General features: G+C 67.1%; 110 protein-coding genes, 2 other RNA genes and 2 pseudogenes (2 of these 114 running past the window's edge). 79 read left to right on the top strand and 35 right to left on the bottom strand.

The window, feature by feature from the left end; genetic code table 11:
- The 4 genes from ACTDI4_RS16770 to ACTDI4_RS16755 form a co-directional block, all read left to right on the top strand.
- Positions 1-1,082 carry the 3' portion of an ABC transporter permease gene (locus ACTDI4_RS16770; protein WP_442842223.1) on the top strand. Its footprint begins 73 nt before the window's first position, so the window shows 1,082 of its 1,155 coding nt (coding positions 74-1,155); its start codon lies off the left edge, out of view; it ends in the stop codon at positions 1,080-1,082.
- Between the two features lie 22 nt (positions 1,083-1,104).
- Positions 1,105-3,243 (top strand): dipeptide ABC transporter ATP-binding protein, encoded by a 2,139-nt coding sequence (locus ACTDI4_RS16765; protein ID WP_442842222.1) that lies wholly within the window; start codon positions 1,105-1,107, stop codon positions 3,241-3,243.
- A gap of 178 nt (positions 3,244-3,421) precedes the next feature.
- Complete coding sequence (locus tag ACTDI4_RS16760) at positions 3,422-3,664, top strand: type II toxin-antitoxin system VapB family antitoxin (protein ID WP_442842221.1); 243 nt, start codon at positions 3,422-3,424, stop codon at positions 3,662-3,664.
- Positions 3,665-3,667: 3 nt separating this feature from the next.
- On the top strand, positions 3,668-4,066 hold the full coding sequence (locus tag ACTDI4_RS16755; RefSeq protein ID WP_442842220.1) for a type II toxin-antitoxin system VapC family toxin: 399 nt from the start codon (positions 3,668-3,670) through the stop codon (positions 4,064-4,066).
- Positions 4,067-4,087: 21 nt separating this feature from the next.
- On the opposite strand, the gene ACTDI4_RS16750 is transcribed toward ACTDI4_RS16755, so the two are convergent.
- Positions 4,088-4,672 (bottom strand): transglycosylase SLT domain-containing protein, encoded by a 585-nt coding sequence (locus ACTDI4_RS16750; protein WP_442842219.1) that lies wholly within the window; start codon positions 4,670-4,672, stop codon positions 4,088-4,090.
- Between the two features lie 228 nt (positions 4,673-4,900).
- Positions 4,901-5,674, bottom strand: coding sequence for a VOC family protein (locus ACTDI4_RS16745; RefSeq protein ID WP_442842218.1), 774 nt, complete (start codon positions 5,672-5,674; stop codon positions 4,901-4,903).
- A 234-nt stretch (positions 5,675-5,908) separates the two neighbouring features.
- On the opposite strand from ACTDI4_RS16745, the gene ACTDI4_RS16740 reads away from it, so the two are divergent.
- From ACTDI4_RS16740 to ACTDI4_RS16715, 6 genes are all read left to right on the top strand, one after another.
- Complete coding sequence (locus tag ACTDI4_RS16740) at positions 5,909-7,288, top strand: NAD(P)-dependent oxidoreductase (RefSeq protein WP_442842217.1); 1,380 nt, start codon at positions 5,909-5,911, stop codon at positions 7,286-7,288.
- Between the two features lie 2 nt (positions 7,289-7,290).
- Positions 7,291-8,604: an NAD-dependent dihydropyrimidine dehydrogenase subunit PreA gene (preA, locus tag ACTDI4_RS16735; RefSeq protein WP_442842216.1), complete on the top strand. Its 1,314-nt coding sequence runs from the start codon at positions 7,291-7,293 to the stop codon at positions 8,602-8,604.
- Between the two features lie 161 nt (positions 8,605-8,765).
- Entirely contained in the window at positions 8,766-9,278 is a 513-nt protein-coding gene (locus ACTDI4_RS16730; protein ID WP_442842215.1) for an RrF2 family transcriptional regulator, read from the top strand.
- A gap of 18 nt (positions 9,279-9,296) precedes the next feature.
- Positions 9,297-9,755 carry a carboxymuconolactone decarboxylase family protein gene (locus tag ACTDI4_RS16725; RefSeq protein ID WP_442842214.1) on the top strand — a complete coding sequence of 153 codons (459 nt, stop codon included), beginning with the start codon at positions 9,297-9,299 and terminating at the stop codon, positions 9,753-9,755.
- Positions 9,756-9,897: 142 nt separating this feature from the next.
- Entirely contained in the window at positions 9,898-10,320 is a 423-nt protein-coding gene (locus ACTDI4_RS16720; protein ID WP_442842213.1) for an AprI/Inh family metalloprotease inhibitor, read from the top strand.
- A gap of 56 nt (positions 10,321-10,376) precedes the next feature.
- Positions 10,377-10,748, top strand: coding sequence for a DoxX family protein (locus ACTDI4_RS16715; protein ID WP_442842212.1), 372 nt, complete (start codon positions 10,377-10,379; stop codon positions 10,746-10,748).
- A 13-nt stretch (positions 10,749-10,761) separates the two neighbouring features.
- Here the strand turns inward: ACTDI4_RS16715 and ACTDI4_RS16710 are convergent, their stop codons facing one another.
- Positions 10,762-11,391, bottom strand: coding sequence for a TetR family transcriptional regulator C-terminal domain-containing protein (locus ACTDI4_RS16710; RefSeq protein ID WP_442843382.1), 630 nt, complete (start codon positions 11,389-11,391; stop codon positions 10,762-10,764).
- A 240-nt stretch (positions 11,392-11,631) separates the two neighbouring features.
- Here ACTDI4_RS16710 and ACTDI4_RS16705 point away from each other — a divergent pair, with 240 nt between their 5' ends.
- From ACTDI4_RS16705 to ACTDI4_RS16670, 8 genes are all read left to right on the top strand, one after another.
- Complete coding sequence (locus ACTDI4_RS16705; protein WP_442842211.1) at positions 11,632-12,960, top strand: aspartate aminotransferase family protein; 1,329 nt, start codon at positions 11,632-11,634, stop codon at positions 12,958-12,960.
- A 77-nt stretch (positions 12,961-13,037) separates the two neighbouring features.
- Positions 13,038-14,288 carry a Zn-dependent hydrolase gene (locus tag ACTDI4_RS16700; protein WP_442842210.1) on the top strand — a complete coding sequence of 417 codons (1,251 nt, stop codon included), beginning with the start codon at positions 13,038-13,040 and terminating at the stop codon, positions 14,286-14,288.
- A gap of 138 nt (positions 14,289-14,426) precedes the next feature.
- On the top strand, positions 14,427-15,878 hold the full coding sequence (hydA, locus tag ACTDI4_RS16695; protein ID WP_442842209.1) for a dihydropyrimidinase: 1,452 nt from the start codon (positions 14,427-14,429) through the stop codon (positions 15,876-15,878).
- A gap of 49 nt (positions 15,879-15,927) precedes the next feature.
- A complete protein-coding gene (locus ACTDI4_RS16690) occupies positions 15,928-16,779 on the top strand; it encodes an ABC transporter ATP-binding protein (protein ID WP_442842208.1) in 852 nt (283 codons plus the stop codon).
- A 201-nt stretch (positions 16,780-16,980) separates the two neighbouring features.
- Entirely contained in the window at positions 16,981-17,394 is a 414-nt protein-coding gene (locus ACTDI4_RS16685; protein WP_442842207.1) for an endonuclease domain-containing protein, read from the top strand.
- A gap of 1 nt (position 17,395) precedes the next feature.
- A complete protein-coding gene (locus tag ACTDI4_RS16680) occupies positions 17,396-18,274 on the top strand; it encodes an ABC transporter permease (RefSeq protein ID WP_442842206.1) in 879 nt (292 codons plus the stop codon).
- The gene (locus tag ACTDI4_RS16675) at positions 18,271-19,407 is read left to right on the top strand and encodes an ABC transporter permease (RefSeq protein WP_442842205.1); all 1,137 of its coding nucleotides are present in this window, start codon (positions 18,271-18,273) and stop codon (positions 19,405-19,407) included. The genes ACTDI4_RS16680 and ACTDI4_RS16675 overlap by 4 nt, the downstream gene beginning before the upstream one ends.
- Positions 19,408-19,493: 86 nt before the next feature.
- Positions 19,494-20,465, top strand: a complete 972-nt coding sequence (locus tag ACTDI4_RS16670) for an ABC transporter substrate-binding protein (protein ID WP_442842204.1) — start codon at positions 19,494-19,496, stop codon at positions 20,463-20,465.
- A gap of 164 nt (positions 20,466-20,629) precedes the next feature.
- Here the strand turns inward: ACTDI4_RS16670 and ACTDI4_RS16665 are convergent, their stop codons facing one another.
- The 3 genes from ACTDI4_RS16665 to ACTDI4_RS16655 form a co-directional block, all read right to left on the bottom strand.
- Positions 20,630-22,282, bottom strand: coding sequence for a thiamine pyrophosphate-binding protein (locus ACTDI4_RS16665; protein WP_442842203.1), 1,653 nt, complete (start codon positions 22,280-22,282; stop codon positions 20,630-20,632).
- A gap of 142 nt (positions 22,283-22,424) precedes the next feature.
- The gene (locus tag ACTDI4_RS16660) at positions 22,425-23,597 is read right to left on the bottom strand and encodes a CaiB/BaiF CoA transferase family protein (RefSeq protein ID WP_442842202.1); all 1,173 of its coding nucleotides are present in this window, start codon (positions 23,595-23,597) and stop codon (positions 22,425-22,427) included.
- 114 nt (positions 23,598-23,711) lie between these two features.
- Positions 23,712-24,641 carry an alpha/beta fold hydrolase gene (locus ACTDI4_RS16655; RefSeq protein WP_442842201.1) on the bottom strand — a complete coding sequence of 310 codons (930 nt, stop codon included), beginning with the start codon at positions 24,639-24,641 and terminating at the stop codon, positions 23,712-23,714.
- A gap of 175 nt (positions 24,642-24,816) precedes the next feature.
- On the opposite strand from ACTDI4_RS16655, the gene ettA reads away from it, so the two are divergent.
- From ettA to ACTDI4_RS16640, 3 genes are all read left to right on the top strand, one after another.
- The gene (ettA, locus tag ACTDI4_RS16650) at positions 24,817-26,466 is read left to right on the top strand and encodes an energy-dependent translational throttle protein EttA (protein ID WP_442842200.1); all 1,650 of its coding nucleotides are present in this window, start codon (positions 24,817-24,819) and stop codon (positions 26,464-26,466) included.
- A 72-nt stretch (positions 26,467-26,538) separates the two neighbouring features.
- Positions 26,539-27,306, top strand: coding sequence for a trans-aconitate 2-methyltransferase (gene tam, locus ACTDI4_RS16645; RefSeq protein WP_442842199.1), 768 nt, complete (start codon positions 26,539-26,541; stop codon positions 27,304-27,306).
- Positions 27,307-27,440: 134 nt separating this feature from the next.
- Complete coding sequence (locus ACTDI4_RS16640) at positions 27,441-28,562, top strand: beta-ketoacyl-ACP synthase III (RefSeq protein ID WP_442842198.1); 1,122 nt, start codon at positions 27,441-27,443, stop codon at positions 28,560-28,562.
- Between the two features lie 7 nt (positions 28,563-28,569).
- Here ACTDI4_RS16640 and ACTDI4_RS16635 read toward each other — a convergent pair whose 3' ends face one another.
- Positions 28,570-28,884, bottom strand: coding sequence for a DUF2293 domain-containing protein (locus ACTDI4_RS16635; protein ID WP_442842197.1), 315 nt, complete (start codon positions 28,882-28,884; stop codon positions 28,570-28,572).
- Positions 28,881-29,378: a tRNA (N6-threonylcarbamoyladenosine(37)-N6)-methyltransferase TrmO gene (gene tsaA, locus ACTDI4_RS16630; RefSeq protein ID WP_442842196.1), complete on the bottom strand. Its 498-nt coding sequence runs from the start codon at positions 29,376-29,378 to the stop codon at positions 28,881-28,883. The genes ACTDI4_RS16635 and tsaA (ACTDI4_RS16630) overlap by 4 nt, the downstream gene beginning before the upstream one ends.
- A 135-nt stretch (positions 29,379-29,513) precedes the next feature.
- On the opposite strand from tsaA (ACTDI4_RS16630), the gene ACTDI4_RS16625 reads away from it, so the two are divergent.
- Positions 29,514-30,536 carry an ArsR/SmtB family transcription factor gene (locus ACTDI4_RS16625; RefSeq protein ID WP_442842195.1) on the top strand — a complete coding sequence of 341 codons (1,023 nt, stop codon included), beginning with the start codon at positions 29,514-29,516 and terminating at the stop codon, positions 30,534-30,536.
- Positions 30,536-31,450, top strand: a complete 915-nt coding sequence (metF, locus tag ACTDI4_RS16620; RefSeq protein WP_442842194.1) for a methylenetetrahydrofolate reductase [NAD(P)H] — start codon at positions 30,536-30,538, stop codon at positions 31,448-31,450. The genes ACTDI4_RS16625 and metF overlap by 1 nt, the downstream gene beginning before the upstream one ends.
- 402 nt (positions 31,451-31,852) lie before the next feature.
- Here metF and ACTDI4_RS16615 read toward each other — a convergent pair whose 3' ends face one another.
- The 3 genes from ACTDI4_RS16615 to ACTDI4_RS16605 form a co-directional block, all read right to left on the bottom strand.
- Positions 31,853-32,773 carry a DMT family transporter gene (locus ACTDI4_RS16615; RefSeq protein ID WP_442842193.1) on the bottom strand — a complete coding sequence of 307 codons (921 nt, stop codon included), beginning with the start codon at positions 32,771-32,773 and terminating at the stop codon, positions 31,853-31,855.
- Between the two features lie 107 nt (positions 32,774-32,880).
- Positions 32,881-34,059 carry a lytic murein transglycosylase gene (locus ACTDI4_RS16610; protein WP_442842192.1) on the bottom strand — a complete coding sequence of 393 codons (1,179 nt, stop codon included), beginning with the start codon at positions 34,057-34,059 and terminating at the stop codon, positions 32,881-32,883.
- 80 nt (positions 34,060-34,139) lie between these two features.
- Positions 34,140-34,934, bottom strand: a complete 795-nt coding sequence (locus ACTDI4_RS16605; RefSeq protein WP_442842191.1) for a glycoside hydrolase family 25 protein — start codon at positions 34,932-34,934, stop codon at positions 34,140-34,142.
- Positions 34,935-35,129: 195 nt separating this feature from the next.
- Between ACTDI4_RS16605 and ACTDI4_RS16600 the strand changes: the two genes are divergently transcribed.
- On the top strand, positions 35,130-36,518 hold the full coding sequence (locus tag ACTDI4_RS16600) for a serine hydrolase domain-containing protein (protein ID WP_442842190.1): 1,389 nt from the start codon (positions 35,130-35,132) through the stop codon (positions 36,516-36,518).
- Between the two features lie 23 nt (positions 36,519-36,541).
- On the opposite strand, the gene ACTDI4_RS16595 is transcribed toward ACTDI4_RS16600, so the two are convergent.
- The gene (locus ACTDI4_RS16595) at positions 36,542-37,174 is read right to left on the bottom strand and encodes a Vgb family protein (RefSeq protein WP_442842189.1); all 633 of its coding nucleotides are present in this window, start codon (positions 37,172-37,174) and stop codon (positions 36,542-36,544) included.
- Positions 37,175-37,183: 9 nt separating this feature from the next.
- A complete protein-coding gene (locus ACTDI4_RS16590) occupies positions 37,184-38,404 on the bottom strand; it encodes a helix-turn-helix domain-containing protein (protein ID WP_442842188.1) in 1,221 nt (406 codons plus the stop codon).
- A 120-nt stretch (positions 38,405-38,524) separates the two neighbouring features.
- On the opposite strand from ACTDI4_RS16590, the gene ACTDI4_RS16585 reads away from it, so the two are divergent.
- The 9 genes and pseudogenes from ACTDI4_RS16585 to ACTDI4_RS16545 all read left to right on the top strand — a co-directional run bounded on the left by ACTDI4_RS16585 (position 38,525) and on the right by ACTDI4_RS16545 (position 43,726).
- Positions 38,525-39,322 carry a DUF899 domain-containing protein gene (locus tag ACTDI4_RS16585; RefSeq protein WP_442842187.1) on the top strand — a complete coding sequence of 266 codons (798 nt, stop codon included), beginning with the start codon at positions 38,525-38,527 and terminating at the stop codon, positions 39,320-39,322.
- Positions 39,300-39,668, top strand: coding sequence for a hypothetical protein (locus ACTDI4_RS16580; protein WP_442842186.1), 369 nt, complete (start codon positions 39,300-39,302; stop codon positions 39,666-39,668). The genes ACTDI4_RS16585 and ACTDI4_RS16580 overlap by 23 nt, the downstream gene beginning before the upstream one ends.
- 86 nt (positions 39,669-39,754) lie before the next feature.
- Positions 39,755-39,979 carry a hypothetical protein gene (locus tag ACTDI4_RS16575; RefSeq protein WP_442842185.1) on the top strand — a complete coding sequence of 75 codons (225 nt, stop codon included), beginning with the start codon at positions 39,755-39,757 and terminating at the stop codon, positions 39,977-39,979.
- 170 nt (positions 39,980-40,149) lie between these two features.
- Complete coding sequence (locus tag ACTDI4_RS16570; protein WP_442842184.1) at positions 40,150-40,869, top strand: TerB family tellurite resistance protein; 720 nt, start codon at positions 40,150-40,152, stop codon at positions 40,867-40,869.
- A pseudogene (locus ACTDI4_RS16565) lies at positions 40,866-41,634 on the top strand (N-acetylmuramoyl-L-alanine amidase). The gene ACTDI4_RS16570 and the pseudogene ACTDI4_RS16565 overlap by 4 nt, the downstream one beginning before the upstream one ends.
- A 183-nt stretch (positions 41,635-41,817) precedes the next feature.
- The gene (locus tag ACTDI4_RS16560; protein WP_442842183.1) at positions 41,818-42,504 is read left to right on the top strand and encodes a lytic transglycosylase domain-containing protein; all 687 of its coding nucleotides are present in this window, start codon (positions 41,818-41,820) and stop codon (positions 42,502-42,504) included.
- A gap of 78 nt (positions 42,505-42,582) precedes the next feature.
- Positions 42,583-42,978, top strand: an RNA gene (gene rnpB / locus ACTDI4_RS16555) — RNase P RNA component class A.
- 173 nt (positions 42,979-43,151) lie between these two features.
- Positions 43,152-43,430: a type II toxin-antitoxin system ParD family antitoxin gene (locus ACTDI4_RS16550; RefSeq protein ID WP_442842182.1), complete on the top strand. Its 279-nt coding sequence runs from the start codon at positions 43,152-43,154 to the stop codon at positions 43,428-43,430.
- Between the two features lie 2 nt (positions 43,431-43,432).
- Positions 43,433-43,726, top strand: coding sequence for a type II toxin-antitoxin system RelE/ParE family toxin (locus ACTDI4_RS16545; protein ID WP_442842181.1), 294 nt, complete (start codon positions 43,433-43,435; stop codon positions 43,724-43,726).
- Positions 43,727-43,739: 13 nt separating this feature from the next.
- Here the strand turns inward: ACTDI4_RS16545 and ACTDI4_RS16540 are convergent, their stop codons facing one another.
- Positions 43,740-44,855 carry a cystathionine gamma-lyase gene (locus ACTDI4_RS16540; protein ID WP_442842180.1) on the bottom strand — a complete coding sequence of 372 codons (1,116 nt, stop codon included), beginning with the start codon at positions 44,853-44,855 and terminating at the stop codon, positions 43,740-43,742.
- Between the two features lie 407 nt (positions 44,856-45,262).
- Between ACTDI4_RS16540 and mraZ the strand changes: the two genes are divergently transcribed.
- The 26 genes from mraZ to ACTDI4_RS16410 all read left to right on the top strand — a co-directional run bounded on the left by mraZ (position 45,263) and on the right by ACTDI4_RS16410 (position 74,434).
- Positions 45,263-45,721 carry a division/cell wall cluster transcriptional repressor MraZ gene (gene mraZ / locus ACTDI4_RS16535; RefSeq protein ID WP_442843381.1) on the top strand — a complete coding sequence of 153 codons (459 nt, stop codon included), beginning with the start codon at positions 45,263-45,265 and terminating at the stop codon, positions 45,719-45,721.
- Positions 45,718-46,731, top strand: coding sequence for a 16S rRNA (cytosine(1402)-N(4))-methyltransferase RsmH (rsmH, locus tag ACTDI4_RS16530; protein WP_442842179.1), 1,014 nt, complete (start codon positions 45,718-45,720; stop codon positions 46,729-46,731). Before mraZ ends, rsmH begins: the two co-directional genes overlap by 4 nt.
- A 4-nt stretch (positions 46,732-46,735) precedes the next feature.
- Positions 46,736-47,107: a cell division protein FtsL gene (gene ftsL / locus ACTDI4_RS16525; RefSeq protein ID WP_442842178.1), complete on the top strand. Its 372-nt coding sequence runs from the start codon at positions 46,736-46,738 to the stop codon at positions 47,105-47,107.
- Positions 47,104-48,810 (top strand): peptidoglycan D,D-transpeptidase FtsI family protein, encoded by a 1,707-nt coding sequence (locus tag ACTDI4_RS16520; RefSeq protein ID WP_442842177.1) that lies wholly within the window; start codon positions 47,104-47,106, stop codon positions 48,808-48,810. The genes ftsL and ACTDI4_RS16520 overlap by 4 nt, the downstream gene beginning before the upstream one ends.
- 57 nt (positions 48,811-48,867) lie before the next feature.
- On the top strand, positions 48,868-50,316 hold the full coding sequence (locus ACTDI4_RS16515) for a UDP-N-acetylmuramoyl-L-alanyl-D-glutamate--2,6-diaminopimelate ligase (protein ID WP_442842176.1): 1,449 nt from the start codon (positions 48,868-48,870) through the stop codon (positions 50,314-50,316).
- On the top strand, positions 50,313-51,761 hold the full coding sequence (locus ACTDI4_RS16510) for a UDP-N-acetylmuramoylalanyl-D-glutamyl-2,6-diaminopimelate--D-alanyl-D-alanine ligase (RefSeq protein ID WP_442842175.1): 1,449 nt from the start codon (positions 50,313-50,315) through the stop codon (positions 51,759-51,761). The genes ACTDI4_RS16515 and ACTDI4_RS16510 overlap by 4 nt, the downstream gene beginning before the upstream one ends.
- 25 nt (positions 51,762-51,786) lie before the next feature.
- On the top strand, positions 51,787-52,869 hold the full coding sequence (gene mraY / locus ACTDI4_RS16505; RefSeq protein ID WP_442842174.1) for a phospho-N-acetylmuramoyl-pentapeptide-transferase: 1,083 nt from the start codon (positions 51,787-51,789) through the stop codon (positions 52,867-52,869).
- A gap of 13 nt (positions 52,870-52,882) precedes the next feature.
- A complete protein-coding gene (gene murD / locus ACTDI4_RS16500; RefSeq protein ID WP_442842173.1) occupies positions 52,883-54,286 on the top strand; it encodes a UDP-N-acetylmuramoyl-L-alanine--D-glutamate ligase in 1,404 nt (467 codons plus the stop codon).
- Positions 54,286-55,440 carry a putative lipid II flippase FtsW gene (gene ftsW, locus ACTDI4_RS16495; protein ID WP_442842172.1) on the top strand — a complete coding sequence of 385 codons (1,155 nt, stop codon included), beginning with the start codon at positions 54,286-54,288 and terminating at the stop codon, positions 55,438-55,440. The genes murD and ftsW overlap by 1 nt, the downstream gene beginning before the upstream one ends.
- Positions 55,441-56,568: an undecaprenyldiphospho-muramoylpentapeptide beta-N-acetylglucosaminyltransferase gene (gene murG / locus ACTDI4_RS16490; protein WP_442842171.1), complete on the top strand. Its 1,128-nt coding sequence runs from the start codon at positions 55,441-55,443 to the stop codon at positions 56,566-56,568.
- Positions 56,565-57,971, top strand: a complete 1,407-nt coding sequence (gene murC / locus ACTDI4_RS16485; protein WP_442842170.1) for a UDP-N-acetylmuramate--L-alanine ligase — start codon at positions 56,565-56,567, stop codon at positions 57,969-57,971. Before murG ends, murC begins: the two co-directional genes overlap by 4 nt.
- Complete coding sequence (gene murB / locus ACTDI4_RS16480) at positions 57,968-58,933, top strand: UDP-N-acetylmuramate dehydrogenase (protein WP_442842169.1); 966 nt, start codon at positions 57,968-57,970, stop codon at positions 58,931-58,933. Before murC ends, murB begins: the two co-directional genes overlap by 4 nt.
- Positions 58,934-59,002: 69 nt before the next feature.
- Complete coding sequence (locus ACTDI4_RS16475) at positions 59,003-59,485, top strand: hypothetical protein (RefSeq protein ID WP_442842168.1); 483 nt, start codon at positions 59,003-59,005, stop codon at positions 59,483-59,485.
- On the top strand, positions 59,482-59,676 hold the full coding sequence (locus ACTDI4_RS16470) for a hypothetical protein (RefSeq protein ID WP_442842167.1): 195 nt from the start codon (positions 59,482-59,484) through the stop codon (positions 59,674-59,676). The genes ACTDI4_RS16475 and ACTDI4_RS16470 overlap by 4 nt, the downstream gene beginning before the upstream one ends.
- A gap of 284 nt (positions 59,677-59,960) precedes the next feature.
- Positions 59,961-60,887: a D-alanine--D-alanine ligase gene (locus ACTDI4_RS16465; RefSeq protein ID WP_442842166.1), complete on the top strand. Its 927-nt coding sequence runs from the start codon at positions 59,961-59,963 to the stop codon at positions 60,885-60,887.
- On the top strand, positions 60,875-61,813 hold the full coding sequence (locus tag ACTDI4_RS16460; protein WP_442842165.1) for a cell division protein FtsQ/DivIB: 939 nt from the start codon (positions 60,875-60,877) through the stop codon (positions 61,811-61,813). The genes ACTDI4_RS16465 and ACTDI4_RS16460 overlap by 13 nt, the downstream gene beginning before the upstream one ends.
- The gene (gene ftsA, locus ACTDI4_RS16455; protein ID WP_442842164.1) at positions 61,810-63,114 is read left to right on the top strand and encodes a cell division protein FtsA; all 1,305 of its coding nucleotides are present in this window, start codon (positions 61,810-61,812) and stop codon (positions 63,112-63,114) included. Before ACTDI4_RS16460 ends, ftsA begins: the two co-directional genes overlap by 4 nt.
- Before the next feature lie 69 nt (positions 63,115-63,183).
- Entirely contained in the window at positions 63,184-64,878 is a 1,695-nt protein-coding gene (gene ftsZ / locus ACTDI4_RS16450; RefSeq protein ID WP_442842163.1) for a cell division protein FtsZ, read from the top strand.
- Between the two features lie 382 nt (positions 64,879-65,260).
- On the top strand, positions 65,261-66,199 hold the full coding sequence (gene lpxC, locus ACTDI4_RS16445; RefSeq protein WP_442842162.1) for a UDP-3-O-acyl-N-acetylglucosamine deacetylase: 939 nt from the start codon (positions 65,261-65,263) through the stop codon (positions 66,197-66,199).
- A gap of 204 nt (positions 66,200-66,403) precedes the next feature.
- The gene (locus ACTDI4_RS16440) at positions 66,404-67,261 is read left to right on the top strand and encodes an outer membrane protein assembly factor BamD (protein WP_442842161.1); all 858 of its coding nucleotides are present in this window, start codon (positions 66,404-66,406) and stop codon (positions 67,259-67,261) included.
- A 53-nt stretch (positions 67,262-67,314) separates the two neighbouring features.
- The gene (gene recN / locus ACTDI4_RS16435) at positions 67,315-68,991 is read left to right on the top strand and encodes a DNA repair protein RecN (RefSeq protein WP_442842160.1); all 1,677 of its coding nucleotides are present in this window, start codon (positions 67,315-67,317) and stop codon (positions 68,989-68,991) included.
- Positions 68,992-69,166: 175 nt separating this feature from the next.
- Complete coding sequence (gene ligA / locus ACTDI4_RS16430) at positions 69,167-71,317, top strand: NAD-dependent DNA ligase LigA (RefSeq protein ID WP_442842159.1); 2,151 nt, start codon at positions 69,167-69,169, stop codon at positions 71,315-71,317.
- Position 71,318: 1 nt separating this feature from the next.
- On the top strand, positions 71,319-72,008 hold the full coding sequence (locus ACTDI4_RS16425) for a DUF2461 domain-containing protein (protein ID WP_442842158.1): 690 nt from the start codon (positions 71,319-71,321) through the stop codon (positions 72,006-72,008).
- Positions 72,009-72,309: 301 nt separating this feature from the next.
- On the top strand, positions 72,310-73,236 hold the full coding sequence (locus ACTDI4_RS16420; protein WP_442840151.1) for an IS110 family transposase: 927 nt from the start codon (positions 72,310-72,312) through the stop codon (positions 73,234-73,236).
- 138 nt (positions 73,237-73,374) lie between these two features.
- On the top strand, positions 73,375-74,130 hold the full coding sequence (locus ACTDI4_RS16415; RefSeq protein ID WP_442842157.1) for an AzlC family ABC transporter permease: 756 nt from the start codon (positions 73,375-73,377) through the stop codon (positions 74,128-74,130).
- A 7-nt stretch (positions 74,131-74,137) separates the two neighbouring features.
- A complete protein-coding gene (locus tag ACTDI4_RS16410; RefSeq protein ID WP_442842156.1) occupies positions 74,138-74,434 on the top strand; it encodes an AzlD family protein in 297 nt (98 codons plus the stop codon).
- A gap of 20 nt (positions 74,435-74,454) precedes the next feature.
- On the opposite strand, the gene ACTDI4_RS16405 is transcribed toward ACTDI4_RS16410, so the two are convergent.
- The 3 genes from ACTDI4_RS16405 to ACTDI4_RS16395 form a co-directional block, all read right to left on the bottom strand.
- Positions 74,455-76,299, bottom strand: a complete 1,845-nt coding sequence (locus ACTDI4_RS16405) for an aminopeptidase P family protein (protein ID WP_442842155.1) — start codon at positions 76,297-76,299, stop codon at positions 74,455-74,457.
- A 95-nt stretch (positions 76,300-76,394) separates the two neighbouring features.
- Positions 76,395-77,267 carry a 50S ribosomal protein L11 methyltransferase gene (locus ACTDI4_RS16400; protein WP_442842154.1) on the bottom strand — a complete coding sequence of 291 codons (873 nt, stop codon included), beginning with the start codon at positions 77,265-77,267 and terminating at the stop codon, positions 76,395-76,397.
- Between the two features lie 4 nt (positions 77,268-77,271).
- Entirely contained in the window at positions 77,272-77,850 is a 579-nt protein-coding gene (locus tag ACTDI4_RS16395; RefSeq protein WP_442842153.1) for an SCO family protein, read from the bottom strand.
- Positions 77,851-78,120: 270 nt separating this feature from the next.
- Between ACTDI4_RS16395 and ACTDI4_RS16390 the strand changes: the two genes are divergently transcribed.
- From ACTDI4_RS16390 to ACTDI4_RS16380, 3 genes are all read left to right on the top strand, one after another.
- Positions 78,121-78,594, top strand: a complete 474-nt coding sequence (locus ACTDI4_RS16390) for a CreA family protein (protein WP_442843380.1) — start codon at positions 78,121-78,123, stop codon at positions 78,592-78,594.
- A gap of 41 nt (positions 78,595-78,635) precedes the next feature.
- On the top strand, positions 78,636-79,283 hold the full coding sequence (locus tag ACTDI4_RS16385; RefSeq protein WP_442842152.1) for a DapH/DapD/GlmU-related protein: 648 nt from the start codon (positions 78,636-78,638) through the stop codon (positions 79,281-79,283).
- A 163-nt stretch (positions 79,284-79,446) separates the two neighbouring features.
- Positions 79,447-79,773, top strand: a complete 327-nt coding sequence (locus ACTDI4_RS16380) for a hypothetical protein (protein WP_442842151.1) — start codon at positions 79,447-79,449, stop codon at positions 79,771-79,773.
- A gap of 192 nt (positions 79,774-79,965) precedes the next feature.
- Here ACTDI4_RS16380 and ACTDI4_RS16375 read toward each other — a convergent pair whose 3' ends face one another.
- Positions 79,966-81,174, bottom strand: coding sequence for a hypothetical protein (locus ACTDI4_RS16375; protein ID WP_442842150.1), 1,209 nt, complete (start codon positions 81,172-81,174; stop codon positions 79,966-79,968).
- A 245-nt stretch (positions 81,175-81,419) separates the two neighbouring features.
- Between ACTDI4_RS16375 and ACTDI4_RS16370 the strand changes: the two genes are divergently transcribed.
- Positions 81,420-81,863 carry a low affinity iron permease family protein gene (locus ACTDI4_RS16370; protein ID WP_442842149.1) on the top strand — a complete coding sequence of 148 codons (444 nt, stop codon included), beginning with the start codon at positions 81,420-81,422 and terminating at the stop codon, positions 81,861-81,863.
- Between the two features lie 79 nt (positions 81,864-81,942).
- On the top strand, positions 81,943-82,224 hold the full coding sequence (locus tag ACTDI4_RS16365) for a hypothetical protein (protein WP_442842148.1): 282 nt from the start codon (positions 81,943-81,945) through the stop codon (positions 82,222-82,224).
- 13 nt (positions 82,225-82,237) lie between these two features.
- Here ACTDI4_RS16365 and ACTDI4_RS16360 read toward each other — a convergent pair whose 3' ends face one another.
- From ACTDI4_RS16360 to ACTDI4_RS16340, 5 genes are all read right to left on the bottom strand, one after another.
- Positions 82,238-82,825, bottom strand: a complete 588-nt coding sequence (locus ACTDI4_RS16360; protein ID WP_442842147.1) for a TMEM175 family protein — start codon at positions 82,823-82,825, stop codon at positions 82,238-82,240.
- 38 nt (positions 82,826-82,863) lie between these two features.
- Positions 82,864-84,081, bottom strand: a complete 1,218-nt coding sequence (locus tag ACTDI4_RS16355) for a tlde1 domain-containing protein (protein ID WP_442842146.1) — start codon at positions 84,079-84,081, stop codon at positions 82,864-82,866.
- 407 nt (positions 84,082-84,488) lie between these two features.
- Positions 84,489-87,158 carry an ATP-dependent helicase gene (locus tag ACTDI4_RS16350; protein ID WP_442842145.1) on the bottom strand — a complete coding sequence of 890 codons (2,670 nt, stop codon included), beginning with the start codon at positions 87,156-87,158 and terminating at the stop codon, positions 84,489-84,491.
- A 159-nt stretch (positions 87,159-87,317) separates the two neighbouring features.
- Complete coding sequence (locus tag ACTDI4_RS16345; protein WP_442842144.1) at positions 87,318-87,686, bottom strand: hypothetical protein; 369 nt, start codon at positions 87,684-87,686, stop codon at positions 87,318-87,320.
- Positions 87,687-87,733: 47 nt separating this feature from the next.
- A complete protein-coding gene (locus ACTDI4_RS16340; protein ID WP_442842143.1) occupies positions 87,734-88,171 on the bottom strand; it encodes a hypothetical protein in 438 nt (145 codons plus the stop codon).
- A gap of 149 nt (positions 88,172-88,320) precedes the next feature.
- Here ACTDI4_RS16340 and ACTDI4_RS16335 point away from each other — a divergent pair, with 149 nt between their 5' ends.
- Positions 88,321-89,208 carry a dienelactone hydrolase family protein gene (locus tag ACTDI4_RS16335; protein ID WP_442842142.1) on the top strand — a complete coding sequence of 296 codons (888 nt, stop codon included), beginning with the start codon at positions 88,321-88,323 and terminating at the stop codon, positions 89,206-89,208.
- Positions 89,209-89,237: 29 nt separating this feature from the next.
- Here the strand turns inward: ACTDI4_RS16335 and ACTDI4_RS16330 are convergent, their stop codons facing one another.
- Positions 89,238-90,119: an EamA family transporter gene (locus ACTDI4_RS16330; protein WP_442842141.1), complete on the bottom strand. Its 882-nt coding sequence runs from the start codon at positions 90,117-90,119 to the stop codon at positions 89,238-89,240.
- Positions 90,120-90,220: 101 nt separating this feature from the next.
- Between ACTDI4_RS16330 and ACTDI4_RS16325 the strand changes: the two genes are divergently transcribed.
- Together ACTDI4_RS16325 and ACTDI4_RS16320 are read left to right on the top strand one after the other, a co-directional pair.
- Complete coding sequence (locus ACTDI4_RS16325; RefSeq protein ID WP_442842140.1) at positions 90,221-90,685, top strand: Lrp/AsnC family transcriptional regulator; 465 nt, start codon at positions 90,221-90,223, stop codon at positions 90,683-90,685.
- Positions 90,686-90,703: 18 nt separating this feature from the next.
- Positions 90,704-91,072, top strand: a pseudogene (locus tag ACTDI4_RS16320) (hypothetical protein); the annotation flags it as partial.
- 30 nt (positions 91,073-91,102) lie between these two features.
- On the opposite strand, the gene ACTDI4_RS16315 reads toward ACTDI4_RS16320, so the two are convergent.
- Positions 91,103-91,300: a hypothetical protein gene (locus ACTDI4_RS16315; RefSeq protein WP_442842139.1), complete on the bottom strand. Its 198-nt coding sequence runs from the start codon at positions 91,298-91,300 to the stop codon at positions 91,103-91,105.
- A gap of 142 nt (positions 91,301-91,442) precedes the next feature.
- Positions 91,443-91,967 (bottom strand): thioesterase family protein, encoded by a 525-nt coding sequence (locus tag ACTDI4_RS16310; RefSeq protein WP_442842138.1) that lies wholly within the window; start codon positions 91,965-91,967, stop codon positions 91,443-91,445.
- 119 nt (positions 91,968-92,086) lie between these two features.
- On the opposite strand from ACTDI4_RS16310, the gene ACTDI4_RS16305 reads away from it, so the two are divergent.
- The 3 genes from ACTDI4_RS16305 to ACTDI4_RS16295 all read left to right on the top strand — a co-directional run bounded on the left by ACTDI4_RS16305 (position 92,087) and on the right by ACTDI4_RS16295 (position 98,079).
- Complete coding sequence (locus ACTDI4_RS16305; RefSeq protein WP_442842137.1) at positions 92,087-93,499, top strand: FAD-binding oxidoreductase; 1,413 nt, start codon at positions 92,087-92,089, stop codon at positions 93,497-93,499.
- A 74-nt stretch (positions 93,500-93,573) separates the two neighbouring features.
- Entirely contained in the window at positions 93,574-94,095 is a 522-nt protein-coding gene (locus tag ACTDI4_RS16300; protein ID WP_442842136.1) for a hypothetical protein, read from the top strand.
- Positions 94,096-94,218: 123 nt separating this feature from the next.
- Complete coding sequence (locus ACTDI4_RS16295; protein ID WP_442842135.1) at positions 94,219-98,079, top strand: AsmA family protein; 3,861 nt, start codon at positions 94,219-94,221, stop codon at positions 98,077-98,079.
- Positions 98,080-98,140: 61 nt separating this feature from the next.
- Here ACTDI4_RS16295 and ACTDI4_RS16290 read toward each other — a convergent pair whose 3' ends face one another.
- The 4 genes from ACTDI4_RS16290 to ACTDI4_RS16275 all read right to left on the bottom strand — a co-directional run bounded on the left by ACTDI4_RS16290 (position 98,141) and on the right by ACTDI4_RS16275 (position 99,930).
- Positions 98,141-98,368: a ribbon-helix-helix domain-containing protein gene (locus tag ACTDI4_RS16290; protein ID WP_442842134.1), complete on the bottom strand. Its 228-nt coding sequence runs from the start codon at positions 98,366-98,368 to the stop codon at positions 98,141-98,143.
- Positions 98,365-98,568 (bottom strand): DUF4169 family protein, encoded by a 204-nt coding sequence (locus ACTDI4_RS16285; RefSeq protein ID WP_442842133.1) that lies wholly within the window; start codon positions 98,566-98,568, stop codon positions 98,365-98,367. The genes ACTDI4_RS16290 and ACTDI4_RS16285 overlap by 4 nt, the downstream gene beginning before the upstream one ends.
- Before the next feature lie 17 nt (positions 98,569-98,585).
- Positions 98,586-99,113: an SspB family protein gene (locus ACTDI4_RS16280; RefSeq protein WP_442842132.1), complete on the bottom strand. Its 528-nt coding sequence runs from the start codon at positions 99,111-99,113 to the stop codon at positions 98,586-98,588.
- A gap of 139 nt (positions 99,114-99,252) precedes the next feature.
- On the bottom strand, positions 99,253-99,930 hold the full coding sequence (locus ACTDI4_RS16275; RefSeq protein ID WP_442842131.1) for a TetR/AcrR family transcriptional regulator: 678 nt from the start codon (positions 99,928-99,930) through the stop codon (positions 99,253-99,255).
- 163 nt (positions 99,931-100,093) lie between these two features.
- On the opposite strand from ACTDI4_RS16275, the gene ACTDI4_RS16270 reads away from it, so the two are divergent.
- Complete coding sequence (locus tag ACTDI4_RS16270; protein WP_442842130.1) at positions 100,094-101,305, top strand: multidrug effflux MFS transporter; 1,212 nt, start codon at positions 100,094-100,096, stop codon at positions 101,303-101,305.
- Positions 101,306-101,327: 22 nt separating this feature from the next.
- Here ACTDI4_RS16270 and ACTDI4_RS16265 read toward each other — a convergent pair whose 3' ends face one another.
- Both ACTDI4_RS16265 and ssrA read right to left on the bottom strand, forming a co-directional pair.
- A complete protein-coding gene (locus ACTDI4_RS16265) occupies positions 101,328-101,870 on the bottom strand; it encodes an AAA family ATPase (RefSeq protein WP_442842129.1) in 543 nt (180 codons plus the stop codon).
- Between the two features lie 135 nt (positions 101,871-102,005).
- Positions 102,006-102,363: a transfer-messenger RNA gene (gene ssrA, locus ACTDI4_RS16260) on the bottom strand.
- A 162-nt stretch (positions 102,364-102,525) separates the two neighbouring features.
- Between ssrA and ACTDI4_RS16255 the strand changes: the two genes are divergently transcribed.
- Complete coding sequence (locus tag ACTDI4_RS16255) at positions 102,526-102,834, top strand: DUF2853 family protein (RefSeq protein WP_442842128.1); 309 nt, start codon at positions 102,526-102,528, stop codon at positions 102,832-102,834.
- 131 nt (positions 102,835-102,965) lie between these two features.
- Positions 102,966-103,760 carry a thymidylate synthase gene (locus ACTDI4_RS16250; RefSeq protein WP_442843379.1) on the top strand — a complete coding sequence of 265 codons (795 nt, stop codon included), beginning with the start codon at positions 102,966-102,968 and terminating at the stop codon, positions 103,758-103,760.
- A 98-nt stretch (positions 103,761-103,858) separates the two neighbouring features.
- Here ACTDI4_RS16250 and tsaA (ACTDI4_RS16245) read toward each other — a convergent pair whose 3' ends face one another.
- Both tsaA (ACTDI4_RS16245) and ACTDI4_RS16240 read right to left on the bottom strand, forming a co-directional pair.
- Positions 103,859-104,350, bottom strand: coding sequence for a tRNA (N6-threonylcarbamoyladenosine(37)-N6)-methyltransferase TrmO (gene tsaA, locus ACTDI4_RS16245; protein ID WP_442842127.1), 492 nt, complete (start codon positions 104,348-104,350; stop codon positions 103,859-103,861).
- 10 nt (positions 104,351-104,360) lie between these two features.
- Positions 104,361-104,570, bottom strand: a complete 210-nt coding sequence (locus ACTDI4_RS16240) for a TOBE domain-containing protein (protein WP_442842126.1) — start codon at positions 104,568-104,570, stop codon at positions 104,361-104,363.
- Positions 104,571-104,754: 184 nt separating this feature from the next.
- Here ACTDI4_RS16240 and modA point away from each other — a divergent pair, with 184 nt between their 5' ends.
- From modA to ACTDI4_RS16220, 4 genes are all read left to right on the top strand, one after another.
- Positions 104,755-105,558, top strand: a complete 804-nt coding sequence (gene modA / locus ACTDI4_RS16235) for a molybdate ABC transporter substrate-binding protein (RefSeq protein ID WP_442842125.1) — start codon at positions 104,755-104,757, stop codon at positions 105,556-105,558.
- Positions 105,559-105,591: 33 nt separating this feature from the next.
- The gene (gene modB, locus ACTDI4_RS16230; protein ID WP_442842124.1) at positions 105,592-106,296 is read left to right on the top strand and encodes a molybdate ABC transporter permease subunit; all 705 of its coding nucleotides are present in this window, start codon (positions 105,592-105,594) and stop codon (positions 106,294-106,296) included.
- Positions 106,293-107,417 (top strand): molybdenum ABC transporter ATP-binding protein, encoded by a 1,125-nt coding sequence (gene modC / locus ACTDI4_RS16225; protein WP_442842123.1) that lies wholly within the window; start codon positions 106,293-106,295, stop codon positions 107,415-107,417. Before modB ends, modC begins: the two co-directional genes overlap by 4 nt.
- Positions 107,418-107,503: 86 nt before the next feature.
- Positions 107,504-107,845, top strand: coding sequence for a winged helix-turn-helix domain-containing protein (locus ACTDI4_RS16220; protein WP_442842122.1), 342 nt, complete (start codon positions 107,504-107,506; stop codon positions 107,843-107,845).
- A gap of 15 nt (positions 107,846-107,860) precedes the next feature.
- Here ACTDI4_RS16220 and cobF read toward each other — a convergent pair whose 3' ends face one another.
- Positions 107,861-108,634 carry a precorrin-6A synthase (deacetylating) gene (gene cobF, locus ACTDI4_RS16215; protein WP_442842121.1) on the bottom strand — a complete coding sequence of 258 codons (774 nt, stop codon included), beginning with the start codon at positions 108,632-108,634 and terminating at the stop codon, positions 107,861-107,863.
- Between the two features lie 115 nt (positions 108,635-108,749).
- On the opposite strand from cobF, the gene ACTDI4_RS16210 reads away from it, so the two are divergent.
- Positions 108,750-109,787: a DUF4424 domain-containing protein gene (locus tag ACTDI4_RS16210; protein ID WP_442842120.1), complete on the top strand. Its 1,038-nt coding sequence runs from the start codon at positions 108,750-108,752 to the stop codon at positions 109,785-109,787.
- A protein-coding gene (locus ACTDI4_RS16205) for a dihydrofolate reductase (protein ID WP_442842119.1) crosses the window boundary here: on the top strand, positions 109,787-109,869 show its 5' portion. Its footprint extends 436 nt past the window's final position; the window shows 83 of its 519 coding nt (coding positions 1-83); the start codon lies at positions 109,787-109,789; its stop codon lies beyond the right edge, outside the window. Before ACTDI4_RS16210 ends, ACTDI4_RS16205 begins: the two co-directional genes overlap by 1 nt.

The raw sequence follows: 109,869 nt of genomic DNA, 5'->3' as shown, positions 1-109,869 counted from the left end.
TGGCGCTGGTGATGGGTGCGAGCTGGCGCTGGCGCAAGTCGCTGGGCCTCTACGGCCAGCTCTACGACACCGGCGTGGGGATAGCCGGCATCTTCATCCTCGGCTTCTGGCTGTTCGCGGCCATCTTCTCGCGCTACATTTCGCCCTTCAACCCGCTCGAGCAGATTGCGGTGATGAAGAACGCGCTGCCGGGCGCCATCGAGCCGGGCAGCGGCGAAGCCTACCTGCTGGGCGGCGACAAGCTGGCGCGCGACGTGTTCAGCCGGGTGATCGACGGCAGCCGCGTGGTGCTGCTGATCGCGCCGCTGGCCACGCTGGTGGCGCTCACCGTCGGCATCACGCTGGGCCTGCCGGCCGGCTATTTCGGCCGGAAGACGGATTCGCTTCTCTCCTTCCTGGCCAATCTCGTGCTGGCCTTCCCGGTCATTCTCCTGTTCTACCTGCTGGTGTCGCCCGAGATCATGCAGACGGGGCTGCCGCGCGCCACGGCCGGCGTGTTCTTCGCCTTTCCGGTGATCCTGGGCGCGCTCGCCTTCTTCACGCGCTACTCAGGCCGGCCGCTGCTTCTGGCCATCCAGCTCCTGATCGTGCTGGCCATCACCTATTGGCTCTACTCCACCTTCGTCTTCTACCGTGATCCGTTCGGGCTGATCCAGGTGACGCCCTCGGTGCTGAACATATTCGTGGCCGTGGTGTTCGCCTCCTCGCCGGGCGTCTTCCGCATCGTGCGCGGGCTGACCATGGACATCAAGACGCGCGACTATGTGGCCGCCGCCCAGACGCGCGGCGAGAACCCCTGGTACATCATGGTATGGGAGGTGCTGCCCAATGCGCGCGGGCCGCTGATCGTCGATGCGTGCCTGCGCATCGGCTACACCACCATACTGCTCGGCACGCTGGGCTTCTTCGGCCTCGGCATGCCGCCCGAGAGCCCCGACTGGGGCACCACCATCAAGGACGCCAGCCAGCTCCTGCGCGCCTATGTGCATCCTGCGCTGCCGCCGGCGATCGCGCTGATGTCCTTCGTGCTGGGCCTCAACCTGCTTGCGGACGCGCTGCGCGAGCAGTCGATGAAGGATTGATTTCACAGGATTGGAACGACCCATGAACGAGGCAGTTCGAGATCCCGCCGGGCCCATCATCGAGATCGAAAACCTGTCGATCTCCTTCTTTACCCGCAGGGGCGAGATTCCGGCGGTGATGGATTTTTCCTGCACGGTCATGCCCGGCGAGGCCATGGGCATCGTCGGCGAGAGCGGCTGCGGCAAGTCCACCGTGTCGCTCGGCATCATGCGCGACCTGTCCAATGTCGGCAAGATCGTCGGCGGCCGCATCCTGTTCAAGGGCCGCGACATGGGCGAGATGAGCGAGGAGGAACTGCGCTCGGTCCGCGGCAACGAGATCGCCATGATCTACCAGGAGCCGATGGCGAGCCTCAACCCGGCCATGAAGATCGGCCGGCAGCTCATGGAAGTGCCGCTGCTGCACGACAAGGTGTCGAAGGACGAAGCCTGGCGCCGCGCGCTGGAGATGGTGCGGGCGGTGAAGCTGCCCGACCCGGAACGCATGATGCGCTCGTTCCCGCACCAGCTCTCGGGCGGCCAGCAGCAGCGCATCGTCATCGCCATGGCGCTTTTGTCCAACCCGGCGCTGCTGCTGCTGGACGAGCCGACCACCGCGCTGGACGTGACGGTGGAGGCCGGTATCGTCGATCTGGTGAAGGGGCTGGGCGCGCGGTTCGGCACCTCGATGATCTTCGTGTCGCACAATCTCGGGCTCATCCTGGAAACCTGCGACAGGATCACGGTGATGTATTCGGGCGAGGCGGTGGAGACCGGGCGGATCGAGGACGTGTTCGACCGCATGCGCCATCCCTACACGCAAGGTCTGTTCCGCTCCATTCCGCTGCCCGGGGCCGACAAGCACGAGCGGCCGCTGATCGCCATTCCGGGCCAGTTGCCGCTGCCACAGGAACGGCCGCTGGGCTGCAATTTCGGCCCGCGCTGCCAGCATTTCGTCGACGGCGTCTGCAATGTCGCCGACATCCCCATGATACCGGTGGAGGGGCATGACGGCCATTTTTCGCGCTGCGTGCGCTTCAACGAGATCGACTGGTCGGAATTGCCCCCCGGGGCGGGCAAGGAAAGCGAGCCGGTGGTGCCCGGCAAGCCGATGCTGAAGGTCGATCACCTGAAGAAATACTACCAGGTTGGCGCCGGCGGCGTGTTCGGCGGCGGCGAGGGCCGCACCGTCAAGGCCAACGAGACGATCACCTTCGAGGCGCGCGAAAGCGAGACCGTGGCGATCGTGGGCGAGAGCGGCTGCGGCAAGTCCACGCTGGCCAAGGTGCTGCTGGGGCTGGAGACGGCGAGTTCGGGCACCGTCACGCTCAACGATGTCGAAATCCAGGCCACCGGCGTGGAAAGCCGCGACGTGGAGACGGTCTCGGCCATCCAGATGGTGTTCCAGAACCCGTTCGATACGCTCAATCCCAGCCACACGGTCGGCTCGCAGATCATCCGCACGCTGGAGAAGTTCAAGGTCGGGGCCAACCCGGCCGAGCGGCGCCAGCGCATGCTGGAGCTGCTCGATCTGGTGAAGCTGCCGCGGGCGTTCGCCGAGCGCAAGCCGCGCCAGCTTTCCGGCGGGCAGAAGCAGCGCATCGGTGTGGCGCGCGCCTTTGCCGGCGAGGCCAAGGTCGTCGTGGCCGACGAGCCGGTCTCGGCGCTGGACGTTTCGGTGCAGGCGGCCGTCACCGAGCTTCTGATGGACATCCAGCGCCGCAACAAGACGACGATGCTGTTCATTTCCCACGACCTTTCGGTGGTGCGCTACATTGCCGACCGCGTCGTGGTCATGTATCTGGGCCACATCGTGGAGCAGGGCACCACCGACCAGATCTTCTCGCCGCCCTACCACCCCTATACGGAAGCGCTGCTGTCGGCGATCCCGATCGCCGACACCTCGGTGGTGAAGAAGCACATCGTGCTGGAAGGCGACATTCCCTCGGCCATGGACCCGCCCTCGGGCTGCCCGTTCCAGACGCGCTGCGGCTACAAGCATCTGGTGCCGGACAACCGCTGCGAGAAGGAATTGCCGCCGCTCAAGGACCTCGGCGGCGGCCACCAGAGCCTGTGCTGGCTGTCCGACGAGGTGCTGGCGAAGATGGAGCCGGTGATCCGCTTCGCCAAGGACGCGCCTGCCGCGGGCGGGAAGAAAAGCGCGGCGCCCGACGCCGGCTGAACCGGCTTCCGGCTGAAGATCAACGCGGCGTCCGCGTGCATGATGCCGAGGACATCCGTTGTGCTCAACCAAAGCCCATCGGAGTGCGGGCGCCGGATGTTCGCTTTGCGTTCCTTTTTTCTACATGCTACACTTAACGCGTGTACAAAATTATGGCCCAAATCTAGTTGTGGTGTGCATGATGGCTATACACGTTAAAGATGATGAGACCGACTGGCTTGTTCGGGATTTCGCCCGCCGCCGCGGTGTTGGCATTACCGCCGCGATAAAGCTTGCCATCGAGGAGGCGACTGAAAAGGAGCAGGTGAGCGTTGAGTTGGCCAAGCAGCGGCTGGAACCCATCTGGCAGCAGGTCCGCGCCATGAAATCTCCCCAGCCGCACGATCACAGGCGTTTCGTTGACGAAATGTGGAAGGACTGACCCATGTATCTCGAGCCTTCGGCGCTCGTGGGAATCCTGTTGGAGGAGCCGGACCGGGATCAACTGTTGGCCAAGCTGGTGCAGGCGGAGCGCCCCGTCATGTCGGTGGTCGGGCAGGTCGAAGCGGCGCTTTCGTTTGGCAAGTCGATCGGGGACTATGCCGTGGCGGGCAGCATTGTAGCCGAGACGATCGATCGGCTGGGGGTCGAGGTGGCGGCCGTTCCGTCGGACATATTCGGCGATGTCATCATCTGCTACGCGCGATATGGACGCGGGACCGGGCACAGCGCCAAGCTGAATTTTGGCGATTGCTTTTCCTATGTCATGGCCAAGCGCCTGGCGGATGGCCTTATTCTTTTCAAGAGCGGCGATTTTTCGAAAACAGATCTTACGCCCGCGTGAAGTCTGCGGGCTGCCCTGGCCCTAACGGCACTGTTGAAGCTGCGCGGCGTAGCGGCGGGCCATCTGGTCGGTGGAGCGGGCGTAATTCTGTATGCCCGAATTGCCGCGCCAGGCGCCGCGCTTGTAGCCGTTCCAGCCCAGATAATAGGCAAGATAGAGGTTGTAGGTGTCGTTCCTTGCCACGCCCAGGCTGTCGGACGTCTTGGAATGATACCAGCCGACGAAGTTGACGGCGTCGGCGAAGTTGGTGCGGCGGGCGGTGAAATTGCTGCTTTCGCGCACATATTGCGCCCAGGTGCCGTCGAGCGCCTGCGAGTAGCCGTAGGCGCTCGACTGGCGCTTCCACGGAATGAAGCCGAGCAGCTTGGTGCGCGGCGGCCGCGCGTTGCCCTTGAAGCCGGATTCCTTGCGCACCGTGGCCATCAGGACGGGCACCGGAACGCCATATCTGCGCTCGGTGCGCTCGGCCGCTGAGCGCCAGTTGTTGAACCAGCCGTCGCGCTGGTCGAACACGGCGCAGACGTCGTTGATGCGCGAGGGAGCCGTGGCGCAGGCCGAAAGCGACAGCGCCAGGCCGGCGGCCAGAGCGAGACGAAAAGCCGGCAACTTTTCGGGGAAATATTCTAAAACTCGACTAAAATCGACGCGGAACATGCCGCGAGAATTAGCCGCCAATCATAAAAAGAGTCTTGCCGGCCGTCTTAACCAATGCGGCCGGATCGAGGGGCAGGCCCGAAACCGGCGGGTTCCGCAAACTTGCCCCCGCCCCCTTGCGGGCAGGGGCAGGGGCAGGAGCAGGGGCGGGCATGACGGCGCCGGAAGAAGCGCGGACGATTACCGCTTCGGCGCCACGAGGGCGAAATGCGCGCCCTGCGGGTCCTGGCACTGGACCACCCATTGGCCGCCGGGCACCTCCATCGGCCCCATCAGCACCTTGCCGCCCTTGTCGGCGACGCTCTTGGCCGCGGCGTCGATGCCGGGCACGTTGAAGTAGAACTGCCAGGCGGAATTGGGGACCTGCGGCGGCTTGTTCATCATGCCGCCGATCGCTTCGCCGCCGGCCGCGAAGAGCTGGTAGATGCCCATCTCGCCCATGTCCACCTCGCGGTCCTTGGTCCAGCCGAACTGGCTGGAGTAGAAGTCGAAGGCCTTGCGCCAATCGCTGGTGTAAAGCTCGTGCCAACCGATGCTGCCGGGCGTGCCGGCCGGAATCGGCGGCATGTCGGGGCCGTTCGGCTGCAGCAGGTTGAACACCGCGCCCTGCGGATCGGCCACAACGGAAAAGCGGCCGACGCCGGGAATGTCGTCCGGTGCGCGCCAGACCTTGCCGCCGGCCTTTTTCACGGCGTCCGTGGCTGCGTCGGTGTCGCGGGCATGGATATAGCCGACCCAGGCCGGGTGCATGTCCGGACCTGCCTCAGCCGGAATTTTCATGATGCCACCGACGCCGCGCTCGCCGGCATTCATGACGACGTAGCGCGGCATGCCGGCGCTGCCTGCGAAATCCTGCGGCCGCCAGCCGACCACGGCGGCATAGAAGTCGCTCGCAGCGTCGATGTCCTTGGTCATCAGTTCGTACCAGAAGAAGGAAGTGGGGGAGTTGGCCATTGCGTTCTCCTTGCGTTTCGGACCGCGCGGGCCCGATCTTTCCAGGACGGCTTCGGGTAAAGGGAACCGACAGTGCGGACAAAATATGAAGGCGCAGAGACAACAGCAAATCATGATGGAAACTGTCATGTTTTTGCCCAGTCAAAACAATGACTTATGTGAAATTTGACCGATTGATAAAAAAATAAAACGTGCTAGCCTTCGACAAAACATAACAACAATGGGGAATGCGAAATGGCGACTGGTCATTTCAAGGAAGGCATCGTCGGCGGCCGTCTGCCGATTGAGCAATACGAGGACAATTTCTCGGACCTGCACCCGCCGCTCGGCGATCACGAGGCGCTGGTCGAGGCGGATCGCTGCTATTTCTGCTACGATGCGCCGTGCATGCACGCCTGCCCGACCTCCATCGACATACCGATGTTCATCCGGCAGATCGCCACCGGCAACCCGCTCGGCTCGGCCAAGACCATCTTCGACCAGAACATCCTCGGCGGCATGTGCGCCCGCGTCTGCCCCACCGAGACGCTGTGCGAGGAGGCCTGCGTGCGCGAGACGGCGGAAGGCAAGCCGGTGCAGATCGGCCGGCTGCAGCGCTACGCCACCGACGTCGCGATCGAGGAGGACAAGCAGTTCTACACCAGAGCGGCCCCCACGGGCAGGAAGGTGGCCGTCGTCGGCGCCGGTCCGGCGGGCCTGGCCTGCGCGCACCGGCTGGCCCTCCACGGCCATGACGTGACCGTGTTCGAGGCCAGGCCGAAGCCCGGCGGCCTCAACGAATACGGCATCGCCGCCTACAAGAGCACCGACGACTTCGCTCAGGCCGAGGTGGACTACGTGACCGCCATCGGCGGCATCGCCATCGAGAACGGCAAGGCGCTCGGCCGCAACGTCCATCTGGCCGAATTGGCCTCGACATATGACGCCGTGTTCCTCGGCATGGGGCTCGGCGGGGTCAACGCGCTGCGCGCCGACGGCGAGGATGCCGACGGCGTCGCCAATGCGGTCGATTTCATCGCCGAACTGCGCCAGGCGAGCGACCTCGGCAGCCTGCCGGTGGGGCGGCGCGTCGTCGTCATCGGCGGCGGCATGACGGCCGTCGACGCGGCCGTGCAGTCCAAGCTGCTCGGCGCCGAGGAGGTGACGATCTGCTACCGCCGCGGCCAGGAGCACATGAACGCATCCGGCTTCGAGCAGGATCTGGCCGCCGCCAACGGCGTGACCATCCGCCATTGGCTGCAGCCCAGGCGCGTCGTCTCCGAAGGCGGCAGGGTCACGGGCATCGAGCTGGAATACACGGCGATGGACGGCGACCGGCTTGCCGGCACCGGCGAACTGCTCACGCTGGCCGCCGACCAGGTGTTCAAGGCCATCGGCCAGAGCTTTGTCCCTGTCGCGCTGAACGGATCGGGGGCGGGAATCGAACTGGAAGGCGGCCGCATCAAGGTGGACGGCGAAGGCCGCACCTCCATGGCCAAGGTGTGGGCCGGCGGCGACTGCGTGCGCGCCGGCGAGGACCTGACCGTGACGTCCGTGGCGCAAGGCCGCGACGCGGCTGAAAGCATCCACCGGGCACTTTCCTCCGGCACTGCGGCCTCGAACGGGAGGGCATGAGCATGGCAGACATCCGCAACGATTTCGTCGGCATCAAGTCGCCCAACCCGTTCTGGCTGGCCTCGGCGCCGCCCACCGACAAGGCCTACAATGTGGAGCGCGCCTTCAAGGCGGGCTGGGGCGGCGTGGTGTGGAAGACGCTGGGGTCCGAAGGCCCGCCGGTGGTCAATGTCAACGGCCCGCGCTACGGCGCGATCTGGGGCGCGGACCGGCGCCTGCTCGGGCTCAACAATATCGAGCTGATCACCGACCGCGACCTGCAGACCAACCTGCGCGAGATGAAGCAGGTCAAGATGAACTGGCCGGACCGGGCGCTGGTGGCCTCCATCATGGTGCCCTGCGTGGAAGAGGAGTGGAAGGCGATCCTGCCGCTGGTGGAGGAGACCGGCGCCGACGGCATAGAGCTGAACTTCGGCTGCCCGCACGGCATGAGCGAGCGCGGCATGGGCTCGGCGGTCGGCCAGGTGCCCGAATATATCGAAATGGTGGTGCGCTGGTGCAAGCAGTACACGCGCATGCCGGTCATCACCAAGCTGACGCCCAACATCACCGACATCCGCAAGCCGGCGCGCGCGGCCAAGGCCGGCGGCACCGATGCGGTGTCGCTCATCAACACCATCAACTCCATCACCGGGGTGGATCTCGACTCGTTCTCGCCCGAGCCCTCCATCGGCGGCAAGGGCAGCCACGGCGGCTATTGCGGGCCGGCGGTGAAGCCGATCGCGCTCAACATGGTGGCCGAGATCGCGCGCGACGCCGAGACCGCGGGCCTGCCCATCTCCGGCATAGGCGGGGTGACGACGTGGCGCGACGCGGCCGAGTTCCTGGCGCTGGGCGCCGGCAACGTGCAGGTGTGCACGGCGGCCATGACCTACGGCTTCAAGGTCGTGCAGGAGATGATCGCCGGCCTGGAAAACTGGATGGACGAGAAGGGCCACCGCTCGCTCTCCGACATCGTCGGACGGGCCACGCCCAACGTCACCGACTGGAAGTATCTCAACCTCAACTACATCGCCAAGGCCCGCATCGACCAGGACGCCTGCATCAAGTGCGGGCGCTGCCACATCGCCTGCGAGGACACGTCGCATCAGGCGATTACGGCCATGGTCGACGGCGTGCGCCACTTCGAGGTGCTGGAAGAGGAATGCGTGGGCTGCAATCTGTGCGTCAACGTCTGCCCGGTGGAAGGCTGCATCACCATGGTGCCGCTGGCCGTCGGCGAGATGGACAAGCGCACCGGCCAGCCGGTCTCGCCGGTCTACGCCAACTGGACCACGCACCCCAACAACCCCATGGCCAGGCAGGCCGCGGAATAGTTCCTCCCGGGTCAGGCGGGCCGTCCGGGGGGGAATGGCTTCGCCTGCGGTGCGGCCACTTTTTTCAGGAGGCGTCAGGAGCGGCGCCTCCTTTCTTCGCTCCTTATTGTAGATATGAATTATCCATGATATTTCTCATCGATGAATAGGACGACGACCCGATGAAGCTGAGCGAAGGCGTAGAGGCGGCCATCCATTGCGCGGCGCTGCTTGCGGGGCTGGAGGATGACGCCACCATTCCGGGCGCGGCGCTGGCCAGGGAGTTCGGCCTGTCGCCGAGCTATCTTCTCAAGCATCTCAACGCCCTGACGGCGGCGCGTATCCTGGAATCGGTGCCGGGGCCTGCCGGGGGCTATCGGCTGGCGCGGGCGGCCGGCTCGATCTCGCTGCTCGACATCGTTCTGGCGGTGGAGGGGCCGCAGCCGGCCTTCCGCTGCTGTGAGATCCGCCGGCGCGGCCCGGTGAAGCTGCCGGCCTCGGCTTACGTGAAGCCCTGCGGCATCAATGCCGCGATGCTGCGGGCGGAGAAGGCCTATCGCGCCGCGCTCGCCGCAGAGCGGCTTTCCGACATCGTGGCCGAATATCTGGCGGGCGCCGACCCGCGCTCCGTCGCCGCCAGCCGCGCCTTCGTGGCGCAGCATCGGCGGCCGCAGAGACCCGTTTCGAGCAGGTAACGTGAAAGGATGAAAACGATGAAGCAGAGACTCGATTTCTTCGCCAAGGCCCCGGCATTGATGCGGTCGGTGGCGGCGCTGAACAAGGCGGTGCAGGAAAGCGGCCTCGAACATTCGCTGCTGCACCTGATCAAGCTGCGCGCCTCGCAGATCAACGGCTGCTCCTTCTGCGTGGACATGCACAGCCGCGAGGCGCGCGAGGACGGCGAGACCGAGCAGCGGCTCTACCTGGTCGCCGCGTGGAGGGAATCGCCGTTGTTTTCCGAGCGCGAGCGCGCCGCCTTCGCCTGGGTGGAAGCCGTGACGTTGATTGCGAATGGCGGCGTTTCCGACCAGCTCTACGAAGCGACGCTGAAGCATTTCTCCGAGGAGGAACTGGTCAAGCTCACCGTGGCGACCGCCATGATCAACACCTGGAACCGGCTGTGCGTGTCCTTCCACGCCATCCATCCCGTGCCGGCCGCCAAGGCTGCCTGAGACAGGCAGCCTGAGAGAGGCCCTCTGAAGCGCACGGGGGCGGGAACATCCCCGTCGCCGTCCCGTCAGCATGCGCGAAGGGTCTTGAGAAATCCCTTGCGCCAGAGCATTGTCCGTCCCTTCGAGGGGAGGGGATGGGACGATGCTTCGCGCGATATTCGTATTTGCGGCACTTGCCGCCTTGCAGGCCGGGGCGGCGCTTGCCGAAGAACCCGCGTTCGAGCCGCTGCAGCCTCTCGACCTGACGAATGTCGATCCGGAATTCGCGGAGGATATGTTCGGCCGCTGGACGATCCGCGATGCGGGCGGTGAAAGGGCCTGCGGCATCGAACTGATGCGCGAGACCGGCATCGGCGGCATGCAGGTGGGCGTCGATCCCTCCTGCGAGGCCGTCTTCCCGGTCATGGGCGACATCACCGCCTGGCGGCTGCTCGAAGGCTGGACGATCGACCTCGCCGATGCGGAGCGCAAGACCCGCATCCGCTTCTCGACGCCGGACGAGCGCTATGTCGCCTATCCCGAGGTCGACGGCATCGCCACGATCGAGCCCGAACCCATGGATTGAAGCGTCGGCCGGCTCGCGCAGGGCCGGACCCGGATTTGCGATAAGGAAAAACCCCCATGACGGCAGAAACCCTGGCAATGGTCGGGCGCGTGGTGTTCGGCGCCTTCTTCCTCATTGCCGGATTGCGCAACTTCCTCAATTTCGGCGAGCGCAAGGCAGGCGCCGCCACCAATTACGGCTGGGCCCTGCCGGCGCCTATGCTGGCCATCGGCTTCGCCATGCAGCTTGTCGGCGGCGCGCTGCTGATCCTGAATTTGTGGGTGGTGGCCGGCGCGCTGGTGCTCATCGGCTTCCTTCTTGCCGCCACGCCGCTCTACCACAATCTGTTCATGTTCCAGGGCAAGGCGCGCGACCCGCATCTTTATCTGACGCTGGTCAACATCACGCTGTGCGGCGGCCTGCTCATGGTGATCGCCGACGCGCTCTGAGCGTTGCGGCCGATCAGCCTTTCGGCTTCAGGCCGTCGATGAAAAGCCGTTCGAGGAAGAGCGCGGCGCCCTCGAAGCGTTCGTCGCCGCTGCGCTCGGGCCCGAGCACGGCGCGCACCTGAACGTCGAAATCGGCATAGTGCTGGGTGGTGGCCCAGATCGAGAAGATGAGGTGGTAGGGGTCGGCCTCGGCAACGCGGCCGGCGTGCATCCAGCCGCGGATGACGGCGGCCTTCTCGTCCACCAGTTCCTTCAGCTCGCCTTCCAGCAACGGCATGATGCGCGGCGCGCCCTGCAATATCTCGTTGGCGAACAGCCTGCTTTCACGCGGGTAGTCGCGCGCCATCTCCAGCTTGCGGCGGATATAGGCGCGCAGTTCCGTCAGCGGGTCGCCGACATCGTCCAGTTCGCGCAACGGCGCCAGCCAGGTGTCGAGCAGGCGCTGCATCAGTGTTTCGTGGATGTCTTCCTTGCGGCGGAAATAATAGAGCAGGTTCGGCTTCGACATGCCGGCCGCCTCGGCGATCTGGTCGATGGTGGCGCCGCGGAACCCGTTGGCCGAGAATACCTCCAGCGCCGCCTCCAGGATAAGCTCGCGCTTTTCCTTCTGGATGCGCGTGCGGCGGGGCGCGGTGGCTTCCATGGAGGTGGTCAACCCAGCCTCTCTGCGGTGTTGCGGGCTTTCTGGACCAATATTCTGGACCAGTTCTTGCCTGCCTGTGGAGCGCGCTTCCGATGCGGCATATGGGCTAGTAAATCCCTTGACCGCCGGCACGGCGGTGCTAACGTTTGTCCATCCGGTCAAAATTTCGTAGCATGAAAACGCACGGATGACCAAGCGTTGGGCGCAGCGAAACGAGATGACTGAAAGGAAGGCTTGGTCATGTCCAACCGGCTCAAAGTAACGCCGAACGATCTTTCCGCATTCTGGATGCCGTTCACAGCCAACCGGCAATTCAAGCAGGCGCCCCGCATGCTGGTGAGCGCCCAGGACATGCACTACACGGCCAGCGACGGGCGCAAGATCCTCGACGGTACCGCCGGCCTGTGGTGCGTGAATGCCGGCCACTGCCGGCCCAAGATCACCGAGGCGATCCAGCAGCAGGCCGCCGAGCTGGATTATGCGCCGGCCTTCCAGATGGGCCATCCGATCGTGTTCGAGCTGGCGAACCGGCTGGTCGACATCGCGCCCAAGGGCATGGACCATGTGTTCTTCACCAATTCCGGCTCGGAATCGGTCGACACCGCGCTCAAGATGGCCATCGCCTACCACCGCGCCAAGGGCGACGGCTCCCGCTTCCGCCTGATCGGCCGCGAACGCGGCTATCACGGCGTCAATTTCGGCGGCATCTCGGTGGGCGGCATCGTCTCCAACCGCAAGATGTTCGGCACGCTGCTGACCGGCGTCGACCACATGCCCCACACCCACCTGCCGGCCAAGAACGCCTTCACCAGGGGCGTGCCCGAGCATGGCGCGGAACTCGCCGACGAGTTGGAGCGCATCGTGGCGCTGCACGACGCCTCCACCATCGCGGCCGTCATCGTGGAGCCGGTGGCGGGCTCCACCGGCGTCATCCTGCCGCCCAAGGGCTACCTCAAGCGCCTGCGCGAGATCTGCGACAAGCACGGCATCCTCTTGATCTTCGACGAGGTCATCACCGGTTTCGGCCGTCTCGGCACGCCGTTCGCGGCCGACTATTTCGGCGTCATCCCCGACATCATGACCACCGCCAAGGGCGTCACCAACGGCGTCATCCCGATGGGCGCGGTGTTCGTGAAGAAAGAAATCCACGATGCCTTCATGAACGGCCCCGAGCATCTGATCGAGTTCATGCACGGCTACACCTATTCGGGCAATCCGATTGCCTGTGCCGCTGCGCTCGGTACGCTCGACACCTACAAGGAAGAGGGGCTGCTGACGCGCGGCGAGGAACTGGCGCCGTACTGGGAGGACGCGCTGCATTCGCTCAAGGGCGAGCCGCATGTCATCGACATCCGCAATATCGGCCTGGTCGGCGCGATCGAGCTGGAGCCGATCGCCGGTGCCCCTACCAAGCGTGCGTTCTCGGCCTTCGTCAAGGCCTTCGAGCGCGGTGCGCTGATCCGCACCACCGGCGACATCATCGCGCTGTCGCCGCCGCTCATCATCACCAAGGGCCAGATCAACGAGCTGATCGACCACGTGCGCGAGGTGCTGAGAATGGTCGACTGACCATCGGGCAAACACGATCCGGCAAGGGGCGGCGACGGGAACCTCCGCCCCTTGCGACTTGAATGAGAGGAAAATACATGGCCGCTCCCGGCGAGAACCAGCGCATAAACCCCGACCGCCTGTGGGATTCCCTGATGGAGATGGCCAGGATCGGGCCCGGTGTTGCCGGCGGCAACAACCGCCAGACGCTGACCGACGCCGACGGCGAAGGCCGCCATCTTTTCAAGTCGTGGTGCGATGCGGCCGGCCTGACCATGGGGGTCGACAAGATGGGCACCATGTTCGCCCGCCGCGAGGGTACCGACCCGCAGGCGCTGCCGGTCTATGTCGGCTCGCACCTCGACACGCAGCCCACCGGCGGCAAGTTCGACGGGGTTCTGGGCGTGCTTGCCGGGCTGGAGGTCGTGCGCACCCTCAACGACCTCGGCCTCAAGACGAAACATCCGATCGTCGTCACCAACTGGACCAACGAGGAAGGCGCGCGCTTCGCGCCGGCCATGCTGGCGTCGGGCGTGTTCGCCGGGGCGATCAGCCTCGATCATGCCTACGGACGCCAGGACCTGGAGGGCAAGACGTTCGGCGACGAGCTGAAGCGCATCGGCTGGGTGGGCGACGAGGAAGTGGGCGCGCGCAAGATGCACGCCTATTTCGAATACCATATCGAGCAGGGGCCGATCCTGGAGGCCGAGAACAAGCAGATCGGCGTGGTCACCCATTGCCAGGGCCTGTGGTGGCTGGAGTTCACGCTGACCGGCAAGGAGGCGCATACCGGTTCGACGCCGATGGCCATGCGCGTCAATGCGGGGCTTGCCATGGCCCGCATCTTCGAGATGGTGCAGAAGGTGGCGATGGAGGCGCAGCCGGGCGCGGTCGGCGGCGTGGGGCAGGTTAAATTCTCGCCCAATTCGCGCAACGTGCTGCCAGGCACGGTGGTTTTCACCGTGGACATACGCTCGCCCGACCAGGCCAAGCTCGACGGCATGCGGGCGCGCATCGAGAAGGAAGCCGCCGACATCTGCAAGGCGCTGGGCGTGGGCTGCTCGGTCGAGGCGGTCGGCCATTTCGACCCGGTGACGTTCGACCCCACGCTGGTGGGCCGGGTGCGGGCGGCGGCCGAAAAGCTCGGGCTTTCGCACATGAACATCATATCGGGCGCCGGGCACGACGCCTGCTGGGCGGCGAAGGCGGCGCCGGCGACCATGATCATGTGCCCCTGCGTGGACGGCCTGTCGCACAACGAGGCCGAGGACATTTCCAAGGAATGGGCGGCGGCCGGCGCCGACGTATTGTTCCATGCCGTGGTGGAGACGGCGGGGATCGTCGACTGAGGGCATCGCCTTCCCAGGCGGCGTCGTTGAAGCGCGTCGCGCGAATGTGATCGAGACGGGAGAAATCGTGCAATAGACTAGGATGGGCTGGCCGACGACGCTCAAAAGAAGCGCGGGGCAAGGACAAGGGGAACTGGAATGTCCAAGGTCATCAGGAACGGCACCGTCGTCACCGCCGACCGCAGCTACAAGGCGGACGTGCTGATGCAGCATGGCAGGATCGTCGCCATCGGGCACGATTTGCATGCCGACCACGAGTTCGACGCCACCGGCTGCTATGTCATGCCGGGCGGCATCGACCCGCATACCCATCTGGAAATGCCCTTCATGGGCACCTATTCGGCCGACGATTTCGAGTCCGGCACGCGCGCCGCACTTGCCGGCGGCACCACGATGGTGGTCGACTTCTGCCTGCCGGCGCCGCAGCAATCGCTGCTGGAGGCCCTGCAGATGTGGGACAACAAGACCTCCAGGGCGGCTTGCGACTACTCCTTCCACATGGCCATCACCTGGTGGGGCAAGCAGGTGTTCGACGAGATGGCGCAGGTGGTGGACAAGGGCATCCCCTCCTTCAAGCACTTCATGGCCTACAAGGGCGCGCTCATGGTGGACGACGACGAGATGTTCGCCTCCTTCCAGCGCTGCGCAGCCCTTGGCGCGCTGCCGCTGGTGCATGCCGAGAACGGCGACGTGGTGGCATCCCTTTCCCAGAAGCTGCTGGCCGAAGGCAACAACGGGCCCGAGGGCCACGCCTATTCGCGCCCGCCGGAGGTGGAGGGCGAGGCCACCAACCGCGCCATCATGATCGCCGACATGGCCGGCGTGCCGCTCTATGTCGTGCACGTCTCGTGCGAGCAGAGCCACGAGGCGATCCGCCGGGCCAGGCAGAAGGGCATGCGCGTCTATGGCGAGCCGCTGGTGCAGCATCTCACGCTCGACGAGAGCGAATATTTCGACAAGGACTGGGACCACGCCGCGCGCCGGGTGATGAGCCCGCCCTTCCGCAACAGGCTGCACCAGGATTCGCTGTGGGCCGGGCTGCAGGCCGGCTCGCTGCAGGTGGTGGCGACCGACCATTGCGCCTTCACCACCAAGCAGAAGCGCTTCGGCGTCGGCGACTTCACCAAGATCCCCAACGGAACCGGCGGTCTGGAGGACCGGCTGCCGGTGCTGTGGACGAAGGGCGTCGCCACCGGCCGGCTGACGCCGAACGAGTTCGTGGCGGTGACCTCCACCAACATCGCCAAGATCCTCAACATGTATCCCAGGAAGGGCGCCATCGTGGACGGCGCCGATGCCGACATCGTGGTGTGGGACCCGAAGCGGAAGAAGACCATCTCGGCCAAGGGCCAGCAATCGGTGATCGACTACAACGTCTTCGAGGGCATGGAGGTGACCGGCCTGCCGCGCTTCGTCTTCTCGCGCGGCGAGCTGGTGATCGAGGAATCGGAGGTCAGGACCAGGCCCGGCCATGGCGAGTTCGTGGCGCGCGAGCCGTACCAGGCGGTCAACCGGGCGCTGTCGACCTGGAAGGAGATCACCGCTCCGCGCAAGGTCGAGCGCACCGGCATTCCGGCGACGGGGGTGTGAGCTTGGCGGCAAAAACTTTTCTGCGCAGCGGGGCGGGAAGATCCCGGTCATGACAACCATCGCCAGCCACAAGCCAGCAGGACAGAAGCAGCAGGAACGGGGGCCGGCAGCCGCGGCTTCCGCCCCGGACGTCGTGGCGGCAACCAAGCTCGGCCTCACCTTCCAGACCAATGACGGCCCGGTGCGGGCGCTGGCGGATGTCGACCTCACCATCGGCAAGGGCGAGTTCGTGTCCTTCATCGGCCCTTCCGGCTGCGGCAAGACCACGCTTTTGCGCGTCATCGCCGATCTGGAGAAGCCGACCTCGGGCAGCATCTCGGTCAACGGCATGACGCCCGAGCAGGCGCGCGAGGCCCGCGCCTACGGCTACGTGTTCCAGGCGGCCGCACTTTTCCCCTGGCGCACGATCGAGCGCAACGTGGCGCTGCCGCTGGAGGTGATCGGCCTGCCCAGGGCCGAGCAGGCCGCGCGCATCAAGCGCACGCTCGACCTGGTCAACCTCACCGGCTTCGAGAAGAAATATCCCTGGCAGCTTTCCGGCGGCATGCAGCAGCGCGCCTCCATTGCCCGGGCGCTGGCCTTCGACGCCGACCTTCTGCTGATGGACGAGCCGTTCGGCGCGCTCGACGAGATCGTGCGCGACCATCTCAACGGGCAGCTCCTGCAATTGTGGGCGCGGACCAACAAGACGATCTGCTTCGTCACCCATTCCATTCCCGAAGCGGTGTATCTTTCCACCCGCATCGTGGTGATGTCGCCGCGGCCGGGCCGCGTCACCGACGTGATCGAATCCACGCTGCCGAAGGAGCGCCCGCTCGACATCCGCGAGACGCCGGAATTCCTGGCCATCGCCGCGCGCGTGCGCGACGGCCTCAGGGCAGGGCACTCCTATGACGATTGAGGGCCGGCCGGAGATTGCTCCTCTCCCCGACGGGGAGAGGGGGGTTGCGAAGCAAACCGGAGAGGGGGACTGTCCGGCTCCGCTTGCCGGTCTTCGGGCCACCCCCACCTCTAACCCCTCCCCACAAGGGGGAGGGGGACACGGTGGCGCTGGCGTTCCCCTCCCCCTTGTGGGGAGGGGCTAGGGGTGGGGGTATTGTTTATGCCAACAGCCATCGATTCAGCGGCAATCTCCCGCGCACGGGCATTGCGGCGGGACATGACCGATGGAGAGCGCAAGCTCTGGGCCGAACTCAAGGAGTTTCGTCGCTGGTATGGGATACACGTTCGCAGGCAGGCCCCCATTGGGGCTTATGTCGCCGATTTCGTCATCCATGCGCATCGGCTTGTCATCGAAGTAGACGGCCAGCATCATTTTGAACCGGAAAGGCTGTTGCGAGATCGAAAGCGCGACGGCTGGCTTGCGGAGCAAGGGTACCGAGTGCTTCGTTTCAACACCGGTGAACTTTCAGATAGTTTCGAAGGCTGCATCGAAGAGATCTTGCGTGAACTTGGCGTGGTGGCAGTCAAGCACGGCACCCCCACCTCTAACCCCACCCAACAAGGCAGTGCCTGACATGGACCCCTTGCGCGCCAAGATAGGTCCCGTCGCCACGCTGCTGGCAGGGCTGGTGGTGGTCTGGTACGTCTTTGCCGTTCTCCTCAACGCACCGTTCCAGCGTGATATGGACAGGCGGGCCGGGGAGGCGCCGGGGGTGGTGGAGTTCATCGGCAGGACGCTGTCGCAGCCCAAGCCGACGCTGCCGGCGCCGCATCAGGTGGCGCAGAACTTTTTCGAGAACACCTTCCTGCGCAAGGTGAACAGCAATCGCAGCCTCGTCTACAACTCCTGGGTCACCCTGTCGTCGACGCTGCTGGGCTTCGCCTTCGGCACTGCGCTGGGCATCCTGATCGCCGTCGGCATCGTGCACGTCACCACGCTGGACCGCAGCCTGATGCCGTGGATCATCGCTTCGCAGACCATTCCCATCCTGGCGATCGCGCCGATGATCATCGTGGTGCTGGCGGCGGTGGGCATCACCGGGCTGATCCCCAAGGCGCTTATCTCGACCTACCTGTCCTTCTTCCCCGTGGCGGTCGGCATGGTGAAGGGGCTGCGCTCGCCCGAACTCATGCATCTCGACCTGATGCACACCTACAACGCCGGCCGCGCCCAGATTTTCTGGAAGCTTCGCGTGCCGGCTTCCATACCGTTCCTGTTCGCGTCCATGAAGGTGGCCGTGGCGGCCAGCCTTGTCGGCGCCATCGTGGGCGAACTGCCGACGGGCGCGGTGGCCGGCATCGGCGCCAAGCTGCTCGCAGGCGCCTATTACAGCCAGACCATCGACATCTGGGCGGTGCTGGTGGCGGGCTCGGTGGTGGCTGCGCTTCTGGTGGCGGCGGTGGGGCTGGCCGGCCGCATCGTGGAGCGCGCCATGGGCGGGAGGCCGGCATGAACCGGCTGCACCCTTCCTGGCAGGCCGCGCTGGCGCTCGTAGCCTGCGTCGTCGCGGCCGGGCTCGGGGCCATGGCGGCGCCGGAAACGGCCGCCGGTGCCGCCCCGCCCTATGCGGCGACGCATTATCTCATTCTCGGCCTGCTTGCCGCGGGAGCCCTGGCTTCGGTGACGCGGCTGCCGGCCTGGGCGGAAGCGGCGGCGCTTTTCGTGGCCGCGCATGGCGCAGCCTGGCTGCTGATCGCCGGCATCGCCGGTTTCGAGGGCACGGCGCGCGCGCCCTATTATCTCGCGCTGGCGGCCGCCTGGCTGCTCGGCTGGCGCTGCGCGGCCGTGCTTTCGGGCATCAGGCCGGCCGGCAGGGCGGCTGCGACGGCGCTGCGGCTCGCCATACCGACGATCTTCGGCGTGTGGATCCTGATCCTGTGGGAAGCGATCACGCGCGGGGCCGGCATTCCGTTCGTGCTGCTGCCGCCGCCCAGCGCGGTGGCGGTGCGCATCGCGAATTCGCTGCCGATCCTGGCGGCCGACGTCAACCAGACCATCTTCCGCGCCGTGCTTGTCGGCTACGCGCTGGGCTGCGGGGCGGGCTTCGCCGTCGCCATACTGGCCGACCGCGTGCCCTTCCTGCGGCGCGGACTGCTGCCCATCGGCAACATGGTGTCGGCGCTGCCGATCATCGGCGTGGCGCCGATCATGGTCATGTGGTTCGGCTTCGACTGGCATTCCAAGGCGGCGGTCGTCATCATCATGACCTTCTTTCCCATGCTGGTGAACACGGTGGCCGGGCTTGCAGCCTCCGGCCACATGGAGCGCGACCTGATGCGCACCTATGCCGCCGGCTACTGGCAGACCCTGACCAAGCTGAGGCTGCCGGCGGCGGGGCCGTTCATCTTCAACGCGCTGAAGATCAACTCCACGCTGGCGCTGATCGGCGCGATCGTGGCCGAATTCTTCGGCACGCCGGTGGTGGGCATGGGCTTCCGCATCTCCACCGAGGTCGGCCGCATGAACATCGACATGGTGTGGGCCGAAATCGCGGTTGCGGCGCTTGCGGGTTCGGTTTTCTATGGCGTGGTCGCGCTGGTCGAGCGGGCGGCCACGTTCTGGCATCCATCGATGCGGGGCGGGTGAGGCAGGGGAGGTGCGGGCGGCAAGGGCAGTTTGGAAGACGGGATTCGAGCAACAAGGTTCAACGGCTAACTTCAGAGGGTAACCAAATGAAAAGACTGATCGTTCCGATGCTGGCGACGGCGATGTCGCTGACCGCCTTCCAGGCGATTGCCGCCGACAAGGTGACGCTGCAGCTCAAATGGGTCACGCAGGCGCAGTTCGCCGGCTATTACGTGGCCAAGGACAAGGGCTTCTACGAGGAAGAAGGGCTCGACGTCGACATCAAGCCCGGCGGCCCGGACATCGCGCCCGAGCAGGTGATCGCCGGCGGCGGCGCCGACGTGATCGTGACCTGGATGGCGGCCGCGCTGGCCGCGCGCGACAAGGGCGTGAACCTGGTCAACATCGCCCAGCCCTACAAGAAGGCCGGCATGGAACTGGTGTGCCCGAAGGACGGCCCGATCAAGACGGAAGCCGACTTCAAAGGCCATACGCTCGGCGTCTGGTTCTTCGGCAACGAATATCCGTTCTACGCCTGGATGCACAAGATCGGCCTTTCGACCGAGGGCGGCCCGGACGGGGTGACGGTGCTGAAGCAGAGCTTCGACGTGCAGCCGCTGATCCAGAAGCAGGCCGACTGCATTTCGGTCATGACCTACAACGAATACGGCCAGGTGCTCGATGCCGGCTACAAGCCGGAGGACCTGATCGTCTTCAACTACACCGCCATGGGCAACGACCTGCTGGAGGACGGGCTCTATACGCTGGAGGACAAGCTCAAGGACCCGGCCTTCGAGGACAAGATGGTGCGCTTCGTGCGCGCCTCGATGAAGGGCTGGAAATACGCCACCGAGAACACTGACGAGGCGGCCGAGATCGTCGTGGACAATGGCGGCCAGGACGAGAACCACCAGAAGTTCATGATGAAGGAGGTGGCCAAGCTGATCGACAACGCCGACGGCAAGCTCATTCCGGCGGCCTACGAGCGCACCGCCAAGGCGCTGCTCGACCAGAAGATCATCTCCAAGGAGCCGTCCGGCGCCTACACCACCGCCATCACCGACAAGGCGATCAAGTAGGGCGGCAATTCGGATCGATCCGATCCATCGGGGGCGCTTCCGGCCGGAGGCGCCCTCGGATTTTATTCAAGCCGCTCCGGCGAACCTTTCACCGCCGGCTGCCAGCCATGCCTCGACGTTGGAAGAAGCAGGCCGGCTGTGAGGAAACGAGGCGGCCGCCGCCGTTACCGCCCCTCGCGGATGTCGCTCAGCGTCCTGGCCGGGGTGATGGCCTCGGGGTCCAGCCGGATCTCGACGATGGCCGGCTTGCCGCTCTTGCGCGCGCGCTCGAAGGCCGGGGCGAAGTCGGCGGTCTTTTCCACCGTCTCGCCATGGCCGCCATAGGCGCGGGCAAGTGCCGCGAAATCCGGGTTCTTGAGGTCCGTGCCGGAGATGCGGCCGGGATATTCGCGCTCCTGGTGCATGCGGATGGTGCCGTAGATGCCGTTGTTGAGGATGACGACGATCACCGGCAGGTCGTATTGCACGGCGGTGGCGAATTCCTGGCCGTGCATCAGGAAATCGCCGTCGCCGGCCCATACGATCACCTCGCGGTCCGGAAACACGCTCTTGGCGCCGACGCCCGCCGGCATGCCGTAGCCCATGGAGCCGGAGGTCGGCGCGGCCTGCGTGTCGTAGCGGCGGAAGCGGTGGAAGCGGTGCATCCAGGTGGCGAAATTGCCGGCGCCGTTGCAGATGACGGCGTCTTGCGGCAGCACGCTTTCCAGATACTCCATGATCGGGCCCATCTGGACCGCGCCGGGGCCTGTCTTCGGCGGCGTCGACCAGGCGAGATAGTCGGCGTGTGCCTGTTTCGTCTCGCCGGCCCAGCCTGGCGAGGCCGGTCCCTTTCGCCGCGAAAATGCTTCGGCAAAGGCGGCGGGCGAGGCGTTGATGGCAAGCGTCGGCCGATAGACGCGGCCAAGCTCGTTGGCGTCGGCGTGGACATGCACCAGCTTCTGGTCGGGGTAGGGGCTCTTCAGCAGCGTGTAGTCGGACGACGGCATCTCGCCGAAGCGGCCGCCGACCAGCAGGACCAGGTCCGCCTGCTTGATGCGGGCGGCGAGCTTCGGGTTCAGCCCGATGCCGACATCGCCGGCGTAATTGTCGTGCAGGTGGTCGAACAGCATCTGGCGGCGGAAGGAGACGCCGACCGGCAGCGCCCACGCTTCGGCGATCTGCTGCATCTGGGCCACCGCCTCGGCGTTCCAGCGCGTGCCGCCGAGGATGACGAAGGGGCGCTGCGCGCCGGCCAGAAGCCGTTCCAGTTCGTCCAGTTCGGGCTCGCCGGGCCGGGTCTCGACGGGCGTGAAGGCCAGCGCCGCCGGCGCCTCGACCTCGGAGACCAGCATGTCCTCCGGCAAGGAGATCACCACCGGGCCGGGGCGGCCGGAGGTGGCCACGGCGAAGGCGCGGGTGACGAGTTCCGGGATGCGCGCGGCGTCCTCGATCTCCACCACCCATTTGGCGATGTCGCCGAAGAAGGCCTGGTAGTTCACCTCCTGGAAGGCCTCGCGATATTTCGCGTGGCTGGCGATCTGGCCGATGAACAGGATCATCGGAATGGAATCCTGCATGGCGATATGCACGCCGGCCGAGGCGTTGGTGGCGCCGGGACCGCGCGTGACGAAGCAGATGCCCGGCCTGCCGGTGAGGCGGCCCTGGCAGTCGGCCATCATGGCCGCGCCGCCTTCCTGGCGGCAGACGATGGTGCGGATTTCGGAATCGTGCAGCGCGTCGAGCACGGCGAGATAGGATTCACCCGGCACGCAGAACACGCGGTCGACGCCGTTCGCTTCCAATGCCTCGACGATCAGTTGTCCGCCCGTTTTTGTCATGGAGTGTTATTCCCCTTTGATGAGTGGTTACCCCCACCCCTTACCCCTCCCCGCAAGGGGGAGGGGGACTTGGCATGCGGAAGCTTCCCCTCCCCCTTGTGGGGAGGGGTAAGGGGTGGGGGTGCTGTGCGTCGTGCGCAGATCATTTCGTCTGTTCGAGTTCGGCAAGGATTTCGGCCGTATGCTCTCCCAGGCGCGGCGAAGGGCGGTCGTAGGCCAGCGGCGTGGCCGACATCACCATGGGCGCGCGCACCGAGGGCAGGCGGTTGCCGCGGCCGTCGTCGAGGTCCATGCGCATGCCGCGCGCCACGACCTGCGGGTCGGCGAACATCTGGCCGATGTCGTTGATGGGACTTGCCGGCACATGGGCTGCCTCCAGCGCGGCCAGCAGCGGCTGGCGCTCGAAGGCGGCAAGGGCCGCCACGATCTTCTCGCGCAGCGTCACGCGGTTGGCCACGCGCGCGGCGTTGGTGGCGTAGAGCGGATCGTCGGCAAGCGCGTCGAGACCGATCGCGGCGCACAACTTGCGGAACTGGCCGTCATTGCCCACGGCAAGGATAAAATGCCCGTCCTTCACCGGCAGCACCTCGTAGGGCGCGATGTTGGGGTGGGCATTGCCCATCTGCACCGGCGGCACGCCGGAGACGAGGTAGTTCAGGTTCTGGTTGGCGAGCACCGAAACCTGCGCGTCGAACAGCGCCATGTCGATGTGCTGGCCTTCCCCGGTCGCTTCGGCATGGCGAAGCGCCGCCTGTATGGCGATGACCGAATAGAGGCCGGTGAAGATGTCGGTGACGGCAACCCCCACCTTCTGCGGCTCGCCGCCGGCCGGTCCCGTGATCGACATCAGGCCCGACATGCCCTGCACGATGAAGTCGTAGCCGGCGCGCGGCGCGTAGGGGCCGGTCTGGCCGAAGCCGGTGATGGAACAGTAGATGAGCCTTGGGTTGATCTCGCGCAGGCTCTCATAGTCGAGGCCGTATTTCTTCAGCCCGCCGAGCTTGAAGTTCTCGATCAGCACGTCGGCGCCGGCTGCCAGCCTGCGCACGGTTTCGGCGCCTTCGGGCGTCGAGAAGTCGATGGCGACGGAACGCTTGCCGCGGTTGCAGGAGTGATAATAGGCGGCCGACAGGTTCTCGCCGTCTTGCCCGGTCACGAAGGGCGGACCCCATTTGCGGGTGTCGTCGCCGCCTTGCGGGTTTTCCACCTTGATGACGTCGGCGCCGAGATCGGCGAGCATCTGTCCGGCCCAGGGGCCGGCGAGGATGCGGGCAAGCTCGATGACGCGCACGCCTTTGAGGGGAGGTTGGGTCATGAGCGTCTCACCGGATCGAGCCAACGGGTGGTGAGGCTCTAGCAATCCGCGCGGGCGATGTCACGGTCCTTGCGCTGGGCCAGCGCAAAGGTGCCGGTGGAGCAGGTCCTGAGCCTAGCGAACGACCTCGTCCGCCCACGACGCGAAATCCGCCATGATGATGTTTCGATTCACCTCGTTCAGGCTTTCGTGGCGGGTGTCGGCGTAAATGTTTGAAACCAGATTCGAAAAGCCCATCCGGCGCATGCGTGCCGCAAGCTGTTGCACCGCCTTGCCGCCATCGGTCGCGGGGTCCTTCCCCCCGCCCACCAGCAGCAGCGGCAGGTCGCGGCGGAGGCGTGAGAAACTGGCATCGTCGGCGCCGCGCAAGATCAGGGCGAATATGTCGCGCCACATGGATACCGAGGCGTTCCAGCCGCAGAGCGGGTCGGCGAGGTAGTCTGCCACCTCCGCCTCGTCGCGCGACAGCCAGTCGAAAGGCGTGCGGTGGCCGGGCACCGCACGGCCCCATGCCTGGAAGGTGAGTTTCGGCAGAAGCTGCGACGGCACGTCGGAGCCCAGCCGGAATTTCTCCCAGGCGAGAACGGCAAGCGCGGCGCGGCCGGCGAGGCCGGCGGAAAAATTCGCGTTCCAGACCGCCGCCGCCTGCACGCGCTCGCAATGGTCGAACAGAAAGTTCAGGGCGATCAGTCCGCCCATGGAATGGCCGAACAGGATGACCGGCAGGCCGGGATGCTCCCGCGCGATCAACTCATGCACGGCCGCCACGTCGGCCACCACCTTTTCAGCGCCGGCCTCATCGGCGAAACGGCCGGGCGGGGCGTCCGGCGCGGTGGTGGCGCCATGGCCGCGATGGTCGTGGGCGTAGGTGTGGAAGCCGCGCGCGGCCAGAAAATCGGCGAAGCGGGCATAGCGGCCCGCATGTTCCGCCAGGCCGTGATTGACCTGCACGACGGCGCGCGCCTTACCCTGCGCCCGTCGCGAGCAGAGGTTGAGCGTCGCCCCGGTCGGCGAGGCGAGGCGGATGCGGCGGTCGAACGGCATGGGTCTTCTTTTCCCCTTCCGCGCGCATGTGAGCCGCCGTAGCCGCCATGGTCAAGCAGGCAGGGCCGGGCGGTCGTCACTGGGCCCGGATCTGTATCGGGGAGTTGCCGTTTCGACGGCCATCGCCTACATAGCCGGCGACCTCCATTTCATCCAATATCCAGGGAATGCGCGCGTGGCACGCCAATTCATCTATCACATGTCCGGGCTGTCCAAGGCCTTTGGGACCAAGAAAGTTCTCGAAAACGTCCACCTGTCCTTCTACCCCGACGCCAAGATCGGCATCCTCGGCCCCAACGGCGCCGGCAAGTCGACGATCCTCAAGATCATGGCCGGGTTCGACAAGGAATATACCGGCGAGGCCTGGCTGGCCGAGGGCGCGACCGTGGGCTACCTCGCACAGGAGCCGCATCTCGATCCGGACAAGACCGTGTTCGAGAACGTCATGGACGGCGTGAAGAAGAAGACGGCCATCATCGAGCGTTACAACGAGCTGATGATGAACTATTCCGACGAGACGGCGGAAGAGTCTGCGCATCTGCAGGACGAAATGGACCGGCTGAACCTGTGGGACCTGGAGCAGCAGGTGGAAATGGCCATGGACGCGCTGGCCTGCCCGCCCAGGGATGCCGACGTGACCAACCTGTCGGGCGGCGAGCGCCGCCGCGTGGCGCTGTGCCGCCTGCTGCTTGAGGAACCGGACCTGCTTCTGCTCGACGAGCCGACCAACCATCTCGACGCCGAGACCACGGCGTGGCTGGAAAAGCATCTGCGCGCCTACAAGGGCGCCGTGCTGCTGATCACCCACGACCGCTACTTCCTCGACAACGTCACCGGCTGGATTCTCGAGCTGGACCGCGGCCGCGGCATTCCCTACGAGGGCAACTACACCGCCTATCTGGAAGCCAAGGCCAAGCGCCTCAAGCAGGAAGGCCGCGAGGACGACGCTCGCCAGCGCGCCATCGGCCGCGAACGCGAGTGGATCCAGTCCAGCCCCAAGGCCCGCCAGACCAAGTCCAAGGCGCGTATCAAGGCGTTCGAGGACCTGCTGGCTGCCGCCGATGCGCGCCGGCCGACCGACACGCAGATCGTCATCCCGCATGGCGAGCGCCTCGGCAACGTCGTCATCGAGGTGGAGGGCCTTTCCAAGGGGTTCGGCGACGAACTGCTGATCGAGGATCTGTCGTTCAAGCTGCCGCCCGGCGGCATCGTCGGCGTCATCGGCCCGAACGGTGCCGGCAAGACCACGCTGTTCAAGATGATCACCGGCCAGGAGAAGCCCGATTCCGGCTCGATCCGTGTCGGTGAGACCGTCAAGCTCGGCTATGTCGACCAGAGCCGCGATGCGCTCGACCCGAACAAGACCGTGTGGGAAGAGATTTCCGGCGGCGCCGAAGTGGTCAAGCTCGGCAAGTTCGAGGCCAACACGCGCGCCTATTGCTCGTCCTTCAATTTCCGCGGCGGCGACCAGCAGCAGAAGGTGGGCAACCTCTCCGGCGGCCAGCGCAACCGCGTGCATCTGGCCAAGATGCTGCGCACCGGCGGCAACGTGCTGCTGCTCGACGAGCCGACCAACGACCTCGACACCGAGACGCTGGCGGCCCTTGAGGACGCGCTGGAAAGCTATGCCGGCTGCGCCGTCATCATCTCCCACGACCGCATGTTCCTCGACCGGCTGGCGACGCACATCCTGGCCTTCGAGGGCGACAGCCATGTCGAGTGGTTCGAAGGCAACTTTGAGGACTACGAGAAGGACAAGGTGCGCCGCCTCGGGCCCGATGCCCTGACCCCGCACCGCATGACCTACAAGCGGCTGACGCGCTGATCTGTCCCCAAAACGCCCCGCCCGCAAATGGCGGGGCGTTTTCATGTGGTCACCCTGGCGGAGAACGCGCCGATGAAAGATTGGTCGGCTTCGCAATATCTGAAATTCGAGGACGAGCGCACGCGGCCGGCGCGGGACCTGCTGGCGCAGGTGCATGTCGAAAGTCCCGGGCATGTGGTGGATATCGGCTGCGGGCCGGGCAACTCGACCGAATTGCTGGCCGCGCGCTGGCCCGGGGCGAGAATCTGCGGCTTCGACACCTCGCCCGCCATGATCGCGGAAGCGCGCAGGCGGCTTCCCGGCGCGAATTTCCAGGTCGCCGACGCGGAAAGCTGGACGCCCGAGGCGGCGGTCGACGTCATCTTCGCCAATGCCGTGTTCCAGTGGCTGCCCAACCATCCCGACGTGCTGGCGCGGCTGGTCGGCCTGCTCGCGCCCGGCGGGCATCTTGCCGTGCAGATGCCCGACAATATCGGCGAGCCTTCGCATGTGGCCATGCGGGAGACGGCGGCGGAAATGCCGTTCGCCGCAAAGATCGCCGGCGCTGCGCGGGCGCCGCTGCCGCCGGTCGTGTCCTACTACGACCTGCTGTCGCCGCTTACGGCGCGGCTCGACATCTGGCACACGGTCTACAACCACCCGCTCGCCGATGCGGCGGCGATCGTGGAATGGGTGAAGGGCACCGGCCTGAAACCCTTCGTCGATCCGCTGGAAGAGGACGAGCGGCGGCTTTTCCTCGACCGCTATGCGCAAAAGATCGCCACGGCGTATCCGCGGGCGGCCGACGGCAAGGTGCTGCTGCGTTTTCCACGCCTGTTCATCGTCGCGAAGCGGCGGTGACGGACGTGCCCTCCGGTTTTTCTGGCGCGGCGGCTTAAGGTGACGTAAACCGCCGTGGACGCAAGGTCGCAGCATAGCCTGAGTCGCCGCCGGCGACGGGGAAGCCGCCGCGTTGGCATATGGACGGACTGGACATGCATCGTGTCATCATCAGCGGCGTCGGCGTCGAGATACCGCAAGCCTCCATCACCAACGAGGAACTGGTCGAAAGCTTCAACGCCTGGGTCGATCTGGAGAACGAAGAGCGCGCCGCGCGCGGCGAGGAACCGCTGCAGAAGTCGGACAGCGCCTTCATCGTGCATGCCTCCGGCATCCGCAACCGCCATGTCTTCGAGCGCGAGGGCATATTGGACCCCAGGCGCATGACGCCCCATATCCCCGCACGCGCGGACGACGAACTGTCGGCCCAGGCCGAATTCGGCGTGGCATCGGCGCGCAAGGCGCTGGCGCAGGCAGGCCGTGCGCCGGCCGACATCGACCTGGTGATGTGCTCGTCGTCCCACCTCCAGCGGCCCTATCCGGCCATCGCCATCGAGATGCAGCAGGCGCTGGGCACGGATGGCGCTGCCTTCGACATGGGACTGGGCTGCTCGTCGGCCGTGGCGGCGCTGCATGTGGCGGTCAATCTGGTCCGCTCGGGCGCGCAGCGGCGCGTGCTGGTGACAACGCCCGAGATCATCACCGGCCATCTCAACTTCCGCGACCGGCAGACGCATTTCATCTTCGGCGACGCCTCGGTGTCGATGGTGGTGGAGGCGGCGGCCGAGGGCGAGGTGCGGCCGGGCCGCTTCGAGGTTCTGGACACGCGGCTCTGGACGCAACTGTCCTCCAATATCCGCACCAATCTGGGGTATCTGACCCGCGCCGCGCAGGACGATCCCTACCGGATCGACCTGGAAGGCAACCTGATCAAGCAGGTCGGCAACAAGGTGTTCAAGGAGGTCACCGTCGCCGGCCACCGCTTCATCGTCGACTTCCTGGCCGAGCACGGGCAGACGCCCGACGACATCCGCCGCTTCTGGCTGCACCAGGCCAATGCGCGCATGAACGCCATGATCCTGAAGCTGTCCTTCGGCCACGAGGTCGGCCACGACCGCGCACCCATGGTGCTGGACCGGCTGGGCAACACGGCCGGCGCCGGCGCCGTGGTCGCCCTGTCGGAGAACCATGCCGACATGAAGGCCGGCGACTACGGCCTGCTGTGCGCCTTCGGCGCGGGCTACTCGATCGGCGGCGCGCTGCTGCGGATGATGTGAGCCCCGCTCACACGTCCTCGTCGTCGGGGTCGAGCAGACGGGTGGCGCGCCAGCGGGTCAGCACGGCGTTGGTCTCCCCGATCACGAAAAAGCGGGCGGACTCGCGGTCATAGCCTTCGGCGAGCAGCCTGTCGTAGTCGGTGTGGGCGTGGCGGATGTGGGCGACCGCCGCCAGCCACACCGCGAGCGTAGGCGGCAAAGCCTTCATATGCACGGCGCCGGCGTCGGCGCGTATCTTTTCCATGTCCGCGTAGGGCGCCAGCGGCAGAAGCGCGGTGAGCGCCCTGGCGATGGCGCGGCGGCGGCCGGTGGGCGCGCTCATGCCTGAGTCTGCTCCGGTCCGGCGGGCGCGTCGGCCGAGGCGTAATAGGGCTTGATGTCGATGAGCGGCGTGCCGTCCAGCACGTCGATGGCCTCAAGCTCCAGCCGCCCGGCGGCCATGTCCAGCGAAAGCAGCCTGACCACATGCAGGCCGATCGGGTTTGGCCGCGCCGGCGAGCGCAGGGCGAAAACACCTTTCGCCTCAGTCGCATGGCGGGGTTTCTGCACAATCAGATTCCGCGGCGCATGGTGCAGCCAGGAAAGCAGCACGACGTGATCCGCCCCCTCAAGCCCGGCAAGGCCGGGCCGAAAGGGCGCGTCCACGAGCGCTGCGGCGGGCCGGCCCGCCTCACGGGCGGCGCGCATGTTCTTCGGGCAGGTTTCCCGCGATTTCCATGGCGAAGCGATATGGCCGATGAAGACGACATGGCCGTCCGGCGCCATAGTTGCCGGGTCCACCGCCATTGCCTGCTCGCCGCCGCGCATCTCGAACATGCCGCTTCTCCTTGCTATGGCCGCCCGTCACGGCTGCGCCATTTTCTGGTCCTCGCGCGACATTGATGGTTGCATAGTCATTTCGTACGATATAAACATATCTTTATATCTTTTTCCAGAAGAGATGACGCCCTGATGCACGTCGCGCTCGACATGATGGTAGATATCTTGAAGGCGGCGGCCGAATCCAGCCGCCTTCGCATCCTTGCGCTGCTTTCGCGCGGCGACTTGACGGTCTCAGACCTCACCGAGATCCTGGGCCAGTCGCAGCCGCGCGTGTCGCGCCATCTCAAGCTTCTTCTGGAGGCGGGACTGATCGGCCGCTATCAGGAGGGCTCCTGGGCCTTCTTCCGCCTGTCGGACGCGGACAGCGCGCGCGATTTCGTGCTGCGGCTGGTATCCGGCATCCGCGATGCCGACCCGCAGGTCGAGCGCGACCTGGAGCGGCTGGCGGCGGTCAAGCGCCGCCGGCAGGAGCGGGCCACCGCCTATTTCCGCGAGAACGCGGCAAGCTGGGACCAGATACGCTCTCTGCACGTCCCCGACCGCGCGGTGGAGGCCGCGCTGCTGAAGCTGGTCGGCAAGCGGCCGTTCCAGTCCATGCTGGACCTCGGCACCGGCACCGGGCGGGTGCTGGAAATCTTCGCGCCGCTCTACCGGCGCGGCGTCGGCATCGACCTGTCGCGCGAGATGCTGGCGGTGGCGCGCGCCAATCTCGACAAGGCCGGCATCGCCAATGTGCAGGTGCGCCAGGGCGACATCTTCTCGCCCCCGGTCGAGCGCGATGCCTTCGACCTGGTGACCATGCACCAGGTGCTGCACTATCTGGACGATCCGGCGCGCGCCATCGGCGAGGCGGCGCGGCTGCTGCGCCCTTCCGGGCGGCTGGTGATCGTCGATTTCGCGCCGCACAAGCTGGAATTCCTGCGTGAGGAGCACGCCCACCAGCGCCTCGGCTTCTCCGACCGGCAGATCGGCGACTGGTTCGCCGAAGCCGGGCTCGACCTGGAAGAGGTGCAGGATTTCGAGCCGCGCGGCGGCGGCGAGGAAAGGCTTACCGTCAAGCTCTGGCTCGGCCGCGATCGGCGCCTGCTGATCGCCGATCCGGCCAGCGACGCGCAACAGGCCGCCATGCGGCAGTTTGGGGAAACCGCCTGATGAACCAGTTCCGCTTTTCCCGCCGTCCCGATATCGGCGACAGGATCAGGGTCTCCTTCGAGTTCTTCCCGCCCCGGACCGACGAGATGGAGGCGCGGCTGTGGCAGACGGTGACGCGGCTGGAGCCGCTCAGGCCCCGCTTCGTGTCGGTCACCTATGGCGCCGGCGGCTCGACGCGCGAGCGCACGGCGCGCACGGTCCGCCGCATCCTGGCCGAAACCGGGCTGACGCCGGCCGCGCACCTGACCTGCGTGGATGCCGCGCGCCATGAGGTGGACGCCGTCATCGGCGAGTTCGCCGATATGGGCGTCAGCCGCTTCGTGGCGTTGCGCGGCGACCCGGCCGAGGGGGTCGGCGCGGCCTACCGCCCGCATCCCGGCGGCTACGCCAACGGCGCCGAGCTTGTCGGCGCGCTGAAGCGGGCGGGCGATTTCGACATCTCCGTCTCGGCCTATCCCGAAAAGCACCCGGAGAGCCCGGACTTCGCCACCGACATCGACATGCTCAAGCGCAAGGTCGACAACGGCGCCACGCGCGCCATCACCCAGTTCTTTTTCGACAATGACCTTTACGAACGCTATGTCGAGCGGGCGCGCCGGGCCGGCATCTACATCCCCATCGTGCCGGGCATATTGCCGGTGCACAATTTCGCGCAGGTCGCCAATTTCTCCGCGCGGTGCGGCGCGCTGGTGCCGTCATGGCTGGCCGAGCGCTTCGACGGGCTGGAGAACGACCCCCAGACGCATGCGCTGGTGGCATCGGCGGTGGCGGCCGAGCAGGTGCTCGACCTCGTCGAGCGGGGGGTGAACGACTTCCACTTCTACACGATGAACCGCGCCGATCTGGTCTTCGCTGTCTGCCACATGATCGGCATCCGCGCCCAGCAGGCGATGCAGGGCTCGGCGGCGGCCTGACGGTTTTTTTAGGGCCCGGACGCTCCGGAAAAGGTGAGGCGAGAAAAGGAAAGGCCGGGTCGAAACCCGGCCTCCTTTGATTTTCCTTGGCACTTCCGGCCGATCTTTACGATCCTGCCGCTGTGTTGTCGCCTCAGGGAAGGGCGCCGAGGATCAGGGCCCCGATGAAAGCGAACGCAGCACAGATCATCAATGCGTTGAGTGGCCTCGTCAGTCCCATGATATAGCCTCCTTCGAAAGAGCTATGCCAGGAGTCTAGGGACATTTGCGCCACAGGCAAGGGAAAATCTTGCTGCATTGCGGCGGCATTGTGGAAGGTTCGACCCGCACCGCGTCGTTGGAAGTTGATTTCATTCGCGAAATCCCGGTGCGGCGGATGTGAATAAAATGTGGCGGGGCGCGCTATGTCCGGCCGAAAATCCGCCCGTCAATGGTCAGCAGCCCGAGCGCGATCAGCGCGATCCCGGCCAGTTCGAAACGGTCGATCCGCTCGCCGAGGAAGGCGACGCCCAGCAGGATGGCGCTTGCCGGAACCATCAGCGTGACCAGCGAGGTGTTGGTGGCGCCGGCCGAGGCCACGAGGTTGAAGAACAGGATGTAGGCGAACGCCGTCGATGCCAGCGCCAGCGCCAGCACCGCCGCCCAGACCGGGGGGCTGGCGGCGAGCAGCGCCGCCGGCCCGAGCGCCAGGAGCACGAGCGGCATCATGATGATGGTGGAGGCGGTGAGCTGGCCTGTGGCCACGACGGGCGGCGGCACGCCTTTGAAGCGCCGCGCCACCATGAGGGCGAGCGCATAGGAAAGCGAGGCGCCGATCAGCGCGAATTTGGGCCAGACCGGCCCGCCGATGCCGGCGGCGAGGCCGGGGCCGATCATGGCCGCAGTGCCGGCGATGCCCAGCGCGATGCCGGCCAGCTTGTTCCAGGTCAGCTTTTCGTCGCTGGTGAAGATATTGGCGATGACGAGCGTCCAGAACGGGGTGGTGGCGTTCAGCACTGCCGCCAGCCCGGCGCCAAGCTCGGTCTGGCCTGCGAAGATCAGCGAGAAGGGGATGACGTTGTTGGTCAGCGCGAGCAGGAAGAACATGGGCGCCCGCTTCAGGGCAGGGGCGAAGGAAATGCCGCGCAGCGCCAGCCACGCCTGCAGCGCCGCCGCCGCGATCGCGACCCGCAGCAGCACCAGGGCCAGCGGGTGCAACTCGCCCACCGCTATGCGGGCGAAAAAGAAGGAGCCGCCCCACAGCGCGCCCAGCAACAGGAGCTGGGCCCAGTCCTTCATGCTCATCGGGCCGCGCGTCGCGGCCGGTGCGGTGGCTGCCGTCATCGAATTTCTGTCCTTGCGGGGCCGGCCCGGGTCCGGACGGCGATCAGGCCCACCATTGCCGGTAAGACGCGGCGTGGCCACCCGAAACGCGCGTGGCCTGCTTCACTCTAAAGCCTGGCCAGCAGCTCCGTCGTGGGCCAGCCGTCCACCGCGATGCCGAGCCGCATCTGCTCCTTGCGAACGGCCTCGCGCGTGTTGGTGCCGAGGATGCCGTCCACCTTGCCGACGTCGTGGCCGCGTGCCACCAGCTTGGACTGAAGCTCCTTCATCTGCTCCAGGCCCAGCCCCGGTTCGGGCTGGCGCGGATCGTAGGCCGGGGCGCCGGCCAGGCGGGTGGCCAGCACGGCCGCCGTCAGCGCATAGGTGAAGGACTGGTTCCATTCGATGTAGACGTCGAAATTGTCATAGGAGAGGAAAGCCGGGCCGTTGCGGCCCATCGGCAGCACCAGCCCGGCCTGCAGGCCGTTGTCCTGCAAGGGGGTGCCGTCCGGCCGGGTCACGCCCCACTGCGCCCATTTCGCCAGCGGCAGCTTGCTGGTGCGGCCGGTCTGGTCCCAGGGCATGTCGGCGGGCACGCGCACTTCCTCCACCCAGGGCTGGTCGCGCTTCCAGCCCTTCATCTGCAGCTTCCTGGCGGTGGTCAAAATGACGTCGGGCACGCTGTTGCGCAGGTCCACCTTGCCGTCGCCGTCGCCGTCGACGCTGTCCATCAGGTAGTCGATCGGCAGCATCTGCGTCTGGCCGATCTCGCCGGCCCAGGCGCCCTTGACGTCGGCTGGCAGGTCGCCGCGGTCGATGAGGGTGAGCAGCGGCACGATCTGCGGGCGGAACACCTGCGGCCGGCGGCAGTCGTGGGCGAGCGTGACCAGTGCGTTCAGCGTATGGAAATCACCCTGCACGGCGCCGAAATCGGTCTCCAGCGCCCAGAAGGCGGCGATCACCGGGCCCTGCACGCCGAACTCGGATTCGGCGCGGGAAAAGACATCGGCATATTTCTTCAGATTGGCCGCGCCGTGCTTGAGCCGGTAGGCCGAGATCATGCGGCCGGAGAACTCGATGAAGGTCTGCGAAAAGACGCCCTGGGCGCGGTCGCGCGCCAGCACCTTGGGGTCGATGGCCGCATCCTCGAGCGCGTCGAGGCCGACCGCGCCGACGCCGGCCGCTCCCGCCTCGGCGGCGACATCCTTCTTCCAGGCGTCGAAATCGCCGCCGCATTCCTGCGCCGCGGCAGGAGCGGAAAGCGCTGCGCCGAGCAGCGCCGCAAGCAAAGGGTAGCGCAGTCGCATGTCAAATCTTCCGGGTCGAAAATGCAGCGGCCGTCTTTCCGGCCCATGGGCTTGTCGAAAAGCAGGCGGCAGGCGCCCTGTCAACGGGTGTTCTGCCGCAGCCACTTGTTCCACGCGGCTTCCGAGCCGTTGAAGACGTTGATGTCGGCATTGCCGCGCAGGCCCGGAACGACGCCGGTGCCGGTATATTGCCAGAAGGTGAAGGGATGGCTGCCGTATTTCTCGCGCGGGTGGCCGGCCACCGAGCGCAGCCAGTAGGGATAGCCGCGGTAGGTGGACAGGTCGTTGTCGTCGAAGAAATCGACGGATGTGTAGATGATCGGCTTCTTGCCGTAATGCTTCTCGACCATGTTCAGGAACACGGTCATCTCGGCGCGCACCGTCTCGGGCGGAGGGCGCAGCTTGCAGGTCGGCGAATGCGGGTTCCATTCCATGTCGAGCACGGGCGGCATGGCCGACGCCTCCCTCGGCACGTTCTGGATGAACCAGCGCGCCTGCTCCGCCGCCGGCCGGCAGAAATAGAAGAAGTGGTAGGCCGCGCGCGGAACGTTGGCGGCCTTCGTGCCGCGCCAGTGCTCCGCGAACATGTCGTCGACGCGGTCGCCGCCTTCGGTGGCCTTGACGAAGGCGAACGAGATGCCGCTGGCCCTTGCCTGGTGCCAGTCCACCGAGGTCTGGTATTTGGAGACGTCGGTGCCGTGCACCGCATAGGTCCAGGGCGCGCCGCTTTCCCATGTGTGCGGCTTGCTGTCCTCGAAGCGAGGCGCCCGCATGGCGACGCTCTTGGGCGAGCCGGGGCTGACCGGTGCGAGGTCGTCGATGGTCGAGCAGGCGCCGAGCGCAAACAGCAGGATGAAAGCCGCAAGACGGCGCATGTCCTCTCCGGAGCCGGTGCCAGCCGGCCGCTGGTGGGTGGAGGGCTATCCCCGCCGGACGTCCCCCACGCGGACGCCCGTCCTCCGGATCGTCGCTCGACAGGGTTTATTTTCGGTTGACGAGATCCGGTGCGGCATCGACTTTGCCGTGCGAATGGCGGCAAAACCATGGCGGAAACGGCGCGGAGGCTAGGCATGCGTGTGGTCGGCAGGGGGCTGAAATGGCTGGCGGGGCTTGTCGTGCTGGCCGTGGCGGCGCTGGCGGGCTGGCTTTATGTCGCGCCGCCGGACCTGATCCGGGTCGGTTCCGGCTATTCGGCCAAGATCGTCTGCTCCAACGTCTTCGTCGCCGGACGCGACCCGGACGAGGTTCTGGCGGTGGACGTGCAGGCGCCCGGCCATCCGCTGCTCAAGCTGATGCGGGTGAGCGTGGACCGCCAGGCCGGCACGGTGACGGCGGGCCTGCTCGGCGTGTTCGGCCGCAGCGTGGCTGTGGCGCGCGGGGGGCTGGGCTGCGCTTCCGTGCCCGACGGCGACGTCGCGGCCGCCGGGGCGGTTTCTGTTCCCGCGCAAACGCCGGCAGCGGTTGCGGACGGGCTGTGGCCGCGGGGAGAGCGGGCGGAGCCCTCGCAGGACCCTGAACTGGCCCGGGTGCTGGACGATGCGGCGCTGACCGGACCGGGCATGCGCGCCGTCGTCGTCGTGAGCAACGGCCGCATCGTCGGCGAGCGCTACGGCGCCGGCTTTTCCGAGGCGACGCCGCTGCTCGGCTGGTCGATGACCAAGACGGTCAACGCCGCCATCATCGGCACATTGGTGAAGGACGGGCGCATGGCACTCGACCGCACCGGCCTGTTCCCGGCCTGGCAGGCGGACGGCCGCGCCGCCATCAGCGTGGCCGACCTGATGGCCATGTCCAGCGGGCTCGCCTTCAACGAGGATTATGGCGACGTCACCGATGTCACCCGCATGCTCTTTCTGGAGCCGGACATGGCGGGATTCGCGGCGGCCAAGCCGCTGGCGGGCGAGGTCGGCAAGGTATGGAGCTATTCCAGCGGCACGGCCGCGATGCTGTCGCGCCTGTGGCAGGACGCCATCGGCGACGAGGGCAGGGCGCTGGCATGGCCGCGGCAGGCGCTGTTTGCGCCGCTGGGCATGGAAAGCGCGGTGCTGGAAACCGACGAGCACGGCACCTTCGCCGGGTCCTCCTATCTCTACGCCACGGCGCGCGACTGGGCGCGCTTCGGCCAGTTCCTGCTGCAGGACGGGGTCTGGAACGGCACCGCGATCCTGGCGCAGGGGTTCGTTGCCTGGATGCGCGAGCCGGCGCCGGCCTCGAACGGGGTGTATGGGCGCGGGCAGCTCTGGCTGGAGGCGCCGGGCGACGAGGACAGCCCCGGCGCCGGCGTGGCCGCGGGCCTGCCGCAGGACATTTTCTGGCTGGAGGGCCATGACGGCCAGACGGTGGCCGTCATTCCGTCGCGGCAAGCGGTGGTGGTGCGCATGGGGCTCACGCCCGGCAAGCTCGGCTACCGGCCGCAGAAGCTGGTGCGCGCGCTGCTGGAGGCGCTCCCCCGGCCATAGGCAATCCAGCGCGAGCTGGAGGCCTACCCGGGCCGGCGCACGGCGCGCAGCCTGCCGCTGCCGCCGCCGCCGCAGAAGAACCGGCCGGCGCCGTCCGCCTCGAGGCCGGATATGCCGGTGCCGGCCGGCATCTCGATCTTCTCCAGCACCTTTCCGGTCTCGGCATCGATCCGCCGCAATTCGCTTTCGTCGTCCTGCCAGGTGGCGTGCCAGAGCGCGCCGTCGACCCAGGTCACGCCGGTGACGAAGCGGTCGGAGGCGATGGTGCGCAGGATCGCGCCCGTCTCGGGGTCGAGCTGGTGGATCTTTCGTTCGCGATACTGGCCCACCCAGAGCGAGCCTTCGGCCCAGGCCAGCCCGGAATCGCCGCCCTGGCCCGGTGCGGGGATCGTGGCCAGTATGCGCCCGGTGGCCGGATCGATCTTCTGGATGCGGTCCTCCGCGATCTGGAACAGATGCGTGCCGTCGAAGGCCGTTCCCGCATGGGCGGGAACCTGAATGGAGCGCATGATGATCCCGCTTGCGGGATCGAGCGCATTCAGCCTGTCGCCCGAGGCGAACCAGACGTGCCGGCCGTCGAAGCTGACGCCGTGCACGGCCTCGACGCCGTCGAAGGGCCCGAATTCCTGGAGGATGGTGGCGGCAGAGCGTTTCATGCCTTCATCCTAGCCGTTCGGCAGCGGATGGGGGAGTAACAAGCTTGTCGGGAAGCCCAGCACCGGGGGCGTTGCCCAGCGGCGGGCCCGGCCGCGCCCGAACCAGCGCACCTTGCCTGCCGCCGCAAGCTGCTCCAGCGCCCGCTGCACCGTGCGCGGGCTGGTGCTGAGCGCCAGTGCCAGCGCCGAACTCGACCACGCCTCGCCGTCGGCCAGCAGGGCAAGCACGGCGCCATGCTGCTCTTGGGTCGGCGGCGCCAGCACGGCCACGGTGCCGGCACGGTGCGGCGCCAGCGCGAAGCCCCGCCTGGTGGCGCTCACGGCCGCCAGTTTTCCCAGTTCGGCGCGCAGCCGGCCCATCTCGACCCGCAACCGTGCGCGATGCGATTCGTCGGCGGACTTGCCCCGGAAGGCGTGCGCCACGAGCGCTTCCCTCGTCACGTCGCGCGGCCAGGCTTCGGCGAGCGCCCGCGCCAGCGCAAACAGCACCGGGCGCGTGGCGAGAGAGACCGCGACGCCGCCGTGCCGCACGAGATTGCGGCACGCGTCCACGACGAGCGTGTCCGATCCGTAGAGGGCCTCGATCTCTTCCAGCAGAAGGGGGCGTTCCGCGCCGCCGGCAATCAGGCGGGCGGCCGGCCTGTCCAGCACCAGGCCGGCGCCTTCGACCTCAGCCGCCAGGGCTGGGATGCCCGCCTGGCGCGCGGCCAGGGCGGCCTCGGCGAGCGCGGAACGCGCGTCCTTCGTCCTCAGGTGCCGGATGGCGATGCCCGCCACCACCAGTTGGCGCGCGGCCTTGAGGGCGGGCGGAAGCGGCGTCGGCGCGGGCTCGCCCACCATCCGCCCGGCCTCGTCGAGACGGCCGATCAGCAGCAGGCGCCGCGCCTCCAGGTTGCGCGCATGGGCGGCGTTGACGCTGTCTCCATGCCGCTCAAGGGTCGTCCGCGCGGCATCCAGTGTCTTCGCCGGCCAGCCGAGATCGCGCGAGACGAGGGCGATCTCGGCCTCGGCCACGATGCAACGCGCACGGGAGACGGCCTCCGTCGGCCCGAAGGCACGCGAGGCGCGCCGCAGCAAGGCCCTTGCCCGGTCCAGGTCGCCCAATTGCGCCATGGCGATGCCGCGCAGCGCGAGCGCCGGGGCATCCTCGCGCAGGGCCACGCGGTTGAGCGCGCCGAGCGGGTCGCCCGTGGCAAGGGCATGCGCGGCGGCGGTGATCAGCGAGTCCATTCGAATCCCGTCACACTTGTAACTCCCGCCTCCGGCCGCGCGGCCCTAGCCTATCCTACGTTCACACGCCGGCAAGCCGCGGCTGCGGTCGGCCGGCATGACAACGAAGGGAGTTGAACCATGACTGCACATGCGATCGGGACGCGCCAGGAGTGGCTTGCCGCGCGCCTTGCCCTGCTCGAAGAGGAGAAGGCGCTGACGCGCCGAAGCGACGAACTGGCGTTGCGAAGGCAGCAACTGCCCTGGGTCCGCGTCGAGAAGGAGTATCGTTTCGAGGTCGACGCGGGCGAGGCGGCACTGAAGGATTTGTTCAAGGGCCGCTCGCAGCTTCTCGTCTATCACTTCATGTTCGGCCCCGATTACCTGGCCGGCTGCCCCTCCTGCTCGTCCATCGCCGACGGCTTCGACGGCATCGTGGCGCATCTGGAAAACCACGACGTGGCGTTCTGGGCGGTATCGCGGGCGCCGCTGACGAAGCTCGCGGCCTTCAAGAAGCGCATGGGATGGACCTTTCCCTGGGCGTCGTCGGCTCCCGGCGACTTCAACGCCGATTTCAGCGCCTCGTTCACGCCGGAGCAGCAATACGGATCGGGCATCGAATACAACTACCGGCGCGAGGCGCCGCTGCCGCCGCGCGCCGACCGGGGGAGCGCTCCGACCATAGAATCGCGCACGACGCCCGACGGGTTGACCGTTTTCGGCACCTCGACGGGAACCGACCCCGCCACCTATGCGCGGGAACGGCCGGGCGTGAGCGCTTTCGTGTTGGAGAACGGGGCGGTCTACCACACCTACTCCGCCTATGCGCGCGGGCTCGACGGCCTGTGGGGGGTGTATCAGTGGCTCGACCGGGCGCCGCTGGGCCGCAACGAGACCGGGGCGTGGATGCGCCGCCATGACGAATACGGCCAAGGATGACGCGGCAATGCCGCGCCACGCCGATCGTTCAAGCACCGGGCCTTTCGGCGACCCCGCAGTGGCGGCAAGGAAGGTCGGGCGGCATCTGGCTGCCGTGCTCCATCTCGCGGCCGCGCCGACCTTCGCGGCGATGGCGCTGCTGGCAGCCGCGTCCGGCGGTGCCCCGGACATGTGCTCCTCCGGACCCACCGCATCGCCGCTTTCGGGAATGGCGGCGATGTACCTGCTCATGGGCGTCTTCCACTCGGCGCCGTGGCTGGATCTGATGGTGGGACGCAGCAGGCCGGCCGAGCCTCGGGGCAGGCGAAAACCGCCCGATGTTACAGCTCGAAACGCAACGTTATGAAACCGACCTCGCCGACGCCGCATTTTCCCTGCAACTGCCCACCTGAGTGTTCGCATCCGGGGGGCTCGTTGCGAAGGAGAGATGTCATGAGGAAATTCATTCTTGCTTCCGTTTCGGCGCTTGCGCTGTTCGGCGTTGCGGCATGCAGCGACAGCGGCAAGGACAACACCACGACACAGAGCACCACGCCGCCGCCGGCCGACCAGCCGATGACCCCGGCCGCGCCGAAGGCCAACCCGCCGGCCGACACCGGCACCGGCAATTCGACGATGCAGCCGGCGCAGCCGGCCAATCCGGCTCCGGCGCAGTAAGGCGCGAGCGTTCTCAACCTCCCGAGACGAGAAGGCCGGGTCCGCCCGGCCTTTTTCGTGGGGAACGCGGGGCGCGATCGGCCCAGCCGGCGACGGGGCCGTTTCCGAAGCGCCGGATTCAACGGAAAAAGCGGATTCCCCTTTCCGGCCCGATGCTCTACAAGGCGCGCATGTCCATCTGGGAACGCATTGGAGATTTCGTCGCCCGGATCTCCGCTTCGGCTTCGGCCGGGGTGTCGGATCTGGCGGAGGCGGTGCGCACGGTCTTTTCCGGCGATGCGGAACTGCGCCGCCGCGTGGCGTTTTCCGTGGCCATGATCGCCCTGTCGGCCAAGATGGCCAAAGCCGACGGCATCGTCACCCAGGACGAGATTCGCGCCTTCCGCGATATTTTCGAGGTGCCGCCGGAACAGACGCGCAATGTCGCGCGGCTCTACGACCTCGCCAAGCGTGACGTCGCCGGCTTCGAGGCCTATGCCGAGCAGATGGCGCGGCTGTGCGGGTCGGGCCGGGCAAACTGCATGATGTTGGAGGACATTCTCGACGGCCTGTTCTACATCGCCACCGCCGACGGCGTCCTGCACGAGCGGGAAGGGGAATTCCTGCGGCGCGTCGCCGAGATCTTCCGGATAGAAGAGGCGCATTTCCGCACGATCATGGCCCGCCATGTCGATATGGGCGCGGGCGACCCCTACCAGGTGCTCGGCATTGCGCGCGGGGCCCCGTTCGCCGAGGTCAGGAAGCGCTACCGCAAGCTGGTTGCCGACAACCATCCCGACCGGCTGATCGCGCGCGGCCTGCCGCAGGAATTTATCAACATCGCGACGAAGCGGCTTGCCGCCATCAACGCCGCCTATGAGACGATCGAGCGGGAACTGGCGCCGGCATGAGCGGCTTTCCGCCCGATCATCGCGGAGCGGACGTGCGGGTATCGCCGAATTTCGGGCCGCGACGCGGGGCGTCGGCGCCCGACATGATCATTCTTCACTATACCGGCATGGAGACGGGGGCGGCGGCCGAGGCGTGGCTGTGCGATCCGGCCAGCGAGGTGTCGTCGCATTATCTGGTGCATGAGGACGGCCGCGTCGTGCAGATGGTGCGCGAGAGCGACCGGGCCTGGCATGCGGGCAAGAGTTCATGGCGCGGCATCACCGACGTCAACTCCTGCTCGATCGGCATCGAGATCGTCAATCCCGGCCACACGCTCGGCTATCGTGCCTTTCCCAAGCGCCAGATCGCGGCGGTGATCGCGCTGTGCCAGGGCGTCGCGTGCCGCCACGCGGTCTTGCCCGAGCGGGTGCTGGCCCATTCCGACGTGGCGCCGGGGCGCAAGATCGACCCGGGCGAGAGGTTTCCGTGGGCGGCGTTGGCGCAGGCCGGCATCGGCCATTTCGTCGCAGCTTCGCCCATCCGGCGCGGCGCCGTGATCGGGCCCGGCGATACGGGCGCTGCCGTTGAAGAGCTGCAATCGATGCTGGCCCTCTATGGCTATGGGGTCGACATCACCGGCACGTTCGACCGCCAGACGGAGATCGTCGTGGCTGCATTCCAACGGCATTTCAGGCCCCGTCGCGTTCGACGGCCTCGCCGACGCATCGACCGTGCGGACGCTGCGGCGCCTGCTTTCTTCCCTCGCGGAAGCTTTGGCAAAGTAGTCTCCCGCACGGACGAAAGATTACAATCCGTAATCCAAAGTGACTTGATGCGCCTTCATTGGCGCCCAATCGCCCGGCAAAGCCCAGGCCACGCCATGCCGGGCCTCCAATCGATGTTACCCCGGCATTCAACGAAGACCGTCGCGCGGAGACCTTTGCGCGATCGAAGAACGACAGGACCTCATGCACATTAGACCGTTTGTAGCGGCTGCGTTTGCTGCCGGCACGATAGCCTTTGCCTTGAACACTGCGCAGGGCGCGCCCCTGAGCCCGCGGGCGGATCAGGGCCTGGCCCCCGTCCAGGCTGCGAAGCCCCTGCCGGCGAAAGCCGAAAAGGCTGCTTCCACGAAGGGGAAGAAGCATTCCCCGAAACGGTCTGCCCGCAAGGCGGCGCCCGGCCGAAGCAAAATGCGCATCGACATGACCACCACCGCTTCCGTCCCCCCGAGGGCGGCGAAGCCCGCAGTGGCGGAAAAGGGCGCTGCCACTCAATATTCGAGCATCATCGCCCGATACGCGGCCAGTTACGGCGTGCCCGTGTCGCTGGCCAACGCGGTTGTGCGCATCGAGAGCAATTACCGTCCCAACACCGTCGGCAGCGCCGGCGAGATCGGCCTTATGCAGATCAAGCCGTCGACCGCCCGCATGCTGGGCTATACGGGCTCGGCCAAGGGGCTGTTCGACCCCGAGACCAACATCAAATACGGCATGAAATATCTGGCCATGGCACAGGATCTCAGCGACGGCACCACCTGCGGCACGATCCTGAAATACAATGCCGGCCACGCCGCCACGCGCATGAACGCAGTGTCGTCGGCTTATTGCCGCAAGGTGAAGGTGCAATTGGCGGCGCTCGGGGCGCCGGCATAGAAACTGCCTGTCGAAAGCCGGCGCGGCGGTCGGCTTTTTCATTTGCGTTTTCAGGCATAAATCCCTTTATACGCCATGCCAGTCGGCCGGGCGGCCGCGCTCGCGAATGCCGAAAGGCTGCGGGTGAGGAAAGTCCGGGCTCCATGGAAACACGGTGCCGGCTAACGGCCGGCGGGGGCGACCCCAGGGAAAGTGCCACAGAAAGCAAACCGCCACATTCGTGTGGTAAGGGTGAAAGGGTGGGGTAAGAGCCCACCGCGCGACCGGTAACGGAAGCGGCAAGGTAAACCCCACCGGGAGCAAGACCGAATAGGGGCGGTGCGAAGGGCAACCTTCGAGGGCTGTTTCCAGTCCACCGTCCGGGTAGGTTGCGTGAGGCGCATGGCGACATGCGCCCAAGATGAATGGCCGCCACGTTCTCGCGCCGCAGGGCCGAGGGCCATACAAAACCCGGCTTACAGGCCGACTGGCATTTTTGTTCCGCGGGCGTGAGGAAAAGCGATGCTTTTCCAAAGGCCTGGGCAGGATCGTGCGGAACCTGATTCAAGCCGCTCGCGCATCGATTCAAGATGCTCGGCCCTCGGCCGCGGCGCTTGCGGGCGGTGCGATCAAATCGTACCATGGCCGGGAGAAAGCAGGAGGCCGCCATGGGCCATGTCGACAAACGCTCCATCACCCTTTCGCCCGAGCTTGCCGCCGAGGTGGACGGCGCCGTGGCCGCTGGCGAATACGCTTCGGCCAGCGAGGTGGTGCGCGACGCGCTGCGGCTGTGGAAGGAGCGGCGCGAGCTTTTCGGCTATACGGCTGAAGAACTGCGCCAGCTCGTCCAAGAGGGCATAGACAGCGGTCCAGGCTCGGATGGTGCGGAATTCATGCGGCGTCTGCGCAGCAAATATCAAGCTCCGTCAGGCGATGCCGACACATAGGCATGGTCTACCGAATCTCGCCGCGGGCACAGCAGGATCTCGAATCGATCGTTGGCTACATCGGAGAGCGCAATCCGCCGGCCGCCGTGAGGCTCGTTGATCGCTTCACCTCTCAGTGGGAGTTGTTGGCCACCCAACCCCGTTCGGGCACGGAGCGCGAAGACGTTCTTGCCGGGGTGCGCCACGCCATTACAGGGCGATATGTGAGCTTCTACCGTGTCGAGGATGAGGATGTCCTGATCCTGCGCGTACTCCACGGGCATAGGCAAATCACCTCGCGCGATTTCGACGAATAATCCGCTCAGCCGCTCAGCCGCTCAGCCGGTCCAGCGAAGCCTTCATCGCCTGCCACAATTCCTCGGCCGGCTCGCAGCCGATGGAGAGGCGCACGAAGCCCGGCGGCACGGCGTCGCCGCGGCGCGTGCGGCGCTCGGCAGAGGTGTGGACGCCGCCGAAGGAGGTGGCCGACTGCATCAGTTCGCAGCCGTTGATGAAATCCTCGGCCGTGTCTTCGGAGGCCAGCACGAAGGAGATAAGGAAGCCGAAGCGCTCCATCTGGGCGCGGGCGAGGTTGTGTGACGGGTCGTCGGCCAGGCCGGGGAAGCGCACCGAGCGCACGGCCGGATGCTCCCGCAGCCGGGGGGCGATGAACTCGGCATTGTCGCACATGCGCTCGAAGCGCATCTCCAGCGTCTCCAGCCCGCGGTGCAGCAGCCAGGCGTCGAAGGGGCTGGGAATGGCGCCGCAGGTCTTGCGCCAGTCCTGCAGGCCGGTCACGATGTCGGCGTTGCGGCTGGCGACATGACCGAACAGCACGTCGGAATGGCCGTTGGGTGCCTTGGTGTCGGCGGCCACGACGATGTCGGCGCCCAGGTCCAGCGGGCGCTGGCCGAACGGCGTCATGGTGGTGTTGTCGACGATCAGCAGCGCGCCGGCCGCGTGGGCGGCCCCGGCCACGGCGGCGATGTCGCAGATGTCCAGGCCGGGATTGGACGGCGTCTCCACGAAGGCGAAGCGGTAGCCCTCGAAGCCGCCGTCGAGGAAGGTCGCGGTCGGCCGCAGGTCGCAGGTCACGCCGAACGCCTTGAGATAGCGATCGGCCACCAGCCGCGTGGTGGGATAGCCGTCGGCGGCCACCAGAATGCGGTCGCCCGATTTCAGCAGGCTGAAGAAGGTGGCCGAGATCGCCGCCATGCCGGAGGGAAAGGCCACGCAGGGCGCATCTTCCAGATGGGCCAGCATGTGTTCCACTGCCGCCCAGGTCGGGTTGGAGAAGCGGCCATATTGATTGTACCCCGTGGCGTCGCCCGGCGCGTGGAAGACGGAGGCCATGGTGAGCGGCAGCGGAATGGGGTCGCCCTTGGACAGGCCGGACCGGCGCAGGTGCGCCAGGCCGGCGGCGCGGGACTTCGATGTTCTTTCCATGATTTCGAGGCTTCTCGGCAGACTGCTGGAGATCGGTCGACGCTACTGCCGGCGGCGGCGCCAGACAAGGTGGGCGGCGGCCGGAAAACAGATCCTATAACGCTTCGTTAGGCTTAATGGACGATAAAGACCGAATGGCCGCCGAAGCGCATGCTGTGGTCGAGGCGGGCAGGTTTCGTAAAGTTGGTCCCGTTGACGCCCATATTGGCCCATGTTATCCCATTCGCATACTCAAGCCTTCGTTCCGTGTCAGGGTGAAGCGTACGCCGAATGGCCAGCCGCTGCGGCGTGCCGTTCGACTGCCTTTGCCCGGCCGGATGCGGGCAGGTGCCGGAAGGGACCGCGCCGCGGCGGCGCGGGCACGGAAATGGAAAGGGGTGCGGCGGCTGAGGCGGCCGCGGTGTTTTATGGACCGTTTCCTGTCGAGCGCTGTGAACAGGATCGACGCCAAGGGGCGGGTCTCGGTGCCGGCACATTTTCGTGCCGTCCTGCAGAAGCGGGGCTATACGGAGCTTTACGCGCTGCGTTGCCTGGATATACCGGCGATGGATGTCGGCGGGCTCGACCTGCTCGACCGCTACGAACAGCGCATCGCGCAGGAAGACCCCTTTCTCCAGACGGCGGACGACATGTCGTTCTTCTGCCATGGCGATGGCGCCTTCCTGAAGCTGGATCAGGACGGCCGCATCACCATGAGCGATTTCATCCGCGCCCACACGGGCATCACCACGGAGGCGGCCTTCGTGGGCCGCGGCACTTTCTTCCAGATGTGGGAGCCGGCGCGGCTCGCCGAATACGGCGCGCAGGCCCGGGCACGGCTGTTGCAGCTTCGGCAGGGGACGAAGCCCGGGGAGCGGCCGGAATGACGGCGGGCCACGGCGATTTTCCAGCCGTTAGCGGACCGGTCCGCCACATTCCGGTCCTCCTTGCCGAGGTGCTGGAGGCGCTGGCGCCCAGGCCGGGCGACGTGATCGTGGACGGCACCTTCGGCGCCGGCGGCTACACGCGCGCGATCCTGGAGGCGGGCGCCTCGGTCGTCGCCATCGATCGCGACCCCGACGCCATCGCCGCCGGGCGCGATATGGAGCGGCAATATCAGGGCCGGCTGCGGCTCGTGGAGGCGCCGTTCTCGACGCTGGACCGGCATGTCGAGGCGGCGGACGGCGTGGTGCTAGACATCGGCGTCTCCTCCATGCAACTCGACGAGGCCGGGCGCGGCTTTTCCTTCCGCGCCGACGGACCGCTGGACATGCGCATGGCGCAGGCCGGGGTGAGCGCGGCCGACGTCGTCAACACCTTCAAGGCGGGCGACCTGGCGCGCATCTTCGGCTTCCTGGGCGAGGAGCGGCATGCCGGCCGCATCGCGCGCATGATCGAGGCGCGCCGTCAGAAGCGGCCGTTCGAGCGCACGCTCGACCTGGCCGATGCCATCGAGACGCATGTCGGGCGCAAGAAGAGCGACAAGATCCATCCGGCCACGCGCGTCTTCCAGGCATTGCGCATCTACGTCAACGACGAACTGGGCGAACTGGCGCATGCGCTATTGGCGGCCGAACGCGTGCTGAAGCCCGGCGGGCGGCTGGCGGTGGTGACGTTCCATTCGCTGGAAGACCGCATCGTCAAGCGCTTCATCGCCGAGCGCTCGGACGCGCCGGCCGGCTCGCGGCACCTGCCGCAGGCGCAGGCGCGCGCTGCGACCCTGCGCCGGCTCGGCGGCGGCGTCACCGCCGGCGAGGCCGAGCTTGCCGCCAACCCGCGCGCGCGCTCGGCCCGGCTGCGCGCGGCCGTGCGCACCGAGGCACCGGCCCGCGATGGCGACCTGTCCGTCTTCGACCTTCCGAAACTGCCCGGCGCCGGCCAGGCTCCAGAGAGGTAAGCACGTGTTCCGAACCAGCGACATCGTCCTCATCGCCGTCATGGTCTCGGCCGCGGCCATGACCTACGCGATCAAACGCGACGCGGAGGAAGAGCGAGCGGCCGTGCGCAGGCTTCAGGCGCAGATCCATACCGAGGAAGACACGATCAACCTGCTCAAGGCCGACTGGAGCCTGCTGACCCAGCCGGCCCGGCTGCAGGCGCTGGTCGAGCGCTACCAGGCCCAACTCGGGCTGGAACCGGTCGATTCCCACCAGATCGTGCAGATCCAGGAACTGCCCATGAAGACGCTGACGATCGAGGACCTCACCGGCGGGCAGATGGTCGAGAACGACAAGCACGACAGGGACCAGGTCGTGACCGGAGCGGTGCGATGATCGGAGCATTCCTGAAGCGGCGTCGCAACGAGGCGGGCGACGACAGGTCGATCATCGTCGACAGCGCGCGCAAGGCCACCGGCGGCCGCGCCAGGACCCGCGTGCTCATGACGATGGCGGTGTTCTTCGGCATCTATGCGACCATCGCCGGGCGGCTGGTCTATTTCGGCTTCCAGGACCCGGACCAGTCCGGACCGCCGGCCAGCCGGGTGACGGCGGCGCGGCCCGACATCGTCGACCGCAACGGCGAGGTGCTGGCCACCGACATCAAGACGTCGTCGCTCTATGCCGAGCCGCGCCACATCGTCGACGCCGACGAGGCGATCGAGAAGCTGGCCACCGTGCTGCCGGAGATCGACTACGAGCAGACCTACCGCAAGCTGAAGAGCGGGGCGGGCTTCGTGTGGCTGCAGCGCCAGCTCACGCCCAAGCAGCAGGCCGAGATCCTGCAACTCGGCATCCCCGGCATAGGCTTCCGCACCGAAAAGCGTCGCTTCTATCCGGCCGGCTCCACGGCCGCCTACATCGTGGGCCTGACCAACATCGACAACCAGGGCATCTCCGGCATGGAGAAATATATCGACAGTCAGGGCCTTTCGGACCTGCAACTGTCGGGCCTTGCCGATCCGAAGGACCTGAACCCGGTCAAGCTGTCCATCGACCTGCGCGTGCAGCATGTGGTGCATGACGAGATCACCACCGGCATGCAGCGCTTCCATGCCATCGCCGCCGGTGCCGTGGTGCTCAGCATCAAGACCGGCGAGGTGCTGGCCATGGCTTCCGTGCCGGACTTCGACCCGAACAATCCCTACAACGCCCAGGACAAGGACCGGCTGAACCGCATGTCGGCCGGCCTCTATGAAATGGGCTCGACCTTCAAGAGCTTCACCACCGCGATGGCGCTGGATTCGGGCAAGGTCTCGCTCGAAAGCCGTTTCGACGCCACGCGCCCGCTGCAGATCGGCCGCCAGACCATCCGCGATTTCCACGGCAAGGGCCGTGTGCTTTCGGTGCCGGAAGTGTTCATCTTTTCGTCCAATATCGGCTCGGCGCGCGAGGCGCTGGCGGTGGGCATAGACGGGCACCGCGAGTTCCTGCATCGCATGGGGCTGCTCGACCGCATGGAGACCGAACTGCCGGAGGTGGCCCGGCCGACCGAGCCGAAAGTGTGGAAACAGGTGCATTCCATCACCGTCGCCTTCGGCCACGGCGTCTCCACCACGCCGCTGCAGACCGCAGTGGGATGTGCTGCCCTGATGAACGGCTTCCTGATGGAGCCCACCTTCCTGATGCGCAGCGCGCAGGAGGCGATGGAAACGGCCAAGCGCGTGGTCAGCGACAAGACCGTCCAGTCCATGCGCTATCTTTACGCGCTCAACGCCGAGAAGGGCTCGGGCCGCAATGCGCGCGTTCCCGGCTATCGCGTGGGCGGCAAGACCGGAACGGCCGAGAAGGTGGTCAACGGGCGCTATTCGAAGGGCAAGAACTTCAACGCCTACGTGGCCGCCTTCCCGATGGACGACCCGCAGTACATCGTGCTGACGATCGCCGACGAGCCGCAGCCGGAAAAGCCGGGCATGGGCGCCACGGCGGCCTCCAATGCCGGCATCATGGCCGGCAACATTATCCGCCGCTCGGCAGCCATGCTTGGCGTCGAGCCAGATTTCAGCCATGAAAATGCTGCAACGCTGGTCTCCTATTGACTGATTCTTGGGCGCGCCGGCGACAGCGCGCCATTTTGTTTCGACGAACGGAATTCGATGAAGCTCAACGATCTAGCCGGTATCCTGCCTGTCGAGGGCCTGTCCGACATTGCGGTCACCGGCATCGCGTCGGATTCGCGCAAGGCGGAGCCGGGCAGCATCTTCTTCGCGCTTTCCGGCACGAAGGCCGATGGCGCCGCCTATGCGCAGGACGCGGTGCGGCGCGGCGCCTCGGCGGTGGTGGCGGCGCCGGGCACGGAGCTTTCCGGCCTGCCGGTGCCGCTGCTGGCCGTGGACGATCCGCGCCACGCTCTGGCGCTGGCCGCAGCGCGCTTCTTTGCCCGGCAGCCGCACACCATGGTGGCCGTGACCGGCACCAGCGGCAAGACCTCCGTGGCCGCCTTCACCCGCCAGATCTGGGAGCAGGCGGGCCTTGCCGCCGCCTCCATCGGCACGACGGGCGTGGTGGCGCCCGGCCGCAGCGAATATGGCTCGCTGACCACGCCCGATCCGGTCGAGCTGCACCGGCTGCTGGCGGAACTGGCCGATGCCGGCGTCACCCACGCCGCCATGGAAGCCTCCAGCCATGGGCTCGACCAGCGCCGGCTTGACGGCGTGCGGCTTGCGGCCGGCGCCTTCACCAATCTCGGCCGCGACCACATGGACTATCATCCGACCGTCGAGGAGTATCACCGCGCCAAGCTGCGCCTGTTCGCTGAACTGCTGCCGAACGGCGCGCCGGCGGTGATCTTCGCCGACGATCCGTGGTCCGCTCCCACCATCGCGGCGGCGCGGGCGGCGGGCCTCGATGTGCTGACGGTGGGCCGGAGCGGCGCCTTCCTCGGGCTCAAGCGCGTCGAGCACGAACGGCACCGCCAGCGCGCCGAGATCGTCCACGCCGGCACGATCCACGAGATAGACCTGCCGCTGGCCGGCGACTTCCAGATCTCCAACGCGCTGGTCGCGGCCGGGCTTGCCATTTCCACCGGAACGCAGGCCCCCATGGCGCTCGCCGCGCTGGAGAAGCTGAAGGGTGCGCCGGGCCGGCTCGACCTGGTGGGCACCACGGGCGACGGCGCGCCGGTCTATGTCGACTATGCCCACAAGCCCGACGCGCTGGAGAACGTGCTGGCCTCTGTGCGGCCCTTCACCACCGGCCGCGTCGTCGTGGTGTTCGGCTGCGGCGGCGACCGCGACCGCGGCAAGAGGCCGATCATGGGCGAGATCGCGACCCGGCTGGCCGATGTCGCCATCGTCACCGACGACAATCCCCGTTCCGAGGTGCCGGCCGAGATCCGGGCCGCCATACTGGCGGCCGCGCCGGGCGCGGTCGAGATCGGCGACCGCCGCCGGGCGATCCGCGAGGCGGTGGCCATGCTGCATGCCGGCGATACGCTGGTGGTGGCCGGCAAGGGCCACGAGGAAGGCCAGACCGTGGGGGCGCAGACCTTGCCCTTCTCGGACCACGAGGAGGTGCGGGCGGCGCTGCGGGAGCGCACGGCATGAGCCTTTTGTGGACATCCGATGCGCTGGTGGAGGCCATGGAGGGCCGCCCGATAGGCGCCATGCCGGCGGGCGTGACCGGCATCTCCATCGACAGCCGCACCCTGAGGCCGGGCGAGGCCTTCTTCGCCATCAAGGGCGAGGCGATGGACGGCCACGATTTCGCGACCGCGGCGATCCGTGCGGGCGCGGGCGTGCTGGTCGTCTCGGAAGACAAGCTCGCCGCGCTCGGCCGGCTGATCGCGCCGATGATCGTGGTTCCGGACGTGCTGGCGGCGCTGGAGAAGCTCGGCGTCGCCGCGCGTGCGCGCACCCAGGCAAGGATCGTTGCCGTCACCGGCTCGGTCGGCAAGACCTCCACCAAGGAAGCGCTGCGCCACGCCCTGTCGGCGGTCGGCAGCGTGCATGCCTCGGACAAGTCGTTCAACAACCATTGGGGCGTGCCGCTGACGCTGGCGCGCATGCCGGCCGATTGCGACTATGCCGTCTTCGAGATCGGCATGAACCATCCCGGAGAGATCCGCCCGCTGGTGAAGATGGTGCGGCCGCATGTGGCGATCGTCACCATGATCGCGCCGGCCCATCTCGGCTTCTTCCGCAACCTGGACGAGATCGCCGAGGCCAAGGCCGAGATATTCGAGGGGCTGGGGCCGGACGGCGTGGCCCTGCTCAACCGCGACGACCCGCGCACCAGGCTGCTGGAAAAGCTGGCGCGCCAGGCGGGCGTGAAGCGCATAGCCACCTTCGGCGAGAATGCGCGGGCGACCTACCGGCTGCTCGACTGCGGGCTGCATGCCGACCATTCCATCATCGCCGTCAAGATCGGCGCCGCCAAGGCCGGCGGCGAGGAGATCGTGGCGCGCATCGGCGCGCCGGGCCGCCACATCGTCCAGAACGCGCTTGCCGTGCTGGGCGCGGCGCATCTGCTGGGGGCCGATCTCACCCGCGTGTCGCTGGCACTGGGCGATCTCGCGGCGGAGCCGGGCCGGGGGCGGCGGCATCTGCTTGCCCATCCGCAGGGGCCCATCGTGGTGATCGACGAAAGCTACAACGCCAATCCCACCTCCATGAAGGCCGCGCTGGCGCTGCTCAAGGCCACGCCGGTGGGCGAGGGCGGGCGGCGCGTCGCCGTGCTCGGCGACATGCTGGAACTGGGCTCCCATTCCGAAAAGCTGCATGCCGCGCTGGCCCCCCTGGTGACGGACGCAGGCGCCGCGCCGGTGCTGCTGGCCGGGCCGCATATGGCCAGCCTCGCCAAGGCGCTGCCGGGGAAAGTGGACGTGACGATCCGCGAAACGGCCGAAGAACTGAAGCCGGTGCTGATGCAGGCGCTGAGGGGCGGGGACGCGGTGGTGGTGAAATCCTCCAAGGGCATCGGCTTCTCGAAGCTGGTCGAGGCGCTGCTGCGGCAATTCCCGGCTGCGGCCGAACCGACAAGAAACACCTGAAACCGGGGCCGGGGACGAAAAACGAATGTTCACGCTTCTCGTCGATTTTGCGGACCATTTTTCGGTCTTCAATGTCTTCCGCTACATCACCTTCCGCACCGGCGGCGCGCTGATCACCTCGGCGCTGATCGTCTTCATATTCGGGCCGGCCATCATCGATTCGCTGCGCATCCGCCAGGGCAAGGGCCAGCCCATCCGCGCCGACGGGCCGCAGACCCATTTCAAGAAGGCCGGCACGCCGACCATGGGCGGGCTGATGATCCTGACCGGCATCATCGTGTCGGCGCTTTTGTGGGCCAACCTTCGCAGCGTCTATGTCTGGGTGGTGCTGCTGGTCACGCTCGGCTTCGGCGCCATCGGCTTCTACGACGACTATCTGAAGGTGACCAAGCAGTCGCATCTCGGCTTTTCGGGCAAGGCGCGGCTGGGGCTGGAGTTCCTCGTCGCGGGCCTTGCCGTGTGGATCATCATGCATGCCGGGCAGGAGCCGTTCTCCTCCTCGCTCACCTTCCCTTTCGCCAAGGAACTGCTGCTCAACCTGGGCTGGTTCTTCATCCCCTTCGGCGCCTTCGTGGTGGTGGGGGCGGGCAACGCCGTCAACCTGACCGACGGGCTGGACGGGCTCGCCATCGTTCCCATCATGATCGCCGCCGCATCCTTCGGCGTCATCGCCTACCTGTCGGGCAACGCCGTGTTCGCGGAATACCTGCAGATCCATTTCGTGCCCGGCACGGGCGAACTGGCGGTGGTGCTCGGCGCGGTGATCGGCGCCGGTCTCGGCTTCCTGTGGTTCAACGCGCCGCCGGCCGCCATCTTCATGGGCGACACCGGCTCGCTGGCGCTGGGCGGCCTGATCGGCACTGTGGCGGTCGCCACCAAGCACGAGATCGTGCTGGCCATCGTCGGCGGCCTGTTCGTGGTGGAAATCTGCTCGGTCATCATCCAAGTGGGCTATTTCAAGATGACGGGCAAGCGCGTATTCCTGATGGCGCCGATCCACCATCATTTCGAGAAGCTTGGCTGGACCGAAAGCCAGGTGGTGATCCGCTTCTGGGTCATTGCGGTGATGCTGGCGCTGATCGGCCTGTCCACGCTCAAGCTCAGATAGGATCTCGGCCGCGATGATCCCCGCAACGTCTTTTTCCGGCAAGCGCGTCGCGCTCTTCGGCCTCGGCGGTTCGGGCACCGCGACCGCCCATTCACTGATTGCCGGGGGCGCCGAGGTGCTGTGCTGGGACGACAATCCCGACAGCGTCGCCAAGGCCGCCGCCGAGGGTATTCCCACCGGCGACCTGCGCGAGGCCGACTGGTCCGGCTTCGCCGCTTTCGTGCTTTCGCCCGGCGTGCCGCTGACGCACCCCAAGCCGCACTGGACGGTCGAACTGGCGCGCGGGGCGGGCGTGGAGGTGATCGGCGACATCGAGTTGTTCTGCCGCGAGCGCAACCGGCAGGCGCGAGACGCACCCTTCATCGCCATCACCGGCACCAACGGCAAGTCCACCACCACGGCGCTGATCGCGCATATACTAAAGACGGCCGGGCGCGACACCCAGATGGGCGGCAATATCGGCCGCGCGGTGATGACGCTCGATCCGCCGGAGCCGCAGCGCCACTATGTGGTGGAATGCTCCTCCTACCAGATCGACTTGGCCCCCTCGATCAACCCGACCGCCGGCGTGCTGCTCAACCTCACGCCCGACCATCTCGACCGCCACGGCACCATGCAGCACTACGCTTCGATCAAGGAGCGGCTGGTGGCGGGCTCCGACACGGCGATCGTGGGCGTCGACGACGCCTATTGCGTCCAGATCGCGGACCGGCTGGAAAGCGTCGGCAAGCAGGTGGTGCGCATCTCCAAGCGCCTGCCGCTGACCGACGGCTATTTCGCGGCCGGCACCGACCTGATGGAGGCGGTGGACGGCCGTTACAGCCGGATCGCCTTCCTGGAGGACATCGGCTCGCTGCGCGGCCAGCACAATGCGCAGAACGCGCTCGCCGCCGTGGCGGCCTGCCTGAAGGTCGGGCTGGAACTGGGCGAGATCCAGAAGGGGCTGGAAAGCTTTCCCGGCCTGGCGCACCGCATGGAGCAGGTGGCCAGAAAGGGCCATGTGCTGTTCGTCAACGATTCCAAGGCCACCAACGCCGATGCGGCGGCGCCGGCGCTGTCCAGCTTCGGCCGCATCTACTGGATCGCCGGCGGCCTGCCCAAGGAAGGCGGCATCGAGCCGCTGCGCGGCTTCTTCCCGCGCATCGTCAAGGCCTATCTGATCGGCGAGGCCGCGCCCGCCTTCGCGGCCACGCTCGGCGAGGCGGTGCCCTACGAGATTTCCGGCACGCTGGCGGCGGCGGTCGACCATGCCGCGCGCGAGGCCGCCAAGGATGGCGGCAAGGAGGAGGCGGTGGTGCTGCTTTCGCCGGCCTGCGCCAGTTTCGACCAGTTCCGGAACTTCGAGCTGCGCGGCGAAGCCTTCAGGCAAGCCGTGGCTGCTATAGAGGGCGTGACGTTGATTGGAGGGGCACGATAATGCAGAGCCGTCTCGACACAAGCCCGGTCTCGACATGGTGGTGGACCGTCGACCGCTGGTTCCTCGCCGCGTTCCTGTCGCTGATGGGGCTGGGCATAGTCCTGTCCTTCGCCGCCAGCCCGGCGGTGGCGCAGCGCATCGGTCTCGACGCGTTCCACTTCGCCACGCGCCAGATCATCTTCACCATACCGGCCCTGGGCGTGATGCTGGCGGTCTCGTTTCTCGACGTACGCCAGATCCGGCGGCTCGCCATCGTCATGCTCGTCGTGATGCTGGTGCTGATGGTGGCCGTGCTCTATGTCGGCGTCGAGGTGAAGGGCGCGCGGCGCTGGGTGTCGCTGGCGGGGCTTTCGATCCAGCCTTCCGAATTCCTCAAGCCGGCCTTCGTCATCATCTGCGCCTGGCTGTTCGCCGAGCACAGGCGCCAGCCCGACATACCCGGCAACCTGTTCGCCATGATCCTGCTCGGCCTCGTGGTGTCGCTGCTGGTGGCGCAGCCGGATTTCGGCCAGACCATGCTGGTGGTCGGCACCTGGGGCGTCATGTTCTTCATGGCCGGCCTGCCGTGGTTCTGGATCATCCTGCTTGGCGCCACCGGCGTCGTCGGCGTGTTCGCCGCCTACGAGATGCTGCCGCACGTCGCCGGGCGCATCGACCGCTTCATGACGGGCGAGGGCGACACCTTCCAGGTGGACATGGGCCGCGAGGCGCTCATCAACGGCGGCTGGTTCGGCCTTGGGCCGGGCGAGGGTACGATCAAGCGCGTCATCCCCGACAGCCACGCGGACTTCGTGTTCTCCGTCGCGGGCGAGGAATACGGGCTCGTGCTGTGCTTCTTCATCATGCTGATCTTCGCCTTCATCGTGCTGCGCGGGCTGAACACGGCCCTGAAGGAGCAGGACGAGTTCAGCCGCTATGCGATAGGCGGGCTGGTGACCGTGTTCGGCCTGCAGTCCATCATCAACATGTGCGTCAATCTGCAGCTCATGCCGGCCAAGGGCATGACGCTGCCCTTCATTTCCTATGGCGGCTCCTCGCAGATCGCCATCGCGCTATCCATGGGCATGGTGCTGGCGCTGACGCGCAAGAAGCCGCAGCGACGCAAGCAGATCGGCCTCGGCGGTTTCGCCCAGCACACGATGCCGGCCGAATAGATGGCGAAGGGGGTCGTTCTACTCGCGGCCGGGGGGACCGGCGGGCATCTTTTTCCCGCCGAGGCGCTGGCCCACGAGCTTGCCGAGCGGGGATGGTCGGTGCATCTGGCCACCGACGACCGCGCCGAGCGTTTCACGGCGCGCTTCCCGGCCGACGCCATCCATCGTATCCGCTCCGCGACCATCGGCTCGAAGAATCCTTTTGCCCTGGCCGGCGCGGTGCTGAACATCTGGCGCGGGGTGAGGCAGGCCTCGCGCGTGATCCACAGGATCAAGCCCCAGGCCGTGGTCGGCTTCGGCGGCTATCCGACGCTGCCGCCCGTCTATGCCGCAACGCGGCGCCGCGTGCCCACCATCATCCACGAGCAGAACGCAGTGATGGGCCGAGCCAACAAGGCGCTGTCGACCCGCGTCACCGCCATCGCCGGCGGCTTCCTGCCCGAGGACGAGAGCCCCGCCGGCCTGAAGACGGTGATGACCGGCAATCCGGTCCGCCCGCAGGTGCTTGAGGCGGCGAAGACGCCCTATGCGCCTTCGGCCGGGGAAGAACCCTTCCGGCTCCTGGTGTTCGGCGGCAGCCAGGGCGCGAAGTTCTTCTCCGATGCCGTGCCGCCGGCCATCGCGCTGCTGCCCCCGGCACAGCGCAAGCGTCTCCTCGTCACCCAGCAGGCGCGCGCGGACGACGTCGTGCGCGTCAAGGCGGCCTATGGCGAACTGGGCATCGAGGCGCAGGTGCTGCCCTTCTTCACCGACATGGCCGAGCGCCTGGCGGCGGCCCATCTGGTGATCTCGCGCTCGGGCGCCTCGACGGTGTCGGAAATCGCCGCCATCGGCCGGCCGGCGCTGCTGGTGCCCTATCCCTTCGCGCTCGACCACGACCAGGCGGCCAATGCCGCTGCCCTTGCCGCGGCGGGAGGGGCAAGGGTGCTGCCGCAATCGACCCTGTCGCCGCAGGCCCTGGCGGAGCTGATCGGGCCGCTGATGGCCGGCTCGGAGGAACTGGCGGGCATGGCGGCGGCGGCGAAGTCGGCTGGGCGGCCGGACGCCGCGCGGTTGCTCGGCAACCTCACAGAGGCTATTGCGTCGGGCATATCGGTTGAGGACTTCAGGAAGGAAGCGCGCGCATGAAGATGCCGCAGACCATCGGCCTCGTGCATTTCATCGGCATCGGCGGCATCGGCATGAGCGGCATCGCCGAGGTGCTGCACAATCTCGGCTACCGGGTGCAGGGCTCGGACCAGGCCGACGGCGCCAATGTGCAGCGCTTGCGCGAGAAGGGCATCGAGTGCTTCGTCGGCCACCGGGCCGAGAATCTCGGCGACGCCGAGGTGGTGGTGGTGTCCACCGCCATCAGGAAATCCAACCCGGAACTGGCGGCCGCGCGTGAAAAACTTCTGCCGGTGGTGCGGCGGGCCGAGATGCTGGCCGAACTGATGCGCTTCCGCCAGGCGGTGGCGATCGGCGGCACCCACGGCAAGACCACCACCACCTCCATGGTAGCGGCGCTGCTGGAGGCGGGCGGGCTCGACCCCACCGTCATCAATGGCGGCATCATCAACGCCTACGGCACCAACGCCCGCATGGGCGACGGCGAATGGATGGTGGTGGAGGCCGACGAAAGCGACGGCACCTTCCTCAAGCTGCCGGCCGACATCGCTGTCATCACCAACATCGATCCCGAGCATCTCGACCATTACGGCTCCTTCGACCATGTGCGCGACGCCTTTCGCCAGTTCGTCGAGAACGTGCCTTTCTACGGCTTCGGCGTCATGTGCACGGACCATCCGGAGGTTCAGGCGCTGGTCGGGCGCATCGAGGACCGGCGCGTCGTCACCTATGGCGGCAACGCGCAGGCGGACGTGCGCTTCACCAACCACCGCATGGACGGCGCGGCTTCCGAATTCGACGTGGCGATCCGCAACCGCAAGGGCGGCGGCGAAACGGTGATCTCCGGCCTGCGACTGCCCATGCCGGGCCGTCACAACGTGTCCAACGCCACGGCGGCGATCGCCGTCGCGCACGAGCTGGGCATCCCGCCCGAGGCGATCAGGAAGGGCCTGTCGGCCTTCGGCGGCGTCAAGCGGCGCTTCACGCATACCGGCGCCTGGAACGGAGTCGAGGTGTTCGACGACTACGGCCACCATCCGGTCGAGATCAAGGCGGTGCTGAGGGCCGCGCGCGAGGCCGCCAAGGGGCGCGTCATCGCCGTCGCCCAGCCGCACCGCTTTACGCGGCTGCACGACCTGTTCGACGACTTTGCGTCCTGCTTCAACGATGCCGACACGGTGATGGTGGCGCCCGTCTACCCGGCCGGCGAGGAGCCGATCGAGGGCGCGACGTCGGACGCGCTGGTGGCGCGCATCCGCGCCGGCGGCCATCGCGACGCCCGCTACATCGAGGGACCGGCGGCGGTGACGCCGGCCGTGCGCGAATTGGCGAAGCCTGGCGACTTCGTCGTCTTCCTCGGCGCCGGCAACATCACCCAGTGGGCCTACGCGCTGCCGAAGGAACTCAACGAGGCCGCGACGTGACGCGCGGCGCGCGGCTGCTCGAAAAGCTGGGCGACAGGCTTTCCGGCTTGCGCGGCCGCGTCACGCCAGACGCGGAGATGGAGAAGATCACCTGGTTCCGCGCCGGCGGGCCGGCCGATGCGCTGTTCCAGCCGGCCGACGAGGAAGACCTAGCGGCCTTCCTGCGCGCGGTGCCGCAGGACGTCCCGGTGATGGTGGTCGGCATCGGCTCCAACCTGCTGGTGCGCGAAGGCGGCATTCCCGGTTTCGTGGTGCGGCTGTCGGCCAAGGGCTTCGGCGAAGCGGAGGCGCTCTCGGAAACCCGCATCCGGGCCGGCGCGGCGACGCCGGACAAGCGGCTTGCCGCCGTGGCGCTCGAGGCCGGCATCGGCGGCTTCCATTTCTACCATGGCATTCCCGGCGCCGTCGGTGGCGCGCTGCGCATGAATGCGGGCGCCAACGGCGTGGAGACGCACGAGCGCGTGGTAGAGGTGCGCGCGCTCGACCGCCGGGGCGAGCTGCATGTGCTTTCCAACGCGCAGATGGGCTATGCCTACCGCCACTCGTCGGCGCCCGCCGACTTGATCTTCACCTCCGCGCTGTTCGAAGGCTACCGGCAGGACAGGGACGAGATCCGCGCGGCGATGGATGCCGTGCAGCACCACCGCGAGACGGTCCAGCCGATCCGCGAGAAGACGGGCGGCTCGACCTTCAAGAACCCCGAAGGCTCCTCGGCCTGGAAGGAGATCGACAGGGCCGGCTGCCGCGGCCTGATGGTGGGGGGCGCGCAGATGTCGCCCCTGCATTGCAACTTCATGATCAACACCGGCTCCGCCACCGGCTACGACCTCGAATATCTGGGCGAGACGGTGCGTGCCCGCGTGCTGGAAACCTCCGGCATCCGCCTGCATTGGGAGATCAAACGCATCGGCGAGTTCCGTCCCGGCCGCGAGGTGCAGGAGTTCCTCGGCCAGTTGCTCTGAGGCCGCCCGAGTTGCTTTAGCGGCAGCGGGATGTAGTATGCCTCCGGTTCCATGATCGCCGGGGGATGCATGGACATTGAAAGCGTCCTGCTGGAACTGGAGCGTGCGGCGGCGCAGCGGCCTGACGTCGCAGGGCTGCGCGAGGTTCGCAAGCTGCTCTACAGCGCCGAGTTCTCGCTGCAGCTTGCCGAGCATCTCGACCGTCACCACAATCGCCCGCTCGAAGCCTTGGCCCAGTTGAAGGAGAGGCTGCAACTGATCGGGGCGGCGTTTCGTGATCTGGAGGCGGAACGTAAGTCCTACCAGACGGCTGTCCGTGCCCTGGCCATGGGAGGTGGAGCGACCATATCCGCGGGCGCCGTCGTCGCGGCCCTGACCACAGCCATTTTCCCGCCGGCGGGCATGGCGGCGTTTGCGGTCGGCCTCGTCTGTGCCGGGAAGGGCTATCTCGAGGACCGCAATTTGGCGGCGGAACTCTCCGCACTACATGATATAGTGACGACGGTGGACAAGCTCATCGACCGCATAGACAACAAGGGCCAACTGCGATGATCGAATCTTTTTTCCAAAGCCCGGTGAGTTTGACCCTTGCGGTGATTGCGATCGTCTATGCCGCAGGCGTCGTCTGGCTGTTCCGGTCCCATGGCACGTCGAGTACCGTCTATCGTCATTTCATGAACATCAATCGCGAGTTCGAAGCGCGCGCTGAAAAACGCCGCCGGGTTCCCAAAAGCTCATCCTGACGCGCGTTCGCGATTTGCCGGAAGCGTTCGGCGCGAGGTTTGGCCGGCCTCGCTTCCCGCGCTCCCGCATTTTTCGCCGCGATTTTCTTACAAAGTGAATCTCTCGGAATCATAAGGACTTGCCACGGAATCAACTCTCTGATTCTTTGGGGTCGAGGCGTTTCCTGATTTGAGTCGTTCGGGCGCGTGGGGCGCGGTTCCGTCTGGCAGGCACTGTCTGCCGGGAGGCTCGATTCAAATCCGGGAAACACGCGTATGAACCCGCCGAAAGGGGATGACGGGGGATGAAAGACAAGCATGTGGCTGTTCTCATGGGCGGCTTCTCGTCCGAGCGGCCAGTGTCGCTTTCTTCCGGCGCGGCCTGCGCCGATGCGCTCGAGGGCGAGGGCTATCGCGTCACCCGCGTCGATGTCGGCCGCAACGTCGGGGCTGTGCTTTCCGAGCTGAAGCCGGATGTCGCCTTCAATGCCTTGCATGGCCCCTTCGGCGAGGACGGCACCATCCAGGGCATCCTCGAATATCTGGCCATTCCCTACACGCATTCGGGCGTGCTGGCCTCGGCGCTGGCCATGAACAAGGCACAGGCCAAGACGATCGCCAGGGCGGCGGGTATCCCGGTCGCGGAATCGAAGGTGCTCGACCGCTTCTCGATCCGGGACGTCCACCCGATGAAGCCGCCCTATGTGGTCAAGCCGGTCAACGAAGGGTCGAGCTTCGGCGTTGTGATCGTCCAGGAAGGGCAATCGCATCCGCCCCAGGTGATTTCTTCGCCGGACTGGAAATATGGCGACGGCGTCCTGGTCGAGCGCTATGTTCCCGGGCGCGAACTGACCTGTGCGGTGATGGGCGATGTGGCGCTCGGGGTCTGCGAGATCATCCCGACGGGCCATTCCTTCTACGATTACGACTCGAAATACGTGCCGGGGGGCTCAAAACACGAAACCCCCGCGAAAGTTTCACCGAATATTTACCAAAAAATACAGACACTGGCGCTCAAGGCTCATCAAGCGATTGGGTGCCGGGGCGTGTCCCGGTCGGACTTCCGCTGCGACGACCGCCATTCCGAAAATGGCGAAGTCGTGTGGCTGGAGATCAATACCCAGCCGGGCATGACGCCGACGTCTCTGGTGCCTGAAATCGCCGCGCATGCAGGGCATACGTTCGGCGATCTGTTGAGTTGGATGGTGGAGGACGCTTCGTGTCAGCGTTGAGGCGGGGTTATGGCGGCAGAAGGGGTGCGGGTGCGCGCGGCCTTTCCGGCGCGCCCTTCTCGTTCGGCGGTTTCGTGCTGCCGCGCTGGCTACGCCGCCCTGTGCGCCTGCTTGCGCGCCTGGGCGCGGGCGACCTCCAGGCGCCGCCCTTCGCCGCCACCGCGCTTTCGGCCGCCTTCCTTGCCTCCAGCCTGGCCTATGGCGGCTATGTCGGCGGCAATCTCGACGGTTTCGTGCAGGGCGTCACGGCGCGCACCGGCTTCGCCGTCGACCAGATCAAGGTGGTGGGCAATCGCGAGACCTCGGAGATCGACATCCTCGACAAGCTGGACCTCGACGGCTGGACCTCGCTGATCGGCTTCGACGCCGAGGCCGCGCGCGAGCGGGTCGCCACCCTGCCATGGGTCGAGGGCGCCGCCGTGCGCAAGGTCTATCCGCACACGCTGGAGGTCCGCATCGAGGAGCGCCAGCCCTTCGCGCTGTGGCAACAGGAGGCGCTGGTGTCGGTGATCGAGCGCGACGGCCGCGTCATCGCGCCCTATACGGGCGGCAACCAGGCGATGCTGCCGCTGCTCGTCGGCTCCGGCGCGCCCATGCACGGGCCCGAGTTCCTCGACAAGGTCGCCCGCCATGGCGAGCTTGCCGGCCGCGTGCGGGGCTATGTGCGGGTCGGCGAACGGCGCTGGGATCTGAAACTGGATAACGGCATCACCGTGAAGCTGCCCGAGGACGGGGTCGAGGCCGCGCTCGCCGAACTGGTCAGGCTGGACCGCGAGCAGTCGCTGCTGTCGCGCGACATCGTCGCCGTGGACATGCGCATCCCCGAAAGGATGGCGCTGGAGCTGACGCCGGAGGCCGTCAAGGCACGCCAGGCGGCGTTGAAGGCGCAGGGGCTTTCGAAGCGCAAGCCGGAGCAGAGGACATGAGCTGGCTGGGCGGCAATGGCGATGCGGTGCGCCGTTCCGGCGTGCTGACGGTGCTGGATGTCGGCTCCAGCAAGGTCTGCTGCATGGTGGCCAAGCTGCAGCCGCGCGAGAGCGGCACGCTGTTGCGCGGGCGCTCGCACCGCATCCAGGTGATCGGCATCGGTCACCAGAAGTCGCATGGGGTGAAGTCGGGCGTGGTGGTCGATCTCGACCGCGCCGAGCATGCCGTGCGGCTGGCCGTCGACGCGGCCGAGCGCATGGCCGGACTTACCGTCGATTCGCTGATCGTCAACGTGACCGCGGGGCGGCTGCGCAGCGAGGTCTTCTCGGCCACCATCAATCTCGGCGGCCATGAGGTCGACGAGGCCGACATAAGGCGCGTGCTTTCCGCCGGCGCCAAGCAGGCGCTGAAAGCGGAGCGCGAGGTGGTGCATTCGCTGCCAGTCGGCTTTTCGCTGGACGCCGAGCGCGGCGTGCGCGACCCGCGCGGCATGGTGGGCGACACGCTGGGCGTGGACATGCACGTCATGACCGCCGATTCGGCGCCGATGCGCAATCTGGAGCTGGCCATCAACCGCTCGCACCTGTCGGTCGAGCGCCTGGTGGCGACGCCCTATGCCAGCGGCCTGGCCGCGCTGGTGGACGACGAGCTGGAAATGGGCGCGGCCTGCATCGACATGGGCGGCGGCACCACCACCATCTCCATCTTCAACGAAGGCCGCTTCGTGCATGGAAGCGCGCTTCCCATCGGCGGCAACCACGTCACGCTCGATCTCGCCAAGGGCCTGTCCACCTCGCTGGAGGCGGCCGAGCGGCTGAAGGTCATGCACGGCTCGGCACTGCCCGGCAGCGCCGATGACCGCGACCTCGTCACCATCCAGCCGATCGGCGAGGAAGGCGAGGCGCCGCTGCAGGTGCCGCGCGCGGTGATGACGCGCATCATACGCGCCCGCATCGAGGAGACGCTGGAAATGCTGCGCGAGCGGCTCAACAGGTCCGGCTACGGCAATGCCGCGGGCAAGCGCGTGGTGCTGACCGGCGGCGCGAGCCAGCTTTCGGGCCTGCCGGAGGCGGCGCGGCGCATCCTGGGACGCAATGTGCGCATCGGCCGCCCGCTCGGTGTGGCGGGCCTGCCGGAGGCGGCGAAGGGACCCGCCTTTTCGGCGGCGATCGGCCTGATGATCTATCCGCAGATGGCCGCGTTCGAGAGCGGGTCTGCGCGCGGAATGTTCAGTCTGAAAATGACGGGAACGGGCGGGAGACTGCATCGTGTGAGTCAGTGGTTGAGAGACAGTTTCTAATATCGGCGGGGACAGCCCCATAAGGCAGCCGCGGCGGCGAAGCGGCGGGAAAGGCAAAGGACGAGGACAATGGCAATCAATCTGCAAAAGCCGGACATCACCGAGCTGAAGCCGCGCATCACCGTGTTCGGTGTCGGCGGCGGCGGCGGCAACGCCGTCAACAACATGATCACGGCCGGCCTGAAGGGCGTGGATTTCGTGGTGGCAAACACCGACGCGCAGGCGTTGACGATGTCGAAGTCCGATCGCCTGATCCAGCTCGGCGCACATGTGACCGAGGGGCTGGGCGCCGGCTCGCAGCCCGAGGTCGGCCGCGCCGCCGCCGAGGAATGCATCGACGAAATCATCGATCACATGTCGAACACCCATATGTGCTTCGTCACCGCCGGCATGGGCGGCGGCACCGGCACGGGTGCCGCGCCCGTCGTCGCCCGCGCCGCGCGCGAGAAGGGTATCCTCACCGTCGGCGTCGTCACCAAGCCGTTCCACTTCGAGGGCCAGCGCCGCATGAAGACGGCGGACACGGGCATCGAGGAACTGCAGAAGTGCGTCGATACGCTCATCGTCATCCCCAACCAGAACCTGTTCCGGCTGGCCAATGACAAGACCACCTTCGCCGACGCCTTTGCCATGGCCGACCAGGTGCTCTATTCGGGCGTGGCCTGCATCACCGACCTGATGGTCAAGGAAGGCCTCATCAACCTCGACTTCGCCGACGTGCGCTCGGTGATGCGCGAGATGGGCAAGGCGATGATGGGCACCGGCGAGGCCTCCGGCGAGGGCAGGGCGATGGCCGCGGCCGAGGCCGCGATCGCCAATCCGCTGCTCGACGAAACCTCGATGAAGGGCGCCAAGGGCCTGCTGATCTCCATCACCGGCGGCCGCGACCTCACCCTGTTCGAGGTGGACGAGGCCGCTACCCGCATCCGCGAGGAGGTCGATCAGGACGCCAACATCATCCTGGGCGCCACCTTCGACGAGGGGCTGGAAGGCGTCATCCGCGTTTCGGTGGTGGCGACCGGCATCGACAAGTCGGCCGCCGACATGGCCCCGGCGCCCATCTCCATCCGCTCGGCGCCGCCGAAGCCGGCCGTCCGTCCGGCCGGGCAGGCCGGCGAGCAGCGCGCGGCGCCCGTCCAGCAGGCCATGGCGCACGAGCCGCAGGGGCGCGCCGCGGACCCTGTCGCCGAAGCGATCCAGCAGGCCGAGGCCAATGCCGCGGCCATGGCCCATGCCCGTCCGGCACAGGCCGCGCATGCCGAGGACTTCCGCCCGCACAGCAAGCTGTTCCAGGCGCCGCCGGCGGCAGCGCCGCAGCCCCAGATGCACCAGCCCGCGCCGCAGCCGATGGCCCAGCAGCCCGCGCCGCAATATCGCGAGCCGGCGCCGCAGCCGGTCGCCGCCCAGCCGCAGCGCATGCCGCGCGTCGAGGATTTCCCGCCGGTGGTGAAGGCCGAGGTGGAAGCCAAGACGCATCCGGTCGACCATGAGGAGCGCGGCCCGATGGGGCTGCTGAAGCGCCTCACCAACGGGCTCACCCGCCGCGAGGACGAGCCGGCCCGCCTGCAGCCCGCGCAGCCGCGCGAGCCCAGGCTGCGCCAGCCTGCGCCGGAAGTGCGGCGCCTGGCCGGCCAGGACGCGCAGCTCTACGCGCCGCGGCGCGGCCAGCACGACGATCACGGCCGTTTTGCGCCGCAGACTCGCGCTGCCCAGGACGACGATCAGCTCGAGATTCCCGCCTTCCTGCGCCGCCAGGCGAACTGAGCGGTTAACGCATTGTAACACTTGTTAACAGGCCGGCAGCCAACTGCCGGCCTGTTGCCGTATTTAACGCTTTCAAAACAGGGGTTTATTCTCTTCGATCTTTGTGTCGCAGCCGTTACACAAGGAAAGAAAGCGTGATTTGGAACCGGCCGGCCGCAACATTATCTTCGCGGCGGCTGAGATCGGCAGGTTTTGGGGGAGTGGAGCCTGCCGGACGAATCAAGAGCCGCAACTGGAGCAAGCACCCGCAGGCCGGGTCCCGGTTTCGGAACGGATCTTGCATCGGAAAATCAGAAGGACGCCCTGACCGTGTCTTGCGGCATGGGCGGACTTGAGGCACCGGCAAAGCGAAGTCGAGCAGCACGGGCACACGGGGATCATTTTGCAGGACTACCAGACAACCCTCAAATCGCGTGTGACGCTGACCGGCATCGGGGTGCACAGCGGCAAGGAAGTGACCGCCCGTTTCCTCCCGGCCGACGCCGACACCGGCATCGTCTTCCACCAGATCGGCCCTGACGGGCAGGTGCGCGAGATCCGCGCGCTGGTGTCGGAAGTCGGGGCGACCGACCTGTGCACGCTTCTGGGCGACCCCGCCGGCCGGCATGTCGCCACGGTCGAGCACCTGATGGCCGCGCTGCTGGGCCTCGGCATCGACAATCTGGTCATCGAGATCGACGGCCGCGAGGTGCCGATCCTCGACGGCACGGCGGCCATGTTCGTGGAGGCCTTCGATCAGGCCGGCGTCGAGACGCTGGCCGTCAAGCGCCGCTTCATCCGGGTGCTCAAGACGGTGCGCATCGAAAGCGGCGCCTCCTGGGCGGAATTCCGGCCCTATGCGGCGACGCGTTTCGAGGTGGAGATCGACTTCGAGAGCCCGGCCATCGGCCGCCAGCAATTCAGCGCCGACCTCACCCCCGACATGTTCCGCCGCGATCTTTCGCGCGCCCGCACCTTCGGTTTCATGAAGGATGTCGAGCGGCTGTGGGCCGCCGGCTATGCGCTCGGCTCCTCGCTGGAGAATTCGCTGGTGATCGGCGACGACCACCGCGTCATCAACATGGGCGGGCTGCGCTATCCCAACGAGTTCGCGCGCCACAAGACGCTGGACGCGGTGGGCGACCTGGCGCTGGCCGGCGCGCGCTTCATCGGCTGCTTCCGCTCCTATCGCGGCGGACACCGGCTCAACGCCGCGGCGCTCAGGCGCCTGCTTTCGGACCGCTCGGCCTTCGAGATCGTGGAGACGACACGGCGCGAACGCGGCCGCGCCGCGGAGATGAGCGCGGTCAGCATGCCGGTCTACGCGCCCTGGGCGATCTGAGCCTGGTGCCCGGCGCGGCCGGCCCTGTTGCAAGTATGCATCAGCGCTCCGCCGAATGCGCTTGTGCCGCGCGGCCGCCTTACTCGCCACAAAATTGCGCGATTGCATGGGGATAGCGTTGCCGGGCGCGGCAGTTATGGTCTATGGCTGCTGCCGCACGAGAGGCTGTGGGACCGCATTTTGCCGAGAGGGCGAATTCCGATCATGATCTTCGATCAATGCAAGGCGCCGGCAAAGGCTGCATTCCTGGCGCTTTCGGTTGCGGCGCCGCTCTTCCTGTCGGCCTGCATGTCGTCGGAGAAGGACCTCGACCTGTCCACCTATGTCGACCAGACCGAACCGGCGGACGTGCTCTACAATCAGGGCCTGGCCAATCTGAACGCCGGGCGGCTGAACGAGGCGGCCAAGAAATTCTCGGCCGTCGACCGCCAGCACCCTTATTCGGAATGGGCGCGCAAATCGATGGTGATGGGCGCATTCACCAATTATCGGCAGGGCAATTACGAGGACGCGATCTCCGCGGCCAAGCGCTATCTCACGCTCTACCCTTCCACCGACGAGGCGGCCTACGCCACCTATATCATCGGGCTGAGCTACTACCGGCAGATCCGGGACGTCACCCAGGATCAGAAGGAGGCGCGCCAGACCATCCAGGCCATGCAGGAAGTGGTGACGCGCTGGCCCGATTCCGAATATGTCGAGGACGCCAAGGAGAAGATCCGCTTCGCCAACGACCAGCTTGCCGGCAAGGAGATGCAGGTCGGGCGCTACTATCTGGAGCGGCGCGAATATCTTGCGGCGGTCAAGCGCTTCCGCACCGTGCTCGAGCAATATTCCAACACCCGTCACATCGAGGAGGCCCTGGCGCGCCTGGTGGAAGCCTATTACGCGCTGGGCCTGACCGACGAGGCGCAGACGGCGGCCGCCGTGCTCGGCCACAACTTCCCGTCCAGCCCGTGGTACAAGGATTCCTACAAGCTCCTGCAGAGCAACGGGCTGCAGCCGCGCGAGAATGCCGGCTCGTGGATTTCCAAGGCCGGAAAGCTGATAACCGGCGCCTGACGCAGCCGATGAACCCTGATCACGACCTCGCAGGATGATGCTATAGAGCGGCGATGCTCTCCAGGTTATCGATTCGCGATATCGTCCTGATCGAACGGCTGGACATCGATTTCTCGGCCGGCCTGTCGGTGCTGACCGGCGAAACCGGCGCGGGCAAGTCCATCCTGCTCGATGCGCTGTCGCTGGCGCTCGGCGCGCGCGGCGATGCGGCGCTTGTGCGCCATGGCGCCGCGCAGGGCCAGGTGACGGCGGTGTTCGACGTACCGCGCAACCATCCCGCCCGCATGCTGCTGGTCGAGAACGCCATAGACGATGAAGGCGACATCATCCTGCGCCGGCTGCAGACGGCCGACGGGCGCACCCGCGTCTTCGTCAACGACCAGCCGGCCAGCGTGGCGCTGATGAAGAGCCTCGGCCGCGCGCTGGTGGAGATCCACGGCCAGCACGACGACCGGGCGCTGGTGGACGCCGGCGCGCATCGCGAGTTGCTTGACGCCTTCGGCGGCCATATGGGCGCCGTGGCCGCCACCGGCGAGGCGTGGCGGCACTGGCGCGCCTGCGAGGGCGAACTCGGCCGCCACCGCGCGCGCGTCGAGGCGGCCGCGCGCGAGGCCGACTATCTGCGCGCCGCCGTTGCCGAGCTTTCGGCGCTCGATCCGCAGCCGGGCGAGGAAACGGAGCTTGCCGAACTGCGCGCCGCCATGATGCGGGCCGAGAAGATCGCCGCCGAGATCCACGACGCGCAGGACGTGCTGTCCGGCCCCGGTTCGCCGCTGCCGGCGCTGGCAAGCCTGTTGCGGCGCCTGCAGCGCAAGGCGGGCGACGCGCCCGGCCTGCTGGACGAGGTGGTGACGTCCCTGGACGAGGCGCTTTTGTCGCTGGACGCCGCGCAATCGGGGGTGGAGGCGGCCCTGCGCGCCACCGAATACGATCCGCAGCGGCTGGAAAAGGCGGAGGAGCGGCTGTTTGCGCTGCGGGCGGCGGCGCGCAAGCACAATGTCGCCGTGGACGACCTTGCCCAGTTGCGCGACACGATGGCCGCCGACCTTGCCGACCTCGATGCCGGCGAGGAGAGGTTGCAAGGGCTGGAAAAGCAGGCCGCAGCCGCCCGGCAGGCCTACGACATCTCGGCCGGGCAGCTTTCGGCGCTGCGCCAGGCGGCTGCCGCAGGGCTGATGAAGGCGGTGATGGCGGAACTGCCGGCGCTCAAGCTGGAGCGCGCGGAGTTCATCGTGGAGATGGCGAGCGAGCCCGGCAGCCGGCAGGAGGAGGGCATCGACCAGGTCGAGTTCTGGGTGCGCACCAATCCCGGCACGCGCGCCGGCCCGATGATGAAGGTGGCCTCCGGCGGCGAGCTGTCGCGCTTCCTGCTGGCGCTGAAGGTGGCGCTGGCCGACCGCGGCTCGGCGCCCACGCTGGTCTTCGACGAGATCGACACCGGCGTCGGCGGGGCGGTGGCCGACGCCATCGGTCAGCGGCTGGCCAGGCTGTCGAAGCGCGTGCAGGTGCTGTCTGTCACCCACGCGCCGCAGGTGGCGGCGCGCGCGGCGACCCATTTCCTCATCTCCAAATCGGGCGGCGCCGATCGCGTGGCCACCGGCATTGCCGAGATGGACCGGGCCGCGCGCCAGGAGGAGATCGCGCGCATGCTGGCCGGCGCCACCATCACCGAGGAGGCGAGGGCGGCGGCCGAGCGGCTGCTGCGGGAGAACACGCTCGCCGCCTCGTGAGCGCGGCCGCTTCCTGCCGGCGATGACTGTCGGCCGATAGCTGTCGGCCGATAGCTGTCGGGATGAGTCAGCAGGCGCGCACATCCCTCTGTTCGGGCGGGATTTTCGACCGAACCGGCTCCCTTGCGCGGCGATCCTGATCTATGGTGGCGCGCAACTTACAGGAAGCCGTGCCATGCCTCAGACACCCGTCGAATCGCTCACGCCGTCGGAGGCCGAGGCCGAGCTTGCCCGGCTGGCGAGGGAGATCGCCGAGCACGACCGTCGCTACTATGCTGATGATGCGCCGACCGTTTCCGATGCCGACTACGATGCGCTACGCATCCGGAATGCCGAGATCGAGGCGCGCTTTCCCGAACTGGTGCGCGCCGATTCGCCCTCGCTCAGGGTGGGGACGACCCCGGCCGGCGCCTTCGGCAAGGTGGTGCATGCCGTGCCGATGCTGTCGCTCGACAACGCCTTTTCGGACGGGGACGTGCGCGACTTCGTGGCCAGCGTGCGGCGTTTCCTGGCCTGGCCGGCCGATAGGGAGATCGTGTTCACCGCAGAGCCCAAGATCGACGGGCTTTCCATGTCGCTGCGCTATGAGAACCGGAGGCTGGTGACGGCCGCCACGCGCGGCGACGGCACCACCGGCGAGAATGTGACGGCCAATATCCGCACCGTGACGGAAATTCCCGAAACCCTGCCGGCCGACGCGCCCGACGTGGTGGAGGTGCGCGGCGAGGTCTATATGCGCCGCGACGATTTCTTCGCGCTCAACCGGCGCATGGCCGAAAGCGGGCGCGTCTTCGCCAATCCGCGCAATTCGGCGGCCGGAAGCCTGCGCCAACTCGACCCCGAGGTGACGCGCTCGCGCCCGCTGCGCTTCTTCGCCTATGCCTGGGGCGAGACGAGCGCGACGCTCGGCGAGACCCAGTACGAGGTGGTGAAGCGCTTCGGCGATTGGGGCTTTCCGATCAACGACCGCATGGTGCGCTGCAATTCGGTCGAGGACATATTGGCGCATTACCATGGCATCGAGGCCGAGCGCGCCGAAATCCCCTACGACATCGACGGCGTGGTCTACAAGGTCGACAGGCTGGACCTGCAGGAGCGGCTCGGCTTCCGCTCGCGCAGCCCGCGCTGGGCCACCGCGCACAAATTCGCCGCCGAAAAGGCGATGACGGTGCTGAACGGCATCGACATCCAGGTCGGCCGCACCGGTGCCATGACGCCGGTGGCGCGGCTGGAGCCGGTGACGGTGGGCGGCGTGGTCGTGACCAACGCCACACTGCACAACGAGGACTATATCCGCGGCATCGGCAATGCCGGCCAGGTGCTGCGCGAGGGGCGCGACATCCGCATCGGCGACACGGTCGTCATCCAGCGCGCCGGCGACGTGATCCCGCAGATCCTCGACGTGGTGCTGGAGAAGCGGCCGGCCGATGCCCTGCCTTACGCGTTCCCGCATGTCTGCCCGGCCTGCAACAGCCACGCCGTGCGCGAGGAGGGCGAGGCGGTGCGGCGCTGCACGGGCGGCTTGATCTGTCCGGCGCAGGCAGTGGAGCGGCTGCGCCATTTCGTGTCGCGCAACGCCTTCGACATAGAGGGGCTGGGCGAGAAGCAGATCGAGTTCTTCTTCCAGGCGCAGGATGCGGCGCTCAACGTGCACTCGCCCGCCGACATCTTCACGCTGAAGGCGCGGCAGGAGAGATCGCTGACCAAGCTGGAGAATGTCGAGGGGTTCGGCGCGGTCTCGGTCAGGAAGTTGTTTGCGGCGATCGACGACCGGCGCCGCATCGAATTTTCGCGCTTCCTCTACGCGCTCGGCATCCGCCATGTCGGCGAGACCAACGCCAGGCGCTTCGCCCGCCATTTCCTCTCCTTCGCCGCGTTCCGCAGGGCCGGCGAGGAAGCGGTCGCTCCCGAAGGCAAGGGCGATCCCGGCAATGCCGCCTGGCAGGAACTCAACGGCATCAACGGCATAGGCGACGTGGTGGCGGAGGCCGTGGTGGACTTCTTCGGCGAGGTCCACAACCGCGAGGTGGTCGACGCGCTTCTGGGCGAGGTGACGGTGCTGGACGAGGAGCCGGTCGGGGACGTGTCGTCGCCGGTCGCCGGCAAGACCGTGGTGTTCACCGGCGCGCTGGAGAAGATGTCGCGCGACGAGGCCAAGGCCATGGCCGAAAAGCTCGGCGCCAAGGTGGCGGGCTCGGTGTCGAAGAAGACCGACCTCGTCGTGGCCGGACCGGGCGCGGGCTCCAAGCTCAAGCAGGCCACCGAACTCGGCATCGAGGTGATCGACGAGGACGAGTGGTTCGCGCGTGTGGGCAAGGGCGCCTGACATGGCCGCTTTTACGGGCTTCGGCGAAAAGGCCATTCCCTTCCTGAAGGCGCTGGATTTTCACCAGAGCCGGGAATGGTTCCTGGAAAACCGCGACCTGTTCGAAAGCGATCTGCGCGAACCCTTCGGCGATCTGGTGGAAACGCTGACCGAGCGCTTCGCGGCGATCGGGCTGGGCCTGAAGGGAGATCGCAAGAGGTCGCTGTTCAGGATCAACCGCGACGTGCGATTCTCCAAGGACAAGCGGCCATACAACCAGCATCTTTCGGCGATCCTGTCGCCGGACGGCTCGAAGATGGAGCAGGGCGTCCTCTTCGTCTATGTCGGCATCGACCGCTGCTTCGCCGCCATTGCCTGGTGGCAGCCGGATGCGGCGCTTCTCCTGGCGATGCGCAAGGCCATCTCGGCGCGCCCGGACGAGTTCCGGGCCATGGTCGCAGCCTTGCGGGAAAACCGTCTCGAACTGGACCCGCAGGGCTGCCTGAAGCGGCTTCCACGCGGCTTCGAGGAAGTGTCGGAACCCGACCTCGGCGCCGCCATTCGCAACCGGCATTTCGCCGTTCGGCATGATCTCGACCCGGAGGAAGTCCAGCGGCCGGCCTTGGCCGACGAACTCGTCGATTTCGCGCTGCGCGCCAGGCCTCTGCTGGATTGGGGCAGGGCGATCGAGGGCAGGGTTGCTGCGCGATAGAGCAATTCCAGGAAAAGTGGGAACCGGTTTTCCGCCCGGAATTGCGTAAAAACAACAAGATAGAGCGTTTTCGCGATTCGGAGAAAAGCGGAAATGCTTGTCTTATGACTTTTGCTGCCGAACGGGCGAAGAAGGGACCGCCGGGAGGGGTAGCAGCCCCTCGTCGGCGGCGAGGGTCGGATCGTTGAAATGCTGACCGTTGACGGGTCGAGCTAGAGTGTGATCGCCCTCGTCTTTCTCTTGAGGCCTGAACGGATACCCGCAGTTCGGCTGCGGACGACAAGCACAGGACAAGCGAAAGATGATGAACGATACCATCGGCGTCGACATCTCGAAAGACCATCTCGACGCCCACCGCATGAGCGATGGCAAAAGCCGCCGCTTTGGCAACGACAAGGCCGGCCATAGAGCATTCCTGGCGTGGCTGGCACAGCCTGACACCCGCATCGTCTACGAACCGACCGGTCCTTATCACCGAGCCTTCGAGCGGAGGCTGGCGGATGGCGGCTTCGCCCTTGTCAAGGTCAATCCGCGTCAGGCAAGGCGCTTCGCCGAGGCCACCGGCCGGCTTGCCAAGACCGACCGGCTCGACGCCGCCATGCTGGCGCGCATGGGGATGTTGCTCGACCTCGAGGCCCGACCGACGCGCGGCCCGCTCCTTAATGATCTCAAGGATCTCTCCATGGCCCGCGAGGCGCTGGTGAAAAACCGCACGGCGGCGAAGAACAGAGCAAAGAACCTGACCTTACCCATCCTCAAGCGTCACAATGGCGAGCAACTCAGGCAGATCGAGCGCCAGCTCGCCGCGATCGAAGTCGAGATCATGAAGCTCATCAAGGCCGATCCTGACCTAGCCAACCGCTTCGACATCCTTGTATCGATCCCCGGCGTCTCGGCCATCACCGCCTTCGCGCTGATCATCGACATGCCCGAACTCGGCACCCTCGAAAACACCCAGGCTGCATCGCTCGCTGGCCTCGCCCCGGTCGCACGCCAGTCTGGAAAATGGACAGGCCGCGCCTTCATCAGAGGCGGTCGGGCCAACGTTCGCCAGGCCCTCTACATGCCGGCCCTCGTCGCCACGCGCTTCAATCCAGACCTCAAGGCAAACTACGATGGGCTCAAGGCCGCCGGCAAAGCCTCCAAGGTCGCCATCACCGCCATCATGCGAAAGCTGATCGTCCTCGCAAACGCACTGCTCAGGGACCACCGCAAATGGGCCCCATAACTTCCTTGACCAAAACGGATACTCTAGCGCCGTGCGTTGCCTGAAAACGATCATTTCCGCTGATCGTTTGGCTCAAGCGAATTCGTGTGACAGTGCCGATGCGCCTGCCTACATACGGCCCTTCCAATGGAGTGGCCCATGTCGGCGGAAGCGACCCCCTACGGCTCGCGCACAAGCGAATTCTGGCGCGGCGCGCGGCTGAGCATCCCGGTCGTCGTGGCGTCCGGCCCGTTCGCCATGCTGTTCGGCGCGATCGCGGTCGACAACGGGTTTTCCGTGTTCGAGGCGTTCTTCATGAGCCTCACGGTATTCGGCGGCGCCAGCCAGATGGTCGGCATCGAGTTGTTCGGCCACCACGTGGCGCCCTGGCTGATCGTGCTCTCCATCTTCGCGGTGAATTTCCGCCATGTGCTCTATTCGGCGGCGGTCGGGCGCCATCTGGCCCATTGGCCGCCGGCGCAGCAGGCGGTCGCCTATTTCCTGCTCACCGACCCGCAATACGCATTCGCCGAAAGCGAGGCGCAGAGGGGCCGCAAGGTGGGCTTTGTGTGGTACATGGGAGCGGCGCTGACCGTCTATGTGTCGTGGACCGCCCTGACCGCCCTGGGCGCCTTCTTCGGCAAGCTCATCCCCGACACCAGCGCGCTGGGCATCGACTTCCTGTTGCCGATCTATTTCCTGGGGCTGGTGATGGACTTCCGCAAGCGGCCCCTGTGGCTGCCCATCGTAGCCGTCAGCGCGGTGGCCTCCATCCTCGCCTACCGGTTCGTCGGCTCGCCCTGGCACGTCTCGCTGGGGGCGCTGGCCGGGGTGGCGCTGGCCGTCATCCTGCCGCCGCGCCACAGCGGCGTCGGGGTCGGCCTGGCCGAGACGGAAATCGAGCACCTGCCATGAGCGCCAAATGAGCACGACCTTCTGGATCACCGTCGCGGCCGCGGTCGCAACCTATCTCACCCGCGTCGGCGGGCATCTGGTCATATCGCGATTCGAGCGCATCCATCCGCGTGTCGAGGCGGGGCTCAACGCAGTGCCGGCCGCGGTGCTGACCACGCTGGTGGCGCCGGCCGTGCTGAACGCCGGTCCGGCGGAATGGGCCGCGCTGATCGTCGCCCTGCTGGTGTCGCTGCGCGGCGGGTTGCTCACCATGTTCCTGGCGGGCGCTGCCGTGCTGATCGCCGCGCGGCAGTTCATGGGTTAGATGTACCGGAGCGGTCGACTTCAACCCTTGTGCTGATGCGGCAGCGGCGCGCAGGCATTTTCCAGCCAGGCCAGCGCCTCGCCGTCCAGCATCGGGCCGATCTCGGCCAACACGCGGGCATGGTAGGCGTCCAGCCAGCGCAACTCGTCGCGGGTGAGCAGGTCCGCCTCGATCATGCGCGCGTCGAAAGGCACCAGCGTCAGCGTCTCGAACTCGTGCATGGCGATGTCGCCGCCCTCAACCGGCGCGGCCGGGGTGACGAGGATCAGGTTCTCCAGCCGGATGCCGTAGTGGCCTTCCTTGTAGTAGCCGGGCTCGTTGGAGATCATCATGCCTTCGAGCAGCTTTTCGGTGCCGCTGCGGGCGATGCGCTGCGGCCCTTCATGCACGGCGAGGTAGGAGCCGACGCCGTGGCCGGTGCCGTGGGCGAAATCCAGGCCATGCTTCCACAACGCCACGCGGGCGACGGCGTCGATCTCGGAGCCGCGCGTGCCGGCCGGGAAGGAAAGCGTGGAGATGCCGATCATGCCCTTGAGGACCAGCGTGTAGCGCTCGCGCATTTCCTGCGTCGGCCGGCCGACAGGCATGGTGCGGGTGATGTCGGTGGTGCCGTCCTGATACTGCGCGCCCGAATCCAGCAGGAACAGTTCGCCCTCGCCGAGCTTGCGGCTGGTGGCGCGCGAGACGCGGTAGTGCATGATGGCGCCGTTGGGGCCGGCGCCGGAAATGGTGTCGAAGGAGACGTCGCGCAGCGGCATCTGCGTCTCCTCGCCGGTGAGGCGGCGGCATTCCTCCAGTTTCGTCACCACGGCGATCTCGTCCAGGGAGCCCGGTTCCTGGCGGTCCAGCCAGGCGAGAAGCTTGACGACGGCGGCCCCGTCGCGGCGATGCGCGGCGCGGCTGCCGGCGATCTCGGCCCTGTTCTTCGTGGCGCGCGGGATTCGAGCCGGATCGGGAGCGGCGACCGTCGTGCCGCCGTTCTCCTCCACCAGCATGCGCAGCCGGTCGGCGGCGAGGACGGGATCGAGCGCGATCCGCGCGCCGCCCTTGGCAAGCGCAGCCAGCGCCGCCTCGAAGCCGTCCGGCTCGTTGAGGCCGACGAGCTGCGTGAGATAGGCCTTCACCTCGCGCGAGAATTTGCGGCTGTCCATGAAGAGCTGGTGGTCGCCGTCGGCGGCCAGGATGGCGAAGCCCAGCGCCAGCGGCGTGTGGGGCACGTCGCCGCCGCGGATGTTCAGCGCCCAGGCGATGGACGAGGGATCGGTCAGCACTGCATGGGTGGCGCCGTCGCTCCCGATCGCCGCAGCCAGCCGCTTCAGCTTGTCCTTCGCAAGCTCGCCGGCGAAGGCAATGGGGTGAATCTCGACCGGTGCCACCGGCGGCTGCGGCTGGTCGTCCCAGATCGCGTCGACGCCGTTCTTCTCGACCGGCACCAGCACGGCCCCGCTCGACTCGGCCGCGGCCTTCAGCGCCTTCACCTCGGCGATCGTGTGCAGCCACGGGTCGAAGCCGAGCCGGGTGCCCTTGCCGACATTGTCCTTCAGCCATGACGGCGGCGGGTTGTCGACCAGGCTCTCGATCGCGAAGACGGAAAGATCCACCTCCGCGCGCACCTGGAGCTGATAGCGGCCGTCGACGAAGACGAAGGCGCGTTTCTTCAGCACGATGGCGACGCCGGCCGAGCCGGAAAAGCCGGTCAGCCATTTGAGCCGCGCCGCGCGGGCCGGCACATATTCGCCCTGATGCTCGTCGGCGCGCGGCACCATGAAGCCGTCGAGCCCGTTTTCGGCGAGCCATCGGCGCAGCTTTTCCACGCGCGGTTTGCCGACGGAGGGATCGCCGGCGGAATCGAAGGTCTGGAACATGGGAGCGGCCTTTTGGGGATCGGGTTTTCGACGGGAAAGTATCCGGCGCGCGCGCGGCTGACAATCGCACGCCGCTGGTCCAGAGGCCGCGCCGGTCAGCGCTTGAGGTGGATAGCCACCCAGCCTTCGCGGTGCAGCGTGCGTCGATGGCGGAAGCCGGCCGCGGCATAGGCGGCCAGCACGGCCTCCTCCTGCCGGTCGAGGATGCCCGACAGCACAAGAGAGCCGTCAGGCTTGAGGTGGCGGGCCATGTCGGGCGCCAGCTCGATCAGCGGGCCGGCGAGGATGTTGGCGACGACGAGGCCGAAGGGACCGCGCGCGGCGAAGGCCGGATGATCGAAGCCGGTGGCGGTAATGCATTCCACCAGAGCGGCGGCGCCGTTGAGCCGCGCGTTTGCGGCCGCAACGTCGGTCGCCACCGGGTCGATGTCGGTGGCCAGCACCGGGATCTGCGCAAGCTTCGCCAGGGCGATCGCCAGCACGGCGCTGCCCGTGCCCAGGTCGAGCGCGTTGCGCGGCCGCTCGGCTGCCACCACCTCTTCCAGCATCTCCAGGCAGCCGGCGGTGGTGCCGTGGTGGCCGGTGCCGAAGGCCAGTCCGGCCTCGATCTCGATGGCGATGTCGCCGTCCTGCCGCCTGTCGCGGTCGTGCGCGCCGTGGACGAAGAAGCGTCCGGCCCGCACCGGCTTCAGCCCCTCCAGCGATTTGGCCACCCAGTCGATGTCGGGCAGGACCTCGGTGCCGATCTCGCCCGGCAGGCCGAGGCCGGCGAGCACGGCGCGCATGCGCGCTTCGGCCGAAGCGGCGTCGCCGTCGACATAGACGGAGACCTCGTGGAGGTCGCGGTCCTCGTCGATCTCCTGCACGGCAAGCGGAAGGGCGTCGTCCTCGAAGGCGGCTTCGAGCGCTGCGAAGATGCGGTCTGCCTCGGCCTTCGAGGCGGTGACATGGAGGCGGGTCTGGCCCATCCGGTCAGCCCTTCTCGGCCAGGCGCTTGAGCTTTGCCACCGCCGTGTCGGGGTTCTCGCCATAGGCGATGGTGCCGGCGAACTCGCCCTTGCCGTTCAGCAGCAGGACCGAGGCGGTGTGGTCCATGGTGTAGTCGCCGTCGTCGGTCGGCACCTTCTTCCAGTAGATGCCGAAGGACTTGGCCATGGCGTAGACCTTGTCGGGCTCGCCGGTGATGGCGGTGATGCGGTCGGAGAAGTTGCCGACATAGGTGCCCATCACCTGAGGCGTATCGCGTTCGGGATCGATGGAGACGAAATAGGCGTGGATGTCCTTGCCCTCGTCGCCCATGGCCTTCAACCAGCCGGACAGCTCGAACAGGGTGGTCGGGCACACTTCGGGGCAGTGGGTGAAGCCAAAGAAGAGGGCGCTGGGATGGCCGCGGAACGCCGCCTCGGTGATCGGCTGCCCGGCCTGGTCGGCCAGCGTGAAGGGAGCGCCGAACGCCTCGCCGCCATAGTGGCCGCGATACCAGTCGAAGGTCAGCCAGCCGATGCCGGCCGCCATCAGAACGAGAATGCCGACAAGGATTGAGCGCATCATGGGATCGGTCCGTTCCGGTGTTGTCCCGCTGCCTGCGCAGCGGTCTTGCGGGGAGCATCTTATAGGGTCCGGCAGGCAGAGCGCAAAGGTGCCGCGATGCCGCAACCGCAGGTCGGGGGCGGAGCTTGCAAAAGCGCTGCGCGTTACCCACCTTTGGCCGGCCCATTCCTCGACCAGCGGGAGCGTCCATTGCGCAATCCATTCCGGCACCGCCCATCCCATAGCTCATCCCACCGCCCATCCCGGGGAAACTTCCTCGCGCGAACGGCGATCGGCGCCGCCGCGGCGGCGCTGACGCTTGCCGCCGGCGCGGCCGTGGCGCAGGAGATCGGCCGCGTCGGGGTCGACTGGACCGGCAACGATATCGTGGTGGAGGCGATCAAGGACCCCAAGGTGGACGGCGTGACCTGCCATGTCTCCTATTTCGACCGCAGCGTCATCGACCGGCTGAAGAAGGGCAACTGGTTCGAGCAGCCCTCGGACACCGCCATCTCCTGCCACCAGACCGGGCCGATCACCATCGGCGACATCGACCTCGGCCGGTCGGGCGAGGAGGTGTTCAAGCAGGGCATCAGCCTGTTCTGGAAGAAGCAGGTGGTGAACCGCATCTACGACAAGGCCAACGACACGCTGGTCTACGTGTCGCACTCGCGCCAGGTGCAGGACGGATCGGCCAAGATGGCGCTTTCGACGGTGCCGCTCTACGGCGAGAGCGTGGTGTGGTCCAAGGGCAAGCCGAAATAGCTCGGCTTGCGGCCCGTGGCGCGGCGGCGTAAAGGCGCCGCATGGACCGCACCGACCAACTCGTGCCGAAGGACCCTCAGCCGCGCATCCACCCCACGGCGGAACTGAAGTCGTGCAAGCTCGGCCGCTATGTCTCGATCGGCGAGCGCGTCATCCTGCGCGAGGTGACGGTCGGCGATTTTTCGTACTTCGAGCGCCACTCGGAAGCGATCTACACGACGATCGGCAAATTCTGCTCCATCGCCGCCAACAGCCGTATCAACGCGCTGGAGCATCCGATGGAGCGGGCGACCACGCACAAGGTGAGCTACCGGCCGAACGAGTATTTCCGCTGGCTGGGCGTCGACGGCGCCTTCCGCGAGCGGCGGCGCGGCAAGCCGGTCACGGTCGGCCATGACGTGTGGATCGGCCATGGCGCGGTGATCCTGCCCGGCGTGAGCATCGGCAACGGCGCGGTCATCGGCGCCAATGCGGTGGTGACCAGGGACGTGCCGGCCTATGCGGTGGCGGCCGGCGTGCCGGCGCGGGTGCTGCGGCCGCGCTTTCCCGCCGGGATCGCCGTGCGGCTGGAGGCGCTGGCCTGGTGGGACTGGCCGGCCGCGACCATCGCCAGGGCGGTGCCCGATATGCAGGCGCTTGCCATCGAGGAATTTCTCGACAAATGGGAGCGGCAAGACCTTTCGCGCTAACCATGCCGGTTAAGGTAAAGGATTAGCGTTAAGAAATGGAAAACAGGTTGTATATCGAAATATAGGCAATCTTCAGTTGTAATTTCTGTCCTGTAATGGCCTACTCGCCTTGGAGGTACTTTTGAGAGGCGGAAGGAAACTTCGGCAACACAGGAGAGAAGCCATGAAGAAGTACGCATTTGCACTTGCAGCCGCCGTCGTTTCCTTTGCACCCGTGGGCGCCTATGCAGGCGGCTGCTGCGGCTCCACCAACTTCGGCGGCAGCGCGGGCATGTCGAGCGGCCTCATCAATGTCTCGCCCTCGATCGGGCTGGGCAATGTGGGCGTGCTGAACGGCGTCGCCAGCAACAACGCCATCCTGAGCGGCAACATCGTCTCCGGCATCCTGAACGGCAACACGACCGGCGTGGTTTCCGGCGTGCTGAACGGCGTCGGCGTGAATCTGCTCGGCACGATTTCCAGCGCCACCTACAAGCTGGGCAAGCGCTGAGTCATCGGCGACGGGCCGGGCGGTGCATCGCCCCGACAGTCGCCGCCCGGCTCAGGGCAGGGGGGACTCGCCCTCTCCCCTGCCCACCGAGGCTAGAGTATCCGCTTTTCTCCGAATCGCGAAAACGCTCTATCTTGTTGTTTTTACGCAATTCCGGACGGAAAACCGGTTCCCACTTTTCCTGGAATTGCTCTATATCCTGGTGCGAAGGCCGATGAAGATGTCGGCCGTGGCCTGGCGCATGTCGATCACGGTCTTGAACGTCCTCGACAGATCCATGCGCAGCACCAGCGCGGCGTTGGCGCTCGCGTCATAGACGGCCTCGGCGAAGAAGCCGCGGCTGCGCTCCTTGTTCTCGAACAAGAGATTTTCCTTCACCTGCCAGGCAAGGCCGGCCGCCAGCCTCAGCCATTCGCGTGGCTTCAGCGCGACCTCGAGTTCCGCGCGTCGCAGCCATGAGGCCAGCGGGTCGTCGCTGTCGGTGGTTTCGTAGCGGCCGACATAGCTGGCGCGCAGCTCCATCTTCCCGAACAGCGGCCGCGCGGCGGTGACCTGCCATGCCGGGCGCGCCCGGCGATAGAGCCCGTCGCGGTCGCCCAGCCATTCCGCGCCCAGCGCCAGCCCGAGCTTGCCGCCGTCGGTGCCGCCATAGGCGAACTCGCCGCGCAGCCCGTACAGGCCGAAGGGCAGGGCGGACGGCGGAAAGCCGAGCCGCTCCACCGAGACGAGAAGAGCGGAGGCCGAGCCGCCAACGGCGAAGGCGCCGAGCGTGCGCGTCAGCCGGGCGGCAAATTGCAGCCGGTTGCGGTTCGGATCGAGACGCGTGGCCGGCAGGACCCCGTCCTCGAAGCGGGTGGCGCCCACCGCCTCGAAACTGTCGGCGGCCTCCAGGATCAGCGTCGTGGCGTTGCCGAGATCGAAACCGGCCTGCAGGCCCGCGCCCACTGCCTGTTTCGGCGTGCGCAGGCCGAGCGCCAGCGGCCCGATCTGCAAGTCGTCGCCCTCGCTGGAGGCGCGGTAGGTCAGCGTGCCGCGCAGTTCCATGCCGCCGGGCAGGCGCCGGAAAAGTTCGGCCGACAGGGAAGCGGCACGGTCGTCCTCGATCGTCACCCTGTCGTGGCGGGTGGCCTGGAACTCGGCTGCCAGCGCGATATTGGCGTCCGCATCGCCCCAGGTCCGGCGCAGCGAGCCGCGCAGCAGCGTGTACCAGTCCGGAATGGCGAACGCGCCGTCCAGTGCGTTGCTGGTCCAGTGGCGCTCGAGGCCGCCGGTGGCCGTGACGTCCTGCGCCCGGCCCGCCGTCGTGGCAAGTGCCAGCAGGATCAGCCCGGCAGCAATGCGGCGCGGCATCCTCGTTCGGCAGTGCGGGCGACGGATTCGCGCGGTGTCGGGCTGCGCCATCTGCGGGCTCCAGAGTGAGACCCCTTCCGCCTGCGGGGGTGGCGGGGCGGAAGGGGCCGGAGGTACCGCTCTGGGCGGAAGGAACAGGCTCTTTTGCCTGCAGGAACATCATCGCACTGCAATCTTAAAATGCATATACATATTTATTCAATTTCAAGGTGTATGAAGTGGCATCCAAACCGCGCGGCGCGGGGAACCGGAGGGCGCCTGCGGCGGTTTCTTGTCGAACCGGCGAGGAAACCTCCATGCTCGAACGCAGCTTCACCAGGATCGCCAACGCCGTGGCCTGGCTCAGCGGCCTGCCGACCACCTTCATTATTTGTGTCGTCGTCGTGGTCGTGTGGGCGGTCACCGGCCCGTTCTTCCAGTTCTCGGACACCTGGCAGCTCATCATCAACACCGGCACCACCATCGTCACCTTCCTGATGGTGTTCCTGATCCAGAACACGCAGAATCGCGACAGCGCGGCCATCCAGACCAAGCTCGACGAACTGATCCGCGTGAGCGAAGGCCGCAACAGGTTCATCGGCATCGAACATCTCACCGAATCGGAGGTCGAGGAAATCAGGCGCAAATGCGAGCGGGCTGCCGTGCATGCCGAGAAAGAGGTGGCCGAGGACACGGCCGAGCGCGTGGTGGAAAAGGTGAAAGCGGGAAAGATGGCCAGGCGGCGCAAGGATGCCGCCTGAGCGGCACGCCGGGCGAGGCGGGTTGACCCGCACGACCCGCAGCGTTCATTGTGCGCGGCCGTTCATAGGAGTTCTGGTATTGACCGACTGGGTCGACATTCTGAAGGAGCAGGCCGCGACCGGCGAGCGCATGGCGCATGAGGTGCCGGCCATGCTCGACAATCCCGACATCAGCGAGGCCCAGGTGCGCGCGCTGTTCGTCGAACTGGAAAAGCAGGCCGATTTCGTGGAGAAGCTGCGCATGGTGCTGGAGAAGGTCGGCCACGACTTTCCCGTCGTCACCGCCGCGGAACGGCTGGAGGAGCGCTATGCGGACCTCGCCGCCTGCGTGGCCGAGAAGCTGAAGGCCATGCGGCCGTAGCGCGCTTCCGACCCTAGTTGCGTGGTTCTTCCTTGATCTGGCGCTCGAAGCGCCTGTCCGGCACGAACCAGATGCCGGCCACGAGCACGTAGAGCGCCAGCGCGACCCAGCGGTCCACGAACGCCATTGCGATTGCGGCCAGGTAGATGACGATGGAGATCTTGCCCTTCACGTCGGAGCCGAGGCCTTTGGTGAAGGCGGTTTCGGGCCCGTGCAGGCGGCGCAGTTGCCCGACCAGTATGGAATAGGCGACGGCGCACAACACCAGGTCCGTGCCGTAGACGGCAGCCGGCACGGGCGCGAAATGGTCCTCGCCCATGAAGGCCGTGGTCACCGGCATCAGCGAAAGCCAGAACAGCAGGTTGAGATTGGCCCACAGCACGCGCCCGTCCACCCTCTGCACGGTGTGGAACATGTTGTGCAGGTTGTTCCAGTAGATGCCGACATAGATGAAGGACAGCACGTAGCTGAGAAAATGCGGCCATTGCGGCAGCAGGGCGGAAAAATCCTCGCCCTCGGGCACTTTCAGGTCCAGCACCATGATGGTGATGATGATGGCCACGACGCCGTCGGTGAAGGCTTCGACCCTGCCCTTGCCCATCTGAAGCCTCCGCATCTGGTCCCGGCCGGAACGCGCCGTCAGCCGGTGCTGCCGTTCCTGGCGACGGCGTTCGAGCTGCGCGAACCACCCGGCACCACCACGAGGCGCCTGATCTTGCCCTTCTTGAAGGCGTGAAGGAACTTCGGATAGTCCTTGAACGCGACGCAGCCATGCGACTCGGCCCGGCCGCCGCGCAGCAGGTAGGAGTGGGCGAGGATGCCGGTGCGGTTGTAGCCGACCTTGCCGCTCACGGGCGTCATGCGCAATGCCTCGACGCCGTAGAACAGCGATTCGCGCATCGACAGGTTGTAGGTGCCGGGCGGGGTCGGGCCGCGCATCTTCTGATCGACGTAACGGGGGTCGTCGGCCATGTGGCCGATGCCCGAATGCGCCTCCAGCACCGAGCCGTCCGGCATGTAGACCCTGGCGGCCGAGATGTCGTAGACGGCCACGCCGGCGCGGGCGGCCGGGCCCGTGCTCGGCCGGCCCGAGAACAGGTCCTTGAACGCCCGGGCAATGCCGCCGGGCTCGGGATTGTCGGGACGCGCGAAGGCCATGACCGGCTGGACGTGCGGTTCCGGCCGTTTCGCGATCCTCGGGGCCGGCTCCGCATCGGGCTGGGAGCGCTGCTCCTGGCGCTGGGCGGGACGCTCGATCTGCGGGCGGAAGGCCGGCAGCGGCGCGTTGTCAGGCATGGCGGCGAAGTCGCGCGCCTGGCCGTCCGGCCCGTCGCCGCCGTCGTCGGGCAGGGTGAATTCCAGGCTGGCCAGCACGATGTTGCGGGACGCGGCGTCCGGTTCGGGAGGGGCGGCCAGCGCATAGTCGAGCCGCACCTGCGGGGAGCCGGCAAGCGCCAGCGCCAGCCGCGAAGCCCGCTCCGGCTCGGCCGAACGGGGGCCGAAGCGCGCCGGTTCCGGCATGCCGTGACGAGCCTGGGCAGCCGCGAAACGCTCTTTCAGCGGCGCGGCTGCGCGTTGCGGCGCGGGCGCGGGCTGCGGGGCCAGGACTGCGAGCCGGACGGATTTCCCATCCTGCACGACCGTCGAGGCAAGCCTCATCTGGCGTGCGCGCTCGCGGGCCACCAGAATATCCACCTTGGCGCGTATTTCCGCGGCCGGGACAGCCCGCGGCTCGGCGAGCGCGATGCGCGAAGGGGCGCCCAGCGATGCCAGATGCGGCGCGGCACTGAGCGAGGAAGCGGTGGAATAGACCCCGGCCACGGTCGCGGCCGACCACAGCGCAAATCCGATGCCCATGCCGGAGACCGCCAGCCAGCCGGCAAACGCGCCCGACCTTGCCGGGAGCCGGCCCGTCTTTCCGGCGGAACCGCCGTCCCGGATCTGTTTACGCTGAGACGCCATACTCGACCAAGCTTCTTCCGACCGGCGTTGCTGGCCGTGCCGCGCAGTTTCCATGCCGGCACTGAATGCCGACGGCGCGCGCACGCTCGTTGCCGATCGATTCAAGATGGACAAAGATGGTTAACTATCCCTTTGCGTGTCCCCGGCGGGTGCCGCCCGTTGCAGGCAGAGCCCGTCCGCAATCCCCAGCAAACGCCGAAACGGCCGCTGGTGCCGCCCGACATTCCTGTGGACGGGAATCAGGAAAAGAAAGAATCTGGATTTTTGAAGGCAGAACGGCGAATCAGGTGCTTTTGGGCCGTTCAGGCCGGGGTTACGAAGCTGTCGAGCACCTTTTTCTGGCCGGCGCGGTCGAAATCGATGGTCAGCTTGTTGCCCTCGACTGCCGCGATGTTGCCGTTGCCGAACTTCTGGTGGAAGACGCGGTCGCCGACGCTGTAGGGGGAGGGCGTGTCGGCCACGGATTTCGCCACCAACTCGCCCTCGATGGTGCGGCCCTTGACCGAGCCGCGGCCGGCGCCGTAGCCGGAATCCACTTCGCCGTAGCCGATGCGCTCCACCTGGTGGCCCGAGCGGGTGCCCCAGTTGCGGCTGGTGGCCTCCGTGCGGTTGGCCTGGGCGCGTGCCCAGCCCGGCGTGGCATAGGTGTTGGAGAAGGCCCCGCCGCTTCCTCCAGTTCCTTGGCCGACATTGTCGAAGCGCGAGGCGCCGTAGGGGTTCTGCCGGCCGGCCGAGAAGCCGCCCCGGCCGGAGGCGAAGGCGCCGCCGCCATAGGGATTGCCGTAGCCGCCATAGCTGTTGCCAGCCTCGGCCACTTCCACATGCGTCTCCGGCAACTCGTCGAGGAAGCGCGAGGGGATGGTGGACTGCCACAGCCCATGGATGCGGCGGTTGGAGACGAACCAGATGTGCAGGTTCTTCTTGGCCCGCGTCAGCCCGACATAGGCCAGCCGCCGCTCCTCCTCCAGGCCGGAGCGGCCGCCCTCGTCCAGCGCGCGCTGGTGCGGGAACAGCCCTTCCTCCCAGCCGGGCAGGAACACGGTCTCGAATTCCAGCCCCTTGGCCGAATGCAGCGTCATGATGGAGACGGCGTCCTGCTCCTCGTTCTGGTCCGCGTCCATCACCAGCGCGACGTGCTCCAGGAAGGCGCGCAGCGATTCGTACTCCTCCATGGAGCGGATCAGCTCCTTCAGGTTTTCCAGCCGCCCCGGCGCCTCGGCCGAGCGGTCGTTCTTCCACATGTCGGTGTAGCCGCTCTCCTCCAGTATGGTCTCGGCCAGCTCGGTGTGCGGCGTCGTCTCCAGAAGCTCCTGCCAGCGGGCGAAGTTGGCCGCCACCTCGCGCAGCGCTGCGCGAGGCTTCGGCTTCAGCTCGTCGCTTTCGGCCAGCCTGGCGGCCGCCTCCAGCATGGGAATGCGCATGGCGCGCGCCGTGTCGTGGATCTGCCGGATGGCGGCTTCGCCCAGGCCCCGCTTGGGCACGTTGACGATGCGCTCGAAGGCGAGGTCGTCGGCGCCCTGCGCCACCACGCGCAGATAGGCCAGCGCGTCGCGGATCTCCTGGCGCTCGTAGAAACGCGGGCCGCCGATGACGCGGTAGTTCAGGCCGATCTCGATGAAACGGTCTTCGAATGCGCGCATCTGGAAGGAGGCGCGCACAAGGATGGCCATGTCGTTCAGCGCATGCCTGCCGCGCTGCAGCGCCTCGATCTCCTCGCCGACGGCGCGCGCCTCCTCGTCGGAATCCCAGGCGGCATGGACATTGACCTTGGGGTCCTCCGGGTTCGGCCGGTCGGTGAACAGCGTCTTGCCCAGCCGCCCCTCATTGTGGGCGATGAGATGGGCGGCGGCGCCCAATATATGCGCGGTGGAGCGATAGTTGCGCTCCAGCCGGATGACGGTGGCGCCCGGGAAATCCTTCTCGAAGCGCAGGATGTTGTCCACCTCCGCCCCGCGCCAGCCGTAGATCGACTGGTCGTCGTCGCCGACGCAGCAGATGTTGACCTTGTTTTCGCCCACGGGTCGCACCGCCGCCTCCGGCGGCTGGCCCTGCGCGGGCGAAACGTCGCCCGGCGCGCGGTCGCGCGCTCGGCCTTCGGCCGGAAGATTGCCCGATTGTCTGGGCCGTTGGGCCAGCAGCCTGAGCCACATATATTGGGCGGTGTTGGTGTCCTGATATTCGTCGACCAGGATGTATTTGAATTTCTTGTGGTATTCGGCAAGAATGTCGTGGTTCCTGCGGAAGATGCGGATCGGATGCAGCAAAAGGTCGCCGAAGTCGCAGGCGTTCAGCGTGGTCAGCCGTTCCTGATAGGCCTTGTACAGTTCGCGGCCCCTGCCATTGGCGAAGGCGCGCGCGTCGCCCTCGGGGATCTCGTCGGGGCCGAGCCCCTTGTTCTTCCAGCCGTCGATCATCTGCGCGAAGGTGCGCGGCGCCCAGCGCTTGTCGTCCAGCCCCTCGGCCTGGATGAGCTGCTTGATGAGGCGCGTGACGTCGTCGGTGTCGAGGATGGTGAAGCCGCTCTTCAGGCCGGCCAGCTCGGCGTGGCGGCGCAGCAGCTTCACGCCGATGGAGTGAAAGGTGCCGAGCCAGGGCATGCCCTCGACATTGCTCTCGCCGACCAGCAGGCCGATGCGGCTCTTCATCTCGCGGGCCGCCTTGTTGGTGAAGGTCACGGCCAGGATCTGCGAAGGAAAGGCGCGGCCGGTGGCCAGAATGTGGGCGATGCGCGTGGTCAGCACCCGCGTCTTGCCGGTGCCGGCGCCGGCCAGCACCAGGACGGGACCTTCGGTGGTCTCGACCGCCAGCCGCTGCTCGGGATTCAGGCCCTTGAGATAGTCGGGCTCGCCGCCCTGGCCATGGCGCGCGGCCATGGCCCGCGCGGCAATACCAGAAGGCGCGGGGCCCGAAGGGGCAGGCCGGCGCGCGTCCGGTTCGTCGAAGAAGGGCATATCGTCGGGAAAGGCAGACATTGTACCCGAATGTAGTGATTTGCTGTTGCTTGTCACGGAGTATCGCGCAAGATTTTGATTTTCAACAGTTTATTTCCATTTTCCGGTGTGAAGGCCAACGCGCGCGGCGGCGGTACAAACCGAGAATCGGGCAGGCTTGCCGGCGATGCCGCGGACCTGTCAGAAGTAGGGCACTTGCGCTGCGCTCAGCCCGGCAAGCAGCACACCGATCAGCAGCGCGATGATCGAGGTGAGAAAATAGCGCAGCGTGATCTTGTAGACCGGCTCGTCGTCGTCGGCCGGCTGCAGCGCCCGCCACAGCGAAATGAATTGAAGCAGGATCGCAAGCGCCAGCAGGACGGTGGCTATGACCGCGGCCACGGTCCACTCGCCTTCGGCCTCGAAATCCCAGTAGCGCAGGAAAAGAAGCGAAAAGCCCAGCAGCACCGTGATGGCGGTGATCACGCCCTGGCGGTAGCCGGCGGGCAGGGGAACGGGAGCACGCGCCCCCTGCGTGAGCGGCTCGGCGTTGGTGTCGTGGCTGCGCATTTCGTTGCCCGGCGGGAGCCTCGTCCGAAGGACGGCTGGCGCCTATCTTACGACAGGCCGAGCTGGCCCTTCAAGCTTGGAACCTGGCCGAGCACCTTGTCGGTGAGTTGCGGGCCGGCAGCGACCTGGATCTGCTTGATCAGGGCCTCCCCGGCCTGGCGGATCTGCTCCATGTCGAGGCCGGACGCCTTGAGCTGGGCGATGCCGTTGACGAGCGCGCCCGCCTTCTCGCCGAGCACACCGCCGAGGGCGTTCTCCAGCGAGCCCAGCAGCCCTCCGCCTCCGCCACCCGCATTGGCGGCCATGACGTCGTATTTCTGGGCGAGATCGGCCGAGCCGGGCATCTTGTCGAAAAGCTGGTTCAGGCTCGTGCCCGCCGCCTCGTGCTGGAGCACGGAAAGAATGGTGCCTACCGCCTTCTCGGTGGTTGCCGGGTCGATGTTGGCGCTGTTGGCGATCGTATTGACGATGTCCTGGATGTCCATGGCTCTTCCTTTCGCGGATGGCCCCTGCGCGTTCCCGCTTCAGCCAATAACGGGTCGGGCGCGCCGGCCAGTCACTTCCTCGTGATTTCGACCATTCCGGCAGGCGGGCTATCCTTGCCGCCCGGTTGTCTCCGAGGAGTACGGACGCCATGGCAAGCCCCCGCACCGCCCCGCTGATCACGCAGGCGATGATCGACGCCTATGACGAATATACGCACCTGACGCTCGATCGCCGCGGCTTCATGGACAAGCTGACGAGAATGGCCGGGTCCGGCGCGGCCGCGGCGGCGATCGTGCCGCTTTTGGCGGCCAGCTCCGCCAGCGCGGCGATCGTGGCGCAGGACGACAGCCGCGTGACCGGCCAGGACATCACCTATCCGGGCAGCAGCGGCGAGATGAAGGGCTATCTGGTGCGGCCATCGAACCAGCAGGGCAGGCTGGGCACCGTCATCGTGGTGCACGAGAACAGGGGGCTGAACCCACATATCCGCGACGTGGCGCGCCGGGTCGCGCTGGAAGGTTTCGTGGCGCTGGCGCCGGATTTCCTGTCGCCGCTGGGCGGCACGCCGGCCGACGAGGACAAGGCGCGCGACATGTTCGCCAAGCTCGATCCGGCGCAGGTCGCGGCGGATGCGGTCGCCACCGTCGCCTATTTGAAGGAGTACGAGCACGGCAACGGCAAGGTCGGCGCCATCGGCTTCTGCTGGGGCGGGGGCACGGTCAACATGCTGGCGGTCAACTCGCCGGACCTCGCCGCCGCCGTCGCCTATTACGGCGCGCAGCCCAAGGCGGCCGACGTGCCGAAGATCAAGGCTGCCCTGTTGCTCCACTATGCCGGGCTCGACCAGCGCATAAATGCCGGCATCGAGCCTTTCAAAAAGGCGCTCGACGCCGACCACAAGCAATATGCGATCTACATGTACGAAGGCGCCAACCACGCCTTCAACAACGATACGTCGGCCGCGCGCTACGACAAGCAGGCGGCGGATCTCGCCTGGGGCCGCACCATCGCCTTCCTCAAGGAAAAGCTGGCCTGAGCGATCCGGGGCGGCGGCGGGCAGCCGTTTCATTCCGGCGGCGGCTTGTGCATCGCCACGCCGGCCACGACCAGCGCGATGCCGCAGGTATCGCCAAGGCTCGGCACCTGGCGCAGCACGACGATGCCGATCAACGTTGCGGTCAGCGGCAGCAGCGACAGCATCAGCGCGAAACTGGCACGCGGCAGCCGCGCCATGGCAAGCTGGTCGCAGACATAGGGCACCACCGACGAGCAGATACCGACGCCGGCGGCAGCGGCAAGCAGCGGCGGCGAGGCGAAAGCGGGAAGCGCCTGCCCGATGCCGACGGGCAAGGCCGCCAGGGCGGCCACCGCCATGGCCACGCCCAGACCCTGGATGCCGCCGGCGGTGCGCGAGACGCGGTGGCCGAGAACCACATAGCCAACGAACAGCGCGCCGTTCAGGAAGGCCCAGAACAGCCCGCTCGGGTCGGCCAGCCAGCGGACGTCGATGAGCATGAACGTGCCGGAAACGGCGATGACCAGCGCGGCGAGGTTGCGCAAGCTGCGCAGCCCGGCGAGGGCGACCCCGATGGTGCCGACGAACTCGATCGCCGCCACCAGCGAAAGCGGCAGCCGGTCGAGCGCCAGGTAGAAGGCGCAGTTCATGACCGCAAGGCATAGGCCGAAGGTAATGAGAAGCAGCCTCGTGCGGCGGTCCGCGCGGGCGAAGCCGCGCCATGGCCGCGTCAGCGGGGCAAAGACCAGCGCCGCCGTGGCAATGCGCAGCCAGGCCACGCCCAGCACGCCGACATGGGCAAACAGAAGCACCGCGAAAGCCGGCCCGAGATAGTGGAAGACCGCGCTGACGCCGAACCAGGCCTGCGGCGGCAGCGACGCGGCAAGGCCGGCGCTGGCGGTGCGGAGAAAGGCTTGCGGATGGTTATCCATTGCAGCACTATCGCAGGCGAAAACGCTGCGATATATGGATTATGCGTGCTGGATTGCGCATTTCTTCTTTCAGAATGAAGGCGTAATCGGAAAAAATCCTCATGAATGACGATCTGGATCCTTTGAACCTGAAGATCCTGCGCGTGCTGGAAGGCAACGCGCGCATCAGCATCGCCGAGCTTGCGCGAAAGGTGGGGCTGTCGACGCCGAGCGCGGCCGAGCGCGTGCGGCGTTTGCAGGAAAACGGCGTGATCGAGGGCTATGCCGTGCGGCTCGACCCGGCCGCGCTCGGCCTTGCCGTGTCGGCCTGGCTGCGGATCCGCCCGGTGCCCGGCCAACTCGCCGCGGTTGCCGAAATCATCCGCGGCCTGCCCGAGATCGTCCAGTGCGACCGCGTCACCGGCGAGGACTGCTTTGTCGCGCTGGCGCATGTGGCCTCGGTGACCGACCTCGAACGGGTGATCGACCGCATCATCCCGCATGCGATGACCAACACCGCCATCATCCAGTCCTCGCCGGTCAAGCCGCGCTCGCCGCTGGACGCGGTGAGGCGAAGCGTCTCCTGAAATCCACACCGCCATGGCGATTGCAACGACAGGGCGACTTTATCCTTGCCCCGGCATCAGGGTGGGTTAAGTCTGTCGCGTCGCAGCGGGTGCGGCGCGATCCTGCACGCGTCCCGCCGCCGATGCAGAGGACCGGGAATGGACGACAATTTCGACAAGGCAGCGATCGCCGTCATCATCGTGTTCGGGGCGCTGATCCTCGGCGGCCTGATGGCGGCCAATCTGGTGGTGGGCGACCGCAACGGCTTCCTGTTTGCGCTGGGCGCAGCCTTCGTCGCCTGGATCGCCGGCCATACGATCCTGTTCGACCTGCCGCGCGTCTATGCGGTCCTCATCGCCGTATCCGCGCTCATGGCGGTCGCCTCCACGCTGGCCTACATCTTCTGAGGCAACCGGCCTTGCGGCCGGCACGGCGGCCTATGCGCAGCCGCGCCTGAAGCGCGCCTGCTTGAGGATGGCGCGCCAGCGCACCATGTCGAAGGGGATCGGCTCGTTGTTGCTGGCGATTTCGAAGATCTCGTTGTTGAGGTTTTTCAGCGAGCGCCAGAAATCATAGTCGGTGATGCGCGGGTCGGCGGCCAGCCTGGCGGCTGCCGCCTCGATGTCGATCTTCATTTCCCGTTCCTCGAACCGGCTTGCCCGCCGCCCGGCAGATGAGCGGGTTCTCGGACGCTTCGCCGATTCGATCAACGCACGCGGCCCGGCTTGTGCACGTTCAAGATCGGTTAAGGTTAACGCGCCCTCTCAGGCGCCCCTCTCAGGCGCCCTTGCGGCGGATGGCGATGGACCGGCCGGCCCGCTCGGGCATCGGCAGCGCGGCATGGGCGGCGCGCATGGCCTCGATGCCGGCGCGGATATCGGCAGGGAACGGGGCCACCTTCGGGCCGTTCATGTCGACATGCAGCGACAGCGTCTCGGAGGTCGCGGCCAGCCAACCGTCGACGTGGCGAACCTCCTGATAGGCCCTGATGCGCTTCTCGTCGCAGTCGAGAAGCTGGAAGGAAATGGTGACGCGGTCGTTGAGGTGCAGTTCCTGCACGTAGCAGATGTGAACCTCGGCGGTGTATATGGTCAGCCGCCGCTCGCGGGCGTAGGCTGCGCCTATGCCGAGCAGGTCCAGGGCCTGGTCGGAGCCCCGGTCGAACAGCACGTTGTAGTAGGCCATGTTGAGATGGCCGTTATAGTCGATCCAGTCCTTCTCGATTTCCAGCGGCGCGGACACGAACGGGGCCGCAAGGACCGTTTTGGAGGCGGGGGCCGTCGTGGTCGGCTGATCGGTCATCGAAATTTCCTTCCTGATTGCTGGCCTGGTTGCTGGACAAAGCCGGGCAGGCGGCAGATTACGCTTTCAATCGATAGATACAGAACAACGACCACGCTGGTCTATTCGCGGAGAAGAACATGGCGCTGAGCGACGTTGTGCGCGTGGAACGGAACGAGGCGGGCATCGCCACGGTCCTGGGCATCCTCAAACAGCGATTCGGGGACCGCTTCCAGACCGGGCAGGCGATGCGCGGGCAGCATGCCCACACCACCACATATCTTCCCACGCAGGCACCCGACGGCGTCGTCTTCCCCGAATCGACGGCCGAGGTGCAGGAGGTGGTGCGTGCCTGCGCCGCGCATCGCGTGCCGGTGATCGCCTTCGGCGTCGGCTCCTCGCTGGAAGGGCATGTCAACGCGCCCGGCGGCGGCATCTCGCTCGACACTTCGCGCATGAACCGTATCCTCGCCGTCAACGCCGAGGATCTCGACTGCACGGTGGAGCCGGGCGTGACGCGCGAGGACCTGAACCATCATCTGCGTGACACCGGCCTGTTCTTTCCCATCGACCCGGGCGCGAACGCGACGCTGGGCGGCATGGCGGCCACCCGGGCCTCCGGCACTAACGCCGTGCGCTACGGCACCATGCGCGAGAACGTGCTGTCGCTGACGGCGGTGATGGCCGACGGCGAGGCGCTGACGACCGGCGGCCGCGCCCGCAAGAGTTCGGCCGGCTACGATCTCGCCCGGCTGCTGGTCGGCTCGGAAGGCACGCTCGGCATCATCACCTCGCTCACGCTGAAGCTGCAGGGCATACCGCAGGCGATCTCGGGCGGGGTGTGCCCGTTCCCGACGCTGGAAGCCGCCTCGCGGGCGGTGATCGCGACGATCCAGATGGGCATACCGGTCGCCCGGATCGAACTGGTCAACGCCCTGCAGATGCGGGCGCTGAAGAATTATTCCAAGCTCGACTATCCCGAAAGCCCGTGCCTGTTCCTGGAATTCCACGGCTCCGACGCCGGCGTGGCCGAGCAGGCGGAGACCTTCGGCATGATCGCCGAGGAAGAGGGCGGCGGGCCGTTCCTGTGGACGGCGGTTGCCGAGGAACGCGCAAAGCTGTGGAAGGCCCGGCACGACGCCTACTGGGCCTCGCTGACGTTGCGGCCGGGCGCCAAGGGTCTTTCGACCGACGTTTGCGTGCCGATCTCGCGGCTGGCCGAATGCGTGGCCGAGACGGAGGCCGACATCGAGGAGATGGGGCTGATCGCGCCGATCGTCGGCCATGCCGGCGACGGCAATTTCCATACGCTGGCGCTGATGGACGTCGACGATCCCCGGGAAATCGCGCTGGTGGAGAAGTTCGTGGCGCGGCTCAACCGGCGGGCCATCGCCATGGGCGGCACCTGCACCGGCGAGCATGGCATCGGCCAGGGCAAGGTCGGCTTCCTGCGCGAGGAACTGGGCCATGGCGTCGACGTCATGCGTGCCATCAAGCAGGCGCTAGACCCGCTGAACATCCTCAATCCGGGAAAGATCCTGCCGGCGGAGTGATAGCAGCACGCGCCTTGACCGCGCCTTCATTTCGTCCGAGCCTCGGCTGAAGACAGCAGCAGGAGACGGACAGCATGGCCATTTCACGCAAGGAGGAAGCGAGGGCGCTGAGCGCCGACGAGCGGGCGCATGTGGAAAAATCCTACCACCCGGCCGTGCAGGAGCTTTCGGACGCCGAGCTTGCCAAGCTGGTCAGGCTGGTGCGCGAGCAGCGCGACAAGGCGCAGACGGAGGCCCGCCGCCGCCGACGCGAAATGCGCGGCAAGGGCGCGCCGAAGGGGAGCAAGCCATCCGCCGCCGATGCCGGCTCGCAGACCAAGCTGGCGGTGCTGGCCATGGCCATGCGGCGCCTGAACGCCGAGAGCGAACGGCGCCGGCAACTGGCGGCAAGGATTTCGCTGGTGGAAAATGCGCGCAAGGCGCTGGGCATGAAGGCGGTGGCGGCGAAAGCCGGCCCCGACTTCAACACCCGCACCGCGCATGACGGCATGACTCCCGTGGCCAGTAAGCGTGCCAAGAACCTCATCCGCCCGATGGAACTGGGGCGGCAGCGCAAGGCCGCGCAGGTGGCGCAGGCAAAACGCGACGCCCGCTGAACGCCCGGCGGCCGCTTTTCCCGACGGTGTCCACGACTAAGCGGCGGCGCCGGCGGATTGCCCCTTTAACGGCCCGTCGAACCGGGTAGAGTGCGGCCACATTCCGGTAACCCGCGTGGGGTGATGCTCACTCGCCTGTTCGTGATCTTCGGCGGTCTTTTCGTGCTGGTGCTGCTCGCGGCGCTGGTGGTGCCGCCTTTTGTCGACTGGACCGGCTACCGTTCCGATTTCGAGCGCGAGGCGAGCGCCATCCTCGGCCGCAAGGTGACGGTGCGCGGCGAGGCGCGGGCGCGGCTGCTGCCGTTTCCCTCGGTGACCTTCAGCGACGTCTCCGTTGCCGGCGGCCCCGGCGGCGAGCCGGCCATGACGGTCGAGACCTTCTCCATGGACGCCGAGCTGGCGCCTTTCCTGCGCGGCGAGGTGCTGATCTTCGACATGCGGCTGGTGCGGCCCAAGGCGGTGATGGACATCGCCGCAGACGGCACGATGAATTGGGCGGTGCGGCCTTCCTCGCCCTTCGATCCGGCCCAGGTGTCGATCGAGAAACTGACGATCACCGAAGGCGAGGTGCTGCTGCGGCATGCGGCCGGCGGGCGCGACCATCTGGTCTCGGCGATAGATGCCGTGGTTTCGGCGCGGTCGCTGGAGGGACCGTGGCGGATGGACGGCTCGCTGCTGTTCGACGGGTCGGCCGCCCGCGTCGCCGCCTCCACGGCCAAGGCCGACGGCAAGGGCGGCATCGGGCTCAGGATCAAGCTCGATCCGGAGGCCTATCCGCTGAGCATCGAGGCCGACGGCACCGCGGCGCTGGACAAGGGCGTGGCGAGCTATTCGGGCCAGTTCAAGCTCTTCGGCGACGAGCGGAACGGCGCGCCGCCGCGTGCGGCCGGCGCAGAGGCCGCAAAGCCGGGTGCCGCTGCCGAGCCGGGATACCGGCTGAACGGCAAATTCCGGCTCGATCACCGGCAGCTTGCCGTCGAGGAGTTCCGCTTCGAGACGGGGCCGCTCGACAATCCTTATACGGCCGACGGGAAGGCATCGGTCGCCCTCGGCGCCCGGCCGCATTTCTCCATCGAGGCGAGCGGCGCCCAGGTGCGCTTCGACGAGGCCGTGGGAGGGGAGGCCGGCGCGGCGCTGACGCTGTCGCAGCGCGTGGCGGCGCTGGAGAAGGCATTGGCGGCGCTGCCCAGGCCGGCAATGCCGGGTACGGTGGAGGTGCGGCTGCCGGCGGTGGTGGCCGGGGACACCACCATCCGCGACGTGCATCTTTCGGCCGAGCCGGCGCGCGAGGGCTGGCAGGTGAAGTCCTTCGCCGCCACGCTGCCCGGCCGCACGACGCTGGAGGCGGACGGGCTGCTGCGCACGCAGGGCAGCCTCGGCTTTTCCGGTTCGCTGCTTGTGGCCGTCGGCCAGCCTTCGGGCTTTGCGGCATGGCTGGCCCGCGACGTGGACGAGGCGGTGCGCCACCTGCCCGCCGCCGGCTTCAAGGCCGACGTGGAGATGTCCGACGACCGGCAAAGCTTCCGCAATCTGGAGCTGATCCTCGGCAAGGCCAAGTTCACCGGCCGCATCGACGCCGCCGAGCCGGCCAATGCCCGGCCTTCCGTGGCGATGGCGCTGGACGGCGGGGCGCTCGACGTGGAGGGGCTGGCGGCGTTCGCGTCGATCTTCGTGTCCGAAAAGGGCGCCAACCGGTTCGGCGACCGCGACCTCGATTTCGAGATCAAGGCGGGGCCGGTGGACGCCTGGGGTTTGTCCGCCGACACGCTGGACACGGCGCTGAGGCTGCGGCAGGGCCTGCTGGAGATCGACCGGCTTTCGCTCGGCGGGCTGGCCGGCGCCTCCATCAGCGCCACCGGGCGCGTCAAGGATTTTCCGGCGAGCCCGACGGGCAACCTCGATGCCTCGGTGGTGGCGGTCGATCTTGCCCCGCTGGTGGCGACGGCTGCCGCCCGCTATCCGGACAGCGCCGTGCTGCGAGGGCTGGCGGCCCGCGCGAAGGCCTATCCCGATCTGCTGCAGGACGCCCGGATCGACCTGGTGGCGAGCGCCGCCGACAATGGCGACGGCACCACGGGGCTGGCGCTTTCCGCGCAGGGCAGCGCCGGCGGCTCGGCCTTCTCGGCCACGCTGTCGGGCCACGGCCGGCCGGATGCGCTTGAGCAGGCGCCGCTGACCGCGACCTTCAACGCGAAAAACCCCGATGCCGCCGCGCTGCTGGCGCTGTGCGGCCTGCCGACCCTGCCGCTCGGCCTGGTCGGCGAGGCGAGCACCGAACTCTCGGCCAGGGGAACGCTCGCCGGCGGCCTTGCCACCACCTTCAGCCTTGCCGGCACCGACATGCGCTTTGCCTTCGACGGCACGGTGGCCGATGCGGGGCAGGGGCCGACGGCCCGGGGCCGGCTCGACCTGGAAGCCGCCGACATCGAGCCCTGGCTGATGACCACGGGCACGGCGCTGCCGGGCATGGGCACCGGGGCCTCGCTCGCCCTCAAGGCAGACGCCGACTATGGAAACGGCCTGCTGGTGCTTTCCGGCCTCGACGGCGCGGTCAACGAGCAGGCCGTTTCCGGCGACGTCAATGTCGAGGTCAAGGACGGGCAGCCGCATCTTTCCGGCGCGCTGGTGCTGGACGAACTGGATCTCGGCCCGCTGGCAACGATGCTGCTGGGCAGCCCCGCGCTGGCCGGCGCGGAGGACGGAAGCTGGCCCACCGTGCCCTTCGCGCAAGGCCCGAGCGCCCCGTTCAGCGCCGAACTGGACCTGAGCGTGGCCGCGCTCTCCGCCGGCCATTTCGCCACGGCCTACGACGCCTCTTTGGCGATGAAGCTCGATGCGGAGGGCCTGCGGGTCTCCGACCTCAAGGCCAGGCTCCTCGGCGGGGCGCTGGCCGGACTGTTCGAGCTGAAGAACAGCGCCGGAACCGGGCTCTTTTCCGGGCAGATGACGCTGTCCGGGGTCGACCTGGCGACCCTGCTGCCCCAGTCGGGGCTGGCCGGGACCAGCGAGCTTTCGGCCGCGCTGTCCACCAGCGGCAAGTCCGTCGACGGGATGATGGCGGCGCTGTCGGGGTCGGGCACCGCCGCGGTGAAGGGGCTCGTCGTCGACCATCTCGACGCCGCCGCCTTCCCCGCCTTCATCGCCGACGCCGACAGGATCGGCCGCGACATCGATGCCGCCGCCGTTGCCGCCTTCGCGCCGCGCATCGCCGCCTCGGGCAGTTTCGCGGCCGGCGACACGGACGTGGCCTTCACCGTGGCCGGCGGCACGCTGCGGGCGTCACAGATCCGGCTGGAAAACCCGGCGGCGTCGCTGTCGGCCGACATTTCGGCCAATTTCGCCACGCTTTCCGTCTCGGGCCAGGGCACGGTCGCCTACAAGCCCGGCGACGAGGCGCTGGTGGGTTCGGAGCCGACGCTGAATTTTTCCCTGCAAGGGCCGCTCGGCGCGCCGACGCGCAGCTTCGATGCCGCGCCGCTGGCGCAATTCCTGACGCAGCGCGCGCTGGAGAAGGAGCAGCAGCGGGTGGAGGACATGCAGGCGGCCCTGCTCGAAAAGCAGCGGCTGCGGCGCGAGGTGCGCTATTACGAAGCCCTGCAGGCCGCGCGCGACAAGGCGGACGCCGAACGGCGCCGGCTGGAGGAGGAGCGGGCGCGGGCCGCCGCAGCCGAGGCCGAGGCGGCCGAACGGGCGAAGGCGGAGGCGGAAGCGGCACAGAAGGCGCAGGCCGAGGAAGACGCGCGCCGCGCAGCCGAACAGCAGGCGGCGCAGGAGAAGGCCCGGCAGGAGGCCGAGCGCAAGGCGGCCGAGCAGGCCAGGAAGAAGGCGATCGAGCGGGTGCCCCTGCCGCCGGCAAGCGAGGCTCCCGTGCCGGCCGACCGCGCTCTACCGCCACCGGCCGAGCCGGTCTTTCCGCCGCCGCCGGCCCCGCAGAAGCCCGCGCTGGAGCCGTTCTCGATCGAGGAACTGCTCAAGTCGCTGTAGAGCGTGACGATCCCTTCCGGAATCTCCGTGCAGCCTTGGAAGGCTCTGACCCTGGGCGCCGTCAGGTCTCGCGGCCGCGGCGCTGCACCCAGTCCAGCACGAAAAGACGCAGCGCCGACGACAAGTTCGCCTCGCGCGGGCGCGTTTCGTCGATCTCGGCGATCAGCGCGGCGAGCGGCATGGCGCGGGCCGCCGCGACGGCGGCCAGGACGTCGTAAAAAGGCTGCTCGAGCGAGTAGGAGGTGCGGTGGCCGCGGATGCTGACCGAGCGCTTGCGGACCAGGCTCATTCCGGGTCGTCGTCCGGCTTGCCGGCGTCTCGCCTGCGGTGCCCGTCGAGAAAGCGGCCGGCCTTGTCGGTGACGAGACGGTCATGTTCGCGCTCGGCCTTGGGACGGCCGTGGATGATTCGGTTCTGGTCGGCCGCGCGTTCCTTGTCGGCGCGCTGCCTTTGCTTGCGGGCCAGGCGCAGGTTGACGATCTCGGCCATGACGGCGGCCGCGGCGCTTATTTCTTGCGGAAGGCGTCGAGCGAAACGACGTCGGCGCCCTTGCCGCCGGCCGGTTCGGCTTCGACGCCGGCGGTCTTGCCGGTCTTGCTGCGGCCCTCCGCCTTTTTCTCCGGCACGGGCACGACCGGCTGCTGCTCGGCAACCGGCGCTTCCTCGTCCGCCAGTTCGGTGCGCACGTCGAATTCCAGTTCGAAATTCACCGACGGGTCGTAGAAGCCGCGCACAGCGGAGAAGGGAATCTCCAGCTTCTCGGGAATGTCGGAGAAGGACAGGCCGATCTCGAAGCCTGTTTCCGTCACCTTCAGGTCCCAATACTGGAACTGGATGACGATGGTCATCTGTTCGGGATAGCGCTCGCGCAGGCGGCTGGAAATGCGCACGCCCGGGGCGCCGGTCAAAAAGGTGATGAAGAAGTGGTGGTTGCCCGGCAGGCCGGTGCGCGCGACCTCGGCCAGCACCTTGCGCATGACGCCGCGCAGGGCCTCCTGGGCCAGAATGTCGTAGCGGATGTGGTCGTCGGCCATGTGGCGCGGGGTTCCTCTGAATCGTGGTGATAGCTGTAATGAAGCTTGGCGGGCTCGTAAACCGGATATAGATGGCCGCATTGCCGCGGCGAGGGCCAGACCCCGAATTTTGATGACCCGGCCCGTCAGGCCCGGCCGGTCAGGAAGGAACGGCGGCCCGGTCGCTGCGGGCCGGCCGGCGGGCGAAAGCACGCAGGAAACTGCGCACGCCGTTGGCCGAGGCCCGCACGACCTCGTCCTCCGAGGGGGTGCCGCCAAGCAGGAAGGTGAGTTGCAGGTCGGCGCCGATCAGCGCCAGGAACTGGCGGGCAGCGAGGTCGGGATCGTCGAGCGTCACCAGACCGGCATGAGCCAGCCGGGCGAAACGGGCGGCAAGCGCCGACAGGGTGCGGCCCGGACCCTGCTCGCGCCAGTCGGCGAACAGGCCCGGGCAGCGCTCGCTTTCGGCCTGGATCAGCTTGCGCAGGAACTTTCCCTCGCGGTTGCAGATGCAGTTGCGGTTCAGCCTGACGGCAAAGGCCGTCAACTCCGCTTCCAGGTCCGCGGGGCGGTCGGGAAAAGTGCCGAGCGTGGCAAACACGCCGGCGTTGGAGCGCTCGGTCAGGTCCCGCACCACGGCGGCGAACAGCTTTTCCTTGTCGCCATGGTGGTTGTATACGGTCTGGCGCGACACGCCCGCCTCGGCGGCGATCAGGTCGATATTGGCGCCGGCAAAACCCTCCCGGCAGAACACCGCCGCCGCGGCCTCGACGATGGAGGTGCGTTTGGCATTGTGCCCGCGTGGCGGGAGGGTGTCAGCAGAAGCGGTGGCCTTCATGAAAAATCTATATAGCACTGGTTGACGAATTGGACAATGCTGTCTAAAAAATTGGGTGTGCAATACAGGAATTGCGGTGCCGTCGAGTCGGACTTGCGGCATGCGGGACGTCCTGGGGCCATGCCGTTCCTCCCCGGCGGCGGCCAACGCGAGAGAGCCAATCATGTCTGCCAATTTCTACCGCATCGCGGTCGTGCTCGGCCTTTTGTCGGCCATCGGCCCCTTCGCCATCGACATGTATCTGCCGGCGCTGCCGACGATCGGGGCCGATCTGGGCGCGAGCACGGCGGCCGTGCAGATGAGCCTGCTGATCTTCTTCCTGGCGACGGCCTCCGGCCAGATCGTCGTCGGGCCGATCTCGGACATGGTGGGCCGCAAGAAGCCGCTCTATTTCGGCCTCGTCCTGTTCATGATCGGCGGCGTGGGCGCGGCGCTGTCGCCCACGGCAGAATGGCTGATCGGCTTCCGCTTCGTGCAGGGGCTGGGCGCCTGCGCCGGCATGGTGGTGCCGCGCGCGGTGGTGCGCGACCTGCATACCGGCGTGGAGGCCGCGCGGCTGATGTCGTTGCTGATGCTGGTGTTTTCCGTCTCGCCGATCCTGGCGCCGCTGACCGGCTCCTTCATCATCGAGGCCTTCGGCTGGCGCGGCGTGTTCTGGGCGGTGACGCTGGCCGCGCTGATCGCGGTGATCCTGCTGGCCACCTCGCTCGGCGAGACGCGCCCGGCCGAGCTGCGCGCCGGCAGTTCGCTGCGCTCGGCGCTCGCCGGCTACCGTTTCCTGTTGGGCGACCGCAACTTCCTCGGCCTGACCGCCATCGGCGGCTTCGCCATTTCCTCCTTCTTCGTCTACCTGTCCAATTCGTCCTTCGTGCTGATCGATCATTTCGGCCTGTCGCCCAAGGCCTACAGCGCCTTCTTCTCCATCAACGCGGTGTCCTTCTTCGCGATGGCGCAGGCCACGGGGCTGCTCGCCCGCCGGTTCGGCCTGAAGCGCGTGGTGCGCGTGGCGGTGGGCGGCTATGCCGCGACCATGCTCTTGCTGCTGGCGGTCACCGCCGCCGGCGCCGGGGGGCTGTGGGTGCTGGCCGCGCTGCTCTTCGTCGGCTACGGCTTTGTCGGGCTGGTCGTGCCCTCCACCTCGGTGCTGGCCATGGACGACCATGGCGCGATCGCCGGCACGGCCTCGGCACTGATGGGAACGCTGCAGCTCGCCATCGGGGCGCTGGCCATGGCCGTTTCGGGGCTGTTCTTCGACGGCACGCCGCTGCCGATGGTGGCGGGCATCGCCATCTGTGCGGTGATCTCCTTCGTGCTCGCGCAGATGACGCTGAGCCGGCGGCGGGCCGCGCGCCTGGCGGAAGCGCCAGCGGAGTGAGAGCACCTCCCGCGGGCCGGGACTACAGCCCGACGCTGGACAGGATGAAGCGCAGCCGTTCCTCCGCCGGCACACGGGGAAGGGGCACCGGCTCGTAGCCAAGTTCGGCATAGACGTCGGCCATGACGGCGCAGGTGCGCTCGGCTTCCTGCGCCGTTTGCCTGCGCTCGGCGTCCTGCCGGAAGATCTGCGGCCAGAACGGCGCGAGGAACACGCGCCGGTTGTAGCGCACGGTCTCGGCCGCGCGCATCACATGGGGCGGCACCGGCAGGCCGACAAGGCGCAGGTAACCGACGGTATCGGGAACGCCGCGGTCGAAGAACACCGGCCCCGGCGCTTCCCGTGCCGCCGCATGCGAGCGCATTTCCCAGGACAGCATCAGTTCGGCGAACAGGGCAGGGTCGCGCCACGGCAGGGCAGGGCCGTCCACGTCCCGCTGGGCGCGTATGATGCCGCGCCCGGCCTCCGGGGCGGTGGAGAAGTCGCGGGCCCGTAGCACATCGATCAGCGTCGACTTGCCCGAGCCGGGACCGCCGGTGATGACAAAAAAGCGTTCGGCATCCATCCGATATTCCTTGAAACGGTGGAAATGGGGAAACGGTGGAGATGGTAGAAAAATCGGCGCAGCCGGTCGCGCGACGAAGACATCGCGGCACGGCAGCGGAAGACGGAGATGGGAGGGCTGGGAGGGGAGAGGGAAAGTGGAGGTTTCTGTTGCCAGGTACCTCCGAACCCCGCCTAGAGGTGCTAACCCCTAGGGCTTGATTCGAGACTGTCGCACCGCATTAAGCAGCGAGACGTGCCTCAGCATAGTTGTCGTTGGCAACTATAAGTTTAGCCCGATAACGGTGGTACAATGCCGGGCAAAAGCACGATCTTTACACCTTCGTCGATCCTGTTTCGCCCCCAGCAACAGCCGCTTGCCTCGCAGCGGCTCTTGGTGGAGGCGCCGGGTACCGCCCCCGGGTCCGAACGGCTTATTTCATCGCCTGTTTATCGCCATAGTCGGTCGAGCCGACGACCCGAATATAGGGGTGGCCGGCGCGGAATGGAAGAGCGCAGTGAAGGTTGTCCTCGTCGTCGAGCAGTGCCGCGAAGGGTTGACTCGGAGGCGCTGTCAATCAAATCTCGCATCGGTAAGGAGAATCCGGTCTATCGCACGGGTTGCGGCGGCGTGCTTCGGCCTTGCCATGTGATCGACTCCGACGAGGGGATTTGTGATGACCGACTATCTGGCAGACGTGAAGAAATATGATGCCGCGGCCGACGCGGCCGTGGTGGACAAGATCGTGAAGCATCTGGGCATCGCCCTGCGCAACCGCGATTCCTCGCTGGTGGCGGCGAGCGACCAGAAGGAACTCGACCGCGTGCGCGACAGTTGGGGCGTCAAGAAGCTCGGCGTGGATGCCGCCGCCGCGGAGGCAGCCGTCGCCAAGGTCGCCAAGGCCATGGCCGACGACAGGTCCAAGGGCCGCGTGACCTTCTACTATCTGGTCGCCAAGGAACTGGGCAAGCTCCAGTCCATCTGACCCCTTCGCTTGCCGCGCCGGTTCGGGCCTGACGGCACGCCGGCGCGAGAGTGGAAAGTGTGGCGCGCCGTGTGTTCGGCGCGCTGTCGTTCGGCTATGATCGGGGGCAACCTCGAATCGAAGCGAAGCCGATGCGTCAATATCTCGATCTTCTGCGCCATGTGCTGGAAACCGGAGCCGACCGCGGCGACCGTACCGGCACCGGCACGCGCTCGGTGTTCGGCTACCAGATGCGTTTCGACCTGGCCGACGGCTTTCCGGTCACCACGACGAAGAAGCTGCATCTGAAGTCGATCATCCACGAGCTTCTGTGGTTCCTGGCCGGCGACACCAACATCAAGTACCTCAACGACAACGGCGTCACCATCTGGGACGAGTGGGCCGACGAAAACGGCGATCTGGGCCCCGTCTACGGCAAGCAGTGGCGCTCCTGGCCGGCACCCGACGGCAGGCATATCGACCAGATCGCCTGGCTGCTCCGGGAAATCCGTGAAAACCCGCAGTCGCGCCGCCTCATCGTCTCGGCATGGAACCCGGCCGAGGTCGAAGACATGGCGCTGCCGCCGTGCCATTGCCTGTTCCAATTCTATGTCTCGCAGGGTCGGCTGTCGTGCCAGCTATACCAGCGCTCGGCCGACGTCTTCCTCGGCGTGCCGTTCAACATCGCCTCCTATGCGCTGCTGACCATGATGGTGGCGCAGGTGAGCGGGCTGAAGGCGGGCGAGTTCATCCACACGCTGGGCGACGCGCATCTCTACTCGAACCATTTCGAGCAGGCGCGCGAGCAGCTTTCCCGCACGCCCAAGGCGTTGCCGATCATGTGGCTCAACCCGGAGGTGAAGGATCTGTTTTCCTTCCGCTTCGGGGATTTCCGGCTGGAGAACTACTTGGCCGACGCCAGCATCAAGGCGCCGATCGCGGTTTAGGGCAATTCCAGGAAAAGTGGGAACCGGTTTTCCGTCCGGAATTGCGCAAGAACAACAAGGCGGAGCGTTCTGCCGATTCGGAGAAAAGCGGAAACGCCCTAACCCGTCTCGAAATCGCCCGGCTGCGGCGGGGCGATCGGCCGGAACAGCGTCCGGTCCGGCTTGATGTCGAGCAGCGGCGTGCCGTCGAGGCAGTCCATGCCGCGCACCAGCAGCGTCGGGCCCTGCACGCCCACCAGCGTGGCGATCGTCGTGCCGATGGGGTTCGGGCGCGCCGGCGAGCGCAGGGCGAAGGTGCCGCGCGTCGAGCCGTCATCGGCCGGGCTCTGCCGGACGAGGTCGCGCCGCGACAGGTGCAGCCAGTAGAGCACTTCCAGCCGCTCGAACTGCTCCACGCCCGAGAGCGCCTCGCGCCACGGCTCATGGACTTCGATGCGACACAGCGGACCGTCGGCGCGCCCCATGCGGGGCGTCATCAGGCGCGAGGTCCAGGGCGTGTGGATCACGCCGATGAACACCAGGCCCGCATCGTCCGGCGGCGGCGCCGCCACGGCGATCTCGCCCCGCCTTATCTCGTTCTCGCGTACCATGGGCGGATGGTCAGTCCACGCCCACCATCACGTCGGATGCCTTGACGACCGCATAGGCCTCTTTGCCGACCGTCAGCTTCAACTCGTCCACCGCCTCGTTGGTGATCGAGGCCGTGACCACGGCACCGCCGCCGACCTCGATCCTGACATGCGAGGTCGTGGCGCCCTTGACGATGTCGATGATCTTTCCCCTGAGCGTGTTGCGCGCGCTGATCTTCATGGAAAGCTCCTTGCTTGCTGCCGTGCCGCACCGGCGATCGTATGCGCTTCTGTCGTGCCGGCACAATCCGCCTTGACGAGAAAAAATCCGAAGAGGCTTCCCTTTGTTATATTCGTATGGATATATCGCTTCGAGGTTTTGGACCGGACGATTTTCAGCGGCCGACAGACATGGGAGAGTTTGGATGTTGATGCGAGCGATTTTCGGGGCAAGGGGACTGGCGGCTTGCGGCGGCCTGGCATTGGCGTTTGCGGCCGGGTTTCCGGCGGCCCATGCCGACGAGGGCAAGGTGACCGTGTTCGCAGCCGCCAGCATGAAGAACGCGCTGGATGCGGTGAACAAGGTCTGCGCAGCCGAAGTGGGCGAGGAGGCGACGATCTCCTACGCGGCAAGCTCGGCCCTGGCAAAGCAGATCGAGGAGGGCGCGCCGGCAGACGTGTTCATCTCTGCCGATCTCGACTGGATGAAATATCTGCACGACAAGAACCTGGTGAAGCCCGACACCGAGGTGCAACTGCTCGGCAACAAGATCGTGCTGGTGGCGCCGAAGGATTCGACGGCGGAAGCCAAGATCGAGAAGGGCTTCGATCTCGCCGCCCTGATCGGCGACGGCAAGCTGGCCATGGGCGAGGTGAAGTCGGTGCCGGCCGGCAAATACGGCAAGGCGGCGCTGGAATCGCTGGACATCTGGCCTTCCGTCGAGGGCAAGGTGGCGCAGGCCGAGAACGTGCGCGCGGCGCTCAAGCTGGTCGCCGCCGGCGAGGCGGCAGCCGGCATCGTCTATGCGACCGATGCGGTGGCCGAGCCCGGCGTGAAGGTGATCGGCACTTTCCCCGCCGATTCGCACCCGCCGATCGTCTATCCGGTGGCCCAGACGACCGAGTCCAAGGATGCCGAGACGGGCGCCTGGCTGAAATGCATCGAATCCGACAAGGCCAAGCCGATCTACGAGGAGCAGGGCTTTACGGTGCTCGGTGGCTCGAAGTAATCCTTCTTTGAAGGATCGATCCGACATCGGGATATGAACTGGCTCACGGACCTCACGCCCGACGAATGGAATGCGGTCCGGCTGTCGATTAAGGTGGCCGCGGTGGCGATGGTGGCAAGCCTGCCGCCCGGCATCCTGATCGCGCTGCTTCTGGCGCGCGGCCGGTTCTGGGGCAAGACGCTGCTCAACGGCGTGGTGCACCTGCCGCTGGTGCTGCCGCCGGTGGTCACCGGCTATCTGCTGCTGCTCAGCTTCGGTCGGCGCGGGCCGGCAGGGGCGTTCCTCGCCGAGCATTTCGGCATCGTCTTCTCCTTCCGCTGGACGGGTGCGGCGCTGGCCTGCGCGGTCATGGGTTTTCCGCTGATGGTCCGGGCGATCCGCCTGTCGATCGAGGCGGTGGACCGCAAGCTGGAGGCGGCGGCGGGCACGCTCGGGGCCAATTTCGCCTGGATCTTCGCCACCGTCACGCTGCCGCTCATCATGCCCGGCATCATCGCCGGCATGATCCTGTCCTTCGCCAAGGCGATGGGCGAGTTCGGCGCCACCATCACCTTCGTGTCCAACATACCGGGCGAGACCCAGACCCTGCCGTCGGCGATCTACACCTTCACGCAGGTGCCGGGCGGGGACGAGGGGGCGCTGCGGCTCACCATCATCTCCATCATCATCTCGATGGGGGCGCTGGTGGTGTCGGAGGTGTTGGCCCGGCGCGTCGGCCGCAGGCTCGATCTCGAATGACGGTCTGCGTCGACATCGGCCACCGGCTGGGCGCCTTTGCGCTGGAGGCGCGCTTCGACAGCGCCGGCCGGCTGACGGCGCTGTTCGGGCCGTCCGGTTCCGGCAAGACCTCGCTCATCAACATCATCGCCGGGCTCGTCCGACCGCTGAAGGGACGGGTGGAGGTGGACGGGCGCGTGCTGGTCGACACCGAAAAGGGCGTCTTCGTGCCCGTTCACAAGCGCCGCATCGGCATGGTGTTCCAGGATGCGCGGCTGTTCCCGCATATGAGCGTGGCGCACAATCTGCGCTACGGCCGCTGGTTTACGCCGCCGGCCGAGCGCTACGCCAAGACGGACGCGGTGGTGGACCTGCTCGGCATCGGGCACCTGCTGGAGCGGCGGCCGTCGCATCTTTCCGGCGGCGAGAAGCAGCGCGTGGCGATCGGGCGCGCGCTGCTGGCCAGCCCCAGGCTGCTCTTGATGGACGAGCCGTTGGCGGCGCTGGACGACGCGCGCAAGGCCGAGATCCTGCCCTATATCGAGCGCCTGCGCGACGAGACGAAGATCCCGATAGTCTATGTCAGCCATTCGGTGGCCGAGGTGGCGCGGCTGGCCAGCGACGTCGCCGTGCTTGCCGGCGGCCGGGTGAGCGCCTTCGGGCCGACTGCCGAGATCATGCAGCGGCTCGACATCCTGCCCGCCGACGAGCGCGGCGAGGGCGGCGCCCTGCTGGAGACGGCAGTGGCGCATCATGACGAGCGTTTCGGCATGACGGTCCTGACCTCGCCGGCCGGCGAGATCCGCGTGCCGCGCCTCGATCTCGCCGCCGGCGCGGCGGTGCGCCTGCGCATCCGCGCCCGCGACGTCATGGTGGCCACGCAGCGGCCGCAGGGGCTTTCGGCGCTGAACGTGCTGGCGGGAAGGGTGACGGCGCTCGATCCGGGCGAGGGAGCGACGGTAGGCGTGCGCATCGACTGCAACGGCGTGCCGGTGCTGGCGCGCATCACCGGGCAGTCATGCCTGGCGCTCGGGCTGCGGCCGGGGCTGGAGGTGTTCGCCGTCGTCAAGACGGTGAGCTTCGGCGACGCCAATCTCGGCGCCGGCCTTGCCGGCGCGCCGCGCGGCGAGGTGCATCTCTAGCGCGGTGCGGCGGCAAGCGTTATTTCGATTCGTAATAGCGCTTGACCCGGTGTCGCGCTATTGTCGTGAGCGTCACGGAGGAAACGATGCCGTCGCTGAGCCTGCGCATAAACCTCGACCCGGACGGGCGAATCGGCCCCGGCAAGATCGAACTTCTGGAGCAGATCGCCGCCTTCGGCTCCATCTCGGCCGCCGCGCGCGGCATGGAGATGTCCTACAAGCATGCCTGGGACCTGGTGGAGGACATGAACCGCGTGTTCGGCAAGCCGCTGGTGGCGGCCCAGACGGGCGGCCGCAAGGGCGGCGGCGCGCAGCTCACCCAGGTGGGGCTGGCCGTGGTCAGCCGCTACCGCGCCATCGAGCGAGCCGCCGCCTCCGCGGCCGCCGCGCATATGGAGGCGCTGCAGGCCGAGATCGACGCGGGATAGCGCCAGGGCATAGCGCTACTCCTGCGGCTCGCCGGGCCTGCGCAGCAGGTAGGTGTCCATGATCCAGCCCTTGCGGCGGCGGGCCTCGTCGCGCAGCCGCACGATCTCGTCCTCCACGTCGCCGAGCCGGCCGCAGACGAGGACCTCGTCCGGGGTGCCGAGATAGGCGCCCCAGAAGATGGAGAGGTCCTTGTCGGCAAGCGTGCGGAAGGCGCATTTGCCGTCCAGCATGACGATCGCCGTGCCGGCATCGTCGGGCATGCCTTCCTGCGCCAGCCGGCGGCCGGTGGTGACGAGGAAGGCGTCTCCGATGCGGTTCAGCGCCAACCGGTGGCCGGCGGCGAGCGCCTGGACGGAGGTGATGCCGGGAATGACCTCCAGCGCGAATTCGACATTGCCCCTTGCCTGCACCCGCTCCAGGATGCGCAGCGCGCTGTCGTAGAGGCATGGGTCGCCCCAGATCAGGAAGGCGCCGCAGCCGTCTTCGGCCAGTTCGTCGCGGATCAGAGCCTCGTAGATGCCGGCGATCGCCTCGTGCCAGTCGTCCACCGTGGCGCGGTAGGAGGCGGCGGGCTCGGCGCGCACCGGCACCTCGAACTCCACCCGGCGCGATTTAGGGTTGGTGACGAAGCGGTCGCAGATTTCGCGGCGCAGGCCCGCGAGTTCGCTTTTGGCCTCGCCCTTGTCGGGAATGAACAGCACGTCGGCGCGGTTCAGGCCGTTGATGGCCTGGACCGTCATGTGCTCGGGATTGCCGGCGCCGATGCCGACGACGAGAAGGGTGCGCATGGCGTTTGTCCTGCCGCACCGGAACGGGCCTGTCCAGTGCGCAGACACACGCTTGAACCGGCGCGAAAAGATTCTACTGTCGCGGCCTGTCGCCACGCCTCGGGGAATCGCCGCCATGTCCTTCCGCGCCGCGCTCGCATTCAGCGCCGTCCTTACCATCCTTGCCGCTCATCCGGCACTGGCCAACGATTCCATGGCCGAGCTTGGCACCGGCGGGCTGATCCTGTCGCGCAGCGACGTGGTGTCGATGGACAGCGAGGATCTTTTCATCTCGCGCGACAAGGTGACGGTGGACTACGTGTTCCACAACAGCTCCGATGCCGACGTCGACACCATCGTGGCCTTCCCGCTGCCCGACATAGTAGGCCACCCCTATGAGATGCCGGCCATCCCCGATCCCAACGACAATTTCCTCGCCTTCGAGGTGTCGGTCGACGGCCAGCCGGTGAAGGCCGAGCTGGAACAGCGGGCATTCGCGGTCGGCGTCGAGGTGACGGACGAGTTGAAGGCGCAGAACGTGCCGTTCTATCCGTTCGGCAATGCGGTGATCGCGGCCTTGGAGAAGCTGCCGCAGCAGGTGGCGGACGACTGGGTGGCGCGCGGCATCATTATGATCAGCGAGTATGACGACGGCTCCGGCTGGAAGCGCGAGCGCACGCCCTACTGGCGACTGGGCTCCACCTATTGGTGGCGCGCCAGCTTCCCGGCCGGCAAGCAGGTGCATGTTTCGCACCGCTACAAGCCGAGCGTCGGCGGCACGGTGGGCCTGCGTTTCTTCCACGACGGCAAGTTCCAGGACGACTACACCACCTACAAGACCCGCTATTGCATGGACGGCGCCTTCGAGAACGCGGTGCGCAAGGCCGCGAAGAAAAGCCCCTACGGCTATCCCAACCTCTACGAGAGCCGGTTGTCCTATATACTGACCACGGGCGGCAACTGGGCGCTTGGGACGATCGGCAAGTTCAGGCTGACCATCGACAAGGGCACCCCCGACAGCCTGGTTTCCTTCTGCGGCACCAATGTGCGCAAGGTCGGGCCGACGACCTTCGAGATGACGGCCGAGGATTTCTACCCCCAGCGCGACATCGACATCCTGATCCTCGAACGGCCGGCCGACAGCGCGGCAGCCGATGGCGGGAGCGCCGATTGATGCACATCGCCATCCACGTCGCCATCGCCGAGAATGGCGTGATCGGCCGTGACGGCGGCCTGCCATGGCGGCTTTCCACCGA

Source organism: Mesorhizobium sp. PUT5 (assembly GCF_052216645.1).
Lineage (GTDB): Bacteria > Pseudomonadota > Alphaproteobacteria > Rhizobiales > Rhizobiaceae > Mesorhizobium.
The sequence above is the reverse complement of the archived record's forward strand: the minus strand, read 5'-3'. Positions and strand labels throughout refer to the sequence as shown.

Coding starts and splice junctions, on each gene's coding strand:
- ACTDI4_RS16610 (WP_442842192.1), bottom strand. CDS start 34,059: ATGCGACTGCGCTACCCTTTGCTTGCGGCGCTGCTCGGCGCAGCGCTT.
- ACTDI4_RS16730 (WP_442842215.1), top strand. CDS start 8,766: ATGAAGCTGAGCGAAGGCGTAGAGGCGGCCATCCATTGCGCGGCGCTG.
- ACTDI4_RS16335 (WP_442842142.1), top strand. CDS start 88,321: ATGGCAAGCCCCCGCACCGCCCCGCTGATCACGCAGGCGATGATCGAC.
- ACTDI4_RS16290 (WP_442842134.1), bottom strand. CDS start 98,368: ATGAGCCTGGTCCGCAAGCGCTCGGTCAGCATCCGCGGCCACCGCACC.
- recN (WP_442842160.1), top strand. CDS start 67,315: ATGCTCTCCAGGTTATCGATTCGCGATATCGTCCTGATCGAACGGCTG.
- ACTDI4_RS16220 (WP_442842122.1), top strand. CDS start 107,504: ATGCCGTCGCTGAGCCTGCGCATAAACCTCGACCCGGACGGGCGAATC.
- ACTDI4_RS16635 (WP_442842197.1), bottom strand. CDS start 28,884: ATGAGCGCGCCCACCGGCCGCCGCCGCGCCATCGCCAGGGCGCTCACC.
- ACTDI4_RS16510 (WP_442842175.1), top strand. CDS start 50,313: ATGAGCCTTTTGTGGACATCCGATGCGCTGGTGGAGGCCATGGAGGGC.
- ACTDI4_RS16685 (WP_442842207.1), top strand. CDS start 16,981: ATGCCAACAGCCATCGATTCAGCGGCAATCTCCCGCGCACGGGCATTG.
- ACTDI4_RS16615 (WP_442842193.1), bottom strand. CDS start 32,773: ATGACGGCAGCCACCGCACCGGCCGCGACGCGCGGCCCGATGAGCATG.
- ACTDI4_RS16745 (WP_442842218.1), bottom strand. CDS start 5,674: ATGGCCAACTCCCCCACTTCCTTCTTCTGGTACGAACTGATGACCAAG.
- ACTDI4_RS16665 (WP_442842203.1), bottom strand. CDS start 22,282: ATGACAAAAACGGGCGGACAACTGATCGTCGAGGCATTGGAAGCGAAC.
- ACTDI4_RS16725 (WP_442842214.1), top strand. CDS start 9,297: ATGAAGCAGAGACTCGATTTCTTCGCCAAGGCCCCGGCATTGATGCGG.
- ACTDI4_RS16520 (WP_442842177.1), top strand. CDS start 47,104: ATGATCGGAGCATTCCTGAAGCGGCGTCGCAACGAGGCGGGCGACGAC.
- ACTDI4_RS16400 (WP_442842154.1), bottom strand. CDS start 77,267: ATGGGCCAGACCCGCCTCCATGTCACCGCCTCGAAGGCCGAGGCAGAC.
- ACTDI4_RS16470 (WP_442842167.1), top strand. CDS start 59,482: ATGATCGAATCTTTTTTCCAAAGCCCGGTGAGTTTGACCCTTGCGGTG.
- ACTDI4_RS16300 (WP_442842136.1), top strand. CDS start 93,574: ATGGCCATTTCACGCAAGGAGGAAGCGAGGGCGCTGAGCGCCGACGAG.
- ACTDI4_RS16670 (WP_442842204.1), top strand. CDS start 19,494: ATGAAAAGACTGATCGTTCCGATGCTGGCGACGGCGATGTCGCTGACC.
- ACTDI4_RS16285 (WP_442842133.1), bottom strand. CDS start 98,568: ATGGCCGAGATCGTCAACCTGCGCCTGGCCCGCAAGCAAAGGCAGCGC.
- ACTDI4_RS16575 (WP_442842185.1), top strand. CDS start 39,755: ATGAGGAAATTCATTCTTGCTTCCGTTTCGGCGCTTGCGCTGTTCGGC.
- murC (WP_442842170.1), top strand. CDS start 56,565: ATGAAGATGCCGCAGACCATCGGCCTCGTGCATTTCATCGGCATCGGC.
- ACTDI4_RS16700 (WP_442842210.1), top strand. CDS start 13,038: ATGGCCGCTCCCGGCGAGAACCAGCGCATAAACCCCGACCGCCTGTGG.
- tsaA (WP_442842196.1), bottom strand. CDS start 29,378: ATGTTCGAGATGCGCGGCGGCGAGCAGGCAATGGCGGTGGACCCGGCA.
- ACTDI4_RS16375 (WP_442842150.1), bottom strand. CDS start 81,174: ATGGCGCAGCCCGACACCGCGCGAATCCGTCGCCCGCACTGCCGAACG.
- murD (WP_442842173.1), top strand. CDS start 52,883: ATGATCCCCGCAACGTCTTTTTCCGGCAAGCGCGTCGCGCTCTTCGGC.
- ACTDI4_RS16755 (WP_442842220.1), top strand. CDS start 3,668: ATGTATCTCGAGCCTTCGGCGCTCGTGGGAATCCTGTTGGAGGAGCCG.
- ACTDI4_RS16740 (WP_442842217.1), top strand. CDS start 5,909: ATGGCGACTGGTCATTTCAAGGAAGGCATCGTCGGCGGCCGTCTGCCG.
- ACTDI4_RS16560 (WP_442842183.1), top strand. CDS start 41,818: ATGCACATTAGACCGTTTGTAGCGGCTGCGTTTGCTGCCGGCACGATA.
- ACTDI4_RS16270 (WP_442842130.1), top strand. CDS start 100,094: ATGTCTGCCAATTTCTACCGCATCGCGGTCGTGCTCGGCCTTTTGTCG.
- ACTDI4_RS16605 (WP_442842191.1), bottom strand. CDS start 34,934: ATGCGCCGTCTTGCGGCTTTCATCCTGCTGTTTGCGCTCGGCGCCTGC.
- ACTDI4_RS16405 (WP_442842155.1), bottom strand. CDS start 76,299: ATGTTCCAGACCTTCGATTCCGCCGGCGATCCCTCCGTCGGCAAACCG.
- ACTDI4_RS16255 (WP_442842128.1), top strand. CDS start 102,526: ATGACCGACTATCTGGCAGACGTGAAGAAATATGATGCCGCGGCCGAC.
- ACTDI4_RS16410 (WP_442842156.1), top strand. CDS start 74,138: ATGAGCACGACCTTCTGGATCACCGTCGCGGCCGCGGTCGCAACCTAT.
- ACTDI4_RS16265 (WP_442842129.1), bottom strand. CDS start 101,870: ATGGATGCCGAACGCTTTTTTGTCATCACCGGCGGTCCCGGCTCGGGC.
- ACTDI4_RS16415 (WP_442842157.1), top strand. CDS start 73,375: ATGTCGGCGGAAGCGACCCCCTACGGCTCGCGCACAAGCGAATTCTGG.
- ftsA (WP_442842164.1), top strand. CDS start 61,810: ATGAGCTGGCTGGGCGGCAATGGCGATGCGGTGCGCCGTTCCGGCGTG.
- ACTDI4_RS16660 (WP_442842202.1), bottom strand. CDS start 23,597: ATGACCCAACCTCCCCTCAAAGGCGTGCGCGTCATCGAGCTTGCCCGC.
- ACTDI4_RS16640 (WP_442842198.1), top strand. CDS start 27,441: ATGCATCGTGTCATCATCAGCGGCGTCGGCGTCGAGATACCGCAAGCC.
- ACTDI4_RS16765 (WP_442842222.1), top strand. CDS start 1,105: ATGAACGAGGCAGTTCGAGATCCCGCCGGGCCCATCATCGAGATCGAA.
- ACTDI4_RS16305 (WP_442842137.1), top strand. CDS start 92,087: ATGGCGCTGAGCGACGTTGTGCGCGTGGAACGGAACGAGGCGGGCATC.
- mraZ (WP_442843381.1), top strand. CDS start 45,263: ATGGACCGTTTCCTGTCGAGCGCTGTGAACAGGATCGACGCCAAGGGG.
- ACTDI4_RS16350 (WP_442842145.1), bottom strand. CDS start 87,158: ATGTCTGCCTTTCCCGACGATATGCCCTTCTTCGACGAACCGGACGCG.
- preA (WP_442842216.1), top strand. CDS start 7,291: ATGGCAGACATCCGCAACGATTTCGTCGGCATCAAGTCGCCCAACCCG.
- ACTDI4_RS16345 (WP_442842144.1), bottom strand. CDS start 87,686: ATGCGCAGCCACGACACCAACGCCGAGCCGCTCACGCAGGGGGCGCGT.
- ACTDI4_RS16360 (WP_442842147.1), bottom strand. CDS start 82,825: ATGGGCAAGGGCAGGGTCGAAGCCTTCACCGACGGCGTCGTGGCCATC.
- ACTDI4_RS16210 (WP_442842120.1), top strand. CDS start 108,750: ATGTCCTTCCGCGCCGCGCTCGCATTCAGCGCCGTCCTTACCATCCTT.
- ACTDI4_RS16550 (WP_442842182.1), top strand. CDS start 43,152: ATGGGCCATGTCGACAAACGCTCCATCACCCTTTCGCCCGAGCTTGCC.
- rsmH (WP_442842179.1), top strand. CDS start 45,718: ATGACGGCGGGCCACGGCGATTTTCCAGCCGTTAGCGGACCGGTCCGC.
- ACTDI4_RS16310 (WP_442842138.1), bottom strand. CDS start 91,967: ATGACCGATCAGCCGACCACGACGGCCCCCGCCTCCAAAACGGTCCTT.
- ACTDI4_RS16600 (WP_442842190.1), top strand. CDS start 35,130: ATGCGTGTGGTCGGCAGGGGGCTGAAATGGCTGGCGGGGCTTGTCGTG.
- ACTDI4_RS16545 (WP_442842181.1), top strand. CDS start 43,433: ATGGTCTACCGAATCTCGCCGCGGGCACAGCAGGATCTCGAATCGATC.
- ACTDI4_RS16465 (WP_442842166.1), top strand. CDS start 59,961: ATGAAAGACAAGCATGTGGCTGTTCTCATGGGCGGCTTCTCGTCCGAG.
- tsaA (WP_442842127.1), bottom strand. CDS start 104,350: ATGGTACGCGAGAACGAGATAAGGCGGGGCGAGATCGCCGTGGCGGCG.
- ACTDI4_RS16330 (WP_442842141.1), bottom strand. CDS start 90,119: ATGGATAACCATCCGCAAGCCTTTCTCCGCACCGCCAGCGCCGGCCTT.
- ftsW (WP_442842172.1), top strand. CDS start 54,286: ATGCAGAGCCGTCTCGACACAAGCCCGGTCTCGACATGGTGGTGGACC.
- ACTDI4_RS16710 (WP_442843382.1), bottom strand. CDS start 11,391: ATGGAAGCCACCGCGCCCCGCCGCACGCGCATCCAGAAGGAAAAGCGC.
- ACTDI4_RS16440 (WP_442842161.1), top strand. CDS start 66,404: ATGATCTTCGATCAATGCAAGGCGCCGGCAAAGGCTGCATTCCTGGCG.
- ACTDI4_RS16595 (WP_442842189.1), bottom strand. CDS start 37,174: ATGAAACGCTCTGCCGCCACCATCCTCCAGGAATTCGGGCCCTTCGAC.
- ACTDI4_RS16425 (WP_442842158.1), top strand. CDS start 71,319: ATGGCCGCTTTTACGGGCTTCGGCGAAAAGGCCATTCCCTTCCTGAAG.
- ACTDI4_RS16475 (WP_442842168.1), top strand. CDS start 59,003: ATGGACATTGAAAGCGTCCTGCTGGAACTGGAGCGTGCGGCGGCGCAG.
- mraY (WP_442842174.1), top strand. CDS start 51,787: ATGTTCACGCTTCTCGTCGATTTTGCGGACCATTTTTCGGTCTTCAAT.
- ACTDI4_RS16380 (WP_442842151.1), top strand. CDS start 79,447: ATGAAGAAGTACGCATTTGCACTTGCAGCCGCCGTCGTTTCCTTTGCA.
- ACTDI4_RS16420 (WP_442840151.1), top strand. CDS start 72,310: ATGATGAACGATACCATCGGCGTCGACATCTCGAAAGACCATCTCGAC.
- modC (WP_442842123.1), top strand. CDS start 106,293: ATGACGGTCTGCGTCGACATCGGCCACCGGCTGGGCGCCTTTGCGCTG.
- ligA (WP_442842159.1), top strand. CDS start 69,167: ATGCCTCAGACACCCGTCGAATCGCTCACGCCGTCGGAGGCCGAGGCC.
- ACTDI4_RS16720 (WP_442842213.1), top strand. CDS start 9,898: ATGCTTCGCGCGATATTCGTATTTGCGGCACTTGCCGCCTTGCAGGCC.
- ACTDI4_RS16540 (WP_442842180.1), bottom strand. CDS start 44,855: ATGGAAAGAACATCGAAGTCCCGCGCCGCCGGCCTGGCGCACCTGCGC.
- ACTDI4_RS16370 (WP_442842149.1), top strand. CDS start 81,420: ATGCTCGAACGCAGCTTCACCAGGATCGCCAACGCCGTGGCCTGGCTC.
- ACTDI4_RS16280 (WP_442842132.1), bottom strand. CDS start 99,113: ATGGCCGACGACCACATCCGCTACGACATTCTGGCCCAGGAGGCCCTG.
- ACTDI4_RS16585 (WP_442842187.1), top strand. CDS start 38,525: ATGACTGCACATGCGATCGGGACGCGCCAGGAGTGGCTTGCCGCGCGC.
- ACTDI4_RS16655 (WP_442842201.1), bottom strand. CDS start 24,641: ATGCCGTTCGACCGCCGCATCCGCCTCGCCTCGCCGACCGGGGCGACG.
- modB (WP_442842124.1), top strand. CDS start 105,592: ATGAACTGGCTCACGGACCTCACGCCCGACGAATGGAATGCGGTCCGG.
- ACTDI4_RS16355 (WP_442842146.1), bottom strand. CDS start 84,081: ATGGGCATCGGATTTGCGCTGTGGTCGGCCGCGACCGTGGCCGGGGTC.
- ACTDI4_RS16315 (WP_442842139.1), bottom strand. CDS start 91,300: ATGAAGATCGACATCGAGGCGGCAGCCGCCAGGCTGGCCGCCGACCCG.
- ACTDI4_RS16715 (WP_442842212.1), top strand. CDS start 10,377: ATGACGGCAGAAACCCTGGCAATGGTCGGGCGCGTGGTGTTCGGCGCC.
- ACTDI4_RS16680 (WP_442842206.1), top strand. CDS start 17,396: ATGGACCCCTTGCGCGCCAAGATAGGTCCCGTCGCCACGCTGCTGGCA.
- ACTDI4_RS16760 (WP_442842221.1), top strand. CDS start 3,422: ATGATGGCTATACACGTTAAAGATGATGAGACCGACTGGCTTGTTCGG.
- tam (WP_442842199.1), top strand. CDS start 26,539: ATGAAAGATTGGTCGGCTTCGCAATATCTGAAATTCGAGGACGAGCGC.
- ACTDI4_RS16515 (WP_442842176.1), top strand. CDS start 48,868: ATGAAGCTCAACGATCTAGCCGGTATCCTGCCTGTCGAGGGCCTGTCC.
- ACTDI4_RS16690 (WP_442842208.1), top strand. CDS start 15,928: ATGACAACCATCGCCAGCCACAAGCCAGCAGGACAGAAGCAGCAGGAA.
- ACTDI4_RS16570 (WP_442842184.1), top strand. CDS start 40,150: ATGTCCATCTGGGAACGCATTGGAGATTTCGTCGCCCGGATCTCCGCT.
- modA (WP_442842125.1), top strand. CDS start 104,755: ATGTTGATGCGAGCGATTTTCGGGGCAAGGGGACTGGCGGCTTGCGGC.
- murG (WP_442842171.1), top strand. CDS start 55,441: ATGGCGAAGGGGGTCGTTCTACTCGCGGCCGGGGGGACCGGCGGGCAT.
- ACTDI4_RS16395 (WP_442842153.1), bottom strand. CDS start 77,850: ATGATGCGCTCAATCCTTGTCGGCATTCTCGTTCTGATGGCGGCCGGC.
- ACTDI4_RS16580 (WP_442842186.1), top strand. CDS start 39,300: ATGACGAATACGGCCAAGGATGACGCGGCAATGCCGCGCCACGCCGAT.
- ACTDI4_RS16385 (WP_442842152.1), top strand. CDS start 78,636: ATGGACCGCACCGACCAACTCGTGCCGAAGGACCCTCAGCCGCGCATC.
- ACTDI4_RS16340 (WP_442842143.1), bottom strand. CDS start 88,171: ATGGACATCCAGGACATCGTCAATACGATCGCCAACAGCGCCAACATC.
- cobF (WP_442842121.1), bottom strand. CDS start 108,634: ATGCGCACCCTTCTCGTCGTCGGCATCGGCGCCGGCAATCCCGAGCAC.
- ACTDI4_RS16325 (WP_442842140.1), top strand. CDS start 90,221: ATGAATGACGATCTGGATCCTTTGAACCTGAAGATCCTGCGCGTGCTG.
- ACTDI4_RS16705 (WP_442842211.1), top strand. CDS start 11,632: ATGTCCAACCGGCTCAAAGTAACGCCGAACGATCTTTCCGCATTCTGG.
- ftsZ (WP_442842163.1), top strand. CDS start 63,184: ATGGCAATCAATCTGCAAAAGCCGGACATCACCGAGCTGAAGCCGCGC.
- ACTDI4_RS16240 (WP_442842126.1), bottom strand. CDS start 104,570: ATGAAGATCAGCGCGCGCAACACGCTCAGGGGAAAGATCATCGACATC.
- ACTDI4_RS16295 (WP_442842135.1), top strand. CDS start 94,219: ATGCTCACTCGCCTGTTCGTGATCTTCGGCGGTCTTTTCGTGCTGGTG.
- ACTDI4_RS16250 (WP_442843379.1), top strand. CDS start 102,966: ATGCGTCAATATCTCGATCTTCTGCGCCATGTGCTGGAAACCGGAGCC.
- ACTDI4_RS16675 (WP_442842205.1), top strand. CDS start 18,271: ATGAACCGGCTGCACCCTTCCTGGCAGGCCGCGCTGGCGCTCGTAGCC.
- ACTDI4_RS16275 (WP_442842131.1), bottom strand. CDS start 99,930: ATGAAGGCCACCGCTTCTGCTGACACCCTCCCGCCACGCGGGCACAAT.
- hydA (WP_442842209.1), top strand. CDS start 14,427: ATGTCCAAGGTCATCAGGAACGGCACCGTCGTCACCGCCGACCGCAGC.
- ACTDI4_RS16590 (WP_442842188.1), bottom strand. CDS start 38,404: ATGGACTCGCTGATCACCGCCGCCGCGCATGCCCTTGCCACGGGCGAC.
- ACTDI4_RS16625 (WP_442842195.1), top strand. CDS start 29,514: ATGCACGTCGCGCTCGACATGATGGTAGATATCTTGAAGGCGGCGGCC.
- metF (WP_442842194.1), top strand. CDS start 30,536: ATGAACCAGTTCCGCTTTTCCCGCCGTCCCGATATCGGCGACAGGATC.